The sequence below is a fragment of the Rhodococcus sp. ACPA1 genome, from assembly GCF_002300195.1.
GTDB lineage: Bacteria > Actinomycetota > Actinomycetes > Mycobacteriales > Mycobacteriaceae > Rhodococcus_F > Rhodococcus_F opacus.
Genome location: NZ_NSDX01000002.1, coordinates 572161 through 687503 on the forward strand (window position 1 = coordinate 572161; position 115343 = coordinate 687503).

102 protein-coding genes and 8 pseudogenes (2 of these 110 only partly in view) are annotated in these 115343 nt (G+C 66.3%); 64 read left to right on the forward strand and 46 right to left on the reverse strand.

What is annotated here, in order from left to right:
* Window positions 1-281, forward strand: partial view of an aldehyde dehydrogenase gene (locus tag CJ177_RS09135; protein ID WP_095867605.1) — the final stretch only. 1267 nt of this gene lie to the left of the window's left edge; 281 of the gene's 1548 nt are visible here — the last part of the coding sequence; its start codon lies off the left edge, out of view; the stop codon is at window positions 279-281.
* A 1487-nt stretch (window positions 282-1768) separates the two neighbouring features.
* On the opposite strand, the gene CJ177_RS09140 is transcribed toward CJ177_RS09135, so the two are convergent.
* Window positions 1769-2878 (reverse strand): alcohol dehydrogenase catalytic domain-containing protein, encoded by a 1110-nt coding sequence (locus CJ177_RS09140; protein WP_179443181.1) that lies wholly within the window; start codon window positions 2876-2878, stop codon window positions 1769-1771.
* 1053 nt (window positions 2879-3931) lie between these two features.
* Here CJ177_RS09140 and CJ177_RS09145 point away from each other — a divergent pair.
* From CJ177_RS09145 to CJ177_RS47330, 4 genes are all read left to right on the forward strand, one after another.
* Complete coding sequence (locus tag CJ177_RS09145) at window positions 3932-4495, forward strand: cupin domain-containing protein (RefSeq protein ID WP_095867606.1); 564 nt, start codon at window positions 3932-3934, stop codon at window positions 4493-4495.
* Window positions 4492-5469 (forward strand): LLM class flavin-dependent oxidoreductase, encoded by a 978-nt coding sequence (locus tag CJ177_RS09150; RefSeq protein WP_095867607.1) that lies wholly within the window; start codon window positions 4492-4494, stop codon window positions 5467-5469. Before CJ177_RS09145 ends, CJ177_RS09150 begins: the two co-directional genes overlap by 4 nt.
* Window positions 5470-5684: 215 nt before the next feature.
* Window positions 5685-6164: a WhiB family transcriptional regulator gene (locus tag CJ177_RS49340; protein WP_095867695.1), complete on the forward strand. Its 480-nt coding sequence runs from the start codon at window positions 5685-5687 to the stop codon at window positions 6162-6164.
* Between the two features lie 572 nt (window positions 6165-6736).
* Entirely contained in the window at window positions 6737-6910 is a 174-nt protein-coding gene (locus CJ177_RS47330; protein ID WP_179443182.1) for a hypothetical protein, read from the forward strand.
* 377 nt (window positions 6911-7287) lie between these two features.
* Here the strand turns inward: CJ177_RS47330 and CJ177_RS09170 are convergent, their stop codons facing one another.
* The 5 genes from CJ177_RS09170 to CJ177_RS09190 all read right to left on the reverse strand — a co-directional run bounded on the left by CJ177_RS09170 (window position 7288) and on the right by CJ177_RS09190 (window position 13653).
* On the reverse strand, window positions 7288-7515 hold the full coding sequence (locus tag CJ177_RS09170) for a hypothetical protein (RefSeq protein WP_061042550.1): 228 nt from the start codon (window positions 7513-7515) through the stop codon (window positions 7288-7290).
* 316 nt (window positions 7516-7831) lie between these two features.
* Window positions 7832-8998, reverse strand: coding sequence for an acyl-CoA dehydrogenase family protein (locus CJ177_RS09175; RefSeq protein WP_095867610.1), 1167 nt, complete (start codon window positions 8996-8998; stop codon window positions 7832-7834).
* 283 nt (window positions 8999-9281) lie between these two features.
* Window positions 9282-10877, reverse strand: coding sequence for a succinic semialdehyde dehydrogenase (locus tag CJ177_RS09180; RefSeq protein ID WP_179443183.1), 1596 nt, complete (start codon window positions 10875-10877; stop codon window positions 9282-9284).
* Between the two features lie 35 nt (window positions 10878-10912).
* Window positions 10913-12190, reverse strand: coding sequence for a cytochrome P450 (locus CJ177_RS09185; protein ID WP_095867697.1), 1278 nt, complete (start codon window positions 12188-12190; stop codon window positions 10913-10915).
* A 14-nt stretch (window positions 12191-12204) separates the two neighbouring features.
* Entirely contained in the window at window positions 12205-13653 is a 1449-nt protein-coding gene (locus CJ177_RS09190; RefSeq protein ID WP_095867611.1) for an aldehyde dehydrogenase, read from the reverse strand.
* Window positions 13654-13777: 124 nt separating this feature from the next.
* Here CJ177_RS09190 and CJ177_RS09195 point away from each other — a divergent pair, with 124 nt between their 5' ends.
* From CJ177_RS09195 to CJ177_RS09205, 3 genes are all read left to right on the forward strand, one after another.
* On the forward strand, window positions 13778-14338 hold the full coding sequence (locus CJ177_RS09195) for a TetR/AcrR family transcriptional regulator (protein WP_095867612.1): 561 nt from the start codon (window positions 13778-13780) through the stop codon (window positions 14336-14338).
* 366 nt (window positions 14339-14704) lie between these two features.
* Entirely contained in the window at window positions 14705-15913 is a 1209-nt protein-coding gene (locus tag CJ177_RS09200; RefSeq protein WP_095867698.1) for a CaiB/BaiF CoA-transferase family protein, read from the forward strand.
* A 7-nt stretch (window positions 15914-15920) separates the two neighbouring features.
* Complete coding sequence (locus tag CJ177_RS09205; protein ID WP_095867613.1) at window positions 15921-17012, forward strand: NAD(P)-dependent alcohol dehydrogenase; 1092 nt, start codon at window positions 15921-15923, stop codon at window positions 17010-17012.
* Between the two features lie 281 nt (window positions 17013-17293).
* On the opposite strand, the pseudogene CJ177_RS09210 reads toward CJ177_RS09205, so the two are convergent.
* The 3 genes and pseudogenes from CJ177_RS09210 to CJ177_RS09220 form a co-directional block, all read right to left on the reverse strand.
* Window positions 17294-17958: pseudogene (locus CJ177_RS09210) on the reverse strand (nitroreductase).
* A gap of 292 nt (window positions 17959-18250) precedes the next feature.
* Window positions 18251-18685, reverse strand: coding sequence for a Zn-ribbon domain-containing OB-fold protein (locus tag CJ177_RS09215; RefSeq protein ID WP_095867614.1), 435 nt, complete (start codon window positions 18683-18685; stop codon window positions 18251-18253).
* A gap of 15 nt (window positions 18686-18700) precedes the next feature.
* Complete coding sequence (locus tag CJ177_RS09220; protein WP_095867615.1) at window positions 18701-19864, reverse strand: thiolase family protein; 1164 nt, start codon at window positions 19862-19864, stop codon at window positions 18701-18703.
* A gap of 71 nt (window positions 19865-19935) precedes the next feature.
* Here CJ177_RS09220 and CJ177_RS09225 point away from each other — a divergent pair, with 71 nt between their 5' ends.
* Both CJ177_RS09225 and CJ177_RS09230 read left to right on the forward strand, forming a co-directional pair.
* Window positions 19936-20127 (forward strand): ferredoxin, encoded by a 192-nt coding sequence (locus CJ177_RS09225; protein ID WP_061042541.1) that lies wholly within the window; start codon window positions 19936-19938, stop codon window positions 20125-20127.
* The gene (locus CJ177_RS09230; RefSeq protein WP_061042540.1) at window positions 20124-21347 is read left to right on the forward strand and encodes an NAD(P)/FAD-dependent oxidoreductase; all 1224 of its coding nucleotides are present in this window, start codon (window positions 20124-20126) and stop codon (window positions 21345-21347) included. The genes CJ177_RS09225 and CJ177_RS09230 overlap by 4 nt, the downstream gene beginning before the upstream one ends.
* A gap of 275 nt (window positions 21348-21622) precedes the next feature.
* On the opposite strand, the gene CJ177_RS09235 is transcribed toward CJ177_RS09230, so the two are convergent.
* Window positions 21623-22660, reverse strand: a complete 1038-nt coding sequence (locus CJ177_RS09235; RefSeq protein WP_061042539.1) for an LLM class F420-dependent oxidoreductase — start codon at window positions 22658-22660, stop codon at window positions 21623-21625.
* A gap of 44 nt (window positions 22661-22704) precedes the next feature.
* Window positions 22705-23490, reverse strand: a complete 786-nt coding sequence (locus CJ177_RS09240) for an enoyl-CoA hydratase/isomerase family protein (RefSeq protein ID WP_061042538.1) — start codon at window positions 23488-23490, stop codon at window positions 22705-22707.
* Window positions 23491-23744: 254 nt separating this feature from the next.
* Here CJ177_RS09240 and CJ177_RS09245 point away from each other — a divergent pair, with 254 nt between their 5' ends.
* The 3 genes from CJ177_RS09245 to CJ177_RS09255 all read left to right on the forward strand — a co-directional run bounded on the left by CJ177_RS09245 (window position 23745) and on the right by CJ177_RS09255 (window position 26244).
* Window positions 23745-24503 carry an SDR family NAD(P)-dependent oxidoreductase gene (locus CJ177_RS09245; protein ID WP_061042612.1) on the forward strand — a complete coding sequence of 253 codons (759 nt, stop codon included), beginning with the start codon at window positions 23745-23747 and terminating at the stop codon, window positions 24501-24503.
* Window positions 24504-24713: 210 nt separating this feature from the next.
* The gene (locus tag CJ177_RS09250; protein WP_061700091.1) at window positions 24714-25460 is read left to right on the forward strand and encodes a metallophosphoesterase; all 747 of its coding nucleotides are present in this window, start codon (window positions 24714-24716) and stop codon (window positions 25458-25460) included.
* 226 nt (window positions 25461-25686) lie between these two features.
* Complete coding sequence (locus CJ177_RS09255) at window positions 25687-26244, forward strand: TetR/AcrR family transcriptional regulator (RefSeq protein WP_061042535.1); 558 nt, start codon at window positions 25687-25689, stop codon at window positions 26242-26244.
* Window positions 26245-26557: 313 nt separating this feature from the next.
* Here the strand turns inward: CJ177_RS09255 and CJ177_RS09260 are convergent, their stop codons facing one another.
* The gene (locus tag CJ177_RS09260) at window positions 26558-27187 is read right to left on the reverse strand and encodes a TetR/AcrR family transcriptional regulator (RefSeq protein ID WP_061042534.1); all 630 of its coding nucleotides are present in this window, start codon (window positions 27185-27187) and stop codon (window positions 26558-26560) included.
* Window positions 27188-27731: 544 nt separating this feature from the next.
* On the opposite strand from CJ177_RS09260, the gene CJ177_RS09265 reads away from it, so the two are divergent.
* The 12 genes from CJ177_RS09265 (at window position 27732) to CJ177_RS09320 (ending at window position 47567) form a co-directional block, all read left to right on the forward strand.
* Complete coding sequence (locus tag CJ177_RS09265) at window positions 27732-28346, forward strand: hypothetical protein (protein WP_061042533.1); 615 nt, start codon at window positions 27732-27734, stop codon at window positions 28344-28346.
* The gene (locus CJ177_RS09270; protein WP_082764546.1) at window positions 28343-29827 is read left to right on the forward strand and encodes a pyruvate, phosphate dikinase; all 1485 of its coding nucleotides are present in this window, start codon (window positions 28343-28345) and stop codon (window positions 29825-29827) included. Before CJ177_RS09265 ends, CJ177_RS09270 begins: the two co-directional genes overlap by 4 nt.
* A 36-nt stretch (window positions 29828-29863) precedes the next feature.
* Entirely contained in the window at window positions 29864-30856 is a 993-nt protein-coding gene (locus tag CJ177_RS09275) for a hypothetical protein (RefSeq protein ID WP_061042532.1), read from the forward strand.
* Window positions 30853-32487, forward strand: coding sequence for a PEP-utilizing enzyme (locus CJ177_RS09280; RefSeq protein ID WP_061042531.1), 1635 nt, complete (start codon window positions 30853-30855; stop codon window positions 32485-32487). Before CJ177_RS09275 ends, CJ177_RS09280 begins: the two co-directional genes overlap by 4 nt.
* A 123-nt stretch (window positions 32488-32610) precedes the next feature.
* Window positions 32611-33819, forward strand: coding sequence for a cytochrome P450 (locus CJ177_RS09285; protein ID WP_061700087.1), 1209 nt, complete (start codon window positions 32611-32613; stop codon window positions 33817-33819).
* The gene (locus CJ177_RS09290) at window positions 33816-35501 is read left to right on the forward strand and encodes a 4Fe-4S binding protein (protein WP_095867616.1); all 1686 of its coding nucleotides are present in this window, start codon (window positions 33816-33818) and stop codon (window positions 35499-35501) included. Before CJ177_RS09285 ends, CJ177_RS09290 begins: the two co-directional genes overlap by 4 nt.
* A 37-nt stretch (window positions 35502-35538) precedes the next feature.
* The gene (locus tag CJ177_RS09295) at window positions 35539-37392 is read left to right on the forward strand and encodes an AMP-binding protein (RefSeq protein WP_061042528.1); all 1854 of its coding nucleotides are present in this window, start codon (window positions 35539-35541) and stop codon (window positions 37390-37392) included.
* Window positions 37389-39497 (forward strand): molybdopterin-dependent oxidoreductase, encoded by a 2109-nt coding sequence (locus CJ177_RS09300; RefSeq protein ID WP_061042527.1) that lies wholly within the window; start codon window positions 37389-37391, stop codon window positions 39495-39497. Before CJ177_RS09295 ends, CJ177_RS09300 begins: the two co-directional genes overlap by 4 nt.
* Window positions 39498-39570: 73 nt before the next feature.
* Window positions 39571-41292, forward strand: coding sequence for an FAD-dependent oxidoreductase (locus CJ177_RS09305; protein ID WP_095867617.1), 1722 nt, complete (start codon window positions 39571-39573; stop codon window positions 41290-41292).
* 230 nt (window positions 41293-41522) lie between these two features.
* Entirely contained in the window at window positions 41523-42581 is a 1059-nt protein-coding gene (gene moaA, locus CJ177_RS09310) for a GTP 3',8-cyclase MoaA (RefSeq protein WP_061042525.1), read from the forward strand.
* Between the two features lie 381 nt (window positions 42582-42962).
* Window positions 42963-44042, forward strand: coding sequence for a porin PorA family protein (locus CJ177_RS09315; RefSeq protein WP_061042524.1), 1080 nt, complete (start codon window positions 42963-42965; stop codon window positions 44040-44042).
* A gap of 234 nt (window positions 44043-44276) precedes the next feature.
* Window positions 44277-47567: a protein kinase gene (locus CJ177_RS09320; RefSeq protein ID WP_095867618.1), complete on the forward strand. Its 3291-nt coding sequence runs from the start codon at window positions 44277-44279 to the stop codon at window positions 47565-47567.
* 138 nt (window positions 47568-47705) lie between these two features.
* On the opposite strand, the pseudogene CJ177_RS09325 reads toward CJ177_RS09320, so the two are convergent.
* Window positions 47706-48422, reverse strand: a pseudogene (locus CJ177_RS09325) (tyrosine-protein phosphatase).
* A 407-nt stretch (window positions 48423-48829) separates the two neighbouring features.
* Between CJ177_RS09325 and CJ177_RS48180 the strand changes: the two are divergent.
* Entirely contained in the window at window positions 48830-49168 is a 339-nt protein-coding gene (locus tag CJ177_RS48180; RefSeq protein ID WP_231914268.1) for a hypothetical protein, read from the forward strand.
* A gap of 957 nt (window positions 49169-50125) precedes the next feature.
* On the forward strand, window positions 50126-50521 hold the full coding sequence (locus CJ177_RS09340) for a hypothetical protein (RefSeq protein ID WP_095867619.1): 396 nt from the start codon (window positions 50126-50128) through the stop codon (window positions 50519-50521).
* A 169-nt stretch (window positions 50522-50690) separates the two neighbouring features.
* Here CJ177_RS09340 and CJ177_RS09345 read toward each other — a convergent pair whose 3' ends face one another.
* Complete coding sequence (locus tag CJ177_RS09345) at window positions 50691-52196, reverse strand: sensor domain-containing diguanylate cyclase (RefSeq protein ID WP_082764543.1); 1506 nt, start codon at window positions 52194-52196, stop codon at window positions 50691-50693.
* A 71-nt stretch (window positions 52197-52267) separates the two neighbouring features.
* On the reverse strand, window positions 52268-52444 hold the full coding sequence (locus CJ177_RS47335; RefSeq protein ID WP_166680863.1) for a hypothetical protein: 177 nt from the start codon (window positions 52442-52444) through the stop codon (window positions 52268-52270).
* A 1181-nt stretch (window positions 52445-53625) separates the two neighbouring features.
* Here CJ177_RS47335 and CJ177_RS09360 point away from each other — a divergent pair.
* The 8 genes and pseudogenes from CJ177_RS09360 to CJ177_RS09395 all read left to right on the forward strand — a co-directional run bounded on the left by CJ177_RS09360 (window position 53626) and on the right by CJ177_RS09395 (window position 59383).
* Window positions 53626-54231 (forward strand): hypothetical protein, encoded by a 606-nt coding sequence (locus tag CJ177_RS09360; RefSeq protein ID WP_005241536.1) that lies wholly within the window; start codon window positions 53626-53628, stop codon window positions 54229-54231.
* A 6-nt stretch (window positions 54232-54237) separates the two neighbouring features.
* Complete coding sequence (locus CJ177_RS09365; RefSeq protein WP_095867621.1) at window positions 54238-55659, forward strand: SRPBCC family protein; 1422 nt, start codon at window positions 54238-54240, stop codon at window positions 55657-55659.
* Complete coding sequence (gene gvpJ / locus CJ177_RS09370; RefSeq protein ID WP_005241538.1) at window positions 55656-56030, forward strand: gas vesicle protein GvpJ; 375 nt, start codon at window positions 55656-55658, stop codon at window positions 56028-56030. The genes CJ177_RS09365 and gvpJ (CJ177_RS09370) overlap by 4 nt, the downstream gene beginning before the upstream one ends.
* A gap of 314 nt (window positions 56031-56344) precedes the next feature.
* Window positions 56345-56710 carry a gas vesicle protein GvpJ gene (gene gvpJ, locus CJ177_RS09375; protein WP_005241539.1) on the forward strand — a complete coding sequence of 122 codons (366 nt, stop codon included), beginning with the start codon at window positions 56345-56347 and terminating at the stop codon, window positions 56708-56710.
* Complete coding sequence (locus CJ177_RS09380; protein ID WP_095867622.1) at window positions 56710-57525, forward strand: GvpL/GvpF family gas vesicle protein; 816 nt, start codon at window positions 56710-56712, stop codon at window positions 57523-57525. The genes gvpJ (CJ177_RS09375) and CJ177_RS09380 overlap by 1 nt, the downstream gene beginning before the upstream one ends.
* A gap of 58 nt (window positions 57526-57583) precedes the next feature.
* Window positions 57584-57742, forward strand: coding sequence for a gas vesicle protein GvpG (locus CJ177_RS48185; protein ID WP_373560041.1), 159 nt, complete (start codon window positions 57584-57586; stop codon window positions 57740-57742).
* A gap of 416 nt (window positions 57743-58158) precedes the next feature.
* A pseudogene (locus CJ177_RS09390) lies at window positions 58159-58541 on the forward strand (DUF4190 domain-containing protein).
* Window positions 58542-58972: 431 nt separating this feature from the next.
* Window positions 58973-59383: a PAS domain-containing protein gene (locus CJ177_RS09395; RefSeq protein ID WP_005241543.1), complete on the forward strand. Its 411-nt coding sequence runs from the start codon at window positions 58973-58975 to the stop codon at window positions 59381-59383.
* A 309-nt stretch (window positions 59384-59692) separates the two neighbouring features.
* Here the strand turns inward: CJ177_RS09395 and CJ177_RS48190 are convergent.
* Window positions 59693-59868, reverse strand: a pseudogene (locus tag CJ177_RS48190) (ferritin-like domain-containing protein); the annotation flags it as partial.
* A gap of 36 nt (window positions 59869-59904) precedes the next feature.
* Window positions 59905-60256 (reverse strand): annotated as a pseudogene (locus CJ177_RS48195) (hypothetical protein).
* 188 nt (window positions 60257-60444) lie between these two features.
* On the opposite strand from CJ177_RS48195, the gene CJ177_RS09410 reads away from it, so the two are divergent.
* The 6 genes and pseudogenes from CJ177_RS09410 (at window position 60445) to CJ177_RS09435 (ending at window position 65624) form a co-directional block, all read left to right on the forward strand.
* A complete protein-coding gene (locus CJ177_RS09410; protein WP_005241552.1) occupies window positions 60445-60732 on the forward strand; it encodes a hypothetical protein in 288 nt (95 codons plus the stop codon).
* A gap of 893 nt (window positions 60733-61625) precedes the next feature.
* A pseudogene (locus tag CJ177_RS09415) lies at window positions 61626-62326 on the forward strand (GvpL/GvpF family gas vesicle protein).
* Between the two features lie 112 nt (window positions 62327-62438).
* A complete protein-coding gene (gene gvpJ / locus CJ177_RS09420) occupies window positions 62439-62804 on the forward strand; it encodes a gas vesicle protein GvpJ (protein WP_095867623.1) in 366 nt (121 codons plus the stop codon).
* A complete protein-coding gene (locus CJ177_RS09425) occupies window positions 62801-63586 on the forward strand; it encodes a GvpL/GvpF family gas vesicle protein (RefSeq protein WP_095867624.1) in 786 nt (261 codons plus the stop codon). Before gvpJ (CJ177_RS09420) ends, CJ177_RS09425 begins: the two co-directional genes overlap by 4 nt.
* 179 nt (window positions 63587-63765) lie before the next feature.
* Window positions 63766-64701, forward strand: coding sequence for a YncE family protein (locus tag CJ177_RS09430; RefSeq protein WP_257014450.1), 936 nt, complete (start codon window positions 63766-63768; stop codon window positions 64699-64701).
* Between the two features lie 302 nt (window positions 64702-65003).
* Window positions 65004-65624 carry a class I SAM-dependent methyltransferase gene (locus CJ177_RS09435; RefSeq protein WP_179443185.1) on the forward strand — a complete coding sequence of 207 codons (621 nt, stop codon included), beginning with the start codon at window positions 65004-65006 and terminating at the stop codon, window positions 65622-65624.
* Window positions 65625-65964: 340 nt separating this feature from the next.
* Here CJ177_RS09435 and CJ177_RS47345 read toward each other — a convergent pair whose 3' ends face one another.
* Complete coding sequence (locus tag CJ177_RS47345) at window positions 65965-66594, reverse strand: alpha/beta hydrolase (RefSeq protein ID WP_179443186.1); 630 nt, start codon at window positions 66592-66594, stop codon at window positions 65965-65967.
* 282 nt (window positions 66595-66876) lie between these two features.
* Between CJ177_RS47345 and CJ177_RS09445 the strand changes: the two genes are divergently transcribed.
* Both CJ177_RS09445 and CJ177_RS09450 read left to right on the forward strand, forming a co-directional pair.
* Entirely contained in the window at window positions 66877-67941 is a 1065-nt protein-coding gene (locus CJ177_RS09445) for a daunorubicin resistance protein DrrA family ABC transporter ATP-binding protein (protein ID WP_025432505.1), read from the forward strand.
* Window positions 67938-68693 (forward strand): ABC transporter permease, encoded by a 756-nt coding sequence (locus tag CJ177_RS09450; RefSeq protein ID WP_005241594.1) that lies wholly within the window; start codon window positions 67938-67940, stop codon window positions 68691-68693. Before CJ177_RS09445 ends, CJ177_RS09450 begins: the two co-directional genes overlap by 4 nt.
* A 245-nt stretch (window positions 68694-68938) precedes the next feature.
* Here the strand turns inward: CJ177_RS09450 and CJ177_RS09455 are convergent, their stop codons facing one another.
* Together CJ177_RS09455 and CJ177_RS09460 are read right to left on the reverse strand one after the other, a co-directional pair.
* Window positions 68939-71002 carry a transglycosylase domain-containing protein gene (locus tag CJ177_RS09455; RefSeq protein WP_005241597.1) on the reverse strand — a complete coding sequence of 688 codons (2064 nt, stop codon included), beginning with the start codon at window positions 71000-71002 and terminating at the stop codon, window positions 68939-68941.
* A 173-nt stretch (window positions 71003-71175) separates the two neighbouring features.
* On the reverse strand, window positions 71176-71463 hold the full coding sequence (locus tag CJ177_RS09460; protein ID WP_025432506.1) for a hypothetical protein: 288 nt from the start codon (window positions 71461-71463) through the stop codon (window positions 71176-71178).
* Window positions 71464-71754: 291 nt separating this feature from the next.
* On the opposite strand from CJ177_RS09460, the gene CJ177_RS09465 reads away from it, so the two are divergent.
* The 4 genes from CJ177_RS09465 (at window position 71755) to dnaJ (ending at window position 76095) form a co-directional block, all read left to right on the forward strand.
* Window positions 71755-72084, forward strand: coding sequence for a VOC family protein (locus CJ177_RS09465; protein ID WP_005241599.1), 330 nt, complete (start codon window positions 71755-71757; stop codon window positions 72082-72084).
* 249 nt (window positions 72085-72333) lie between these two features.
* Window positions 72334-74181 carry a molecular chaperone DnaK gene (dnaK, locus tag CJ177_RS09470; protein WP_005241600.1) on the forward strand — a complete coding sequence of 616 codons (1848 nt, stop codon included), beginning with the start codon at window positions 72334-72336 and terminating at the stop codon, window positions 74179-74181.
* Window positions 74178-74840, forward strand: a complete 663-nt coding sequence (gene grpE / locus CJ177_RS09475) for a nucleotide exchange factor GrpE (RefSeq protein ID WP_095867625.1) — start codon at window positions 74178-74180, stop codon at window positions 74838-74840. The genes dnaK and grpE overlap by 4 nt, the downstream gene beginning before the upstream one ends.
* 85 nt (window positions 74841-74925) lie before the next feature.
* Window positions 74926-76095 (forward strand): molecular chaperone DnaJ, encoded by a 1170-nt coding sequence (gene dnaJ, locus CJ177_RS09480; protein ID WP_095867626.1) that lies wholly within the window; start codon window positions 74926-74928, stop codon window positions 76093-76095.
* 101 nt (window positions 76096-76196) lie between these two features.
* On the opposite strand, the gene CJ177_RS09485 is transcribed toward dnaJ, so the two are convergent.
* Complete coding sequence (locus CJ177_RS09485) at window positions 76197-76727, reverse strand: DinB family protein (RefSeq protein WP_095867627.1); 531 nt, start codon at window positions 76725-76727, stop codon at window positions 76197-76199.
* Between the two features lie 25 nt (window positions 76728-76752).
* Window positions 76753-77619, reverse strand: coding sequence for a GNAT family N-acetyltransferase (locus CJ177_RS09490; protein ID WP_095867628.1), 867 nt, complete (start codon window positions 77617-77619; stop codon window positions 76753-76755).
* 101 nt (window positions 77620-77720) lie between these two features.
* Between CJ177_RS09490 and CJ177_RS09495 the strand changes: the two genes are divergently transcribed.
* From CJ177_RS09495 to CJ177_RS09515, 4 genes are all read left to right on the forward strand, one after another.
* Window positions 77721-78971, forward strand: coding sequence for an NAD(P)-binding domain-containing protein (locus CJ177_RS09495; protein ID WP_095867700.1), 1251 nt, complete (start codon window positions 77721-77723; stop codon window positions 78969-78971).
* 260 nt (window positions 78972-79231) lie between these two features.
* Window positions 79232-80164, forward strand: coding sequence for an ATP-binding cassette domain-containing protein (locus CJ177_RS09500; protein WP_061696821.1), 933 nt, complete (start codon window positions 79232-79234; stop codon window positions 80162-80164).
* A complete protein-coding gene (locus CJ177_RS09505) occupies window positions 80161-80967 on the forward strand; it encodes an ABC transporter permease (protein ID WP_095867629.1) in 807 nt (268 codons plus the stop codon). Before CJ177_RS09500 ends, CJ177_RS09505 begins: the two co-directional genes overlap by 4 nt.
* A 475-nt stretch (window positions 80968-81442) precedes the next feature.
* The gene (locus CJ177_RS09515) at window positions 81443-82072 is read left to right on the forward strand and encodes a sigma-70 family RNA polymerase sigma factor (protein WP_061696822.1); all 630 of its coding nucleotides are present in this window, start codon (window positions 81443-81445) and stop codon (window positions 82070-82072) included.
* Between the two features lie 582 nt (window positions 82073-82654).
* Here the strand turns inward: CJ177_RS09515 and CJ177_RS09525 are convergent.
* Together CJ177_RS09525 and CJ177_RS09530 are read right to left on the reverse strand one after the other, a co-directional pair.
* A complete protein-coding gene (locus CJ177_RS09525) occupies window positions 82655-82987 on the reverse strand; it encodes a WhiB family transcriptional regulator (protein ID WP_373560042.1) in 333 nt (110 codons plus the stop codon).
* A complete protein-coding gene (locus CJ177_RS09530; protein WP_061045072.1) occupies window positions 82984-83274 on the reverse strand; it encodes an ANTAR domain-containing protein in 291 nt (96 codons plus the stop codon). The genes CJ177_RS09525 and CJ177_RS09530 overlap by 4 nt, the downstream gene beginning before the upstream one ends.
* Before the next feature lie 295 nt (window positions 83275-83569).
* Here CJ177_RS09530 and CJ177_RS48200 point away from each other — a divergent pair.
* A pseudogene (locus CJ177_RS48200) lies at window positions 83570-83788 on the forward strand (STAS domain-containing protein); the annotation flags it as partial.
* A gap of 37 nt (window positions 83789-83825) precedes the next feature.
* Window positions 83826-84041, forward strand: coding sequence for a hypothetical protein (locus CJ177_RS47350; RefSeq protein ID WP_179443165.1), 216 nt, complete (start codon window positions 83826-83828; stop codon window positions 84039-84041).
* Window positions 84042-84342: 301 nt separating this feature from the next.
* Here the strand turns inward: CJ177_RS47350 and CJ177_RS09545 are convergent, their stop codons facing one another.
* The 18 genes from CJ177_RS09545 to CJ177_RS09640 all read right to left on the reverse strand — a co-directional run bounded on the left by CJ177_RS09545 (window position 84343) and on the right by CJ177_RS09640 (window position 101613).
* Window positions 84343-85278, reverse strand: coding sequence for a DUF5677 domain-containing protein (locus CJ177_RS09545; RefSeq protein WP_061045071.1), 936 nt, complete (start codon window positions 85276-85278; stop codon window positions 84343-84345).
* A 147-nt stretch (window positions 85279-85425) separates the two neighbouring features.
* A complete protein-coding gene (locus tag CJ177_RS09550) occupies window positions 85426-85629 on the reverse strand; it encodes a cold-shock protein (RefSeq protein ID WP_005241629.1) in 204 nt (67 codons plus the stop codon).
* A gap of 1414 nt (window positions 85630-87043) precedes the next feature.
* Window positions 87044-87463: an excalibur calcium-binding domain-containing protein gene (locus CJ177_RS09560; RefSeq protein ID WP_061696824.1), complete on the reverse strand. Its 420-nt coding sequence runs from the start codon at window positions 87461-87463 to the stop codon at window positions 87044-87046.
* Window positions 87460-88932 carry a multicopper oxidase family protein gene (locus CJ177_RS09565; protein WP_095867630.1) on the reverse strand — a complete coding sequence of 491 codons (1473 nt, stop codon included), beginning with the start codon at window positions 88930-88932 and terminating at the stop codon, window positions 87460-87462. The genes CJ177_RS09560 and CJ177_RS09565 overlap by 4 nt, the downstream gene beginning before the upstream one ends.
* Window positions 88932-89213, reverse strand: a complete 282-nt coding sequence (locus tag CJ177_RS09570) for a hypothetical protein (protein ID WP_061045061.1) — start codon at window positions 89211-89213, stop codon at window positions 88932-88934. Before CJ177_RS09570 ends, CJ177_RS09565 begins: the two co-directional genes overlap by 1 nt.
* 307 nt (window positions 89214-89520) lie before the next feature.
* Window positions 89521-90873, reverse strand: a complete 1353-nt coding sequence (locus tag CJ177_RS09575) for a rhodanese-like domain-containing protein (protein ID WP_095867631.1) — start codon at window positions 90871-90873, stop codon at window positions 89521-89523.
* A 75-nt stretch (window positions 90874-90948) separates the two neighbouring features.
* Complete coding sequence (locus CJ177_RS09580) at window positions 90949-91722, reverse strand: sulfite exporter TauE/SafE family protein (protein ID WP_095867632.1); 774 nt, start codon at window positions 91720-91722, stop codon at window positions 90949-90951.
* 38 nt (window positions 91723-91760) lie between these two features.
* Window positions 91761-92174 (reverse strand): DUF302 domain-containing protein, encoded by a 414-nt coding sequence (locus CJ177_RS09585; protein ID WP_061045058.1) that lies wholly within the window; start codon window positions 92172-92174, stop codon window positions 91761-91763.
* Window positions 92175-92455: 281 nt separating this feature from the next.
* On the reverse strand, window positions 92456-92725 hold the full coding sequence (locus CJ177_RS09590) for a metal-sensitive transcriptional regulator (RefSeq protein ID WP_005571934.1): 270 nt from the start codon (window positions 92723-92725) through the stop codon (window positions 92456-92458).
* Between the two features lie 108 nt (window positions 92726-92833).
* Window positions 92834-94996: an MMPL family transporter gene (locus CJ177_RS09595; RefSeq protein ID WP_095867633.1), complete on the reverse strand. Its 2163-nt coding sequence runs from the start codon at window positions 94994-94996 to the stop codon at window positions 92834-92836.
* A 57-nt stretch (window positions 94997-95053) separates the two neighbouring features.
* A complete protein-coding gene (locus CJ177_RS09600) occupies window positions 95054-95383 on the reverse strand; it encodes a rhodanese-like domain-containing protein (protein WP_061045070.1) in 330 nt (109 codons plus the stop codon).
* 798 nt (window positions 95384-96181) lie between these two features.
* Window positions 96182-96559, reverse strand: a complete 378-nt coding sequence (locus CJ177_RS09610) for a carboxymuconolactone decarboxylase family protein (protein ID WP_061696829.1) — start codon at window positions 96557-96559, stop codon at window positions 96182-96184.
* Window positions 96560-96983: 424 nt separating this feature from the next.
* A complete protein-coding gene (gene trxA, locus CJ177_RS09615; protein WP_095867634.1) occupies window positions 96984-97361 on the reverse strand; it encodes a thioredoxin in 378 nt (125 codons plus the stop codon).
* Between the two features lie 37 nt (window positions 97362-97398).
* Window positions 97399-98778, reverse strand: a complete 1380-nt coding sequence (locus tag CJ177_RS09620; RefSeq protein WP_061045053.1) for a rhodanese-like domain-containing protein — start codon at window positions 98776-98778, stop codon at window positions 97399-97401.
* A 539-nt stretch (window positions 98779-99317) separates the two neighbouring features.
* Window positions 99318-99653, reverse strand: a complete 336-nt coding sequence (locus CJ177_RS09625; protein ID WP_005257448.1) for a helix-turn-helix transcriptional regulator — start codon at window positions 99651-99653, stop codon at window positions 99318-99320.
* Between the two features lie 59 nt (window positions 99654-99712).
* Window positions 99713-100069, reverse strand: a complete 357-nt coding sequence (locus CJ177_RS09630; protein WP_095867635.1) for a DUF202 domain-containing protein — start codon at window positions 100067-100069, stop codon at window positions 99713-99715.
* Between the two features lie 12 nt (window positions 100070-100081).
* Window positions 100082-100504: a YidH family protein gene (locus tag CJ177_RS09635; RefSeq protein WP_061045051.1), complete on the reverse strand. Its 423-nt coding sequence runs from the start codon at window positions 100502-100504 to the stop codon at window positions 100082-100084.
* Window positions 100468-101613: an MBL fold metallo-hydrolase gene (locus tag CJ177_RS09640; RefSeq protein ID WP_095867636.1), complete on the reverse strand. Its 1146-nt coding sequence runs from the start codon at window positions 101611-101613 to the stop codon at window positions 100468-100470. The genes CJ177_RS09635 and CJ177_RS09640 overlap by 37 nt, the downstream gene beginning before the upstream one ends.
* Before the next feature lie 176 nt (window positions 101614-101789).
* Here CJ177_RS09640 and CJ177_RS09645 point away from each other — a divergent pair, with 176 nt between their 5' ends.
* The 10 genes and pseudogenes from CJ177_RS09645 to CJ177_RS48210 all read left to right on the forward strand — a co-directional run.
* On the forward strand, window positions 101790-102305 hold the full coding sequence (locus CJ177_RS09645; RefSeq protein WP_061045049.1) for a DsrE/DsrF/DrsH-like family protein: 516 nt from the start codon (window positions 101790-101792) through the stop codon (window positions 102303-102305).
* A gap of 24 nt (window positions 102306-102329) precedes the next feature.
* The gene (locus CJ177_RS09650; RefSeq protein ID WP_061045048.1) at window positions 102330-102563 is read left to right on the forward strand and encodes a sulfurtransferase TusA family protein; all 234 of its coding nucleotides are present in this window, start codon (window positions 102330-102332) and stop codon (window positions 102561-102563) included.
* A 5-nt stretch (window positions 102564-102568) separates the two neighbouring features.
* Window positions 102569-104089: a 4Fe-4S dicluster domain-containing protein gene (locus CJ177_RS09655; protein WP_095867701.1), complete on the forward strand. Its 1521-nt coding sequence runs from the start codon at window positions 102569-102571 to the stop codon at window positions 104087-104089.
* Window positions 104090-104117: 28 nt separating this feature from the next.
* Window positions 104118-106985 carry a molybdopterin-dependent oxidoreductase gene (locus CJ177_RS09660; RefSeq protein WP_095867637.1) on the forward strand — a complete coding sequence of 956 codons (2868 nt, stop codon included), beginning with the start codon at window positions 104118-104120 and terminating at the stop codon, window positions 106983-106985.
* Complete coding sequence (locus CJ177_RS09665) at window positions 106982-108136, forward strand: Mrp/NBP35 family ATP-binding protein (RefSeq protein ID WP_061045046.1); 1155 nt, start codon at window positions 106982-106984, stop codon at window positions 108134-108136. The genes CJ177_RS09660 and CJ177_RS09665 overlap by 4 nt, the downstream gene beginning before the upstream one ends.
* 256 nt (window positions 108137-108392) lie before the next feature.
* The gene (locus tag CJ177_RS48205; RefSeq protein WP_231913762.1) at window positions 108393-108908 is read left to right on the forward strand and encodes a hypothetical protein; all 516 of its coding nucleotides are present in this window, start codon (window positions 108393-108395) and stop codon (window positions 108906-108908) included.
* Window positions 108909-108936: 28 nt separating this feature from the next.
* Window positions 108937-109302 carry a hypothetical protein gene (locus CJ177_RS09675; RefSeq protein WP_063886762.1) on the forward strand — a complete coding sequence of 122 codons (366 nt, stop codon included), beginning with the start codon at window positions 108937-108939 and terminating at the stop codon, window positions 109300-109302.
* A gap of 140 nt (window positions 109303-109442) precedes the next feature.
* Complete coding sequence (locus tag CJ177_RS09680; RefSeq protein WP_373560043.1) at window positions 109443-109613, forward strand: CrcB family protein; 171 nt, start codon at window positions 109443-109445, stop codon at window positions 109611-109613.
* A 60-nt stretch (window positions 109614-109673) separates the two neighbouring features.
* Window positions 109674-110210 (forward strand): universal stress protein, encoded by a 537-nt coding sequence (locus CJ177_RS09685; protein ID WP_061045044.1) that lies wholly within the window; start codon window positions 109674-109676, stop codon window positions 110208-110210.
* 129 nt (window positions 110211-110339) lie between these two features.
* Window positions 110340-110831: pseudogene (locus tag CJ177_RS48210) on the forward strand (MFS transporter); the annotation flags it as partial.
* A gap of 21 nt (window positions 110832-110852) precedes the next feature.
* Here CJ177_RS48210 and CJ177_RS09690 read toward each other — a convergent pair.
* The 3 genes from CJ177_RS09690 to CJ177_RS09700 all read right to left on the reverse strand — a co-directional run bounded on the left by CJ177_RS09690 (window position 110853) and on the right by CJ177_RS09700 (window position 114370).
* Entirely contained in the window at window positions 110853-111221 is a 369-nt protein-coding gene (locus CJ177_RS09690; protein ID WP_257014451.1) for an FHA domain-containing protein, read from the reverse strand.
* Between the two features lie 474 nt (window positions 111222-111695).
* On the reverse strand, window positions 111696-113012 hold the full coding sequence (locus CJ177_RS09695) for an MFS transporter (protein WP_061696833.1): 1317 nt from the start codon (window positions 113010-113012) through the stop codon (window positions 111696-111698).
* A complete protein-coding gene (locus CJ177_RS09700; protein ID WP_061045042.1) occupies window positions 113009-114370 on the reverse strand; it encodes a rhodanese-like domain-containing protein in 1362 nt (453 codons plus the stop codon). The genes CJ177_RS09695 and CJ177_RS09700 overlap by 4 nt, the downstream gene beginning before the upstream one ends.
* Window positions 114371-114456: 86 nt before the next feature.
* On the opposite strand from CJ177_RS09700, the gene CJ177_RS09705 reads away from it, so the two are divergent.
* Entirely contained in the window at window positions 114457-115119 is a 663-nt protein-coding gene (locus CJ177_RS09705; protein WP_095867639.1) for a metalloregulator ArsR/SmtB family transcription factor, read from the forward strand.
* A gap of 121 nt (window positions 115120-115240) precedes the next feature.
* Here CJ177_RS09705 and CJ177_RS09710 read toward each other — a convergent pair whose 3' ends face one another.
* Window positions 115241-115343: the 3' end of a RidA family protein gene (locus tag CJ177_RS09710; RefSeq protein ID WP_061697586.1), read on the reverse strand. It continues 296 nt past the right edge of the window; only the last 103 of its 399 coding nucleotides appear in the window; the start codon falls outside the window, past its right edge — the gene reads right to left on this strand; its stop codon occupies window positions 115241-115243.

Sequence of the window (115343 nt, forward strand, 5' to 3'; positions counted from 1 at the left end):
ACGTGGAGTTCGGCTTGAGCGCAAACATCTGGACTCGCGACTTGGGGCGGATGCATCGCATGAGCCAGCTCGTGCAGGCCGGAACGATCTGGGGCAACACGATGAGGATGTACGGGCCCGGCTTGTGGTTCGGCGGAATCAAGTCGAGCGGCGTCGGAAGTGCCTACGCCGAAGGCGCGATCGACGGATCTACCCGGCTGCGCCGCACAACCATCAGGTTCGATGAAGCGGTGCCTACTCCGTCCTGGAACGACCTCGACGACGACCAGCAGACGCGGTAATCGCCCCACAGGGATAGCAGCTCGCGTGAGGTAAGGGCTATTGAGGGAGCGCGGCGCTCTCTGCGCTCGCGCCCTCAATGGCTCCCCGCCGGCCAGCAGGACGCCGGCCTCGACCGGCGGACCCCGCTTCCCTGCTCCTGCTCTGTCACTGCGGCGTCCACCTCAAGCGCGGGCGCCGGGCGGTGTAAAGGAGGTCACTTCAAATACGTTCCGCTCTTATGTATTCGAATGCTCGCTCACCTGCAGCTGATTGGTCGGCGGTCCCATTGCCAGAAACAGCGCTCCATCCCAGGGGGGCCAGTGCGCGCCGTCGAGTGCCGCCCCGGCGGGCTTGACCCGGAACAGCCGACAACCCGCGCAGGCACCGATGAGCCCATCACCTCGTTCGGCTCCGACCACGAGCACGTCTGGGCGAGCGTCAGCGACACAGACGGTGTGGAGTGGACGGTCAAGGCAAGTACCACTGCGGTGAGGGTCGGAGCAATACGCGGGGACTTCCGTGCTGATCCCCACCGCAACCCGCCGCGGACCCCTAGAAGGATGTGGCCCCCCTCCTCTACCTGCCCGGCGCAGGTTCCTCTCGGAACGCCGGTGAGGCTCTTCCGCGCGCCGGCCCTGTTTGCAGGTAACGGCAAGGACGGGGACTCAACACAGGTGCAGGCGACGTCGCCAGCCTACTGACCTCCCGTCAAGTACCGATCTTGCTGCATCGTCAGGCGACTCAACCAACCCCAGAGGGGCGACCGGCCGTGGTCGACGGGTTGGCCGCACCGGTACCAACAAGCGAAAGCGAGTGGGGCGACACCTCCTCGCCACTCCCGTGTACGAGATGTGCAAGCGACCAGGCCGCTTCGCATAGGTGGTTCCGTAGTCAGGCGCGCGCGTTGCCCGCTGGCCGTCTCCGTCGCGGAGGGCGGCGGCTCTTTCGGCGACTTCCGCCAGGTCGTCCAAGCGGTCATTCTTCGCTACTGTGCCGGTGATGTGTACGGGTTCGAGACATGTTTGACCCATCGTCACCGGAATCCCGTGCCTCAGGAGTCCTGTTTCATGACAGGAAGCTGCAGAGCGCTATTGACCACACGCTCTGCAGCTTCGTGGCGAACTGGCACAACTCGTCGGCGGTTCCAGTCAACCTTCGTCCTGCCCGTCGGGCTAGTTCAGGGAGGCGACCACCCGACTCTTCAGCGCCGTAGCAACAGCAGCTGTGGCGCCCCTTGTTCAACTGCGGACGAACAGCGTGCGCGACGAATCCGTCGGTTCAAATTGGTATGGATCAACCAGCGTCGCATCCAGCTCCGACTCGCACGCCTCGACCCACCACGCTGGAGTAGTGCTCTCCACGCGGTTTCTCTGGCTGTGACACCTCACCAAAGGGAGCTACGCGTTGGCCCGATGTCTACAACCTCACGACTCCACAGCTGCCAGATCGATCGGACCCGTTATACCCACCGCCGCACCTGAATTTGTGCTGACGGGCATCGTGACGTTCACGGAACGATCACGTAGTTGCTGAATCCGCCGTTCCGGCTTCCGATCACGGAGAGGGCCTCGTTTACTTCCTCGAGCTTGAAAATCTCGTGCTCGAAAATGCTCAGGTCCACCAAACCTGCTTTAGCCATGCCGGACATAGCTTGTCCGTCGGCGACAGAGAACCAGTTTGAGCCAATAATGTTGCGGTCATTGGACATCATCGAGTTGAGGTTAACCGGTACGTCTCCGACGACCGCACCAACATTGACGAGTTGCCCACCGCGGCGAAGGCCTGCAATCGAATCCACGAGGACCTGGTGGGGTGCGCCAGGACCGAGAGCGTCGACAACGATCGATGCGCCATCGCCATTGGTTTGTGACCGAACCCACTCGGCGATGCTGCCGCCCTCTTTGATCGAGAAAACCTCGATGCGGTCGGGCGCAAGTTCGCGGAGTCTATCGAGGAGGGCTTGATCGCGGGCGACACCAAGTACTTTCGCCCCCATAGCAAGCGCGAACAGCACGACCCCGATCCCGAGCGTACCGGTGGCACCGTTTACGACCACCGTGCTGTTTGGCCCTGCTCCTGCCGTACGCAGGGCTTTATAACCGGTGCCGAGATAGCCCCAGCGGGCGGCCGTTTCGTGCGAAACGTTGTCTGGAATCGTCACAATGCTGTACTGGGGCGCGGTCATGAACTCACACATACCGCCGTAGGGGTAGTCTTCGAGTAGCTCACCGGATCGTCGGCCTACACCGAAATAGCCGCTACATGCGAAAGCCTCGCATTGCTCGGGCTTTCCGATGCGGCAGACATAACATCCGCCACAGTAGCGTGCCGGATTCACGTACACGCGCTGACCGATGTCAAGTCCGTGCACCTGGGATCCTTTGTCGACGATGACACCCGACGGGTCGAGGCCGTAGATTGCAGGCAGAGGTGGCAGAGTCAGGTGGGGGTACCAGGTGCTGAGGTTGCGAAGGACATTGCCCAGATTGGGCACAATGCCGCATGCCTTTACTTCGACCAGGACATCGGTAGGTCCAGGGCGGGGCACTTCGATGCGGTCAATTCGCAACGGATCGCCGCTGTTGTGCATTCGTGCAGCACGCATGGTCTTAGACATTGAAGGACCTTTCGAAACTGTTCATCGGTGAGAGGCGTAGTGGTGGCCTTTTAGGCGCTGAGTAGCGAGTCGCCGGACGTGAGACTCTGTCAAAGAGTGGAGCGTTCGGTTCGCCGACCGGAGGAGATCCGGGACCATTGCAAGATTCCTGGGGATTGAGTCAAAAGTCTCCTGTGGTCGGCGTGATTCGGTCACCGCGTGTCGCACCTTGTTAGCGGGGGTACAAGTGCTCGTCTCGTTGAGACGGGCCTGCGCGCCCATGAGAGTGGGCATGTACTTCAGTAGAGGCAGTAAGTCACGGCGTCCCGGCGGGACGGTCAGTAGCTCTCTGCACGTCAGGCATCGTGGTGCTTCCTTCTACGTGGCTGGGGCAAGCGAAAGTCGCAAGACCCAGCACTCGCCCAAGGTAGTCGCGTACCCACACGACTGTGACACTGGCAACACGATAATCTTGTACAGATTATCGTTTGTCAATCCCATGATCGATAGTTTGACTCGGCCCGAGACGCCCGAGCGTCGGCGTCACGGGTATGCCACCCAAGGCTCGCTTGCAACTATCGTTAACCAAGAAGAGTATCGAGTATTGTCTTGACAATCGCGTCTATTCGAGGCACTGTGAGAGACGCCACTAGTCGTAGTGCAGTTCACTACAACGCCCTGTACAGCAGTTCTAGTGTGGACCTCGCCGGCAGCGCGAGATCCCTTCGAACGTGGAGCCTGAGGAATGTCCCCTTGCACAGACCAACCCACCATTGATCTGGCTCCCCCCGGGCTCGACGACCCAAGAATCGGGACGGCCCGCAACCGCTTCATATCTACGGAACGGAGCGTCAGCTACAGGGCAACCCACTCCGGCGATATGGTGCCGAACCCCACCCGCAGCGAACTCCATCTGGGACCGCCCGGTGAGTCATTCACCGCTCCAGTTGTCGGTGAAAATCCTCGTGGCAATCACTGCGCACCCCAGCCAGTCGAGCCGTAGTCACATATCAGAAGTTCGTTTTGCAGTTTGATGAGATCCGTTATCGCAACTTCCCGTCTAGGAGGCGTCTTATGAACTACCGCAGAGTGGTGGTTTCAAATGTCAACGGCATCAGCACGGTCGTCGAGGACGGGCAGCCGACCCGCCTGAATCTTTCCCGGCACACACCTGGATTCGCCTCCGGATTCGTGTGGTCCACGGAGCCCAAACCGGTTCTGAGCAGCTCTACAACCGATCCCACCCTGGCCAAGTCCAGTTTCCTGCCGGTGGTGGGAGGGACGAGTCTGCTGTTGCTGACCCTTCCGCCCGACTCGGTCTACGCTGATCCCTCTTACGATCCCGTAGCAGCTGGCGCCGAGGCAGCGGAGAGCTCACCCGGTCTGGCCGAACTGTTCGAACCCGACAATCCTGGAATGCATACCACTCCGACTGTGGACTACGACGTGGTCATCGAAGGGGAAGTGTGGCTTGAGCTTTCTGAGGGCGAGGTTCATCTGACCACCGGCGACATTGTCGTTCAACACGGCACCCGCCACGCATGGCGCAACAAGGGCGACAAACCAGCCACAGTCCTAGCAGTCTTGATCGGCGCTCAGGACAGAGCGCCGGCAGAGGATGAGGATCATCGCTCATGAACATGGAACTCTCGTGCACATTCGCAACGACGCTGTCGACTCCGGAGAATATCCGCATCGCCGAAGAGTTGGGATACGTCAGCGCGTGGCCCTTCTACTCACCCGCGATATACGCCGATCCATGGATGATGCTCGCTCTGGCAGCGGAGCGGACCTCTCGAATAGGCCTGGGTATCTCGGTGATCGTGCCGCGCTTACGCCATGTCGCCGACGTTGCAAGCTCACTTGCGACCCTGCACCAGCTCGCACCTGACCGCGTTACCCTGGTAGTCGGATCCGGCTTCAGCAGCACCGGACTGCTGCGTAGCAAGAACATTCCCTGGTCGGTTGTCGAGACGTTCGTCGGTCAGCTCAGAACCCTCCTTGCCGGCGGGGAGATCGAAATCGATGGTCGGAAGGGCTCGATGCTGCATGTCGCGGAATCTGGTATCTCGCTTCCCATCGATGTTCCGATTTGGGTAGCCGCGCACGGTCCGAAAGGGCTCGGTGTCGCCTCCCGGGTCGCAAACGGCATCATCACCAACCTGACCCATGGCGACCAGAAGATCACGTTCGAGGGCCCTTGCGCCGTAAGCTATTACGGCACGGTTCTGGCGCCGAACGAAACATGCGATGATCCTGCTGTGATCGAGAGAGTAGCGCCTGCCGCCGCTCTCGCTCTGCACATGGGCCCGTACGGTCCGCTCGCCGGCTCCGAGGAAGAGCGGGGGTTCACCGCAGCGATCGAATCGTTCCCCGAGGACGAGCGTGTGATCGAAACTCATCGTGGTCATATGCTCACATTGACCGAACTCGATCGGAAGTATGTTAACGGCAACGCAGTCCGTGATGGGACACTCACCGGTTGCCCAGCACAGATCCGCGACCGACTAGCGGAGATCGAGCAGTCTGGGGCCACCAGATTCTGTTACACGCCGGTTGGTCCGGACATTCCTCGGGAACTCGAGGCATTCGCGAAAGTCTTTCATGCGTGAATTGTCGATCGCTTCTCAATCCTGATTCAGGACACTGCCGCCAGCTGCTGTAGAAGTGAAAATTTGTCCGGAACCGGCTCGCAGTCGCCGCGGCGACTTGGTAGTCGCCCAACCTGCAAGTGCTTGCCGCTCTGTTCCTCTTCTCACTCTTCGATTCCGAAGCCTTGCTCTCGCGGCATTGGCAAGTCATCGGCATAGTCCCGCCTGAGCTTTGGATGCGTAGCTCCGATGCGTGCGATCAATTCCCGTCAGGCTGCAACGGTGAGAACGCAGCATCCGATCTACTCGCCGACGCCCCGTGTCACGGTGGCTTCACCAACCTCATCAGCATCCCGGCACTGTCGGTGCCCTCGTCGCGGAGCCCGACCGCCCACCAGCAAAGGAGTGCCACTGTGCGGGCCTTTCGAACCGTAAGTCAAAGCCATCTACCCACACGCGAGAGCCTGAACGGGCGACTCGCTGCCCTGTGCCGCGTCGTCGAACCGTCGTTATTCTTTCACCCTTCCAACGAGCGCGGACCAAGGCGAGCCACGCGCATTGCTCGAGCGAAGCAAATCTGTTCCGGATGCCCGGTACCACGGCCTTGCCGGGAGTACGCGCTGTCTGCGCGGGAGCCGTTCGGAATCTGGGGCGGCACCTCCGAAGAGGATCGTGACCGCATCCTCGGTCGCAAGACAGCCAACCGCAGCGCCTGAATCCCCGGTCACCGCATCGCATTCTTCCAAAGCCGGAACACAAACTCAGGATTGTCATGTTCAAGTATGTCCACCAGGTTGGTTGAGGATGCAGCAAGAACGGTTGCCCGATGTATGCGTGCAACGCATAGCGGCGTACACCGCAGACCCCCATTGAGTCGGTCCGCCGCTACGTAGCCGCTGTCCGCACTGCCGGCTTGCTCGTCGCCACCGCGGTCGACGCCGAGATCGCTACCCGTCTCGACCCCACCGAAACGCGAACGAATCGACGCGGCCAGAAGCCACGTCAAGGAACTGCTCGCTCAGCAGATCGCCGAGAAGCGCGCCGTCGAGCGGAGACCACGACATGACGAGACAGTTGCGGTGGCTCGGCCCCGCGGGAACGCGTCGAGCGCCTCGCACTGATCCAGGCGACGACGGCGGACTTCATTGCCCGCACCGATTCGATCCGTGTCGCCACGGTCGAGGTCGACAACCTCGAGTTGCGCCGCGGGGCCGCAGAAGGCCGGATCGCCGCGGAAGTGCTTGGTCGCTACGGCGACTACGGCACCGTGGTGCCCGAGGTGCACCCGATGTCGACCAGCCGTGTGCAGGCCCTCACCGCAGTGGCCGCCAGCGCGTTCCCGTCCGCATGGATCCGGGACTCATCCGCGAGCATCCGCCTGCTGGTGAAAGAGTCCATAGCTCGTGCCTACTACCAGCACAAATCCATGGTCCGCATTAGCGACAACACCGACTACGACTAGCGACGACCCGGATACGAGCAGATCTGGGCGACCAGGAAGGCGATGCCCCCCGCCCCCGGGAAAGCACCGGTCGAGCGGATGCGGGAGCTGGACTGGGCTCGACGGCACCAACGTCCGCGACCCCGGGACTCGTCGTTGGGCGTGGAACGGTCTCGCGGTGATGTCCGAACTGCGGGTACCCACCGCCGCCGCCGGCCCTGGCGAGTCTCGAGGCCGACGTGTGTCTCCCTAGCGGATGAGCGGGCGCGGCCAAACCCGCCACGCGCCTCGACTGTATGGACGCCACCGTACGAACACGCGGAGGCGCGGTTGGCGCAGGCGGTCTACGCCTCCGGGTGTGGTCGGTCTTGCCCGGGACCGCACGCTCGGTCCAGGAGTCATCCTCGTTCTGCGGTGCGGCCCACTACGGCAACCATTTCGCGTAGCCCGTTTCGCTCGGCCAGCGACAGACCGGTGGGGCGTCCTGAGACGAGGATTTTCTCGATCCGTTGAGCAAAGGTCAGCATGCTGATTCCAAACTCGACGAGAATGTCATCAGCGGGCGGGCCGCCGAAGGGGAGCCAGCGGACAGCGAAGTCAACGATTGCCGAGGATTCGGCGTCCATTTCGGGTGAGCCAGCGCTCCAGGTTTGTAGCGCACGGCGATTGGTGCGCCGTGCGCTGCTGTGTGAAACCCGCTGCAATATCCTCATCCTTCTGTGAAACCGCAGACTTCTACGGTGCAAACTACGAGCTCTTACGGTTTCTTCAGCGGCGAAGTTCCGGAGCATGGCTGTCTATCAGGGTGTGTCGCACGTGCATCCCCCGGCTCAGCACTGCTGGTCCGGGTCGGCTGTGTAAGGGTGGTGATCCCTCGCCGGGGTGCGTCCTCGGAACACTCACCTGCAGTAGATGTTAGGTGGCGTGGAGCATCGTTGGGCTTCAGCTACGCCTATCCGCTGAACTGAAGAGATCGCGCTGGATGATCTCCTTCATGATTTCGTTGGTGCCGCCGTAAATACGCTGCACGCGCGCATCGATGAAGGCCTTTGCAATCGGATACTCCATCATGTAGCCGTAGCCGCCGTGCAGCTGGAGTCCCGCATCGATGACGTCCCACTGCAGTTCGGTAGCAGCGAGCTTGGCCTTGGCAGCGTCGGTGGGTGAGAGTTCTCCATGTGAGTGCTGGATTACGGCACGGTCGAGGAAGGCGCGGACCATATCGATCCGTGTCGCGAGGTCGGCCAGGACGAAGCCGGTGTTCTGGAATTCGGAGATCGACTTCCCGAACGCTTTGCGTTCGGTCACGTAGGACACGGTCCACTGCAGCGCCGCTTCGGCGGACATCTGCGCAGCGAGCGCGATACCGAGCCGCTCGAGCGAGAGACTGTCCATCAAATAGTGCAGCCCGGCACCGATCTCACCGAGCACATTCTCCTGGGGAACTCGAACGTCGTCGAAAACCAGCTCAGCGGTGTCCTGGGCGGACAGACCGACCTTGTGCAATTGCCGGCCTCGGTGGAATCCGGGCATGCCATCCTCCACCACCACCAGGCTGAGCGCACCACTTCCATCGCTGCTGGGGGTGCGCACGACGACGATCACCAGGTCCGCGAGGATCCCACTCGTGATGAAGGTCTTGCTGCCGTTTACCACCCAGGCGTCGCCGTCTTGGACGGCAGTGGTCTTGATGCCGCGAAGATCGCTCCCGGTTCCGGGTTCGGTCATCGCGATTGCTCCGATCGTCTCCCCGGTCGTAAACCCCGGCAACCATCGTCGCTTCTGATCAGCGCTGCCCTGTCGCAGGATGTAGTTCGCGACGATGTCGTCGTTGGTGGAGAATCCGGACTGCAATGCTGCGGCACCGACGCGGGCCAACTCCGAGATGACGACGACCCGGAAGCGGTAGTCGGTGACCCCGCTGCCGCCGTACTCCTCAGGGATCGACAACCCCAACAATCCTAACTTCCCAGCGGCCAACCATGTTTCGCGGTCAATCGATCGCTGTTCGTCCCATCGTTCGAGATTCGGGACAACGTCGTTCTCCACGAAACGGCGGACTGTCTGGCGATACGCCTCGTGATCGACCTCGAAAAGATCGCTCCTCACACTGACTCCTCGATCGGTATTGCGCTGCAGATGAATGGGAAAGAGTTTCGGTGCTCCCGGGAGGAGCCGAAAGATGGGTTAAAGAGTTCTTGCCGTTTGGGTCGCTTTCACCGCACCGATGCGGTCGCCGCGATGGTCGACAGCATCGGCGCTGCGGTGCCCCGGGTTCGGGCGCGAAACGTGTCCACCGGTGGGAGCACAGCTGACCTCTGTGACCCGCAGGCCGTGGTCGTTCAGCCTGCAGAAGCAACGGATCCGCGCAGACGCGGGACTGACGACGTTTCTACTTGATTCGAAACATCTTCATCAGCCGGTACGTCCAGGCGAGGATCGTTGCGTTCTGCTCGGTGCTCACTCCTGCCGGGGGATCGAATCCCACGACGTGTTGGCTCGCGATGGTCTGCAGCTCGGTGTACTCGAGGATGCCGTGTTCGCCATGCCGACGGCCCTGACCGGAGGACTTCATTCCGCCCATCGGTGCGTCGTTGGACGCGTAGGCAGAGCCGTAGCCCTCGTTGATGTTGACGGTTCCGCAACGGATCTGTTCGGCGACACGGCGGCCACGGGCCGTGCTGGAGGTCCAGACGCTGGCGTTGAGGCCGAACTCGGTGTCGTTTGCGAGGCGGACAGCCTCGTCGTCACTGTCGACCCGGTACAACGAGACCACCGGTCCGAAGGTCTCGTTGGCGTACACCTCCATCTCGGGGGTGACGTCCTCGAGGATGGTCGGTTCGTAGAAATACGGGCCGAGGTCGGGACGTGGCCGTCCTCCTGCGAGCACTGTGGCCCCATGATCGCGGGCATCGGCGACGTGACGTTCGACGTTGTCGAACTGTCGTTGCGATGTCAAAGTGCCGATGTCGTAGTCGAACGCTGCGCCCTTCCCGAGTTTGAGTGCCTGGGTCTGCGCGACGAGCTTGCGGACGAATTCGTCGTAGATGGCGCCGGCGATGTACAGGCGTTCGGTCGACAGGCAGAGCTGCCCGGCGGTGGAGAAACACGCCCGAGCTGCTCCCTTGGCGGCCTTGTCGAGATCGGCGTCGTCGAGCACCAGCATGGGGTTCTTGCCGCCGAGCTCGAGTGTGCAACCGATGAGTCGGCGCGCGGCCGCCTCCGCGATCTTGCGGCCCGCGCTGGTCGAGCCGGTGAAGCAGATGTGGTCGGCGTGGTCGATGATCGGCTGTCCGACCGTTGCCGGCTCGCCGACGACGACCTGCCACAGTGCGGGGTCGAGGCCGGCTTCGACGAGGAGCTCCCGCGCGCGTAGTGCGGTCAGCGCGGTCTGCGTGTCCGGCTTGTGGACCACGGCATTGCCGGCGAGGAGCGCGGGGATGATGTCGCAGACACCCAGCGACAGGGGATAGTTCCACGGGGAGATGATGCCCACCACGCCCTTGGGCTGCCGCAATTCACGGGTTTGTGTCGCGAGTGGGATCGCTCCGGCTCGTTTGCGGGGGGCGAGGAACTTCGATGCGTGCCTGCCGTAATAGAGCGCCAGTCCCGCGACATCGAGGGTCTCTTCGAATGCGCTGTTGCGGGACTTGCCGGTCTCGGCCTGGACGATGTCGATGAGGCCTTCGTTCGCGAGGACGAGGTCGTGCAGCCGCAGGAAAGGTTTGGCCCGCTCACGTGGTGATGTGGCAGCCCATGTGCGTTGGCTGGTGCGGGCGGCGGTGAACGCCGCCGCCACGTCGTCGACGGTCGAGGTACGGAAGGTCGCCAATTGTTGCCCGGTGGCCGGTGCAGCTGTCGACACTTCCGGTCCGCTACCAGGCAGAGTGCCGATCAGCCGGGAGATGATCGCAGGTGCGATCGCGATACTCGGGGTGCTCGAAGCAGGCGATGTGATGCTGTGGATTTTGTCGGTGCGTACTGTCATGTTCTCTACCAATCATCATGGAGTGCGTAGGAATCTCACGACTGTTCGGGTGTGAAGTGAATGGGCATCGACTTCACACCATGGATGAAGTTGCCCTCGAGCATGACGGGGTCACCCGCCCGGAAATCGGGAATTCGTGTGAGCAGTTCGCGGAACAGCGCCCGCAGCTGACTCTTGGCGACCTGATTGCCGAGGCAGAAGTGGTTTCCGCCGCCGCCGAAACCGACGTGCGGGTTCGGCGATCGTGACAGGTCGAAGGTGTCGGGGTCGGTGAAGACCGCGGTGTCCCAGTTCCCGGAGGGATAGAACATGACCACCTTCTCGCCGGCCTTGATGGGCTGACCGGCCAGTTCGGTGTCTTCGATGGCGGTGCGCCGGAAGGTCATCACCGGGGATGCCCAGCGCACGAACTCTTCGATCGCGTTGTTGATCCGGCCGTCGTAGTCCTCCAGGAGCCAGGCTCGCTGGTCAGGAAAATCGGTCAATGCCTTCACCGCGTGTGTGGCGGTCTGCCGCGTCGTATCGGTGCCGGCGACGCACAAGAGTGTGAAGAAGGACGATATTTCGATGTCGTTGAGTCGTTCACCGTCCACCTCGGCATTGACCAGGGCGCTGATCAGATCATCCCGGGGCTCGGCTCGGCGCTGCGCTGCGAGTGTGCGGGCAAGTTTGGTGAGATACCAGCCGACCTCGGCCAGCGCGGGCCCTCTCTCACGGCCGCCCCGTACTTCGGGGTCGTTCCATCCGGTGATGACTTCGGCGGCGTGGGCCACCTTCTCCTGCTCGTCGCGGTCGATGCCGATCATGTCGCAGACGGTTCGCATCGGTAGCTTGGCGGCGACTTCGCTGACGAACTCGGCGTCGCCCCTCGCGGCGATGGCATCGACGAGTTCGGAGGCGTTGCGTTTGATCTGGTCTTCGATTCGTTTGACCTGCCGCGGAGTGAAGGCGGCACTGATCAGCTTGCGAATCTTGGTGTGGTCGGGCGGGTCCATCGCGAGGATCGACTGCGACCCGCGCAGCACATCCGGCGGGAGATTCTCGAACTGCACCCCCAGGCCCGAGATAAAGACCTCGCTGCGGCGACTGACGTCGACGATGTCGGCGTGCCGCACCACCGCCCAGTATCCCGGGTCGCCCGGTTCCGGCAGCCACGAGTCCTCCACGGGCGGTTGCCAACTGACGGGACTGTGGTCGCGGAGTTGGGTGAACGAGGCTTCCCGTTCGATGGCGGACTTCGCCCAGAACGCCTTGGAGGACAAGTCGATCTCGTGGTAGGGGCGGATTGCGGCGTCGGTACGTGCAGCGGTCATCAGGTTCTCCAAGATCAAGCGGGCAGGTAGACGGACTTGAGTTGCTGGTACGGGTGCAGGCCCTCGGGACCGAGCTCCCGCCCGAGACCGCTCGACTTGACGCCACCGAACGGGGCCCCATGGTCGAGGGTGAACCCGTTGACGCCGACGGCACCGGCCTGGACGCGTCGGGCCACAGCCAGCCCTCGGTCGGGGTCGGCGGTCCACACGGTGCCGCCGAGACCGTAGACGGAATCGTTGGCGATCCGGACGGCTTCGTCTTCGTCGCGGTAGCGGATGATGCTCAGCACCGGGCCGAAGATCTCTTCCTGCGCAATGGTCGCCTTGTTGTCGACGTCGGCGAAGATCGTCGGTTCGACGAACCAGCCGCGGTCGAGATCCGCCGGCCGTCGGCCGCCGGTGGTGATGCGTGCTCCCTCGCTCTTTCCTTGGGCGATGTGTGCCTCGATGTTGTGGCGTTGGTGCGCGCTGGCGACCGGGCCGATCTGGGTCTTGGGGTCGAGGGCGTCACCGACACGCAGTGCCGAGGCCATCGCGGTGAACGCGTCGACGACCTCGTCGTAGCGGTTGTCCGGGGCGAGGATGCGGGTGCTGATGAAGCAGGTTTGGCCGTTGTTGAGCAGGGTCGAGGAGAACATCGATCTCATGCTCCGATGGAGGTCGACGTCGTCGAGGATGATTCCCGCGGACTTGCCGCCGAGTTCGAGGGTGACCGGTTTGAGCAGCCGCCCACACTGTTCGGCGATGGTGCGCCCGGCGTCGGTGGAGCCGGTGAAGGCCACCTTGTCGACTCCGGGGTGGTGGATCAGATGCGTTCCCACCGTCCGGCCGCCGCCGGTGACGATGTTGATCACGCCGGCTGGGAGATCCGCTTCTGCGACCGCGTCGGCGAGCAGAAACGCATCGAGGACGGTCTCGGACGAGGGTTTGATGACGACCGTGCATCCCGCGGCGAGGGCGGGGGCGAGTTTGAAGAAGGTCAACGACTGCGGGAAGTTCCACGGGACGATGGCGGCGACGACGCCGAGCGGTTCCTTGCGGACCGCGGTCGTGCCGTAGACCAGCGAGGGCCGGTGCTCTTCGACGGCAGTGTCGCGGATCAGTCCGGCGTAATACCGCAGCAGCGTCGCGGGCACGACTGCCTCGGTCTGCTTGCTGATGCTCGTGGGCATGCCGTTCTGGCTGCTGACCCGAATGGCAATGGCCCCGCTGTATTTGTCGATGGCGGTCGCCAAGCGCAGTAGTGCGTCCGCGCGTTGGTCGGGGGACCAGCTGGACCAGCCGGTCGGGTCGTCGAATGCGCGGCGGGCCGCGGCGACAGCAGCGTCGGCGTCGGCCTCGTTGCCCTTCGGGACGGATCCGATCACCTCTTCGGTGCTGGCCGAGACGACCTGGAGGGTGTCCGGAGATGCCGGACGTACCCATTCGCCCCCGATGAAGAGCCTGTCATAGAAACACCACATGTCCGTACCATAGCGCATGTTATGGAGATGGGGAAGGGCTGCCGAGCCTCTCGGCGAGGAGCGAGGGCCTCGATACGATAGACTGTGTTATTGACGGGTAGGCGACCAACGATCGGGGCGGACCATGTCACGGATAGTCACCCGAGAGCAGTACTTCGAGTCGGCTCTCGAGGCGCTCGCGGAGCTCGGCTTCACGGGTCTGAACATCGGGATGATGTGCAAGAAACTCGGCGTGACCAGCGGCTCGTTCTATCACCACTTCGGTAGCTGGCAGGGCTTCGTCGACGCATTGCTGACCTACTGGGAGAACCGTCAGGTGGTGATCCTGCGTGACGTCGAATTCGGCGTCGGCCCACCAGAAGAGGACATCGAATCCCTGCGCCGCCTCACGCTCGGACTGAATCACGAAGCGGAAGCTGCGATCAGGGCGTGGGCCGCCAACGACGAATCGGTACGCGAGGTGCGAAACCGGGTGGACGGCGCCCGGCGCAAGACGGTCTACAAGGCAGTGCTCCGGGTGGTCGGAGATCGTGCGACCGCCAAGGTGGTGACTTCACTCGGCATGTCCATGCTGGTGGGCTATCAGCAGGTGGCCGCCGACGGCGGGTACGCGCCCCTCGACAAGCTTCTCGACGAGTTCGTGCGGCTCATCTATTCGCACGCTGAATTGCCCCAAAGGGCCTGACGGGCTCCCACTCCTCGGCTGTGGTGCCCACGTGGTGCCGCGGACGGCCGGTGCGCCGCCTGCTGTCGATTCGGGTGTGAAAGCCGTGCGCGGATTCGAGCACCGCTCCGCGGCAAACAAGCGGTGCGACGTTCGCCGCGAGCCCTCCTGGCGCGTATTCAGGCGAGCGGGTCCTGCCCGCTGATCAATCCTCTTCTACGTCAGAGAATTTGGACCATCTTTTGGTTCCTGGACGGACCGCCGCGGTCCGGGCGGGTGACCCGATCGGCAGACAAAAGGCCTCTGGACTTCGACCATGAATGCAGTTATGGTGACAACAACATAGAGCATGTTATGTAGGTCGTTATGCCCAGAAAGGTGAACATGATGCCGAGCAGTGACGGCCCGCGGCCACTCGACGGCTACCGGGTGCTGGACTTCACGCAGAACGTTGCCGGACCGCTGGCCGGACAGGTGATGGCTGACCTCGGTGCCGAGGTGATCAAAATCGAAGCGCCGGGAGGTGAATCCGCTCGCCGCATCGTCTCCGTCGTTCCCGGGCGCAAGCCCTTGGCGACCTACTTTCTGCCGAACAACCGCGGGAAGAAGTCGGTGATGGTCGATCTACGGTCCGACGAAGGCCGTGAGCACGTTCTCCGCCTCGCCGACAGCGCCGACGTGGTGCTCGAGGCGTTTCGCCCCGGGGTGATGGAAAAGATGGGGTTGGGGCCGGAGACGTTGCAGGGGCGTAACCCGTCGCTGGTCTACGCCCGACTGTCGGCCTACGGCGGCAACGGTGTCAACAGCAGCCGGCCCGGTCTCGACCTGATGGTGCAGGCCGAGGCCGGAATGACCACCGGGCTACGGACGGCGGAGGGTGGACCGCAGATCATTCCGTTCCAGCTCGTCGACGGCGCCACCGGGCACGTCTTCGCTCAGGCCGTTCTCGCCGCACTGCTGAATCGGGAACGTCACGGTGTCGCCGATGTCGTCAAGGTCGCGATGTACGACGTCGCGGTGAGTCTGCAGGCCAACCAGCTCACCCTGCATTTGAACAAGGACCCCAACGCCTCGTCGAAGTCCGCGAAGCCCGCCCCCACCCTTGGCCCGGATGGCAAGCCGCGCAAGCAAGTTGCGTTCGCGACTCAACCCTCCGATGCGTTCAAGGCCGCGGACGGCCACCTTGTGCTCAGCGCCTACGTCCCCAAGCACTGGGCTCTGCTGTGTGAGGTGATCGGCCGGCCCGACCTGACCGAGGACGAACGCTTCGCCGACCAAAAACTGCGCGCCGTCAACTACTACGAACTCAAGGACGAGTTGGAGTCGGCGCTGGCCGAACGAACGGCTGCGCAGTGGGTGGACGCACTGCACGAGAAGGGACTGATGGCCACGCTCGCCTACAACTGGAAGCAGGTGGTGCACACCCCCCTGTTCGCCGAGAACGAACTCGCCGTCACCGTCGGGGAAGGGGAGAACGCGCAGGTGGTCGTCCGGACGCCCGCGCGATTCGACAGCTTCACCCCCGCGGCTGTCGGCCTGCCGCCGTCCCCGGGGGAGCACAACGACGAGTTCCTCGCCTCGGCCGTGGCGAACTGAGCCCGCTGTGAAAACTACTGCGGCAGTGCTCCGTTCGGCCGACAGTCCGTACTCGATCGAAGAGTTGACCCTCGATCCGCCCGGACCCGACGATATCGCGGTGCGGATCGCGGGTGTCGGGCTCTGTCATACCGATCTGCTGCCCCGAGCCGAACCGGGCATGCCGTTGCCGCTGGTACCGGGCCATGAGGGATCCGGGGTCGTCGAAGCGGTGGGATCCCACGTCCAGGGTCTCGCGGTTGGTGACCACGTGGTGTTGTCCTTCGATTCGTGCCGAACCTGCGCCAACTGCCGGCAGGCCCGTCCGGCATATTGCGACACTTTCTTTCCCCGCAACATGTCCGGTCGCACCGCCGCCGGTGCCACCAACGCGCGCGACGCAGACGGAGCACCGGTGTCCGCCCGCTGGTTCGGGCAGTCGTCCTTCGCCACCCGGGCTGTGGTCGACGCCCGCAACGCCGTCCAGGTCGACCCGGCGCTGCCGCTGGAACTGCTGGGCCCGCTCGGGTGCGGCTTTCAGACCGGGGCCGGCGCCGTGCTGAACTCCCTCGGCATCGAGGTCGGTGCCAGCATCGTCGTCTTCGGCGCCGGTGCCGTGGGCCTGGCCTCGGTGATGGCGGCGCGCGTGGCCGGAGCGGCGACCATCGTCGCGGTCGATCTCAACCGAGATCGGCTGGAGTTGGCCCGCGACCTGGGGGCCACACATGCCATCGATGGCGGCGCCGATGACGTCACCCGCCAGCTTCGCCGCACGGTTCGGGGCGGCGCCGACTACGCACTGGACACGACCGGGGCGGCACGGGCGATCGCGACCGCCATCGACACACTCCGGACGTCCGGGGTATGCGGGCTGATCGGCGCGCCCGCCGGTGATCTGCGAATCAGTGCCACAGCGCTGTGCACCGGACGGACCGTGAAAGGCATCGTCGAAGGCGACGCGATCCCACATCTGTTCGTTCCCCGCCTGATCTCGCTCTGGCAGGACGGCAAGTTCCCGTTCGACCGGTTGATCGAGAAGTTCGCTCTCGACGACATCGACGCCGCCGAGCGGGCCGCGCTCGACGGCAAGGTGGTCAAGCCGATTCTGGTGCCGCACTAGCTGCCACACCGACGTCGGCAGGTCCCGGGCAGACCTGCCGACCGGTCGTGGATGACGGGACAGGGACGGGTCCCGTCATCCACGCCCACTACAAGGATCGTGATCGGCCTCCATCGGTCCACCAACCGGATTCTCGCACCGGCCAGGAGGGGTGGGTGCACGCAACCGGCGAGCATCCAGCACCCAACGAGTTATCGATCGTGCAGACACGGACATGTGTCGATGAAAGTGCAGCGGGACAGAAGTATCGGCATCCAGTCGAACCGGCTCCGCAGGACAATTCAGCCGAGGAACTGGACTGTCGCCGAAATCGGGGCGCGGTCGATTATCGTGCCTCCGCTCACAGCGGTGTCCTCGTATCCGATAGCCATCCCACAGACCACATCAGATCGGCTGGCGGCTCGACGATTTCGTCGACTGTCGTATGGTAAACCGACCACGCCTCCTGGGGGCAGCTCGCTAGTCCCTCCTCCCGTAGGAGCAGCATGATCGTCTGCAGGCACATACCAATGTCGGACCACTGCGCCGAACCCATGTTGCGGTCGACATAGCAGAAGAGCCCGACCGGGGCACCGAAGAACTGCCAGTTTCGGGCGAACCACGCGCGCCGGGCCTTCTTGTCCTCTCGCGGAATGCCAAGAGCGGAGTAGAGCTGCTGGCCCGCCGAGACGCGGCGCTCGCGGTACGGTGATTTCAGGTCGGCGGGGTAGATCGGATACTGCGGTGCGTCGCCGAGGTCGCCGGCGGTGAGTCGGGCGGACATCTTCTCGACGATTGCAGCGTGGGATTGGCCGGTGACGACGTACGTGTGCCAGGGCTGAATGTTGCCGCCCGATGGGGTACGCGCGGCAGACTCGAGGACGCGTTCGAGGACCGCTCGGTCGACACGTTGGTCAGTGAAGTCGCGCACGGAGCGTCGTGATCGCACCGCGTCGTGCACATTCATGCGAGCTCCTCAATCCGGAAAATTTCATGGGGTCTGGCATCGAATACTTGCCATCGCTTTTCTGAATCCCTGCGAGCGGTCATTCTCAGAAGAAGTCTCGCTCATGTGACCTCTGCGGGAAATACGTTGGGGCGGCTGAGTGATCAAGCGACGAAGCCAGGCCGGTCGCGTGGTCGGGTTCGGGTCGCGCCCCGCACCACCGTTGCCCCGGAAATCAGCGGGGCTACGAGGGTCGCCGCCGCTCGGATGCCGGAGCAGGAGTGGTCCGGCAAGGGGGTAATGCGCATCTGGGCTACTCGTCGGCCAGGGCTTCCACCCGGAAGACCGGGTATGAGTCACCGACCTCGGGATGAACGAACGCGACGTGCAGGGGGAGCCCGGCGCGTAACTCGCCCAGGTTGTATCCGACGATACGTGCGTTGATCCACGGCCCCTCTTTCAACTCCACCAGCCCGATGGGGAAGGGGACTTGCTCGGCGAAGGCTGGATGCGGCGGATGGTGCACCACGGCCCACGACACCAGAGTCGCCGCTCCCGTCGCAGTGTCCCAGCTCAGATCGGAGCTGCCACAGGCAGTACAGGTCCGAGCCTCGGGGCTGAACGCGTGGTGACAGTGGGTGCAGCGTCGAATCGCAAGTTGATCGGCGGCCGCGGCATCGAAGAACTCGCCGCTGCGGGCGTCACGCAGGACGGCCGGACCGGATACTTCAGCGAGATCGTTTGTCATGACTGGACCTTTCGATCAGTGGGGACTGAGAATCAGCGTCGAGTGGTGATCGAGGATGCCGCCGTTGCCGCTGACCAAGATCACGTCGTGGTTGTCGACCTGACGGCCGCCGCCCTGACCACGGGCCTGAATGACCGCCTCGGTGAGCGGAGTCATTCCCCACAAGTAGTACGACGAAAGCTGTCCGCCGCCGGTGTTGACGGGCAGCTCACCGCCGGGCCCGGTGCGCCCGTTCGCGACGAACTTGCCACCCTCACCCTTGGCGCAGAAGCCGTAGTCTTCGAGTGTCACGAGAACGGTGAACGTGTAGCAGTCGTACAGCTCGAGTAGATCGACGTCGTCGACCGTCACCCCCGCCATGCGTAGTGCAGTGGGTCCGGAGATCGCCGCACCGGTGCGCAGCCCGAAATCCGAACCGCGTTCGGCGACCTGCCCTGGATGGCCCTGTCCCCACCCGAGCACGTGTACCGGTGGTTGCGCCAGGTCTTTCGCTCGCTCCGCGGTGGTGACGATCACCGCCGCACCGCCATTGGAGACAAGGCAGCAGTCCAGCAGTCGCAGCGGTTCTGCGATCCAGCGTGAACTCTGATGGTCCTCGAGGGTGATCGGGGTGCGCATCTGGGCGAGCGGGTTGTGCACCGCCCACGCACGCTGCGCGACCGCGATTTCGCCGAGCTGTTCGGTGGTGGTGCCGTAGGTCTCCATGTGGCGGCGGGTGGCGAACGCGTACTTGGCGTTGGCGTTCGTGATGCCACTGGCGACGAGATAGCTGGGCAGGCCGACGATCGGCTTGGCGCTGCGGCCGGTGTAGGCGGCGCCGGCGGACACTTTCGGCTTCAACGGCGCATCGGCGAACACACACGCCACGGCCTCGGCCATGCCGCTGGTGACCGCCGCTGCCGCGTAGGACACCATCGAGCCGGCCGAGGCACCGTACGCATTCATCTCCGTCAGGAGCCGGAGGTCGCGGAGGCCGAGGACGTTCTGCAGGGTGATCGACACATCGCGTTTGAGTCCGCTGTTGATCAACAGTCCGTCGATGTCGGACAGGTGCAGACCGGCATCAGTGGCGGCCCGGCGAACCGCATCGGCCGCGAAATCTGTTGCGCTGCGACCGAAAACCTTTCCCACCTCGGTAATGCCGAGCCCGGCGATCGCGGCCCCGCGAGAATCCGCCATCGGACGCCTCCTGTGATCTCGAATCCCAAATTGGGTTCCAACATACCATATCCTCTGTTATGGTGATTTGCATGAAGATCGAGTTGGATCGAACGAAATGCACGGGATTGGGGATCTGCGAGTCCATCGCCCCCGATGTCTTCGAGGTCAACGACGACGGTGACCTGGTCCTGCTGACCGAGGAGATCACCGACGACCAGTTGGCGGAGGTCGAGCAGGCCGTCGAGGGCTGCCCCACGGCCGCGCTGCGGCTGATCCGATGACCACGCGTCTGGTCGTCGTCGGGGCGTCGCTTGCAGGCCTGCGGGCGGCCGAAGCGGCACGGAAGACTGGATTCACCGGATCGATCACCCTGATCGGCGCCGAGGATCACCTTCCCTACGATCGGCCGCCTCTGTCGAAGGCATTCCTCGACGCCGACACCGACCGGCAGTCCGAGCTCGCCTACCGCGACCTCGCCGGGCTGCAGGAGCTGGATGTCGAACTGGTCCTCGGCGCGCCCGCAACGGGTCTCGACACCGAACAGCGCACCGTCGCCGTCGACGGCACCTGCGTCGACTACGACGCCCTCGTGCTCGCGACCGGTGCCCGCGCCCGCACGCTCCCCGGCACCGAGGCACTGGCGGGCGTGCATACCCTCCGCACGCTCGACGACGCCAGGGCGGTCCGGTCCGCACTTGACGCTGGTGCGCGCACCGTGGTGATCGGCGCCGGTTTCATCGGATCGGAAGTTGCATCTGGGGCCCGCAAGCGCGGACTCGACGTGACCGTGGTCGAGGCGCTGCCGACGCCGCTGGTCCGAGCAATCGGTGACCAGATGGGTGTGGCGTGTTCGGCACTGCACACGGCGAACGGCACCGACCTGCGATGTGGCGTTGCCGTCGAGGCCATCGAGGGGGAGACCGCCGTCGAACGGGTGCGGCTCTCCGACGGCACGGTCCTGCCCGCCGACCTGGTCGTGGTCGGTGTCGGAGCGGCCCCGGCGACCGACTGGCTCGACGGTTCCGGATTGCCGCTCGACAACGGCATCGTCTGCGACAGCACCTTGTGGACCGGTGTACCCGGCGTCTACGCGGCGGGCGACGTATGCCGTTGGCGCAACCCGCTGTTCGACCGCACCATGCGCCTCGAACACTGGACAAGCGCCGCCGAACAAGGGGCACTGGCCGCCCGAAACGCTCTCGATCCGGACGCGGCCACCCCGTACTCGACCGTCCCGTATTTCTGGTCGGACTGGTACGACACGCGGATCCAGTTCGTCGGTGTCCCGGATGCCGACGAGATCGAGGTCATCGGCGACGTCGGCAGCGGCCGATTCGTTGCTCTCTATCGCGGTGGTGACCGCCTGGTCGGTGCACTCGCCCTCAATCGCCAGGCCGACATCATGAAGTACCGCGGCCTGATCATGAAGGCAACGACGTGGACCGCCGGCCTCGACTTCGCGCGCGCGAGAGAAGCCAAGCGGGCGCTGCCCGTTCCGTGAACAGCACTGCGGCCGTGGCCTACCTCCGGCGACACCGCCTAACAGAAGTGCCGACACCCACCCCGTCGTGAAGGTTGGTAGACGGCGCGGAGAGCGCCGGACGGCCCAGGTCGCACGGGCTGTGCAGCCCTGGTTGAGTCCCGGAGAACTGATCGGGGACGTCCCGTGCTCGTTGCACGCGAGCAGGTTTTTCGTGTGACCATAGATCGGTGGGCCGTGCCGGTCCCGCACCCAGTGGTGGGGGACCGGGACGGCCCGGACGCGGTCTACTCCGGTTACGCGCGAATCGCTTCCACGATGCGTGCACGGGTATCCGGGCGTGGCCATCCCGCCAGCACGATCGTCGTCAGGCAGGTCGACTTCCATCGTGTGACGATGTCCTCGCAGATCTTGTCGGCCGGCCCGACGAGTGCGACATCCTCCACCATTGCTGTCGGTACCGCCTGCGCGGCGAGGTCCGAACGACCCTCCAGATACAACCGCTGGATCTCGGCACATGCCTCGCCCCAGCCCATGCGGGTGAAGACGTCGTTGTGAAAGTTGGCGCCCTTGGCACCCATGCCCCCGGCATACAGGGCGACCACCGGCTTCAGTTTCGCCGCCGCCTTCTCGACGTCGTCGTTCTCCACCAACCAGCACGTGTTGGCGATCTCGAAGTCGTCCGCCGTCCGGCGGGCGCCGGCGCGGGCGAACCCCTCCGCAAGGGCAGCCCGGTAGAACTCGTCGCTCTTGGGGGAGAACCACAGCGGCGTCCAGCCGTCGGCGATCTCCGCCGCCAGCGCCACGTTCTTCGGCCCCTCGGCCCCGAGATAGATCGGAATGTCCGCACGAAGCGGGTGCACGATCGACTTCAGCGGCTTCCCGAGCCCACTGCCGCCGTCGAAGGGCAGCTGATAGTGCCGCCCGGCGAACGTGACGGGCTTCTCCCGGGCCCACACCGCGCGCATGATCTCGACGTACTCGCGAGTCCGCTCGAGCGGCCGCGGATACGGCTGCCCGTACCAGCCCTCGACGACCTGCGGCCCCGAGGCCCCGATGCCGACGATCATCCGACCACCACTGAGGTGGTCGATAGTTTGCGCCGCCATCGCCAACGCCGTCGGCGTCCGCGCCGACATCTGGCAAATCGACGTGCCGAGCTGCAACCGTGTCGTTTGGGAACCCCACCAGGCCAACGGGGTCAGCGCGTCCGACCCGTACGTTTCGGCGGTCCACAGACTGTCCACCCCGAGCGCTTCGGCCTCGGCGACGCGTTCGGCGATGCCCTGCGGCGGTGACCCACTCCAATAGCCCGCAGAAATTCCAACCTTCATGACGATGTTCCTCTCCTGCCGATTCGTCGAACGTGCTGTGGCCGTCAGTGATTGCGATACTCGGGCGCCCGCTTCTCGAGAAACGCGGACACCGCCTCACGGTGATCGGTGGTCAGGACGCTCAGGATCTGTGTCCGATTCTCGAGATCGATTGCCGCTCGGATCCCCGGCGTCTCGAGGTTGTCCCACATGACCTGTTTGGTCATCCAGACCCCGAACGGGCTGTTAGCACCGATCTTGGAGGCCAGGTCCAGCGCGGCGGACAGCAAGTCCTCGGCGGGCAGTACCTGCGAGACGAGTCCGATCCTGTGCGCTTCGTCGGCGGCGATCGTTCGACCGGACAGCAGAATCTCCGCCGATCGAGAGAACCCGATGGCGCGGGGCAGGATCCAGCTCAATCCGACGTCGCAGTTACTGAGGCCGCGCTTGATGAAGGACGGGTGCAATGTTGCCGATTCGCTCATCAACCGGATGTCGCAGAGCAGTGACAGTGCCATCCCGCCCCCCGCTGCGGGACCGTTGATCGCGCAGATCACTGGCTGCCGGGCGCGGCGCAGAGCATCCGCCAGGTTGGCGATGTGCTCGGTTGCGCGCATCGCCTCCTGCGGACGTCCCTCAGGTCCGGTGGAGGTCGGCACCGTGCCGTAACCGCGCAGGTCCAGCCCCGCACAGAACGTGGTGCCGGCGCCGGTGAGAACGATGGTCCGCACGTCGGCGTCGTCGCGGACTCGGCGTAGGACCGCGTGGAGTGCCTCGATCAGGGAGGCATTCATGGCATTGAGTGCGTCCGGACGGTCGAGCCGGACGAGCAGTACTCCGGGGCGGGCCATCTCCGTGTAGACGAGGTCGTTGCTTGCAGCAGTATCACTGGGCTCTGCGGTGACGAGAGGGTTGGAAGACACAGGACATCCTTGTCTGGGGCCGGAGAAGCAGAGTGGGCCGGCGGTCTCCGGATGTCGTGCCAGCCGGCCATCCCCAGGAACGTAACATACAATGTGTTATTGTCAGCGGATTCTGAGCCCTTTTCTTCGAGTGGGGTGATCCCACGCGGAGCGGCGAACCAAACGCGAAAGTTGGTGTGGCAGTGAATCCATTGGATGCGTTCCGGCTGGACGGCAAGGTTGTCGTGGTGACGGGAGCAAGTTCGGGGCTGGGGGTCGGTTTCGCACGCGCCCTGTCGGCAGTCGGCGCCACCGTCGTGCTTGCTGCTCGTCGGACAGACAAACTGAGCGATGTCGAAAACCAGTTGCGCGAGGCAGGAGGGGTGACGCTGTCCCACCGGACCGACGTCAGTTCCCCGGATGATTGCAAGGCTTTGGTGAGCCGCACGGTCGACGAGTTCGGCAGGATCGACGTCCTGGTCAACAACGCCGGCATCGCGGACGTGGTCCCCGCCTCCAAGGAGACCGAAGAGGGCTTCCGCAAGGTCATCGATGTCAATCTCAATGGATCGTTCTGGATGGCGCAGGCAGCCGTCGGCGTCATGCCCGAGGGGTCGTCGATTGTGAACGTGGCGAGTGTTCTCGGTTTGGTCGCCCCCCGCCTGCCGCAGGCGGCTTACGCTGCGAGCAAGGCGGGTGTCCTCGGGTTGACACGCGACTTGGCGCAGCAATGGTCGTTGCGTCGCGGCGTTCGCGTCAATGCACTCCTGCCGGGGTTCTTCCGTAGTGAGATGACCGAGAATGCAGCCGGTTTGGAAAAGATGTTGGCCGACCACAGCATGCTCGGGCGGTCTGGCACCCAAGCCGAGATCGACTCGGCTCTGCTCTTCCTCGCCAGCCCGGCCTCGAGCTACGTCACCGGTTCGGCCCTCGTTGTCGATGGGGGACTCACTGCCTTGTGACCCCTCGGAGTCCGCCGAGTAGTCCGCCGCGCGGGGGCCGATATCGGCGATACGCATCGCTACACCCGCGCTGCGGGCCGAGCGAGCGATGCGTTGCCGACGTCAGGATCGCCCTCCATGCGAGGTTGCTTCGGTGGCCGGCCGCGCAGGGCTTCGACCCACTCATCGCGGAACCTCATTCGATCGGTATATAACAGCGAAGGTGTCGCCATGTCCTCATCCAACGTCCCCGACCACCGCATACTGCACATCAGTGACACGCGCCTGCTGACCGGCGGCTCTGGCGAGAATATCGACTGCAGTGATGCCGTGGCACGACTGCTCGACGAGGTCGAAGAGATCGACGATCGTCCAGAAGCGTTGGCGCTTACGGGAACCCTGCCGGTCGGGTATCACCACCTTGCGCCATTTCGATCTGCGGTCGAGCGTGCGTCCGAGCGTGCGGATATTCAGGTGATCTGGGGGATGGGCGATCACGGCGATGGCGCTACATCCGACGAGTTCGATGACGAGGTCCATGATGTCAACGGGCTACGCCTCATCGCCGTCAACAGCAACGTCTCGGGTCGACTGCATGGTGAGATCGACGAATCGCAGCTGTCCTGGCTGAGTGCCGTTCTGGCTGTGCCGGCACCGCACGGGAGCATTCTCGTCCTGCACCACCCTCCCGTGCCGACCCCTGATCCGCTGATGGAAATGAGCGCATTGGCGAACCAAGACGCGCTCGAATCGGCCGTGGCGGACGGCGATCTCCGGACTATCCTGGCCGGCCATCTGCACTACTCGACCCTGTGTACTTTCGCGGGCGCGTCGGTTTCGGTCGCGGCCGCATCGTGCTACACCCAGGACGTGGGCATCGATTGGGGCAGCACCGGTCAGGCGCACCTTGTGCACACCACCGGAGATCGGATCGTGAACACTGCGGTCCGGCTGGGAAAGCGCCCCCGACCGAGATAGCAGGACTTGCTCCGGCCGCCTCGACCATCGCCGATCGAGGGTTCGCGGGTCGATGCTGCCGGTGCACCCCGGGCGTATCGGGAACCACCGGGCACGCCAAAGTACCACAACACACATTATGGTATGTTGGGATCGTGACTGGATGGTTCGCTGTCTCGTCACGATAAGACGTGCAACGACACCGGGCAAGTCGGTTCGGGGATGAGCGAGGGGGGCAAGGCGGCTGATGCCCACCATTGTGAGCAAGGAACAGTACTTCGAGACGGCATTGGACGTCCTCGCCGAGGTCGGGTTCAAAGGGCTCAACATCCGTCGGATGTGCACGACCCTGGGTGTCACCACCGGATCGTTCTATCACTACTTCGGGAGCTGGCAAGGTTTCGTCGACGCACTGCTCGAGTACTGGGAGCACCGCCAGGAGCGCATTCTGCGGGATCTATCATTCGGCAGTGGCGGTCCAGAAGACGACCTCGCTGCGTTGCGCACGTTGACCTTGGGGCTCCCGCACGCGGCGGAGGCCGCGATCAGGGCGTGGGGAATGAACGATGCCACCGTGCGTGAAACGCAACGCCGCGTGGACTCGGCGCGCCGCAAGACGGTCAGATCGGTCATCGCCCAAGTTGTCGACAGCGACGAGGCGGCCGATGTGATCGTCTCGCTGGGAATGGCGCTGCTGGTCGGCTTCCAAAACCTCACCGCCGAGGGGCAGCACACCGAACTCGTACCTCTGTACGACGAGTATCTTCGCTTGATTTCCATGCATGCCGTATCGAAGAGTCGGTAAAGCGGTTTCCAAGTTTTTGTGCCACAGCACTATTCACTGACAACTGCCGCTATCGGTGGACTCACTCTTCATCTCCTGTCACCCGCTGGCCAGGGGGTCTGTGGTCTCGTTGTTCGGTGATTAGTTTCCCGCTGATTGTCGGCCCGGAGTTCGCTGAGCGATGCACGGCAATGACCCGCGTCGCCACCCCGCTGCTCGACCGGGATTCCGTGTAGTCGACACGTAACGGCCTGAGGGCTCCCACTTCGCGAGTGCAGCAGGGCTTCGACCCTCGCCGTGCCGGTGCGCACGCACCCGGAGTGGTCTCCGACGATCAGATGAACGATTCCGATTGGCCGGTGGTCCACGCCGCAAGCTGGATTTCGAGACCTTCGACGTAAGCTTTCAGTGCCAGGCGGAAGCGATCCTGTGCCGAAACGGCACGGGCGGCCTCGACCGCCGATCGCAGTTCCGTCAACGATTCCGGAACGTCGGTGAACAAGTTGTTGTTGCCGTACTGGAGCGCACCGACCGTCAACGCTTCGAGGTGCTCGCGGATGACGATGACGTACTCCAGAGGAAAACCGGCCTTCAGCAGAATGCTCACCGTTTGGTTCTCGTACTCGAGGCCGAACGTTCTCGGCGTCTGTGCGACCAGCAGTGGCACGACCTGCGGGTGAGCGTTGAGGGTGTCGAGAAACCGCGGAGCGTATTCGAGGATGTAGGTCTTCCAGTCGATCTCTGTATCCGATTCGACGACGAAACTGTCGAGGACCAAGCGCAGGACGTCGGCGAGGATGTCGGCCTTGTACCTGTAGTGATAGTAGACAGACGAATTGTGAACACCGAGTTCGGCGGCGAGACGCGTGAGGCTCAGCTGTTTCAGCCCGTCTCGGTCAATCAACATCAGTGCCGTCTCGATCACCCGTGTACGGGAGATCAGCGGTTTCTTCGGCCGTGCCACGGTTTCACCTCATTTCAGTAGGGCTCCACGCCCTGTGCACATCGTTCCAGTAAGTGCGCGCGCAGAGCGAATCGGCTTCGGCCGGCGGGGGCCGCGCAAAGCCGTCGACCGCGGCTATTCGTGCAGGTCAAGGCGATGGTTTTCGGGCGTGACCTCTGAGGTCTTCCTTTATCAGCAGCCTGCTGATAAATTGGTCACAGTAGCCACTGACGCGGCCCCTGACTCGTGCCCCATTGGCCCAACGTGATGCGTGCGAAACGTGACACGCGAGTGACCTGTTTGTGCGCTAAATCCGCACGCTTCCAATCGAATTCGCGAAAGAATCGGTACCTTATTGCTCCATACCATTGACTCTGTTATGTTCACGGATGAGATCTACGACACATTGAATTCAGGAGAATGGCATGGCGGTAGCGAAGCCAGACGAATCCCCTCTCGGCACCCGCAGACCGGCGTTGCACCGCAGCACTGACGAACTTGCCCATCCTCGGGTTCACGGTCCAGCCACTGGCTCGACCGGACACGCATCACAGGTGGTTGATCAATGAACGACAAGCTTCAAATTCTGCAGCTCGTTCGCCTGCGCGGACGCACGACTGCCGCGGACGTGGCGGCCAGCACCGGCCTGTCGACCGACTTTGTGGACAGCGTGGTGCGCGAGCTCTGCGATGCGGGATTGGTCCAGGACCTGCGCGGACGACTCAAGCTCACCGGTGACGGACGAGTGGAACTGACCGCACTGATCGCCGCTGAGCGCGAGGGCGTCGATCAGGCGCGGATGTCCGCCGCCTATCACGACTTCAGTTCCGTCAACGCGACGTTCAAGCAGTTGGTGACCGACTGGCAGCTTGTGGACGAGGACAAACCCAACGACCACACCGACGCGGCGTACGACGCCGCGGTGATCAGCCGACTCGAAGGCGTCCATACCGATTTCCGGCCACTGCTCGAACGACTCACCGAGCTTGCCCCGCGCCTGAAGATGTATCCCGCACGCTTCGATGCGGCGCTGACGAAGATCCGCGACGGTGACCACTCCTGGCTGGCACGACCACTGATCGACAGCTACCACACCGCATGGTTCGAACTGCACGAAGATCTGATCGGACTGGCCGGGCTCACCCGCGCCGAGGAAGCCGCCGCTGGGAGGGCACAATGAGCGCCCACGTTCTGATGTTGGACGGCACCACCGGACTGGACCGGGACTTGCTCGGCGGCAAGGCATGGAGCATCGAGCGCATGCGGTCGCTGGGAATCCCGGTGCCGCCCGCGTTCGTCCTCGGCACCGACGTGTGCCGGCAGTACTACCGCGCCGAGCGCCAGCTGACCTCCGACGTGTGGGATGAGTTGCCGGCAGCGATGGCCGCCATCGCCTCGGTCACTGGTCGACACTTCGGCGACGAAACGCATCCGTTGCTGGTATCGGTGCGGTCCGGGGCAGCGATCAGCATGCCCGGGATGATGGACACGATCCTCAACCTCGGGATCAACGACCAGGTCGAGAAGGCGCTCGCCGAGGAGACCGGAGACAGCCGGTACGCCGCCGACACCCGCCGCCGCTTCGTCGAGCAGTTCGAGAAGGTGGTGGGTACGTACCCACCCGACGACCCGTGGGAGCAGCTGCGGATGGCGATCGTCGCCGTCCTCGAATCCTGGCATTCCCGTCGTGCCATCGCGTATCGACGTGACCGCGGCATTTCCGACGACGGCGGCACCGCCGTCACCGTCCAGGCAATGGTCTTCGGCAACCTCGACGACCGCTCCGGAACCGGGGTGCTGTTCACCCGCGACCCGTTGAGTGGAGCATCCACCCCCTACGGCGAGTGGCTCCTGCACGGACAGGGCGAGGACGTCGTCTCGGGACGGTCGAACGCCCGAGCCCTCGACGAACTCGCCGACGAAATGCCCACGGCCTACGCCGAACTCATGGCCGCAGCCCGACAGCTCGAACAGGCCGGACGGGATGTCCAGGACATCGAATTCACCATCGAGAGCGGCAAATTGTGGCTCCTGCAAACCCGGTCCGCCAAACGATCGGCCGAGGCCACCGTGCGTCACGCGGTGCAACTCCAACGTGAAGGACTGATCACCGTCGACGAAGCCCTCGACCGGGTGAACGCCGACCTGGTCGAGTCGGTGATGACACCACACATCGACCCCACGGAGCTCCGCACGGCCGAGGAAGTCGCCCGCGGCAAGCAGGCATGCCAGGGTGTCGCGGTCGGAGTCGTGATCACCGACGTCGACGAGGCCGAGGAACGAGCGAGCAACGGCGAGCAGGTCATCCTCGTCCGACCCACCACCGATCCGGACGACGTCGCGGCCATGTCCCTGGTCAGCGGAGTCGTCACCGAACTCGGCGGCGCCACCTCACACGCCGCCGTAGTGTGCCGCGAACTGAATGTGCCGTGCGTCGTCGGCTGCGGCGACGGAGCAGTCGAGCTGGCCGGTCAGACCGTCACCGTCGACGCCACCCACGGGATCGTCTACCGCGGTGCCCTCCCACTCGTCGAACCCGCCGTCCAGGACGACTCCGACCTCGAACAACTGCTGGGCTGGGCGCAAGCGACCACCGGCACGACCGAGCACACCCTCCCCGAGTTGCTCCGACTCCGAGCACGAGCGGTAGCTACCGGATAAGCGCGCCACCTTTTGAAAGGAATGGCATTGGCCGACATGACTATCACCGACGAAACCGGACTCGATCCGGCGGACGATTTCGTGCACGAACCCCCCGCCGGAGTGGACCGCTGGGCGGAAAACATCCAGTGGAACGTCCGAGACAAAGACGGTCTCGGCGTGATGTGGCACATGGGCACGATGCTCGACGACCCACGCCTGTGGCACATCGTCATCGCCGTCACCCAACCCGACGGCACCGTGCACTCCACGAAAATCGTGGCGCCGGGCGCCGGGCAATTCGGTTCGCCGAACGCGCACCTGGCGACCATCACCCCGTACCGCGAGTGGCGGTTCACCTTCTTCGGCGGCATGGTTGACGTCTCCCAGGATCAGGGTGCAACCGGCCTCACCCCCGACGACCACCACCATTCGGTTCAGATCGACCTCGACCTGGAAGCCGCCTACCCGGTGTGGATCCCGGAGGGATCCACCCAGTTCGGGGACTGGGGACGGTTCCACCACGAGCAGGCCGTCATCGTGCGCGGTACGGTCACCATCGCCGGCAAGACGCATGTCCTCGATGGAATCGGGCACCGGGACCACTCGATCGGCCCCCGGGACATGAGCCATCTGCGCCGCGCCTTCTGGGGCAACGGCATCTTCGAATCCGGGTGGGGATTCGCCACCATGCTGGGCGAGTACGAATCCGGTGCCTTCCAGCGCGCAGCTCTGTTCGACTCGGCCGGAACTCACGACGCCACGATGGTTCGGTGGACCGACCTGACGGCGTTCAACTGCGAACCCACCGCGATCACGGTCGAACTCGACGTCCAAGGCAGGCAGGTCGTCATCGACGGCCGGATCCGTCACGGCATGAACTTCACCGTCGCCGACGGCGCCGAATTCTGCATGGGCACCGACCTCGCCCGACCCGATCGTTACTTCCTGACCAACTTCTTCGTCGACTGGACCTGCAACGGCGAACACGGCATTGGCTATCTCGACCGCGGTGCTCTCATCTCACTTCTCACCCAGGGGCAATCATGACCACGACCGAACAGTCCGCGACCGCGGAATCGACCCACACCGACCCCGTCCGAGGGAACAGCACCCCGAACCGGTACTGGACAACCGCCAACATCGGTGAGGCCGCGCCGGCCGTCATGACACCGCTGTGCTGGAGTCTGTGGGGACCCGGTAACGAACTGGCAGTGCGAGGGACATGGCACCGATTCGGAATGCTCGGCCCCGACGAGGTCTACGTCGACCCCGACCAGAACAACCGCCTGACCGGCATCTTCTACGGCCGCCAGGCAATGAACATCGAACCGATCCGCCGCTACGTCGACCGGTTCCCCGGAATCACCGCCGACGAGTTCGAACTCGGCCTCGCCGGCGCCCTGCACCCGGACGCAGACCCCTTCACCCCCCTCACCGACGCCCAACAGGCACTCGTCGCCGAGGTCGTCGAACGAGTCCGTGACACGCACAGTCAGCGCCTGTCCGACATGGTGCGCGATCAGAACGAGTGGTGGCGCCGGGAAGTGCTCCACCGCGAGGACGCTGGAGACCCTCGCGCCCGGCTCACCGAAGCGTTCGATCGGTTCGTCTGGTCCATCGGTATCCACAACGAGACACGGTTGCTGATCGTCGCGGCGATGAGCAGCATCTACCGGCTCGCCGCCGCCACCGACATGCTCGACATCGTCCCCGCACTGACTGCCGCGTTCGGCGACGTCGCCGAACTTTCCATGGGCGCCGACCTGTGGGCGTTGGCCAACGGCGAATTGGACATGGCGACCTTCGTCGAGCGGCACGGCTACCACGGGGAGAACGAGGGCAACCCCGCCGGACGCTCCTGGCGCGAAAACCCCGACCTGCTGTCCTCGACGATCGCGGCACTGCGCTCACGTAACGCCACCGAGCACCCGGAACGCCGCGCGGAGGGAGCTGTGAAGAAGCAGCGGACCGCCGTCGCCGAGTTCGAAGCGAAACTCACCGAAGAGCAGCGAATCGAACTTGCCGCCGCGCTCGACGACACCGCAACCGCAGTCCGAGAAACGGAGCTCGGGAAAGCATCATTCCTGACCGCGATCGACGGATTCCGCGCCGCGGCCCGCGATCTGGGAGACCAGATGGTGCGCGACGGCCGCTTCGCTGACCGCGACGACGTCTTCTTCCTGGACATGGACGAAATCGCCCAGGATACAGGCGAATCTGTCACAGAACTGGTGGCCTTCCGCAGTGCGGCCGCCGCAGAATACCGCGGCTACCGGCTGCCGACGACCTTCGTCGGCATGCCCGAACCGCTCACCGTCAACTCCGCCCGCGCCCAGGTCGGTGACGTCCTCTCGGGCGTCGGCGCCAGCGCCGCGACCCACGTAGGCGCCGTGCGGATCATCCGCCGCGCGGAGGACGAGGACGCCCTCGAACCCGGCGACGTGCTGGTGTGCGAGTCCACCGACCCCAGCTGGACCCCGCTGTTCATGCTCGCGGCCGCGGTGGTCATCGACATCGGCAGCGTCGGCAGCCACGGAGCCATCATCGCCCGCGAACTCGGACTCCCCGCAGTCATCAACACCGGGGACGGATCGGGTCGACTCCGCGACGGAGACCGGGTCCTCGTCGACGGCGCCAAGGGCACCGTCACCGTCCTCGCGATCAACGAAGCCGGATAGCCACCTCGCCGACAACCGACCCGCCACCGGGTGCGCCGCACCCGGCAGCGAGACGGAACCACACGCGTTCACGACCAGCCCGTCCACGGACGCACCGATATCACTAGCCAGGAGGAATACGGAATGAGCGACATCACCGTAGATCACGTCGAGAGCACCGACACCATCGGCGCGCGACTCAATCCGTTCGCAAGCAAACTCAGCCAGGCACCACACGACATCTGGACGCGGCTGCGCAACGAATGCCCCGTCGCCCACAGCGACGAACTCGGAGGGTTCCATCTCCTGAGCCGCTACGAGGACGTCTGGGCCGCAACCCTCGACACCGAGACCTACTCGTCGGCGGAAGGGACAACCGTTCCGCGGCACCCGGTTCGGATGCCCCCCGAGGACACCGACGAGCCCGAGCACCGCATGTACCGCAAGATCATGGATCCGTTGTTCACGCCGAAGACGGTCAAATCCATGGAGTCGTGGGTGCGCGAGATGACGGTGGAATTGCTCGACAGCATCGAAGATCTCACGAAGTTCGACTTCGTCGGGGACTTCTCGAGCCAGCTGCCACGTCACGTCATCCTCCGCATCATCGGTGTACCCGACGAAGATCTGCCGGAACTGATCGACGCAATGATCGCGCTCAACGGTGCCTACGACGATGCGGAGCGAGGAGCCGCCGCCGGCGCCACCCTCTACGGGTACTTCGCGCAGAAGCTCGCCGAACGACGCGAACAACCCCGCCGCGACGACCTCATCTCCGCGCTGCTCGACGGCGACTTCGGTGGAGAACCGCTGTCCGATCTGGACATGCAGCACATGCTGATCTTGACCATCCTCGGTGGCACCGACACCTCCAGCGGCGCCATGGGCGGAATGATGCTGTGGCTGGCCGACCACCCCGAGGACTACGCCCGGTTGCGGGAAGATCCGGACCTGATGCGCACGGCCATCGACGAGTTCCTCCGCTACGTCAGCCCCGTCGCATACATGGCGCGGACCACAACCAAGGACGTCGAGGTGCAGGGCTGCCCGATCCCGCACAACGAAAAGGTCCTGCTCGGGTTCGGCCCCGCCAACCGCGACTCGGAGAAGTTCGAACGCGCCGACGAGGTCCTGCTCGACCGGCACCCGAACCCCCACGTCGCGTTCGGTGGCGGACCGCACCGCTGCCTCGGCGCGAACCTCGTGAAACTCGAGATGAAGGTCGTCCTCGAGGAGGTCATCAACCGGTTCAAGTCCTTCGAGGTCGAGGACTACACAAAGCTGCGCTACCAGCGCGGTCAGGCCCGAAACCTGGAATGCCTTCCGCTGGTCACCCAGAGGAACAATCCATGACGTATGTCGTCACCCAACCCTGCTGCAATGACGCGTCGTGCGTGGCGGTATGCCCGGTCAACTGCATCCACCCCACGCCCGACGAGCGCGACTACTCACGCACCGAGATGCTCTACATCGATCCGAACACCTGTATCGACTGTGGTGCGTGTGCCGATGCCTGCCCGATCGATGCGATCGTCCCCGACTACGACCTCGAGGAGGGAACCGAGCGGTACCTCGAAATCAACGCCGACTACTTCGAGGATCCCAAACATCGGGACTACCCGAGCGCTCCTGTGGTGCAGCAGCGCCCGGTAGTCGGTGTCACCGACGCGACGCCGCTGCGAGTAGCGATCATCGGGACCGGACCCGCGGCGTGCTACGCCGGTGAGGAAGTTCTCGGGTCCGGGGCCCCCGGCGTCGAGGTGCATTTCTTCGAGCGCCTGCCCACACCCTGGGGACTGGTGCGGTTCGGTGTCGCACCAGATCACCAGCAGACCAAGTCCGTCACCGACGCCTTCGCCCGGATCGGGGCTCGCCGCGGCACCTATTTCCACCTCAACGTGGAGATCGGCAAGCACCTCACCCACGAGGAACTCCTGACGCATTTCCACGCGGTGATCTACGCAGTCGGAGCCCATCACGACCGCCGGCTCGGCATCTCGGGAGAGGATCTGCCGGGTAGCCATCCGGCATCGGACTTCGTCAGCTGGTACAACGGGCACCCCGATGGTGCGCAACGGTCGTTCGATCTGTCCTGCGAACGCGCGGTGGTGGTCGGGAACGGCAACGTCGCGCTGGATGTGGCCAGAATCCTGACCTCCGGGCTGGGGCATCTTGCCCGTACCGATATCGCCGATCATGCCCTCGAGGCGTTGGCGGCCAGCAAGATCTCCGAGGTCGTCGTGCTCGGGCGCAGGGGCCCGGCACAGGCCGCCTACACCACCCCCGAGTTGCTCGGCCTCGCCGCGGCGGAGGGCATCGATCTGGTCGTCGACCCTGCCGACGTGGAGTCGATCGGCGTGACCGCCACGACCACGCCGTCGGCTGCGGCCGCATTCAAAAGCCGGCTGCTCGACGAGATCGCGGCGACACCACCGTCGGGCGCACCGAAACGCATTGTTCTGCGCTTCCTGTCGTCGCCGGCAGAGATCGTCGGTGAGGACCACGTGCGCGGGCTCCGGGTCCAGCGCAACGAACTGGTCGAATCGCCCGAGGGCGAGGTCACCGTCCGCCCGACGGACCGGTTCGAGGAGATCGAATGCGGTCTGATCATCCGGTCGATCGGGTACCGGGGCACCCCGCTCGCCGGTCTGCCGTTCGACGACGCGACCGGCACGGTTCCCAACGACGGCGGCCGCGTCGTCGACCCGGCCACAGGGGCGACGATCCCGGGCGTCTACACCGCAGGCTGGATCAAACGCGGCCCCTCCGGATCGATCGGAAACAACAGCCGCTGCGCCAAGGACACGGTCCGAGCGCTCGTCGAAGACTATGCCCAGGGACAGCTTCCAGCACCGACCCTCGACACCGACGCCCTTGCCGCACTGCTCGCTCAGCGGCAGCCGAACGTCCTGACCTACACCGACTGGAAGACCATCGACCAGTTCGAACGTGCAGCGGCGCGAAAGCACCAGAGGCCGAGAATCAAGCTGGTCGACGTCGACGCGATGCTCGACGTCGCCCGACCCAAGGCCTGAATTCACATACCGCGAAAAACATTGTAGGAGTAACAAAATGGCAAGTGTCGGCCGTCAGGGTCTTCTGTCGAGCACCCTCTGCGAAGAGTTCCAGCGCACGGCGAAGGTGGATCCGGAGGCGGTCGCACTGCGTACGGTCGCCGGAACCCAACAGATCACCTGGCGCGAGTACGCGAACCGCGTACGCCGCATCGCGACCGGTCTGGCGTCTCTCGGCGTCGGCCACGGCGACACGGTCGCCCTGATGATGGGGAACCGGCCGGAGTTCAACCTCATCGACACCGCGATCCTCCACCTCGGGGCCGGCCCCTTTTCGATCTACAACACCAATTCGGCCGAACAGATCGCGCACCTGCTCTCGAACGCCGAAAGCAAGGTGGTGTTCTGCGAGGCCCGCTTCGTCGACACGATCCGCGCCGCCGGGGGACCGGTCGAGACAATCGTGGTCATCGACGCGCCGGTGGGCGGGACACTCCCGCTGAAACTGGTCGAGGAAAGGTCGGTCCCGGACTTTGACTTCGACGCCTCCTGGAGGGCAGTGCGACCGACCGATGTCGCCACGCTGATCTACACCTCGGGCACCACGGGCAACCCCAAAGGGGTCGAACTCACCCACGCCAACATCCTGAGCCAGGTCGAGGCCCTCAGTCACGTGTTCGACGTCAAGGCCGGCGACCGCTTCGTGTCCTTCCTGCCCGCCGCGCACATCGCGGACCGGCTCGCCTCACACTATCTACAGATTGCGCACGGGACGCAGCTCACCACCCTCGACGACCCCAAGAATCTCGCCGCCGCACTCGCCGACGCCCGCCCCACCTACTGGTTCGCCGTCCCGCGAGTGTGGGAGAAGCTGAAGGCCGCACTGGAACTGGGCTTCGCCGAGGCGGATGGAGTCAAGGCGACGCTTCTCGCCCGGGCCCGCACGCTCAGTGCCAAGAACGTCGAGGCCGGCCGCGGCGGCCCCACACTCAGCGCCCTGGAACAGCTGCAACTGCGTGTCCTCGACCACATTGTGCTCTCGAAGGTGCGTGCGAAGCTGGGCCTCGAGGAACTGCGATGGGCGATCTCGGGAGGGGCGTCGATCGCGCCGGACACCCTGAACTTCTTCCTCGCCCTGGGAATCAAGGTCTGCGAGATCTGGGGGATGTCCGAAACCGCCGGAGCCGGCCTGGTCAATCCGCCGGACGGAATCCGGTCCGGAACGATAGGAAAGCCGCTGCCCGGCGTCGAGGTCCGTGTCGCCGACGACGGTGAGATGCTCATCCGCGGTGGCATCGTCATGCGGGGATACCGCTCCGACCCCGAGCGCACCGCCGAGGCACTCGACGCCGACGGCTGGCTGTACACCGGCGACGTGGTCAACATCGACGCGGACGGATACGTGACGATCGTCGATCGCAAGAAGGAACTGATCATCAACGCCGCGGGCAAGAACATGTCGCCGGCGAACATCGAGGGCACCCTGAAAACGATGTGCCCGCTCATCGGTGAGGCGGTGACCATCGGTGACGGGCGCCCGTTCAATACAGCCCTGATCGTCCTGGACGCCGACGCGGCGGCAGCCTACGCGGCCAAGAAGGGACTATCTGACGCGTCCGCGGCCGCGCTCGCCGTCGACCCGGACCTCGTGCAGACCATTCTGGCCGGGGTGGCCGCGGCGAACGCACGGCTGTCGCGGGTCGAGCAGATCAAGCGCCTGCGGATCCTGCCCGTGTTCTGGGAGCCCGGGGGAGTAGAGATCACGCCCACGATGAAGCTCCGGCGCCGTCCGATCTCCGAGCGGTACACCCAGGAAATCGAGTCCCTGTATGCAGACCCGATCCCGGCCGAGGTGCACGCCCTCGGAACGCCAGCAGACCCGGCCCACCGCCGCCTGCGCCAACTGTCATGACCCGCACCACGGTTCCGAGCTACTGCCGCATCTGCGAGGCCAGCTGCGGCATCCTCGCCGATGTCGAGGACGGGCGCGTGACGGCCATTCACGGCGACCCCGAACATCCCTCGTCGCGGGGGCTGATGTGCCCCAAGGGCTCGCTGATGGTCAAGGTCACCAACGACCCCGAACGCGTCACCACCCCGCTGCGGGGCGACCGGAAGGGCGGATTCGTCCCCGTGTCCTGGGACGAGGCCCTCGACGACATCGCCGATCGAGTCAAGACACTCATCGCCGACCACGGGCCCAATTCGATCGCCTACTACTCCGGCAACCCCGCCGGTTTCAGCATGGCGGGGCACATGTGGTCGAAGAAATTCATCGACAGCATCGGTTCCAAAGGGTCCTACAGTGCCGCACCGCAGGACACCTCCTCGCGGTGGGCGGCGTCGCACTTCCTCTACGGCAACACCCACGAAGTTCCGCTGCCGGACCTGGACTACACCGACTTCTTCCTCTGCTTCGGAGCCAACCCGCTAGTCAGCCACGGTTCCCTCATGTCGAGCGGACGCACCCGCAGCCAGCTGGCGAACATCACTGCCCGCGGCGGTCGCGTCGTGGTGGTCGACCCGGCCCGCACGCAGACCGCGGAAACCTACGAGCACGTCTCCGTCGTCCCGAGCAGCGACCCGCTCCTGATGGCCGCGATGTTGCACGTCATCTTCGCCGAGAACCTGGTCTCACCCCGTGCCGATGCATCCGCCATCGGCATCGACACCCTCGCCGCAGCAGTCCAATCCGTCACCCCCGAGTCGGTTCAGGACCGAACCGGGGTCGACGCCGAGACTGTGTGGACGCTCGCCCGCGACTTCGCCACGGCAGAATCCGCCTGCGCGTATGGCCGGCTGGGACTGTGCCGCGGCGAATTCCCGACCTTGGCCAACTATTTGCTCGATGCACTCAATGTCGTCACCGGCAACCTGGACCGCCGGGGAGGGGTGGTCTTCGGCAGCGGTCTCGTCGATTTCCCCGCGATCAACGCCAAGGTCGGCCGAACCTCCTATTCGTCGACATTCACGCGCGTCGGCAGCCTGCCCGAGGTCGGCGGCCGCAAGCCCTGGGTACTCGCCGAAGAAATCCTCACCCCCGGGGAAGGTCAGGTCAGGGGTGTCTTTCTGGCCTCGGGTAACCCGGTCTCCTCGACTCCCGGCGCAGCCCGCCTCGAAGAAGCCTTCGACCAACTCGACCTGTTGGTCTCCGTCGACATGTACGTCACCGAGTCCAACGAGCGAGGGGACTACATCCTGCCGTCACCGACCTTCCTGGAGCGAGCCGACGTCCTGTTGAACTTCGGCGGCGGTATGACCCGCCCCTGGGTGCAGTGGACCGAACCGGTGGTCCCGCGAATTGGAGACACCTGGGAAGAAACGGAAATCTTCGGTGAACTGATGCGCCGAATGGATGTTCCGCCCGGCCCCAGCCCCTGGGAACTGATCGACACCATGATCCGCACCGGTGACCGCGGGGCCGCCGAAGGATGGACCCTCGACCGCATCAAGGAGCACCCACACGGCGTCGAACTCGGCGGTGACGTACCGGTCGGGGTGATCGCGCAACGCATCTCGACCTACACGAAGGGGGCCCGCGACACGGTCGACCTCGGCGCCGGACCCGTCCTCGCGCAACTCGACCAGTTCCTGTCCAAGGAGCCGCCCGACCCCGACTCCCTGCTGCTGATCAGTCGCCGACACCTGCGCAGCATCAACTCGTGGATGCACAACGCGCGCAAAGCCCGGCCCGGCGGGGGACCGACGCTGTACCTACACCCGAAGGACGCCCGCGCACGGGGCATCGAGACCGGCGAGACCGTCACTCTCACGACGTCGGTGGGATCCGGCGACGTCATCGTCACCGTCACCGACGAGGTACGCCCCGGAACGGTGAGCTATCCGCACGGGTGGGGCCATTCCGGTGGGTGGTCCACCGCGATCGAACACGGCGGCATCAACATCAACAAGCTCATCCCCAACGACATCGAGACGAAGGACCCCTTGTCCGGCATGTCGCTCCTCGATGGAGTCCGCGTCACGGTGACCGCGAAAAACTCGGCCCCACAAAGGTAATGACGGTTCTGATACCCAGAGCTGAGAGGAGCGCAACGTTCATGACAGGACTCGGAGCCAGGGGGCCGGCGCGATGGCACACGTAATTACCCAATCGTGCTGCAACGATGCTGCGTGCGTCGTAGTGTGCCCGGCGAACTGTATTCACCCAACGCCGGACGAACCGGACTACGCCCGGACAGAGATGCTCTACATCGACCCGCGCAGCTGTGTCGACTGCGGCGCCTGTATCCAGGCATGTCCCGTGGACGCCATCGTCCCGCACGACGAACTCACACCGCATACCACCCAATACGCCGAACTCAACGCGCTCTACTTCGCCCACAACTCCACCCTCACCGGCAAGCCACAGACCGAGATCGGGATCTCCCAACTGGTCTCCCAGCGACAGCACCCGAATGCGCAGCCGACGCCGTCGACAACTCTCCGGGTGGCGATCGTCGGATCCGGGCCATCCGCGTGCTACGCGGCCGAGGAACTCCTGACCCGCCACAGCAATGTCGAAGTCCACATGTTCGAACGACTGCCCACCCCCTGGGGGCTGGTGCGCGCCGGGGTCGCCCCCGACCATCCCGACACCAAGGACGTCATCCGCTCCTTCGAAAACACAGTCACCCGAACCGGATTCCACTTCCATCTCAACGTCGAGGTCGGCAAGGACATCACCCACGAGGAACTGCTGAACCACCACGATGCCGTCATCTACGCGGTGGGGGCTCATCGTGACCGGAGACTGAACATCCCCGGGGAAGACCTCCCGGGCAGCCACTCCGCAACCGACTTCGTCGCCTGGTACAACGGCCATCCCCGCGCCATCGACTACACCTTCGACCTCTCCGCCGAACGCGCCGTCGTCGTCGGAAACGGAAACGTAGCGCTCGACGTCGCCCGGATACTGCTCACCGACGTCGACACACTGTCCCGAACCGATGCAGCAGATCACGCACTGGCCGCGCTCGCCGAAAGCCGCATCGATGAAGTCGTCGTGCTCGGACGTCGCGGCCCCGCGCAAGCGGCCTACACCACACCCGAGCTGCTCGCGCTCGGCCACCTGCGTGGGATCGATGTGTCCGTCGACCCCGCCGAAGCAGAACTCGATGCCCACACCACCGCCTGGCTCCGTGACCACCCGGACCCCACCGCGCAGTTCAAGGCATCGATCACCGCGGAGTACGCGACCCGCGTACCGCGACACCGACGGCGAATAGCACTGCGCTATCTCGGCTCTCCCGTCGAAGTTCTGGGTACGGACCGAGTTCGCGGGCTGAGTATCGCTCGCAACGAGCTCGTCACCTCTCCCGGAGGCCGCCTCGAGGCAGCCCCCACCGGGAAGGTCGAGGAACTCGACTGCGGCCTGGTCTTGCGATCGGTGGGCTACCGAGGAGTACCGGTACAGGGAGTGCCGTTCGACGAGGCCCGCGCCCTGATCCCCAACCAAGCAGGCCGGGTGGTCGACCCGGCAGGAGGCTCGCCAATAGCCGGCGTCTACACGACCGGGTGGATCAAGCGGGGCCCGTCAGGAGTAATCGGCACCAACAAGAAGTGCGCGAAAGAAACAGTCTCCGGACTCCTCGCCGATCACGACGCCGGCCGGCTGACGGCGCCGGCACATGACACCGAATCGTTGGAATCGCTCCTGTCCCGGCGGCAGCCACACGCCCTGGACTACTCCGACTGGCGGACGATCGACCTGCACGAGCAGGCATCGGCTGCCGGAACCCCCCGTCCTCGCGTGAAGCTGGTCGACATCGACGAGATGCTCGCGATCGCCGACCGCAGCCGCGCCCACGACTAGATGTCCACACCACCGAAAGGGTGATCCTCCAGCACAGGAGAACGGCAGGCAGCGGCAACCGGGGCGTCTCAGCGTGTGGCCGGGGGGTATCGCAGCACGCGCGGGGACGGACACCAATGTTCCGTAGAAGCAATCGAGGGGATGATGCACGTGCCGGGAGCACTCGGTGGAACCGTGAGAACGCGGCCCGCAGTCGGGTCGGAACGAAGCCGACGAGCGGTGCAGAGGTCGTGACCTCGGTGCATGTGGGAATCCCGACGATCCGCCCGAACTGGGCCCCACGCGTATCCGATCGGCCGGACACCCCAGATCTGCTGGACCGATACGCGCGTGTGGCACGGGACCTGCGCGTATCTCTCACCGAGAAATGTTCGCTGCGATGCACCTGCATGCCGGAGGAAGGATTGCCACCGATTCCCCGTGAGGCGCTGCTGACAGCGGACGAGATTTGCCGCCTGGTAGGAATTGCAGTCCAGCGACTCGGAATCCGCGAAGTGCGCTTCACCGGCGGCGAACCACTGATGCGCCGCGATCTCGAACAGATCGTCGCCGGATGCGCTCGAACAGCCCCCGGCATTCCCCTCGCCCTCACCACCAACGGCGTCGGACTCGCGCACCGGGCGCAGGCCCTCGCCGCCGCGGGCCTGACCCGAGTCAATGTCTCCCTCGATTCGATAGATCGCCGACAGTTCGCAACACTGACCCGGCGTGACCGGCTCGACTCGGTGCTCGCCGGCATCGCCGCGGCCAGGGAGGCAGGGTTCTCACCGGTCAAGGTCAACGCCGTGCTCATGCGACAGACCCTCGACGCTGCCGGCGAACTGTTGCAATGGTGCGTCGGACAGGGGGTCGAACTACGGTTCATTGACCAGATGCCTCTGGATGCGGACCGCACATGGGCGCAGGAGAGCATGGTGTCTGCCCAGCGGCTGCTCGATGTACTCGGCCGCCGATTCGACCTCGCGGCGGTAGGTCGAGACGACCCTGCGGCACCGGCAGAACAGTGGCAGGTCGACGGAGGACCCGCAACTGTGGGAATCATCGCCTCGGTGACGCGATCATTCTGTTCCGAATGCGACCGCACTCGCCTGACCACCGAAGGAACTGTGCGTCCGTGCTTGTTCAGCGACCGGGAAACGGACTTGAAGGGTGCCTTGCGCGCGGGGGCCACCGACGAGGAGCTCGCGCAACTGTGGCGTGGCGCGATGTGGAACAAATCGGCCGGGCACGAGATAGGTACGGCGGAATTCACTCAACCCGCAAGAAGTATGGGTGCGATTGGTGGATGAGAACCGACAAATGACGTACTGCTGATACTGACCGACGGTCGAACTCGGAACAAAAAAGAGAATAGGTGCAGAACGCGCGTCGAAGGCCGGGAGTCCGGTATGCCTTCTGTCTCGACCATGCCCGAAATGGACAGCAAAAGAATTCGGGCAATTCAATTCATAAATCCGACCTCCGCGCATATGTGTCTTGCATCACGCTAGTTCGTGGAATAGGCTACACGCGAACGTATTTCGGCGGTGACAACCAGATTAGATCTCTATGGTGCCGATCTGTCGGGCTCTGATTGGAGCCCCGGAAAGTTGACCACCAACCGTCGCCGAGTGATCAGACGACTGTTCGCTCACAAATACGAAATCCACTCGCTATCCGAGGAGAAACGTATGGCCATGCGCCGTTCGTCCATCGTGCTGCTCATCGTCGGCCTGCTGCTGATCGCCGCAGCAGCAGCGATCAAATATGTTGCAGTACCGCAATTATCAAAATTGCCCGAAGACACCAATGAGGCCGCGACGTTCGCGGGCACCCTCCGCCAACTCGACCCCACGACCTTCGCACTCGACGCGGGGACCCCGATCACCATCGATCGCTCCGTCAAGGTCGACCAGGTTGCGGGAGACACCGCAGTGGTCACAAGCACGGCGGTGACCCATCTCCCGAGTGGCGACAGCACCGACGCCCACACCTATGCCATCAGCCGCACGGACTACACCCAAGCCAGCGCACCGGACGGCGTGCAGGTCGAGGACCAACGCGGCGGCGTCACACTGTCGTTCCCGATGAACCCGACCACCGACGACGCGCTCGTCTACGACTCGGTGACACGTACCGCTCAGCCCGTTACCTACACCGAAACGAGCACCCTCGAGGGACGGGAAGTGTTCGGGTTCACCGGTACGACGACCGCGCCCATCGCCGACCCAGCAGTGCTCGGACCCGTCAAAGCCGGAATCGCAGCCCTCGCCCAGAACGGTGACGGCTCCACCCTGCCGAAAGCGATGCTGCAGAGCCTGATCCCCGCTCTGCCGGCCGACCGCACCGACGATGCCCGGCGGGCACTCGAGACCGTCCCCGACCAGGTGCCCCTCGCCTTCACTTCACAGAACACGACGACGCTGGCCGTCGACACCCGGTTCGGTGCACCCATCAACACTGCTCAGACCCAGACCACCGTGCTCAACGTGCAGTCCGGAAATGTGACAGTTCCGCTCCTCGACCTCTCCGAGGTCCAGATCCAAACCTCGGATGCCTCGATCCAGTCCGCAGTCCAGAAGTTCGTACAGGGTGAACGACAACTGAACCTCCTGACCGTCTGGGTTCCGCTCGCATCTGCACTACTGGGGGCGCTCCTCACCATCATCGCGATCATCCGGCGCACCCCCAGGGAACGCGGCGACGGCCCCGGTACATCCAATCCGAATGAGAGCCTCACCCAACCCCAGGTCACCCGCGCGCGAGGCTAGGTGTCCGTTCGTTTGGCACTTTCGCCGGATTAATCGGCGGCTTCTCGATCGCGATCCGTTCGAGAAGCCGCCGTCCCGCGGTGATCGGTCCACGATCAGCTCCGTGACCAGCCGTCGAACACCGGCGCGGTTCGCGGAATCGACGATTACAGACGCGGGCGTGACGATATCCTTGGATTAGTCAGCGAGGTGCGCTGTGATGTCTTGCCCGAAAGCGATCAAACGACATAGGTCATGACCGACGTCGATCCCTTCGCGACCCAACGCGACGTAGCAGGTTCGGTCGCCGCGGAATTGGCGGCGGCCGGGTTCGCCGATGCGCGTGAGATCGGGCGGGGTGGATTCGGGGTGGTCTACCGCTGTAGGCAGGCCTCCCTCGATCGCACGGTGGCAGTCAAGGTGTTGACCGCCGACCTCGACGAGGACAACCGTGCCCGGTTCCTTCGCGAGCAGCGGGCCGCCGGCCGACTGACCGGCCACCCCAACGTCGTCAACATCCTGCAGGCCGGAATCACCGCACACGACCGGCCCTACATCGTCATGCCCTTCCACGCCCGAGACTCCCTCGAGACACGGATCCGCCACCACGGTCCGCTGACACTGGAAGATGCGCTGCGAATAGGTGTCAAGATCGCCGGGGCTCTCGCGACCGCACACGGTCTCGGCATTCTGCACCGCGACGTCAAACCGGCGAACATCCTGTTCACCGACTACGGAGAGCCCGCACTGACAGACTTCGGTATCGCACACATCGCGGGAGGGTTCCAGACGACCACCGGAGTCGTGACGGGCTCACCAGCCTTCACCGCCCCCGAGGTCATCGCCGGAGAACCCCCAACTCCGGCCGCCGACGTCTACGGGCTGGGCGCCACCTTGTTCGCCGCCATCACCGGGCACGCCGCCTTCGAACGCCGCAGCGGCGAACAACTGGTCGCACAATTCGTCCGGATCACCAGCGAGCCCGTACCGAACCCCCGCGAGCACGGCATCGCCGACGACGTCAGCGCCCTGATCGAAGGCGCCATGTCCACCGACCCCGGTCGCCGCCCGACCATCGCAGAGCTCAGCAGGCACCTACGGTCGGTGCAGCGCACGCACGGGTTTCCGGTCGCCGACCAGGCTGAGCGCGCCGACCCTGAATCAGCCATGAACGGTCCCTCGCAGGCAGACCCACCGGAGTCGGCCGGCGGAGATCGGGCACAGAGTGACGCCCCACGGGTGTCGCACTCAGGGCGAACAGGGGCGCTGCCGCTCGAGCTGACCAGTTTCGTCGACCGCCGCTCCGAGTCGGCCGAAGTAAAGAACCTGCTGGCTTCCTCTCGCATGGTGACGTTGACCGGGATGGGCGGGGTGGGCAAGACTCGTCTGGCCTTGCGGGTCGCCAGCCAAGTGAGATCCGGCTTCGCCGACGGCGTGTTCTTGGCCGAGTTGGGGGAGCTGCGCGATGCGCTGCTTCTGGTCAACGTGGTTGCCGACGCGGTGGGGGTGCGAGATCGCTCGCCCAGACCACTGTTGGAGGTGCTCGAGGATTTTCTTGCACACCGGGAAGTGCTGCTCGTGCTGGACAACTGCGAACAGGTACTCGACGCGGTGGCCGAACTTGCCGAATCACTACTCCGCACCAGCCCGAGGCTTCGGATGCTCATGACCAGCCGTGAGCCGATTGGTATCAGCGGGGAGGTGGCCTTACCGATTCCTCCTCTGGCGGTGCCCGATCCCGACCAACTAGCGCAGAGGAGGCCCCGGAACGACGCGGTGACGTTGTTTGCCGAGCGGGGAGCGGCGGTGGACCCCGGATTCGCCGTCACCGAGGACAACAACGTCGTCGTCGCCCGGATATGCCACCGTCTCGACGGGCTACCGTTGGCGATCGAACTCGCAGCCGCGCGGCTACGGGCGATCCCGCCGGAGGAAATCCTGCAACGACTGACCGACCGCTACGCACTCCTGACCCGCGGAAACAGGGACGCCCCGTCCCGGCAGCAGACCTTACGGATGTGTATCGACTGGAGCTACGACCTGTGCACACCCCGGGAGCAACACATGTGGTCCGCCCTGTCGATTTTCGCCGGAAGTTTCGAACTCAATGCCGCCGAAGAGGTTTGGGGAGGCGACCAACCGGCGGACGACCTCCTTGACACGGTCACCTCACTTATCGACAAATCGATTCTGATCCGCGAGCACGCAGGTCCAATCGCGCGGTTCCGCATGCTCGACACCGTCCGCGACTACGGACGGGACAAGGCGCGTGACTCGAGCACCTATCCCGAACTACGCCGCCGATACCGGGACTGGTACGAGCAACTCGCCCGCGACGCCGAGGCCGACTGGATCGGGCCACGACAGCTCACGTGGATCACCAGATTGGCTGCGGAACAATCGAACTTGCGTCAGGCATTGGAATTCTGTATCACCGACGACCACGAATCCGGAATTCGAATGGTCGGGGCTCTCTTTCAGTTCTGGCTCGCCCGCGGACTGTTCAGCGAAGGGCGACGCTGGATTGCTCGACTCCTGGCATGCAACCCCGAGCCCGGCGACCTCGACCGTGCCAAGGCACTCTACGCAGCAACCGTGATGGCCGGACTGCAGGGCGACCTTCGCGCCGCTGCCACCCTGATACAGGAGGGACGGGCACTCGCAAACCAGTCCAGGGAGCCGATGCTGCAGGCGCACATCGACCTCGCCGACGGCTACCGGGCCTTGTTCAGCGGTGAACTGGACAACGCGCGCGGGTTGTTCGACCACGCCGCCGACGTCTACGCCGAACACAACAACGAACTCTTCGAGGTCGTCACCATCGGCGTCCTGGGCCTGACGCACGAACTGCTCGATGACACTGAGCGCGCCATCGAATGCTACGAGCGCGGACTCGCCATCGCCGAGGTTCGCGGTGAGACCGTCTACCGCTCGTACACGCTCTGGGCCCTTGCGGTCGCGGTATGGCGACACGGCGACGGCACCCGCGCGAACCAACTTCTGCGGCAGGCACTCGATGTCGGACGCAACATCAACGACCGCCTCAACGCCAGCATGTGCCTGCAAGCACTGGCCTGGATCGCGGCCGAGGAACAGAACCCCGAACGCGCAGTGGTGTTATCTGCCGCGGCGCAGCAGCTAAGCCAGTCGGTCGGAAGTCCGATCGTGTTCATTCCGGCCCTTCGCGACTACCAGGACAAGTGTGAACGCGAGACTCGTAACGTATTGAGTGAGCAGAAGTTCACCGCAGCTTACCGAAAAGGAAGCGCACTCGGAGTTGCCGCTGCCGTGGCCTATGCACTCGGCGAACAGGCGCCGGAACCATCCCCGCAGGATGCGCCATCCTCCGCAGCTCCGACCAAGCGAGAGCTCGAGGTTGCCGAACTGGTCGCCGAGGGGCTGACGAACCGGGAGATCGCCACCCGTCTGACGATCTCACCACGTACAGCGCAAGGACACGTTGAACACCTTCTCGCCAAGCTCGGGTTCACCTCACGCGCCCAAATCGCGGCCTGGGTCATGGCAACACGACATGAAGGTCACTGACACCGTGCGAGAGAGAACGCGACCGCGCATTGGCGGGTTGTGTTGCGCGGCCCAGACCCAAACGGAGACCACGGCATCCCGATCGCGGCTGAGGCGGGGATTGTCCGGTGCCCCCTCGAAGGAGCCCACGGGGCATTCTCACGCGTTTGCGGTGAACCGGTCCGCCCAAATCCGGATCGCCTCGTCGGTGGCACCGTGCGCTCGCAGCCACGCGTGCACGCCACCCGGCTGGGCGTCCCACCGAGCCAGAACACCCTCGATGGCGTCCGGTACGGCGCCTCGGAGATCGCGATCGTTGGGATGGGTCTGACCGAGTTCGGGAGCGAAGCGAGTGATGCGGGCCAGGACGGCCGGCATGTGCTCGTTGGTCGTCAGGTAGTCGGCGACGATAACGTCGGGGGCAACGCCGGCCGCGCGCAGCAACAGGGCCACCGCGACACCGGTGCGGTCCTTGCCCGCCGCACAGTGCAGCAGCACCGGACCAGGCGAGGTCGCTGCGACCTGCAGGACCTCTACGAGTCGCTCCCCAGCGTTGCTCAGAATTCCCTGATAGATGTCGGTGAGCCGGGCACCCTGGTTCGGTGCGATGACCTCGGCGTCGGACAGCAGGGAGATCTGGTGGACAGCTGTGTCGTCCGACTGCAGCGGGTGTGCGCGGGCGGCGAACTCTCGGGGACTGCGGAGGTCGATGACGGTGCGGGCCGGTCAGTGGTCGACCGTGGTGGGGCGGGTGTCACCAGGCGCGGGCAAAGCGCTGCGGTAGAGCACTCCGGGCCGGGTCACACGCCCGTCGGCGGCGGGGAGTCCGCCGAGGTCGCGGAGGTTGGGGAGAATCTCGATGTCGGTGACGGTCATATGAGTTTCTTTCTGAGGTAAGAGGCGGCGCGGTCGAGCGCAACCACGACCACCAGGACGACCAGGACGATGGTGAGGAATTGCCGTATTCGAAGAGCCGGAGTTGCTGGGTGAGTTCCATGCCCGATGCCGCCGGCGCCGACGATGCCGAGCAGCGACGCAGCGCGCACGTTCCCGTCGAATGACGGAATCGCTTACGATCTCTGTCCTGACCAGCACTGGCGGAGTAGTTTCGAGTCACCGCGGACGGGTCGATGATCCGCGAGGGAGAAAAGTGTTCACGGTGAAGCACGGCGCCGGCGTCGGCGAAGCCTCCGAGGTCACTGCATACGTGTTCGCGGTGGCGCGGGCACTAAAATGCCGACAGGATCCGCCGATGGGACGAGATCAGTTTCGAGGCGGTGGTCGTGGTGTCGAGGCAGTTCCGGTACTACAGCGGACGCGACATCCTGATCGCCTGGAACCATCATTTCGGCTGGTCGTTGGGAATCGAGGGTCAGCGCTGCAATCGTGTCCTGGTCATTTCCGGGCTCGGGATCGGCCGTCGCCCGCAATCCGAGATCATCGCCGACCGAACTGACGAGCTCGTCGCCGACCTGCTGCACCTCGAATGCCGAGCCCCGAACAGTTTTCCGGTTCTGTCGTCTGTCGGCTCGGTACCCGCCCCGCCGCGCACGGGCCGTTGCGGCGGTGAGGGACCGCCGGTTCCCGGCTGGGGGAGCGGCGCCTCGACGAGGTCGGGCTGAGGACCGGATGCACCGACTGCCCCCCTGGAGTCGGGCGCTGACGATTTGTCGGTGGCAGGGCCCGGACAGGAGAGGTCGCCGGGGGCATGACGACGAGGCCGCGATCCGATCGTGGGGGCAGTCCGTGCCCGAGGACATGGGTCCCCGGGACGCAGAGGTCCCTGCCCGCACGGTGTCGGTCCAGGCGGCTCCGTCACCGAGCCACAGAGTTTTTGGCGGTCTCACAGGTTGTTATCGAGCATGTCGTCGAGCCAAAACAGGGCGTCGAGCAGCATCCGGATCCGCTCGGGGGCTGCGGTGCCTTAAGGCGGGGTGGTCCTGGATGAATGCTCACCAGTGGCCGAGATTGCCCTGCCACAAGGCAGAGATGACGTACAGGACGATGACCAGCGGGTAGTACAGATTGATCACCGCACTCACCTCCATGAAAGGGGGACGGGTGGACTGATGGCCCCGGCAACATTTGGGTACCCACCGTGCTGGGCGAGCCGGGGAAGCAACCCGCGGGCCAGGAGCACCGTCGCCGCAGACACGGCGGGGGCGTTGCTTTCGGTGGACTGGGCGGCATGTTTCGTCGAAGCCCTACGGGCCCGGCGGACGGTGACGCGGGTTTTTGACCGGCATCGCCCGGCCCCGCCCAGCTCACTGTCCGGTTCGCCATTGTTAATGGCTCCTGCCCCGGGTAACGGCAAATTCAGCTGCCCGGGCGGCCGCGAACATCCGATGCGCGGTCGTCCGCCTCGCGTTCCCCCCAACGTGAATCGAAGGAGGAAGCAACGCGGTCAGCCTTCTCGTGGGCGATCGTCCCGGACGATCACACCCCACGGTCACACCCTCCGGCCGGTCACCGTCCGGCCAGTGAACGGGCCGGTGCTCGGTTGCGCGCCAGCGTACCGGGGTAAGCGCCGCGAAAGACCACGTTGATCCGAAGGTCGGGGCGCCGGAGGATGTCCGCCGATGACCGATATCGTCACTGTCGACGAGAACGGGCGCTACCGGCTGCATCTCGAGCGCCGTCTGCACCACACCTGTGACGAGGTGTGGCGGGTGCTCCGCCTGCTGCATCCCGCGTGCGGAGGCACGGGCATGGCGTGCCGGGTCCGGCCGCCCAGCCTGCTCGAGTTCACCTGCGGGGAGAGCGTGCTGCGGTGGGAGATCACCGGCGACGGGCACTCGCGGACGGTTTTGCAGTTCAGCCACGATTGCCCCCGCCGCCAGGACGGAATCGAAGAGATGGGCTGGTGGCTCACCGAGCTCGACGTCCTCGGCGAACTCCTCGACGGGGTGGAGGTGACCGATTTCCGGCGCCGCGCCGAGGACATGATCGACCGCTGCCGACGCGCGTTCGAATGAGGACATCAAAGGGCAGTAACTGAACGGCAGGCGCGATGTGGCGCGGCTCGCGGCCCACAACCAGGGAAGACTAGGCATATGCCCAGCCACCCAGCTCTACGCGACCCTGAGTGTAGTGCGGTAAGCCCGACCACGCTTGTCCCCGGAGTTCTCGCGTTGTGTGCGCGGTTCAGAGGCCCGTTCCGTGGGTATCGGGATGGTGCAGTGCATATTGGCCGGGTCCGGTGGCCTTGGCCCGGTACATCGCCCGGTCGGCGTGATGAATCAGCTCGTGCGGGGAGACGGCGGCACCGGTGACGGCGATACCGATACTCGCAGTGATCGGCCCGTCCCCCGGGTGCGGGTCCACGGTGGCGATCCGGTCGGCGATCGCAATCACGTCCGCGGGACCGGTGACGGCCGGGCACAGGATCAGGAATTCGTCGCCGCCCAGGCGCGCCACGGTGTCGGTCGGCCGGACCACGGACCGCAGGCGATCGGCGAGTCGGATCAGGGCGGCGTCGCCACCGGCGTGCCCCAATCGGGCGTTGAGGTGTCGGAAGTTGTCGAGGTCGATCACCAGCACCGCCACCCGGCCGCCGGTGCGTGCCGCTCGGTCGAGGGCGGCATTGAGACGCTCCAGGGCCAGGGTGCGGTTCGGTAACCCGGTGAGCGGGTCGTGCAGGCTGCGATGCCGCAATCGCTCCTCCGCCTCGATTCGCTCGAGCGCGGTCGACAGCACCGCGGCCACCGCGGACACAAACGCCACCTCATGCTCCAGGGTGGGGCGCGGTCGGGCGAAATGGGCGGTCAGCACCCCCCAGATCGGGTCGTGCCCGATCGGCACACCGATGCCGCCACCCAGCCCGTGCGCGGCCATGTCCGCGGTGGCGAACCGGCGCTCACGGGCGCGGTCCGGGCAGCACACCACCACCGCCTCGGTGGCCACGTACCCGGTCAGCGAGCCGTGGCCGGCGGCGACGGTGGTCGGGCGCGGCCCGGGCCCGTGGTAGCCGAGTACCGTCAGCGCCGCCCCGGCGGTGTCCGGCACCCGGGCCACCGCCGCGCACCGCACCCCCATCAGTGCGGTGAGCTCCGCGGTCGCGGCGGTCAGGAGAATGTCGAGGTCGGCGGTGACCGCGAGCCGGCTCAGTTCGGCGAGTACGTGTTGTTCCCGGCACCGGCGGTCGGCTTCCGCTAGGGCGGCGAGCAGCGATTGCTCCTGCTCACCCGCGGTGGACGGCTCACGGCTGATTACCCCGATCAGCAGCGGGCGCCCGTCCTCGTCGCGCTCGGTGACGAAGACCGACAGGACCACCGGGATCGGCGCACCGGTGCGCAAATGCCGCAACTCCGTCGGCCCGCACCACCGACCCCGTCCGGTCAGGGCGGCCGAGACCTCCGGTGCCTGCGCCACCGCGCTGGCGGTGCAGACATCGGCAGCCCTGCGCGCGGACACCTCGCCGCCCTTCGGGAACCCCACCAGGGCGGCTCCGGCTGGGTTCAGATAGCGGAGACGGCCCGAGCCGAACTCCCACAGCGCCACCGGGGCGGGCGCGCATTCCAACGCGGCGACCAGCTGCGCCGACATCGCCGCGCCCGGGAACGATCCCGTCTCGGATCGGGTCACCTCTTCGGGGAACCCGGATTGTGCGGCGCCCTCCGGCGCCCGGTACGGTTCGAACAATTCAGTCACGACTGGTCGGTTTCATTCTTGCACAACACCTTTCAATGAATAGCTATGTCGCACCGGCCGCCGCATTCGTTTCACGAGAAGGCTCCCGAGTCGCGGAATCGGCGGCGGTGACACGTCCAGGCGGAGATCTCCACGGTCCCGATGCCCCACGCCGCGGCCCCAGCCGATCCACGGGCGTACCGGGGCGTGGTTTCGGGCAAGCCGCACTGGCCAACAATGCTGATGACGACGCCGTATCCGGTGTTCATCCGCGTCACCTCCGTGGGGTGCCCGTTGCGCATCCTGCGCGCCGGGAATTTCCGAAACCCATCACTCCCGTGCGCGGTGATGAAAATGCAGACACGGGACACTCGGATATCCGGTGTCGGCAAAAACATTCGCACATACTGCGAAGCGCCCCCATCCTCGAGCCGCGCTTATCTCGCGGCGACCCACATTCTCGAACCGCGCTTCACGAAAGTTATTCCGGGTTAGGCTCCCCAATTTTCGGGGTGACGATATCGACTCGACTGCGCGGTCGCCTGCCGACCGGGCACCCCGTAGGCCGAGCTCACATCCCGGCCGAGGACGGCGGTAGGGGTAGGCGGCGACCTGGCCGGTGATCGTGCTGATCAGGGCGGTGGACCGGCCACCCCCAGGTGAGCCGGGCCACCGCTGGCCGGATTCGCCGGTCGATCAGCTCAGGCCGATGCCGAACCCATCAGAATTCACTCCTCTCCTGGTGATGAATCCACGGGATCGTCGATCCCCGCATACGGTGCATATCGCGCTCGGGGGCGTGGAATGTTTCGCAAGAAACCGAAGTTCTCACATAATGAAATTAACAACCGCCCATAATGTTCTGGACAAATTAACAACCGCCCATAATGTTCTCGGCAAATTAACAACCGCCCATCATGTTCTGGGCAATCGACGGCGGAACGGGTGGCAATCAAATTACTCGGCGCATTTGTTTCTCGTGTGTATTTGCGTGATCCACGAGGTTGCGGAGGTGGGGGCCGCGCACGGCCGAGGCGGGGTGGGCGAGCACTCGACCTCGGTCCGGGCGCGGCGGGGCGCCCCGCCGGCCGAAGGGGTTCGGCGGCCGGAGCAGGGCTGGCTGCCCGGTCCGCCTTCGCGGCGCGGGCAGCGTACTCAGCGGGTACCCGCAGACAACTGCGATACGCGGGTATCCCCGAAGGCCGCAGACCCCGCGGTCATTCGGTGCGGTCCTGTTCGATCGTGACGGTGACGAACGAACTGCTCGCCGAACATGACGACGAGTTCGCCTCCGCCCTCACGGAACTCGAGGGCTTCGCTCGGATTGAGCGTCGCCGACGCGGGGTAGTCGGCGGGAACGAAGGCACCACCCACCGGCCACGGCCCCACCCTTTTCGCCGACGCCGGCGCCGAGGTGCACCACATCTACTCGACAACAAGGGGTTGGGCGATGACAGGCAAAGGTCAGATGGCGTTGGCCGTGGGTGCCGGGTACATGCTGGGCCGCACGCACAAGATGAAGTTGGCGCTGATGCTCGCGGGCGCCGGAGCATCCAGTCGGTTTCCTTCTGGCTCACTGGGTGTGCTCGGTCAGGCTGGCAAGCTGCTCGCGGATTCGCCCGAGGTCGCCAAGCTCGGCGGGGCGGTCCGGAAGGAGTTGATGAACGCGGCGAAGACGGCCGCGGTGACCGCGGCCAGCCATCGCATCGACTCACTCAACTCCCGGTTGCAATCGGGCGGTGACGAGGCCGCGGGCGGGAAGGGGGCGAAGCGTAGGCGTCATGAGGAGCCCGAGGACGACTACGACGACGAGTACACGGAGGACGAGACCGCCGAGGAGGACGAAGCCGAGGAGGAGTCACCCCGCGCCCGCAAGCGCCGGGCCCCGCGCCGCCGCACCTCGAGCAGCGGTGGTTCCCGGCCCAACCGGTCACGGTCCCGGTCGTCGACGAACAACGACGACGAGGAAGACGATCTGGCCCGAGCCAGGGCCCGCAGGACGCGCGCGAAGGCGACGACCGATTCTGTACCCGTACGACGACGCACCCGGGAGTGATCAGCGATGACCTCGAATCTCGACAGTGCAGCGAAGAAGCTGCGCCAGAACGTGTCCGGTGCGTCCGGTGAGGCCGCATCGGTGTCACCGCTGAAGAAGGCGGCGCAGGGCCTGCTTGGCACCGTGACCGACAAGGCGATGTCCACCGTGTCCGACAAGGTGCAGGGTGCATCCGGGAGGCTCACCGATTACGCCGAGGGTGGCGGCGGAAGCCTGCTGTCCGCGGTCACCGGCAAAGAGCAGCAGGGTGACGGCAACGGGGACGAGAAGGCCGATGGCAAGTCACTGTTCTCCGGGTTGACGGACAAGGTGAAGGAGACGGCGTCGGATGTGAAGGACGCGGTCACTGGTGGTGGCGGTGGCGGGGGCGGTAAGGGCAAGAAGCTCAAGTTGACCAATATCGTCGAAACGATCGATGTCGGAGTGCCGGTCCAGCTGGTCTACAACCAATGGACCCAATTCGCCGACTTTCCCTCCTTCATGAAGAAGGTCGAGCGGGTGGAACAGGAATCGGACGAAAAGGTCGAGTGGAAGGCTCAGATCTTCTTGTCGCACCGGACCTGGGAAGCGTCGATCATCGAGCAGGTTCCCGACGAGCGGATCGTGTGGCGCTCGAAGGGTGCCAAGGGTTTCATCGACGGGGCGGTGACGTTCCACGAGGTGACTCCCGACCTCACCCGCATCGTTCTGATCCTCGAGTATCACCCGAAAGGACTATTCGAGAAGACAGGAAACCTGTGGCGTGCACAGGGGCGGCGAGCGCGCTTGGAGTTGAAGCATTTCGGACGCCATGTCATGACGCAGTCCGTTCTCCATCCCGACGAAGTCGAGGGCTGGCGCGGAGAGATTCGGGACGGCAAGGTTGTCGAACCTGAGGAGGCCGAGGACAACAACGAGGAACCGGCTGACGACGAGACAGCCGACGACGAGACGGACGAGTACGAGGAGGAGCCGGAGGAAGACACCGCCCAGGCGGAGGAGGGGGAGCCGGAGGACGAGACCGGCGAGTACGAGGAGGGGGAGCCGGAGGACGAGACCGGCGAGTACGAGGAGGGGGAGCCGGAGGACGAGACCGGCGAGTACGAGGAGGGGGAGCCGGAGGACGAGACCGGCGAGTACGAGGAGGAACCCGAGGAAGACACCGCCGAGGCGGAGGAGGAGGAGCTGGAGGACGAGGAGGAGCCGGAGGACGAGACCGGCGAGTACGAGGAGGAAGAACCCGAGGAGGAGCCCGAGCCGCGCCGGCGTCGTCCCCGGAAGGTCGCGGCAAAGAAGGCCCCCGAGAAGGCCGCCGCGAAGAAGACCCCGGCAAAGAAGACCACAGCGAAGAAGACCCCGGCAAAGAAGACCACAGCGAAGAAGACCCCGGCAAAAAGGACCCCTGCAAAGAAGGCAACGCCGCGGCGTAGGACAGGAGCACGCGCATGACCACGGCCGGTGGACCCAGCTCGAGCAGTCTCGCCGACGTCATCGACACCATCCTCGACAAGGGCCTGGTGATCGACGCGTACGTGCGGGTCTCGCTGGTCGGTATCGAACTACTGACGATCGACGCCCGCGTTGTCGTCGCCAGCGTCGACACCTACCTGCGGTTCGCGGAAGCGGTGAACCGGCTCGAGATCGGCAGCGAGCCCAAGGGGCTGACGGACCTGGCTGGGGGCGGCGAGGGCGACGCTGAATCGAAAACCCAGGGCGCGCTCGGGGCCGCCGGCGAGAAGCTCGGCGACCTCCTCGGCGGCGGACAGGAAGAACCTCAGCGCGAACGGGTTTCACGCAAGTCCACTCGCGGGGACAAGTGATGTCGACGTCGGAACAGGCCAACGGGCACCCGAGGAGCCGACCGGTCGGACCGTTTCGAGCAGGGGTGTATTCGTCGAATTGCTCAGTCCCTGGCGGTCTTTGATCGATTGAACTTCCGGAGTTCCGGGTAGTCCGGTAGTCCGGTAGTCCGCACTTACCTCTCCACTTCGGGTGTGCCACAGGGGCGAGGTGGAGGAGGCGACGGCGAGAGCGCAGAGCGGGCCGAGGAACGACCGGTACCGCCACACGTCGCCGAGCCGCCCGCACACCGGCGGTGCCGGAGGGGCGATAGCGGGGAGTAAGGAGCACGAGCATGACTACAGCGGGTGGGCCGAGTTCGAGCAGCCTGGCCGACGTCATCGACACCATCTTGGACAAGGGCTTGGTCATCGACGCGTACGTGCGGGTCTCGCTGGTCGGCATCGAACTGCTGACCATCGATGCCCGCATCGTCGTCGCCAGTGTCGACACCTACCTGCGGTTCGCGGAGGCGGCGAACCGGCTCGCGATCGGCAGCGAGCCGAAGGGACTGTCCGATCTGGTGTCGGGCGGGACGGAAAAGATTGCGAAGTCGAAGACGAAGAGCGCCATCGAAGAGAAGCTCGGCGGCCTGCTGGGCGGGCAAGAGGAACCGGAACGGGAACGGGTGTCGCGCAAGTCGACTCGAGGTGACAGGTGATGGCTACATCGGAGCAGGCGAAGAACCAGAAGAGCGGGAACACAGAGAAGTCGGACAAGAAGCAGACGGCGGGGGTGTACGTCTACGGCATCGTCCCGGCCGGCGTCGAACCTGGGGACGACGCGACCGGGGTCGCGGACGGGAAGGTGGACATCGTCACGGACGGTGACATCGCCGCACTGGTGAGCGCAATGTCCGTGGACCGTCCGATCGGCAAACCCGAAGACCTCCGAGCCCATGCGAATGTGCTGGACGGGACGGCCGGGGTGGCGCCGGTGCTGCCGCTGCGGTTCGGTGCGGTGCTCACCGACGCCGACGCCGTGAAGGAGGAACTGCTCTCGGCACATGCGGACGAGTTCGCGGCGGCCCTCGAACAATTGGAGGGAAAGGCTCAGTACGTGGTCAAGGGCAGATATGTGGAGCAGGCGATCCTGCGGGAGATCCTCGACGAGAACGAGCAGGCGGCGCAGTTGCGTGATGAGATCCGGGACAAGTCGGAGGACGCCGGCCGCGATGCGCGGATGGCGCTCGGGGAACTGGTGAACGACGCGATCGCCGGCAAGCGCGAGGAAGACACCCGCAAGACGGTCGAGGCCCTCGACGACCTCATCGACTCCGTCAACCGCCGCGAACCCACGCACGAGGAAGAGGCCGTGCAGGTGGCGGTGCTCGCCGACGTGGACAGGCAGAACGAACTCGAACAGGCAATCGGGGAACTGGCCCAGGAGTGGGACGGCCGGGTCGAGATTAAGCTGCTCGGGCCCATGGCCGCCTACGACTTCGTGGTCACACAGAATCCGACGGGGCAGGGCTGAACCATGGGACTGCTGTCATTCATCATCACGTTGTGAAGAGTGTGATTTCGCTGCCGAGTTGATCCAACGGCAGGTCGAGGAGGAAATGCACAATCCGGCGGCCATCCGCCGCGCACTCGAGGAACTCGAAGTGGCCCGTGCGCGGGGTGAAATCACGGCCGAAGAGGAGGAGCAGGCGCAACAGGCGCTCATCGACCGGATGACGGGATCGCCCTAGGGGAATGACCGGCAGGGCCGAGCTGGATCCTCAGCGCGGCGCGGTGCGCCGAGGCGGTTCGGTGCGGTAGCGATGGGACGGATGCGGTGCGTGGTCATCCCGATTCCGCGGTCTCGGACACGTATCGGGGAGACCGCCCCGTGTCGGAGTTGGACCGGCGAACGGATAATTCCCCCCGCCGCTACATGAGCCTGACGAGGACCGGAACGGCGGCCAGGTCCGTGCGGGCGTCGGCTCGGTGGCTTCTTCCCACGCCCAGTAGAAACCGCCGCCCATGGTGACGGCCGCCCGGTGGCCGGCTCGTCGGATTGGAACACCCGTGACCTGGGCATACGTTGTGGGTGGCATACCGAGCAGCGAGGGGTGGGTGTGCCGCCCGCACCGAATGCGGCGGTTCGACGACACGGAGGTAAGCGATAAGCAGACCACTGACCGGCCCGGGACGCGATGATGACCCGCGGCGGATGGAGCCCGGGGTCGACGACCGCCCGATCGCTGTGGAGGAGCGGGTGGTGACCAAGCCCGCCCGCACCCGCGCGGCCGCGGCGTTCGCGCTCGCGGTCGGGGTGGCCGCGTTCGTGTGTGCTGATCGTGATCCTGTCCCCGGTCGGGTTGGTCCTGGGCATCATCGGGTTGATCCTCGGTGTGCGGGCGGCCCGCCGGGTGGGATCACGGGGAAGGGTGTGGCGATCGCCGGCCTCGTGCTGAGCGCGCTGGCGATCGTCATCTCGATCGCCTTCGCGCCGGCGTGGTCACCGTCCTGAACGACGACAGTGCCGTCGACCGGATCGAGCAGTAGGTGGACCAGATGCGCGACAAACTCCCCGACCACGTCGAGGTCCCGCAGCCCTGACGGCGCCCACAGCACCGGGCGTCTCGAGGAACGTCTCGACCAGTCCAACGATGAGCAGGGATTCATCGGGAGCGTGGGCCGTGAAATATGTTGAATTCGAAAACAATTGGTCCCAGGGGGGCCGCTGAATGGGGCTTTCGGCCCGTCGCGCGGCGGGACGAAGCTGCATCGACTTCGCCGGCCGGCCGACAAGTCGGTGTACTGGCATGGCGGCCTGCCGGGGTCGTCGAAGGCGAGCCCGAGTCGCTCCTCCCACACTCGGCCGCGACGGACTAGGCGGCGTCAAGGTGTCGACGTGGCCCGATCGAGGGGTCGCCGCCGCTGCCGGTGTTCCAGCGTCGGGAGTAACGGCGAGGCCGCACCCTCGATACATCATTATGGAGAGACGACGTGCGGATCCGGATACCGCACTGGGCTACCTCGAAGGACTTCCCGCGCTGGTGCTGCTGGAACGGCTTCCGGTGCCGGTGCTCGCCCTCGACCGCGACGGTCACGTCGTGCATGTCAATCGCGCGTTCGAGGCCATGTTGGGGTATCCGCACGATGCGCTCTCGGGGCGATCGATGCGCGATCTGCTCCCGACGGCGTCCCCTCCGCGGCCGGTCGCAGAGGATCTGCAACAGTCGGCGGGGACGATCGTGACGCTCACGCACCGAGACGGTTCTGCCGTGCGGGCGGCGATCAGCAAGTCCGTGCTGACACGGGCGGACGACCCGGTGCTGCTCGTCTGCTTCCAGGACGTGACCGAGCAACTGTGGGACGGCGGAAACGCACCGACCTTCGGGTAAAGGCCGCGATCGCGTCGGTTACTGGCCTGCGCCCGATGCGGCGGGGCGCCGCCGCGCACGGAGATGAGCGAGCATCTTCCGCTCGAAGTCGACTACAACTGCGGCGTCGGCGCCTCGGCACTCGTGGTCGCGGTGGTCGGCGTACTCATCGTTGTCGGATGAGAGTTCGACCAACTCGCAAGAGGACCTCCCTGGCGGCGTGATCGACGAGGGCTTTGCGCGGTTCGAACGGGGCCGTGGCTCATGCGCCCCAATCGGCGCAAACTAAGGCCCACGGCTGTCCGGATGGTGCTGTTCGGTTCGCGTCGCCTACTCGAGGCCGATCACCTCGTGCGCGATGGCGGCCAGCCGGGTCTGGGCTGCAGAGACGACGCCGTGCCGGTTCTTGTGTGCCTTCTCTACGCGACGATCACCCGCACGTCGCCCGGTTCGGTGAGTTCCTGGACCGCGGTGACCGCCCGGGCGACGTTGAGCTCGTCGTAGTCGTCCGACCCAGAACTGTCGACGGAACGAACGGTGGCTCAGGAGGGATCGCTTCCGTGCGGCCGGTGGTGTCGTCGCGCGTAGAAGCGGTCCCGCTGCTCGTCGAGCAGGGATCGGGCCCGGTGTCGGATCCGGTGATGCTCGCGGGCGAACAGCAGATGGACGGCGAAGGTGTGTCGGGTCAGGGCGCCGGCGCGGCGGGCCGCGTTCTCGTCGCCCAGCAGGTAGGCGGCGGCGCGGTCGCAGCCGATGAGGAACCGCTCGTAGGCGAGCCGAGTGGGTGCCTGCTCATCGAGGTGGGATTGCGAATACCTCGACCAGCTGGAGGGGCACGCGCAGCAGCCGGTAGGGGAACCGGAGAAGGGCCATCGTGAGACCGCCGAGGGTCACGCCGCGGATCGTAACTTGATCGATATGTCCTTGTGGGCAGCCTGGGGATTCTTGATGCGGAAAACACGGGTCCAGCTCGGAGCGCGCCGCGAGCCCGGGGTTGGATTCAAGTCGCGCTGTCGTGGGTAACCCGACAACCGATCCGAGGCAACACCCCTGTACGGCTGCCCCCAACCAGGACCAATCCGATGACCTCACACCAGCACATCACCACCGATCACGACGAGATCCGCGAGTGGATTCAGGCGCATCACGGCGTACCGGCACGAACGGCGGCGACCACCGCCACCGCAGGCACCCTGCATATCGACTTTGCCGCGATCCGCCCCGGCGCGCTCGCGCACATCTCCTGGCAGGAGTGGTTCACCGCGTTCGATGCGCAGGGCCTCGCCCTGTGCTACCCGGATCCGCATGTGCGCGGCGGAGCGAGCGCGTGGTTCGAACTCGTGCCCCGCGGCGGCGGGATTCACCCGTGAGGTGAGCGGCGTGGCCGATGTCCCGGGTGTGCTCGAGGAAGTGTCGCGTTGATCGAGCCGGCCGTCGAGCGCTGCGCCGGGGCCGCGAACACTGCCTGCATTCGCGGGCGTCATACACGTGACGGCGGGCGTACTGCCGCATCGACTGGGGTACCCGATTCGGGTGGGGTGAGGCGATGTCGAGAGGCCCCGCGTGAAGGTGATCGGTGATGATCAATCTGTATTACCCGCTGGCTGTTGCGCTGTACATCATCGTGGCGCTCTGGCAAGGCAATCTCGGCCACTGGTGACATCCGCCGAGTGCGTCCGGTGGTCCGGGTGGCGCGCGCCTGGTGAAGGAGATCGATGAGATTCGAGGACCCCTGGTGCTCCTCGATGGCGGAAGCGCGGCGGCGGGCCGAACCAATTGGTGGATGGTTAATTTCGGCGGACGGGTGGGGATATGTCAGCGCGACGATCGTGAGGTGATCGCCTGTGGAGTGTGATCCCGAGCGCCAGTGCCGTCAGGGGCCCAATTGACCATCCGGGCACCCCGAGGAAGCGGCGACACCCACTCCTCGTGATTTCAGTTTCCGCCGCCGTTCCGGCCGCCATTGCCGTTGCCCCCGTTTCCGTTTCCCTGGTTCCCGTCCCCCACGCTTCCGCCCGGTGAGTTGTCGGTCGGCGCGACAATTTCCAGTGCCCGGGCGATCGGTTCGGAGCTGAACATCGTGGCCGCGGCGTCGCTGCAGGGGCGAGGCTGCTGCTCGGGGCAGGAGCGGACGGCGACGGGACCGAGGTCGACCCCACGGTGCTGCTGCCCTCATCCTGCGACGCGACGCGACGGCCAGTGCCAGTAGCGCGATTGCCACCAGTACCGCCGCAACCGCGGCGACGATCACCCCGGTACCGGGGTGACCGACGAGGCTGCTCGGGCGGCCGTCGAGGAACACCCCGGCCAGGCCGGCTCGTCAGAGATTTCGGTGGACAGACCCCTCGGCACACCCGAGGACCTCCAAGCCCACGCGCACCTGCTGGACGGCACGTCGGGTGTCGCACCGGTCCTCCCGCTTCGATTCGGAGCGGTCATGACCGATGACACCGCCGTCGAGGAGGAGCTGCTCGCGGCGCACGCCGACGAGTTCGCCGCGGCTTTGCAGGAATTGGAGGGTCGGCGCAGTACGTCGTGAAGGGGCACGTCGAGAAGGCGATCCTGCGTGAGGTGATCGACGAGAACGCCCAGGCAAGCGATCTGCGGGACACCGTCCGCGATCAGCCCGAGGATGCCACCCGCGATGCCCGGATGGCGCTCGGCGAGATCGTGAGCAACGCCATCGTGGCCCAGCGGGACGAAGACACCGCGAAGGTCGTCGAGGCGCTCACGTCGTTGGCCGGTTTGGTCAATGTGCGGGAACCCACGCACGAGGAGGATGATGCGGCGCGGGTGGCCGTTCTTGTCGAGGTCGCCCGGCAGGAAGAGCTCGAGAATGTGGTGGGAGCCCTGGCCGAGGAGCCGACCGGTCGGACCGTTTCGCAAATGGCAGACCCGCCGAATGACCCAGTCCCCAGCGGTCTTTGGTGGATTGAACTCCGGCCGTTCCGGGTAGTCGGGTAGTTCGCGCGGGCCTCCGTTTCGGGTATGCCCGCGGGCGAGCTGGCCGCGGCGCCGAGCCGACCGCACACGAAGGTTCGGGACGGGCGGCAGCCGGGGAGCGAGGAGCGAAGCAATGACCACAGCGGGAGGTCCGAGTTCGAGCAGCCTGGCCGACGTCATCGACACCATCTTGGACAAGGGCCTGGTCATCGACGCCTACGTGCGGGTTTCGCTCGTCGGTATCGAACTGCTCACCATCGACGCCCGCATCGTGGTCGCCAGCGTCGACACCTACCTGCGCTTCGCCGAGGCGGCGAACCGGCTCGCGATCGGCAGTGAACCGAAGGGCCTGTCCGATCTCGTGTCCGACGTCAAGGGCGGCGGCAGCACGAAGTCCAAGACCAAGGGCGTCCTCGAGGGCGTGGGGGAGACGCTTGGTGAGCTGCTCAGCGGATCGGGAAGCGAACGCGAACCCGCACCCCGCCGGAGGCGGAAATGACCTCCGCCGACGACACCGACATCGAAGAGGCGGCTCCGGCGGCCGTGATCTACGTGTACGGCATCGTGCCCGCGGACGTGCAACCCGAAGAGGACGCCACCGGTGTCCACGATGCCCCGATCGAGATTGTCACCCACGGCGACATCGCGGCGTTGGTCAGCGAGATCGACCCGGACCAACGGCTGGGCACCCCCGCGGATCTGCAGGCCCACGCCCACATCCTCGACGGCACCGCGCACGTCGCCCCGGTGCTGCCGCTGCGGTTCGGTGCCGTCGTGTCCGATCGCGATGCGGTAGTCAACGAGTTGCTCGCCGAACACGAGGACGAGTTCGCTTCCGCCCTGAATGAGCTCGAGGGCTTCGCCCAGTACATGGTGAAGGGCCGCTACGTCGACGAGGCCATCGTTCGGGAGATCGTCGACGAGAGCCCGGAGGCTTCCTCCCTGCTCGAGACGATCCGCGACCAGCCCGAGGAGCTCACCCGGGATGCCCGGATTGCTCTGGGGGAGATCATCGGCCACGCCCTCGAGGCCAAACGGGACGCGGATACCCGCACCACCCTCGGCGCGCTGTCACCGCTGACCGACACCGTCACCGTCCGCGAACCCACCCACGACGAGGACGCCGTCCAGCTCGCGGTCCTCTTTGAGGTCGACCGGCAAGACGAACTCGAACGGACGGTCGGCGACCTGGCCGAGCGTTGGGAGGACCGGGTCACCATGCGCATCCTGGGCCCCATGGCCCCCTACGACTTCGTGGTGACACCGAAGCCGGAGGGCTGACGACAGGGCCTGCTGTCGTGCAGGGTTCACAGAGGCTGTGCCCACCCTGCACGTACCGATCGGTATCGCTGGAAGACCTTCGGGTGAGGCACGATCCAGTCCGACGCGCCACCAGGGTTGTCGGAGGCAGCGGTGAGGACGGCACGGTATCGGTCATCGACACCGCCACGAACAGAGTCGTGACCTCGCAGCCCCTCGGATACGTCACCGATCTGGCCGTCAGCGAGGACGGCCGTCACCTGTACGGCACGAGCGGCGCGTCCGTTACCGTGATCGACACCGAATCCATGACCGGGACGGCGGAGGTCACCGTCGGACCTGTGTGGGACCTCACCCGCTCGAGCAGCGAGTTCACCGATGTCACCAGCAGTGTCGCTGTCAACGCGGACGGCACCCGGGCCTATGCCACGTACCACGTCAGCACGGTGGAGCGCGCCAGCGGCGGCGGCACCGGATCGTTCATCACCGACAACACCGGACGGCTCTGGCGTGTGACGGGCGGATACGAGGTCGTCGCGGTGATCGACGTCGACCCGTCCAGTACCACCTACGGGACCCAGCTCGCGACGGTCCGGCTGCCCGAGGGAGCACAAGACGTGGCGATCAGCGCGGACGGCGATCTGCTGTATGTCTCCGGCGCGGACGGCCGGACCGTCTCGGTGGTCGATGCCGCGACATACGCCGTCCTCGGGACCTTCGTGACCGACCCGGACGGCTCGACCTCCCGGTCGTACGGACCCTACCGATTCCTGCTCGTCGATCCCGATCCGGACACCGGCGGAACGCTGTACGTCACCGACTACGCCGACGCGCCGGGTATGCCGTCACCGGCGCACCGGGCGGCGCACCCGCCGCTGTGCTCACCTGACCGAACCGACACGCTGGATGACGCGAACGGCCCCCGATCCCTTGCGGAGCGGGGGTCGACTCGTCGGACGCGACCAGCGGTTGTCGAAACCGAATCCGTAGTCGTCCAGCGTAACCGCAGCACCAGTGCCCTCGCCGAAGCCTTCCGGGCAGTACTGGTCGTCCTAGGACGGCACGGCGTACGCCACGGCGCGCGCCTCCTCGGTCGGCGGATCGATCATCGAATGCAATACCGGACGTTCTGGTGACATGAGGTCCGTTTCGGTGCTTCGAAAAGTACTGTCTACCAGAGTATTTAATGCGTACAGCTGTCCTGGCCGCGCGTCCGCGCTGCGAGGTCGACGGCACGCACGGGATCCCGCCGACCTCGCCCAACTCGACGAAAACCGCCCCGAACCGGCCATTGAGGTCCGTCCAGGGGACCGTTTAACGTGGAGGGTACGGGGCCGTACCCCGTCGGGTGAGATTTGGCAGTCCGGGATACGACTCGCCGGAGGATGTAGTCAGTGGATGGATGGTATGGGGCACGCCATCGACGATCATTGACGGCATGGCGAACACGAGTGCCCGACCAGGCGACACCGTCCGAGAGTCATACTCGGCCAGATCTCGGGAGTACGTGGACCTCTTTGGCTCCGTGACTTCGACACACCCATCAGATCGAGCCCTGGTGAGCAGCTGGGCCGCCACCCTGACCGGTCCCGTGCTCGACGCCGGGTGTGGTCCGGGGCAGTGGACAGACTTCTTGGCCGAGTGCGGACTGGCTGCGAGCGGGATCGATCTGGTTCCTGAGTTCGTCGAACGAGCTCGTATGCAGTATCCAGACCTCTCGTTCGAAGCCGGCGGCTTCGAAGCATTGGACGCCGAGACGGAATCACTGGGTGGTGTTCTTTCCTGGTACTCGCTCATTCACCACAGTCCGCAGGACATCCAGACTCCGCTCGCCGAGTTCGCGCGCGTGATTCGGCCGGGCGGAGGGTTGTTGGTGGGCTTCTTCGAAGGAGCAACCGTGGGGACTTTCGACCACGCCGTAACCACTGCCTATCGATGGCCAGTGGCTGAACTCAGCCAGAAGCTGGTCACGGCCGGCTTCGAGGTGATCGAGACGCACACACGAACGGGGACCGGTCACAGGCCTCACGGCGCAGTCACCGCACGCCGTTTCTCGTGATCGCGCCCGGGGTCCGCTCGGCGAGCACACCCGAACGCAGCCGCCAGTCGCGCGCAACGGCCGCCGTCCGAGTTCGGCGGCTATTCAGGTGAGGCGGCCGCCTCGGTGTGGGCGTTGAATACGAGTTCCCGAAGGCGTCCGTCGGGGTCTCGAAGTACCCGATGTAGGACCCGTCGCAATCATCGGTCGGACGAGGCACCGATCCACCTGCCGCAGCCGCGCAGTTATCGACCCGAGTTCTCTAGGTACGGCCTGCGATGTCCAACCGAGGCATGGTTCTCCTGGGAGGCTCGATCTGACGAACTCCCAGTTCGGGGGCCGTTGCCTGGCCGGAAGGTCCTCAGTTGGCCAGCCGCTCGAGGATCGCTTGCAGTGCCGCGTCACCGCTCTCGCCGGCGAAGATGTTCTGAGCGTGGGCGGAGCCCGGCAGAAGGATCACCTCGTTGTCGACGCCTGGTGAGCCGTCGGCGAGCTGCTGCGACACGTGGGCGACGGGCTCGTCCTCGCTGGCGATGAACAGCTTGGGCTCCCCGCCGAGGCCGTCGACAACCCGGTTGGGGGAGAGCAGCACCAGCTGATCAGGGAGGTCGGGCTGCTGGGAGGCAAGTTGCAGGATCGCATCGGCGCCCGCACTTCCGCCCACCAGCGCGACGTCGGCGTGCCCGTCGTCCTGGAGCTTCGCGACGGCGGCCGCGATCGACTCCGGCGCGATGTCCTCGACGGCGACGACAGTGGCACCCTGGTCGGCGATTGCTGTGGCCTGATCCTCCCAGCTGGCGGCGTCGAAGACGGCACCGTGGGCCAGCACCACTCCGTACTTACCGTTGCCCCACTGCAACGCGTCGCCGCCGCCGATCTCGATCTTGGTGCCGGCGGTGTCACCGCCCGTCGATGGTGGGTCGTCCTTGCCGGAGCAGCCCACCACGACGAGGGCGAGCACCACCGACAGCAGGACGAGGAAGGCCTTCATGCCTCAAACATAATTGCCGAGTAGCCCGCCCGGTGCCTCGATGACGGAACGTCTGTCGGAGCGTTTCTCTTGCCTGCTGCCCTCGGACCCTCACACACCGGCCGCTCCGCCGGGGACGCGGCGGGCAAGCGTGCCGGCTTCCTGGGCGGGTGTCCCCGCGGACCGCACCACTTAGTTCTGTGCGCGGAAGGAGTCTGTATCACGCAGAGAACGAAAACGGGTTGTGCCCCGACCCGTCATCTTTGAATACTGGCCTGACCGACCTCGAGGAGAGTGCTTGTCGTGATTCGTGCACGTGGGCTCGTCCAAACCTTCCATACCCGCCATGGGCGGGAGAAATCGGAAGTCCGCGCCGTCGACGGGGTGGATCTCGATGTCGCCGAGGGGGAGGTCGTCGGGTTCCTCGGACCCAACGGGGCGGGGAAGACCACGACGTTGCGGATGCTGACCACCCTGCTGCGGCCGACCGCAGGCGAGGCCACGGTCGCCGGATACGACGTGGTCCGCGAATCCACGCAGGTGCGGCGGAGCATCGGCTACGTCTCCCAGAGCGGTGGGGTCTTCAGCGGCGCCCGGGCGGGGGAGGAGGTGATGGATCACGGCATGCTCTACGGCCGCTCCCGGCGGGAGGTCGAAACCCGCGGCAGAGAGTTGTTTTCGCAATTGCAGCTGGACGGGCTGTGGGAACGGATGCCGAAGACGATGTCGGGTGGGCAGAAACGCCGACTCGACATTGTCATGGGCCTGATTCACGAGCCGAGCCTGATGTTCCTCGACGAGCCGACGACGGGCCTGGATCCTCAGGCGCGGGCGAACCTGTGGGAGCACATTTCCGAGCTGCGGACCCGCCGTGGTGCGACGGTCTTCCTCACCACCCATTACCTGGACGAGGCCGACACCCTCAGCGACCGGATCATCATCATCGACCGTGGTCGGATCGTTGCCTCGGACACCGCGGAGAACCTCAAGGCGCAGGTCGCCGGCGATCTCGTCGACCTCGAAATTGCCGACCTCGACATGGTGCCGCTGGTGAGAGACAAGCTGGGCACGATCGCCGAGGCGCCGCGGCACGGTCTGGCCGGTGTGGAGGTGGACGGCCATCATGTCCGTGGTCGGGTCCAGCGTGCCGGGCGCGCGATCCCGGGACTGCTGCGCGACCTCGACCGCACCGACGTGACCCTGGCTTCGATCGAGGTGCATCGGCCGACCCTCGACGACGTGTTCTTGACGTTGACCGGTCGGTCCCTGCGCGACGCCGACACCGCCGCCTCCGATGCCGCTACCGGGGACCCTGAATCCGAGTCCACCCCCACCCCCGCACTGACCACTCCAGGAGCAGGCCGATGACGTTCGTCCGTGAGAGTTTCATCGTCTTCCGGCGCCAGCTGCGGATGAATCTGCGCAACCCCGCCTGGGTGATCATCGGTCTGCTGCAGCCGGTGATGTACCTATTGCTGTTCGGGCCGTTGCTGACTCCGCTGGTGGGTCAGTTCGGAGTGGACAACGCGTACACGTTCTTCGTGCCGGGCATGCTGGTGCAGTTGGGGATCTTCGGTGCGTTCTTCGCCGGATTCAGCCTGATCGGGGAGTGGCGGGAGGGCGTTATCGAGGCGGAGCGGGTGACTCCGGCCAGTCGCACCGCGCTACTGGTCGGGCGACTGGGTCGGGACCTGCTCCAGTTGTTCGTGCAAGCGATCATCTTGGTGTTGCTCGGCTTCGTGATGGGTATGGAGGCGTCGTTGCGGGGCATCGTGTTCGGGGTGCTGCTCACGTTGCTGCTCGGCGGGGCCTGTGCGGCGGCGTCGAATGCATTCGCCTTGACCACCAAGAGCGAAGACGTGATGGCTCCGGTGATCAACATGGTGATGATGCCGGTGTTGCTATTGTCCGGAATTCTGTTGCCGATGACGATCGGTCCTGCCTGGTTGCAGACGGCCAGCGATTTCATGCCGATCCGCCATGTCGTCGACGCCGTGCGGGATTCGTTCTTCGGTGACTTCGCGAACTCCGCGATTGTGTGGGGAACCGCGTGGGCGGTGGTGTTGTTCGTCGCCGCGGTGTGGTGGGGAACCCGTACCTTCCGCAAGGAAAACGCCTGACCGAGCGCACACGCACTGCTGGAAGTCGATGTGCGCGTGGGTTTGCCGACCGAGTCGAGATCCGCGTCTCCACCCGGGGAGAGACCCCACCGGCGCGAAACACGACCGACGTGGCCGGTGAGGCAATTGCGTTACCGCACGGGCACCCGCCCGCGTTACACAAGGAGGCAGGTGAGATCCTGCTCGCCGTCAGTGTTCTCCCATCTGCACAAGAGCGCTGGAGGGACCGCCCGCCGGCCCTCCGGTCAACGGGCGTAGCGCGGGTCGATCGGAGGCAGGGTGGTGGGGCCGAAGTTGTTCGCAATCGGCATCATCGCCGTGAACCAGGTGCGGGCCGGCTCGGTGCCTCCGAACAGGTTGCCGTCCCCGCACGAGCGCAGCGGGCTGGTGCAAATCTGTCCTGGAGTCGGTGAGTCCCCGAATACGTAGACGCTGCCGGCCAGGTTGTTGGTGTACCCGATGAAGGCCGACGACATGTGCGATTCGGTGGTCCCGGTCTTGCCGGACATCGGCAGCTTCCACCCCGCGGCGGCGGCCGCCGCCGACGCCGTGCCACCGGGCAGGTCGTCCTTGCTGAGCCCGTTGGACAGGGTGTCGGCCAGGCCGGGATCGATGACCTGCTCGCAGGCTTGCTGGGTGAGGGGGACCGGCCTGCCCTCGCGGTCGACGATGGAGTCGATCGGGGTCGGTGGGCACCACTTGCCGTGTGAGGCCAGGGTCGCGGCGACATTCGACAGTTCGAGCGGATTGATCCACACCGGGCCGAGGGTGAACGACCCCAGATTCTGGTCCTTCTGCATGTCGGCCAGGCTCTGGTCCCCGAACCCGGAGGTGCCCGGTTCGGTGTAGGACCGCATGCCGAGGCGCACTGCCATGTCCACCGTCGCATCCACCCCGGTGGCCTGGAGAAGCTTCACGAACGCGGTGTTCGGGGACTGGGCGAGGGCATCAGTGACCGACAGTGCCCGCGGATACGGGGCGGCGTTCTGTACGCAGTAGGTCGCCGCCGGGCACCCGGGGGCACCGCCGTCACCCATCCCGCGGGCGTCGAACCGTCCGGGCACGTCGAGGATCGCGTTGAGCCGCAACCCCTTCTCCATGGCTGCTGCGGTGGTGAAGACCTTGAATACCGATCCGGCGCCGTGCCCGGACAGTGAATAGGGCAACTCCTGCACCGTCTCCGCGGCGGCTGCGTCCAGGCCGTAGTTGCGGCTGCCCGCCATGGCCAGGACCCGGTGTTGGTCCTGCCCGGGCTGCACGACGTTCATCACGCTCGCGATGTCCGGGAGTTTCGGGTCGGCGTAGGTCGACACCGCCGCCTTCACCGATCCCTGCACGGCCGGATCGAGGGTGGTGCGGATCAGGTATCCGCCCTTTTCGAGTTGCTCCCGGGACAGCCCGGCGGTCTGGAGGTACTGCAACGCGTAGTCGCAGAAGAACCCGCGGTCGCCGGCGGCGATGCATCCGCGGGGCAGGTTGTTCGGTTTCGGGAGCACCCCGAGCGGCGTTTCCTTCAGGGCGCGGATCTCGGCGGCCCGATCCGGAACATTTACGACCAGGGTGTCGAGAACGACATTGCGGCGCTCGAACACCCCCTCGGGGTTGGTGTAGGGGTTGAGCGCGGAGCTGGACTGCACCATGCCCGCGAGCATCGCCGACTGCGCCAGGTTCAGGTCCTTGGCGTCGATGCCGAAGTACGTGCGGGCGGCGTCCTGCACCCCGAAGGAACCGTTGCCGAACGGCACCAGGTTCAGATACCGAGTGAGAATTTCCTCTTTGGAGAGTTCCTGATCGAGGGTCATCGCCATCCGGATCTCCCGGATCTTGCGGACCGGCGTGGTCTCGATCGCGGCACGGCGTTCGGCGTCGGTCTTGGCGACTACGTGCAACAAATAGTTCTTCACGTACTGCTGATTGATGGTCGAGGCACCCTGTTCGATCTGACCGCTGGTGGTGTTGGTGAAGAACGCCCGCATCGTGCCCTGCCAGTCCACCCCCTGATGTTCGCCGAACCGTCTGTCCTCGATGGAGAGAATCGCCAGTTTCATCTCGTTGGAGATCTGGTCGCTGGGAACCTCGAATCGGCGCTGGTCGTACAGCCAGGCGATCGGGTTCCCGGTGATGTCGGTCATGGTCGTCACAGCCGGCACCACTCCGTCGGCCAGTTCGGCTGAGGAATTACCGACGCTGTCGGCGGCACGGTTGGATGCGTACCCCAGCCCGGCGGCGACAGGGAACATCACCCCTGCCAGCATTACCCCCGCGGCCACGGTGGCGCCGGCGAGTTTGAGAACGGTCCTGGAATGCAATTACGGCACCTCATTCCGACGGGGCGCACCGGAACGAATCTACCGGTGCTGGAACGATAATCGGGCCACGCGGCACGGTCGGGGGAGAGGTGTGGCGCGCGTGCCCGTGGCGGTCACGAGAGGGTGGCTGTGGCGTCAGATCCGATGATGGGACGGTAGCCGGTGCCGGTCGGTCACACCCGCAGCACACACGTGCTGTTCCGCACGGGCATGGGGGACACGGCCGAGGTCGATGACGGTGCCCGGGCGCGGCCCGGCAGGGACAGCGGTGTACCGACGGCACCGCGCCCCGGCGTGCGGCGCCGCGCGAGCGCGTCGGCACCGGGCGCCGGGAGCGTCTCGTGCACATCGAGCGCCGCGGCAATGTGGCCGATCCGCAGGACCATCAGCTCGGCGGCGATCACCGCGAGCACGGTGAGCAGCGCCGTGCGCCGCCGCGAGGATTGCCGACCGCCACACACAGGGCTCAAGGTAACACCGATAGCGAGTTCCCTGACGGGTTCCGGGGTCAGAGCATCAAAGGCGGTGAACGGGTGGACGATCCGCCACCTCAAAGGGGTGGCGGATCAGCGACCACGCCGAACGGCCGGCCGAAACGTCACTGGAGCCTGCGTGCGTCGATACGCTGTGGCGGACCACGCCGTGGCAGAACGGTCAGGAATCGAGAAGCGCCAGCCCTCGCGCGCACATAGCGTGGTTGCCATCGCCGACGAGGCGGTCGCCGATGACCGCCGTAGCCCGAGGAGACGAACATGAGCCCCACGATCCGCAGCCTGGTGATCCCCGTGTCCGACCTGGACGCCGCCAAGGCGGTCTACACCGCGCTGCTCGGCGCACCTCACACCGACGAGTCCTACTACGTCGGGTATAACGTGGACGGCTTCGAGGTCGCCCTGAATCCAGGTGACGAGACCGCCGGACCGGTTGCCTTCGCCGACGTCGAGGATCTCGACGCGACACGCGAAACTCTGCTTGCCGCCGGCGCAACCGAGCGCAACGCGCCACGTCAAGTCGCACCCGAGACGCGGATATGCGTGCTCGCCGATGCCGACGGCAACCCGATCGGGCTGCGCGGCCGATAGACGCCGGCGTTGCCGGGCGCGAGCGGCGGCGCGGTCTCCGGTGGCTAGTTCGTCGAGGAGATCGAGGTGGTGGTGCTGTGACGCCGAGCAAACACGCAGAATGTTGAGCGTTCTACGCTCAATTCTTCGCCTTGACCTCGATTTCTACCGGGGGGAAAATTGAGTCGATAACACTCGAGTTCGGTGGGTGTGATGCCGAGCGAATCGGCCGAAGCGCCACACCCGCCCGGTGTGGTGCTGGAGGCGGTCATGGCTCGCGCGGTGGGTATCGATTTGGGGACCACGAACTCGGTGGTGTGTGTACTGGAGGGCGGCGACCCGGTGGTGGTCGCCAACTCGGAGGGTGCGCGCACGACGCCATCGGTGGTGGCGTTCGCGAAGAACGGTGAGGTGCTGGTCGGCCAGCCCGCCAAGAACCAAGCGGTGACGAACGTCGACCGGACAGTGCGCTCGGTGAAGCGGGAGATCGGCACCGACTGGCATGTGGCGATCGACGACAAGAAATACAGCGCGCAGGAGATCAGTGCCCGGGTGCTGATGAAACTGAAGAGGGACGCGGAATCGTATCTGGGCGAGGACATCACCGACGCCGTGATCACCGTCCCCGCGTACTTCGAGGACGCCCAGCGTCAGGCCACGAAGGAAGCCGGCCAGATCGCGGGCCTCAACGTCCTGCGCATCGTCAACGAGCCCACCGCGGCCGCGCTGGCCTACGGCCTCGACAAGGGCGAGAAGGAACAGACCATCCTGGTCTTCGACCTCGGTGGCGGCACCTTCGACGTGTCGCTGCTCGAAATCGGCGAGGGCGTCGTCGAGGTTCGGGCCACGTCCGGCGACAACCACCTCGGTGGTGACGACTGGGACGACCGGATCGTGAAGTGGCTGGCCGACAAGTTCAGGGCTCAGAACGGCATCGATCTGACCAAGGACAAGATGGCCCTGCAGCGTCTCCGTGAGGCCGCGGAGAAGGCAAAGATCGAACTGTCCTCGTCGCAGAGCACGTCGATCAACCTGCCCTACATCACCGTCGACGCGGACAAGAACCCGCTGTTCCTCGACGAGCAGTTGTCCCGCAGCGAGTTCGAGAAGATCACGTCCGATCTCCTCGACCGCACCCGGGCCCCGTTCCAATCGGTGATCAAGGACGCGAAGATCTCCGTCAAGGACATCGACCAGGTCGTGCTGGTCGGTGGTTCCACCCGCATGCCCGCCGTGACAAATCTGGTGCGCGAGCTGACCGGCGGAAAGGAACCGAACAAGGGTGTCAACCCGGACGAGGTCGTGGCCGTCGGCGCCGCCCTGCAGGCCGGCGTCCTCAAGGGCGAGGTCAAGGACGTGCTGCTCCTCGACGTCACCCCGCTGTCCCTCGGCATCGAGACCAAGGGTGGCGTGATGACCAAGCTCATCGAGCGCAACACCACCATCCCGACCAAGCGTTCCGAGACCTTCACCACCGCTGACGACAACCAGCCCTCGGTGCAGATCCAGGTGTTCCAGGGTGAGCGCGAAATCGCCTCGCACAACAAGCTGCTCGGCTCGTTCGAACTGGCGGGGATTCCGCCCGCCCCGCGGGGGGTGCCGCAGATCGAGGTCACCTTCGACATCGACGCCAACGGCATCGTGCACGTAACCGCGAAGGACAAGGGCACCGGTAAGGAGAACACGATCAAGATCCAGGAGGGGTCCGGTCTGTCCAAGGAGGAGATCGACCGGATGATCAAGGACGCCGAGGCTCACGCTGCGGAGGACGCCCAACGCAGGGAGGAAGCGGAGGTCCGCAACCAGGCCGAGTCGCTGGTGTATCAGACCGAGAAATTCATCAGGGACAACGAGGACAAGGTTCCCGCCGACGTCAAGGAGAAGGTCGAGTCGTCGATCACGAATGCCCAGGAGAAGTTGAAAGGCAGCGACGTCGCGGCCATCAAAGAAGCCATCGAAAAACTGACCACCGACTCGCAGGCCCTGGGTCAGGCGATCTACGACGCGCAGGCGAAGGACTCGGCCGCCCCCGGCGGGGGGAACGGGTCCTCTGAAGGCACCGGTGAAGTCTTCGACGCTGAGGTGGTGGACGAACCTGGACGGGAGGACACCCGATGAGTAGCAGTGAGCGCCGCAACGGCGACAAGCCGCCGCGGGAACCGATCTCGATCACCGACAAACGCCGCGTCGATCCGGAGACCGGCCGGGTACGCGGGCACACCCCGAGCGAGCCTGTCACCCCGACCCCACAACGGGAACCCGACCCGACCACGCCGGACGCCGAGATGCACCCCGGTGACCGGACCGCGGGCGAACACCCAGATCGAGTGGCGGAGTTGACCGCCGATCTGCAGCGGGTGCAAGCCGAGTACACCAACTACCGACGCCGGATCGAACGCGACCGGTACGCGGCCGTGGAGGCCGCGACGGCGTCGGTGGCGGCGAAATTTCTCGGGATCCTCGACGACCTCGACCGAGCCCGCGAGCACGGCGACCTCGAAAACGAACCACTGCGGGCGATCGCGGCCAAGCTCGGTGCGATCCTGAGCGGCCTCGGAGTGGCCGCATTCGGCGAAGAGGGCGAGCGCTTCGATCCCACCCTGCACGAAGCGGTCCAGCACGCAGGCACCGGGGGTGATCCCGTCGTAGACCGGGTGTTGCGACGCGGCTACACATTCGGTGACCACAAGGTGCTGCGGACCGCGACGGTCACCGTCGTCGAGGAGCTGGCTCCGCCGGGGAACGTCACGGGCACGGCACCGGCCGGCGATTGCTGAGATACCGACCAACAGCCTGACGGCGCCGGTCTCGGAGCGCACGGCGCTCTCGGACAGCTGCCCGCAGAGGGAAGGAGGATGCCAAGTGTCGCAGCAGGAATGGCTCGACCATGACTTCTACGCCGCCCTGGGTGTCCCTTCGACGGCGTCGGCCGAGGAGATCAAGAAGGCGTATCGCAAGCTGGCGCGGGAGTTGCATCCGGACGCCAACCCGCACAACACCGAGGTGGAGGAACGGTTCAAGGCGGTCAGCGAGGCGTACGCGGTGCTCTCGGACCCCGCCACACGCAAGAAATACGACCGCATGCGCAAGCTGCTCCGACCCGGGGCGTTCACCGGGACGGGATTTCCTCCTCGCGCCGGGTCGGGCGGCTTCGACTTCGGGGACCTGTTCGGGAGCGGTTCACCCTTCATCGTGGGCGATCCTCTGGGCGGGGTCGGTGATGTGCTCGGGGACCTGTTCCGGCGCGCCGGAACCCGAACTGCGTCGGCCCGGCCGAGGCGGGGCAGTGACGTCGAGACCGAGACCCGGCTGTCGTTCCGGGAGGCGGTCGCCGGGATGGTGTTGCCGCTGAGGGTGAGTGGGCCGATGGTGTGCACCGGCTGTCACGGCTCCGGCACTCGACCGGGAACCGGGCAACGGACGTGCCCCCACTGCCACGGCATCGGGACGCGTAACCGGACGCAGGGCGACTTCGGGTTCAGCGAACCCTGCGACGGTTGCCGGGGCACGGGATCGGTCGTCGACACGCCCTGCCCGGACTGCCAGGGCGCCGGGATCGGGGACCGCACCCGCGCCATCTCTGTCCATGTTCCGCCCGGGGTGAGCGACGGGCAACGCATCCGGCTACCGGCGCAGGGTGAACCTGGTCTCGGCGGGGCGCCGTCGGGGGACCTGTACGTCACCGTGCGCGTGGACTCGGACCCTGTGTTCGCCCGCAGCGGCGATGACCTCACCGTCACCGTTCCCGTGTCGTTTGCCGAACTAGCTTTGGGGACAATGCTGTCCGTGCCCACCCTCGATGGCCAGGTCAGTATGAAGGTCCCGCCGGGCGCCCAGTCCGGGAGAACGTTCCGGCTGCGCGGACGCGGGGTGCCCGGCCGCGGCGACGCGGCCGGCGATCTGCTGGTCACCGTGGAGGTCGTGGTTCCGTCCGATCTCGGCCACGAAGCCGCTGAGGCGCTGCGGGCGTACGCCCGGGCAGAGGAAACAGGAGGATTCGACCCCCGCGCCGGCTGGGCCGAGGGTCAGTGATGTCGGGAACGACCCGAACATGCCTCGGTCCTCAGCGGGTGCTGCGAAAGGAGTTCGGGATCGACATCTCCGACCAGCATCCCCGTAACCTCGATACACATTCAGTCGAGGGTGAGCTGGTGGCGGTGGAAGTCGAAGTGCAGGCCAGGGTAGCGGTAGAGCTGTTCGGCGGTCATGTAGTCGTCGAAGAACGGATCCCAGCGGACTGGAAAGTGCATGCCACGGTGCAGGTTCCCGTCCGTTTCCCGGGCCAAGGAACGTTGCAGCGACGCAATGAGGCGGTCGAAGTGGCGGCCCATCCGGCGTCGGTTGTAGACGCGCGCCGCCAGGGCGGAGCCTCGATAGTTGACCTCGTCGAAGACTGGGGTGGCGGTGTCGAGCGCGCGGGCGAACCGTCGGCTCGCCCCCTCGGGCAACCGGGAGAACATCCGGATCAGCAGGAGTAGCCGGCGAACGACCATGTAGCCGAAGATCATGTGGAACAGCAGCTGCTCGTTGGTCCACCGGGTACCGGATGAACGCCGCGAGAGCTCGACGGAACTCGCGGCGTCGAGCAACTCGTGCAGCACGCTGCGGGCGCGCTCGAGGTCCGCGGCGATCGCGGCACGATCGACAGGTGGCTGCTCGGACATGATGCGCCCCAGCTGATTCGGAGGGTTATCCGGCGACGGGGGAGCGGCGTTCGAGGAAGACGGTGTCGCGCCAGATGCCGTCGAGTTGGGCGATGCGTTCGCGCACCCCGATGGTGCGGAATCCGGCGGAGTGGTGCAGGGCGATGCTGGCCCGGTTCTCCGGGAAGATCGAGGTCTGCAAGGTCCACACTCCGGCCTCGTCGGCGGCGATGACCTGGGTGCGCAGCAGGGCCTTGCCGACGCCGCGACCGCGCATACCGTCGGCGACGTAGATCGAGTTCTCGGCGACGCCCTGGTAGCAGTCCCGCCCGGAGGTCGGGGTCAGCGCCGCCCAGCCGACCACGACGTCGTCGATCTCGGCGACCCACCGATGCCCGGGCAGCCACAGTCCATCGAGAGTCGTCTGGAGGGGGACCTCGGTGGTGAAGGTGGCGGTGCGGGTCGCGATGCCCTCGCCGTAGATCCGGCGCACCGCCTCCCAATCCTCGTCACGCATGGGGCGCACGGTCACGTCGCCGGGCAGGTCGTCCGGGCAGCACGGTCGCGGGGTCAGCACCCCCATCACCGCATCGGCGGCGTGCGGGAGTCCGGTGCAGCAGGCCGGGTCGACCACGACGACGCTGCTGGTGCGGTCCTTGTGGACGGTGACGAACCCGACATCGGCGAGCTTGCGGACGTGGTGCGAGACGGTGGGCTGCCCGATGCCCAGGGCCTCGGCCAGCGCGCCCACGGTGATCCCGGCGGGCCGGGAGGCGACCTGATGCAGCAGCCGGACCCGGGTGGGGTCGGCGAGGCAGGCGAACCAGCCGGCGTAGGTGACCGCGTCCTCCGGCGCCAACGCATCCACCTGATCGGCGGCGGGGCGGACGGCCGGCATGTCCAGGGAAGTCATGTCCTTAATTATATCGACATTCATCGATGGTTGCATTCATCGACGTGCATCGATACTCTCCGTTCAAAGGATCGATGAACGTCGATGAAAGGATGATCGAGATGAACACCTTGCCCGTAGTCGTCGTAGGCGGCGGACCCATCGGCCTCGCCGCCGCGGCCCAATTGCGTGAGCGCGGCCTGACCCCGCAGGTCTTCGAACGCGGTCCGGTAGCCGGTGCGGCGATCTCCGAGTGGAACCACGTGCGGCTGTTCTCCAGTTGGGCTGAGCTGATCGACCCCGCCGCCCGCCGCCTCCTCGATGCCACCGGCTGGGTGGCCCCGGACGACGACGCGTACCCGACCGGCCAGGACTGGACCTCGAACTACTTGCGACCCCTCGCCGCCGCCCTCGGCGACATCGTGCAGCTGGGCACCGAGGTGATCGGCGTCGCCCGCCGCGGCCGCGACCGGGTCGTCGACGCCGGCCGCGACACCGAACCCCTTTCCGTGCACATCCGCCGCGCCGACGGCACCGAGGACCGCATCACCGCGCAGGCTGTCATCGACGCCTCCGGCACATGGACCACCCCCAATCCGCTCGGTGGTGAAGGCCTGCCCGCCCTCGGCGAGCGCGCCGCCACCGAGGTGATCGAGTACCGGGTCCCGAACATCGACGACCCCGACGTGCGCACCCGGTACGCGGGCAAGCACATCGTGATCGCCGGCAGCGGGCACTCCGCACTGACCGCCATCGTGGCGCTGGCCAATCTGGAGAGCCCGGGCACCCGGATCAGCTGGGTGCTGCGCCGCGGCGACGTCGGCTCCACCTTCGGCGGCGGCGAGGACGACCAGCTGCCCGCCCGCGGCGCCCTCGGCCTACGCGCAAAGCGGGCGGTCGACGCCGGACTGCTGACGGTGGTTCCCGGATTCCACACCGCCACCATCGAACCCGACGGCGACAGCGGCCGGGTGGCGTTGATCTCAGACACCGGCGCCCGCATCGAGGACGTCGATCGGGTGGTGGTGCTCACCGGGTTCCGGCCCGACCTGTCCTGGCTCTCGGAAATCCGCCTCGGCCTGGATCCGGTGCTGCAGGCCCCGGTCGAGCTGGCGCCGCTGATCGACCCGAACGTGCACTCCTGCGGCACCGTCTACCCGCACGGGGTCGCCGAACTGTCCCATCCGGAGCCGAATGTGTTCCTGGTCGGGATGAAAAGCTACGGCCGCGCCCCGACGTTCCTGGCGATGACCGGGTACGAGCAGGTCCGCAGCATCGCCGCCGCCCTGGCCGGCGACCACGACGCCGCCGCCCGCGTCGAACTCACGTTGCCCGAGACCGGCGTCTGCGGTGGCGCCGGGGTGCCTGCCTGACCGCGCCTCGTGCCGCAGCTGATCGAACAGTGCTCCTTCCCGTCTCTGGCCGCTCACCCGGCATCCCGCATTGCCGGCGCAGCAAGATCGGCACCGGTCCCTGACCTAGTTCTGCGTCAGGTGCGTCCAACTCGAGGTTGGTTCGTCTGAGGAAGCGGACTCCCACTCACCACCGGGTGGGAGCACACCCTCCGAGAGGAACTTCCGATGACCACCCACCCGATAACCCGCCCCGCCCCTTACCGGTTCAGGGGTGTGCGATGAGCGCCCCGGCCGTCGTGGTCGAAGATTTGCACGTCGCCTACGGCAAAACCTGGGCACTCGACGGCGTCGACCTGACCGCCGCCGCAGGGACCACGCTCGGGGTGCTCGGCCACAACGGCGCCGGCAAGACCACCCTGATCCGCACCCTCACCACCCTGGTGCGTCCCACCGTCGGCCGCGTGCAGATCGAGGGCCTCGACATCGTCGCCGACGCCGACCAGGTGCGCCGCCGGATCGGGGTGACCGGCCAATACGCCGGCCTCGACGAATTCCTCACCGCCCGAGAGAACCTGGAGCTGATCGGCCGCCTGACCGGGCTGCGCCGCACCCCCGCCCGCGCACGAGCGGACGCTCTGATCGACCGGCTCGGGTTGGACGAGTACGCAACTCGGCGAGTCGGGGAACTCTCCGGGGGCTCGCGCCGCCGGATCGATCTGGCCGCGAGCCTGGTCGGGTCCCCGTCGGTGCTGTTCCTGGACGAGCCGACCACCGGCCTCGATCCGATCGCCCGCGCCGGGCTGTGGGACGTCGTCGACGAGCTCACCGAGGCGGGCACCACGGTCGTGCTCACCACCCAGTACCTCGAGGAAGCGGACCGGCTCGCCGACCACATCGTGGTCCTGCGCCGGGGCCGGGTCGCCGCCCGCGGCACCCCCGCAGAGCTGAAACGGATCGTCGGCGGCAAGGTCGTCAGCGCGACCGTCCCCGCCCATCAGCTCACCGCGCTGCCGTTCATCCCGGACACCGATCCGCGGGTCGACGACAACCGGGTTCGGGTGTCGGTCACCGTCGACGACGCCCCCGCCGCGATCACGCTGGTCGCAGACCTGCACGACCGCGGCATCGAGGTCACCGACCTGGACGTGACCTCACCGAGCCTCGACGACGTCTTCACCCACCTCACCCACACCACCGGAGCCCACAAATGACCACCACCACTGCGATCGGGCGCCCCTCGGCCTTGGACCAGCTCGCCGCCCTGACCGTCCGGAACCTGCGCACCAGCTCCCGTGTTCCGCAGTTGCTGATGTTCTCGCTGACCATGCCGATGGCGATGCTGGTGCTGTTCAGTCAGGTGTTCCGCAGCGTCGCCGCCGGACCGGGTTTCCCGGCCGGGGTCAGCTACATCGTCTTCCTCACTCCCGCGATGCTCGCCGTCTCCACCGTGATGGCCGGCACCAACGCCGGAGTGTCCGCCGCGATCGATCACACCAACGGCCTGCATGACCGGTTCGCGGCCCTGCCGATGCGGGCGGCGTTGCCGGGGGTGGCTCGCACCATCAACGAGGCCGTCTTCACCCTCGCCCGGGCTGCTTTGCTCGGGATCGCCGCCGTGGCCTTGGGTTTCGAGTTCCACGGCACCGCAGGTGATGCCGTCGCCGCGGTCATCGTGCTGGTGGTGCTGGCCGGGGCGATGAGCGCCCTGTTCGGGCTGATCGGGGACCGGCTCCGACGGCCGGACGTGGTCCAGTTCGCCGGGATGATGGTGATGATGCCGCTGATGTTCATCTCGAGTGCGTTCGCGCCGATCGAGACCATGCCCGGCTGGATGCAGGCCATGGCCACGGTGAATCCGGTCGCGCACGCCACCGATGCCCTGCGCGGCCACGTCCTCGGCACCGCCACCGCCGGCGACACCGCCGCAGCCCTGGTTGCGGCGATCGGGTTGTGGGCGTTGGTGACCGCCGTGCCCGCCTTCACCCGCGTGGTTCGGTCGGCACGCACCCGCTGAACAACGAACCCGCCCCGCCTCTCCCCACAAGGGAGAGACGGGGCGGGTTCTGGTGTGCGCTCCTCGTGCGGATCCGGGCATTCTTCCGGCCCCTACCCGTAGAGACGGTAGGGGCCCGGCTGGTGTGCTGTGGTCAGCGGATGCGCCCGGAGCGGGCGTCGACGGCGCTCATGCGGCGGCGTCGAGCAGATGCAGTTCCTCCGCCACGATCAGATCGACCTCTTCGCTGGTCAAACCCGACAACAGATGTGTGGTCAGCATCGCTCTCACCTCCTCACCGCGCTTCAACTGGTACGTCGAACCGGAGAATCCGAAATCGACATCGACACCCATACAGACGAGGAACTTCGGATTCGGACGCAGGTGCGTCCGATGACGGTCACTGTCGTCCGTACCTCTGGAAGGACCCTGACCCAGGGGGTCGCCACCGCGCCTCGGGGCGGGGATCCTGTAAGACGGAGAGGAACCACAGATCATGAACGAGGACACGGCCACCACCGCGACGACACCGCAGTCGGCACCAGCTGATCTCGACCAGCTCTGGCGCCGCTTCTCGAGCGACTTGCGGGCCTTCATCGCCCGCCGGGTCTCGCGACCCGAGGACGCCGACGACATTCTGTCGATCGTGTTCCTGCGGATGGCCAAAAGCCTGGACAACCTGCGCGAGCAGGACCGCCTCCTGGGGTGGATGTATGCCATCACCCGCAACGCGATCACCGACTACTACCGGTCCGCGCCCCATCGGCGCGAGCTGGCGGTCGATACCGTCCCCGACAACCCACTCGACGGCGAACCGGACGACGACGAGACGGCGCAGAAGGAACTCGCCTCCTGCCTGGTGCCGATGCTCTCGAGGCTGCCCGCCGAGCAGGCCGCGGCGGTGAAGATGGTCGACCTCGACGCCCGAACCCACGCCGCGGCCGCCGGGGAGGCGGGAATCTCGGTGTCCGGGATGAAATCCCGCGTTCAACGCGGCCGCGCCGCCCTCCAGGCCCAATTGCACGCCTGCTGTCAGATCAGCCAGGACCGGACCGGTCACGTGCACGACTACCAGCCCCGCAGCGGATCCTGCGCCTGCGGAGCCACACCCTCGGACGACCGGTAGACCGGCACACCGGCTCTCGTGACAGCGATCGCACGCCACCGCGTACAGACGGCGGTGCGGTGCGAGTACACCTTCGCTCGCACCGCACCGCCGTTGTTGCCGAATGAACGGCTACCGGCAGCCGCATCCGCCGCCCGCCGTCGCCGCCGCACCGCAGCACGTCGACTTCTCACTGTGATCGCAGCAGGTTGCTTGTCGTTCGGTGCTGCAACACGTGGGCGCCGCAGCCTGTGGCGTTGCGTCCGTCCGATCCGTCGCCGGGTTTTCGAACTCGTTGGGGTTGGTCATGGTGACTCCTTGATCCGTGGGGATGGGTACCAGATCAGACGGAGAAGATCGAGAATGGACGCACTGACCGTCGGCAGTAGCCGAGGCAAGTGGTTCGTGCCCGGGCCGTGCACGCGGGGGGTGCTGCGGTTCCGCTGGACGACTACGGATTCGACGTGTGACGTACAGCGCTCGCCCGAGACGTACAGCAGATCGCCGTCCTCGACGCCGCACCGGTCTGCGACCGGTCGGCGGCTGAAGAGTCGATGCCGACCGTCGTAATCGCGGTACGGTCGGTCACGGGGTGGGGTGCTGTTAACCGAGTGGTCGGCGCTCACCGCGGTGGAGTCGCTTGGTGTGCCTTCGTCGGTCCGTTTCCGTCATGCCACCCCACACACCATAAGGTTCACCCACCGCGAGCGCGTGATCGCGGCACTGTTCGAGCACGGGGCAGGGCAGGCAAATCTGCCGGGCCTGTGCTTCGCGCCGGTTGCGGGCGTGGCCGCGTTCAGCGTCGGGTGAGAAGAACACTGCCAGATCGTTTCCACGGCACGCGGCACGTGCCTGCCAGTCACCGGAATCGCGTGTGACGTTGTCCCTGCGCGTGGGGGAATCGATGAGGGGCGGCGGATGCGGCATCGTGTTCATTCGAACTCTGCCGGCGTCGTGGGCACCGCACGTTGCGGGGGGACCGCAATGTGAGGTTCCTGCTGCTCTCTCCGGCCGTCAACGGCCGATGGCCGGGACAGGACGTGCTCGGCCGCGTTGGCTACGCTGGCGTGGTTGCGGCGGGCGATGTCGAGGAGAGCATCGAAGGCGGCATCCTGGCCGCAACCATAATGCTCGGCCAGGAGTGTTGCCGCGGCGGACAGTTGCTGTGCCCGCGCGTTGTCCGAAGGGTCCCGTCCGTCTGTCGCAGCGGTGTCAGTTGGCACGGAGAGTCCTTTCGCGGCGTACGCGGTCCAGGCGGCCTGGGCGGCCACGCATCACCGCCGGCGCGGCGGGTTCTCTCTTCAGAGTCGTCGGCGAGACGACCGGAGAACACCGACATTCACCTAGTCATACCTAGGCGCGTGGTACGACGAGATTCAGCATCCGGCCACGATGTGCCACGCGTCGCAGTTCACCGACGCCGTTCGAAATGACGAATCGTTCGGCGATTGCCACCTGGGAACCCTGGTGGTGACTCGACGACACGAGGTACGGGTCGAGAGTTCTCGTTGTCGTCGATTGCCGCCGGGGTCCACGACGACTACGGAAGGGGGTGTGGCTGTAGTGAGTCCGGCCGGCAGGCTGAACATTGTTGCACCACCCCGCCTGCGAGAGCTGTTGCGCGACTCAGTCGACGGCGGAACGACCCGCGTGGTGGCCGATCTCAGCGCCACCGACTTCATCGACTCCTCGGGGCTCGGGGCACTCATCTCCGATCTCGAGGCCGCCCGGAAAGCCTGGACGAGGTTTCCACGAACTCCTCGCGGACCTGTGGGTGCACGACCCGCTGGACGTGCGCCGGCGCATCGAGTTCGAGTCCGCTGTCGCCGAAATCGCGCCGAGCATCGTCGAACACACTTCCGGTGACAGCGTGACCATGACGCTCGAAGTCCGGGCGCTGCCGGACCGGGTTGACGCAGAACCGACAACGGTCAGCCGGTGCACCGGGGCCGGGATCCACCGCGCTGACACATGCCGGATCATCGGCTAGGTGGATCCGTCGGTGTAGAGCACAGCCTCCGGCTCGCTCGCCGGTGTCGGCGGTGGAGCCGGGAAGGCAGGCGAGGCCGGCGAGCAGATCGACGACCGGCGACGGCTCTGGTGCCCGGGGCGATTCGTCCTCGGTGCCGCGACGGGACTTCCCAGGTAGGCCGGCCGCCCACACGAACCCGTTTCCGGAAGACGAGACCCCGGCCAGTCATGTGGTGCCACGATTCCCGGCGCGTCGGAAGCGTTGGGCCCCGAATCGGGCGACTGTGGTGAGCCCGTCGAGTCCAGGCTCGTCGGTGCTGTTATCGGTCCAGCACAGTGGTGTGGCCGACATGAGACGGGATGAAATTGTCAGGTGGGGCGGTCGTTGGGGGGATAGGCCACTCACGAGCATGGACGAGGGGAACCGCGCTCGTCTCCATCAGACGAGCGACGGCGGTCACTATTTCGTCGTCTTCGAGTGAGCCGTCGCTACTGATTCCGGCCCTGTCCAACATCGGTACGGCTACCCGCCAGGTTTCGACGTACAGCCGCCACAATCGGTCGAGGGCGAAGGAGGCGAGGTGCTCACGAAACGCAGGCTTGTCCGTGACCAGCATTCCGGTCGCTTCTACCCAGCCACGGCGCATGATCTCGCCGACCGAGAAGTGCAGCGCCCGGCTCGACGCCGCGTACAGGTAGTCATACAGCTCGCGTTGACCGACACGGTCCGCGACCCACACCCCCGTCGGTACGATGCCGCCCGACCACCCGTACTGCTTCTTCAACACCCTCAGCACAGCTCTGGACTCCTCGCTCTTGGCAACTGCCCACTCGAGGAAGTATTTGGGATACCAGAGCCGCGCCATCTCCTTGTCCCCGACATAGTTTCGCTGCGCGAGCAGTGCCCGTAGGGAGTCGAAGTTGCCCATCGACACGAACAACTCTTGGGACTCCTCCAGGTCGAGAGACGCGAAGAACCCGAGATGCATCACGTCCTCGAGGGCCGCGCAAACAAATGCCACGGCCAGATGACCCAAGTCGTGTCGGCTGAGCAGTACGGCGGCTCGAATGCTTTCCTGCTGGCGACGAAGGGAATTGTTGACGGCCAACAGCCGGTAGTCCTTTTCGACGTCGGCCCACTGCAGGTCGCCGACAGTCAGCACATGTTCGGTACAGTCCGCGAAACGTTCCACCGCCTCGATCCGCACGTCCAGGGGCGTCCAGCGATGAATCGGTCCGTCAGTGTCTTCCGGCATCGGGCTCATCACGTCAGACGCTCCGTGGCACGCACACGGCTCGGTGGTCCGCTCGGGGCGATCCTCGCTATCTCATGAGTTTCCAGGCCGGCGACGAGGGGGCCTTCCCGCTCGAGGACGTCAGCTCGCCGCACGGCGCCGATCGGCTCAGGCAGGGCGCACATTCTGCGCCTGAAGCCCCTTCTGCCCCCTGCTGACCTCGAACTCCACCCTCTGATTCTCCTCGAGCGACTTGTACCCGCTGCCCTGAATTTCGGAGAAGTGGACGAAGAGGTCCGCGCTGCCGTCGTCGGGGCTGATGAATCCGAAACCCTTCTCGCCGTTGAACCACTTCACCGTGCCCTGCGCCATCGTCGTTCACTCCCTGCCGCCGGTGAACCGGCACCTCCCACCGAGGGCCGATCTCAAACACGTCCTCGGTCCGAACGATCGCAGAAGAGTGCCACCTGTGTGTAGAGGCAAAGGTCCCAGGAACATGCGCACCCGCTCGCGAGCGCGGGGCGTGCGCGGGGTCGTCTGCGGCTCGGGCGCGATACGGACTGGTACCGCACAGTCGGTTCGATACCCGTAGCGTGCGCGGCACCGTCAAAGACCACGAAACGTTCCGCGGCCAGGACCACACCGTCGTCAATCTCGACACCCTCGAACCCGCCGCCTGACACGCGGCACCAAGCGCCGATCGCGCGCCGGGCCTCGACGAGACATCCCGACAACACCTCTTCGAAGGCCGCCTATCTCGGCGCCCATCTGCGACCGGTAAGGACCAGACATACCTCCGCTGATTCGCCCGACCTACCGCCTGACCGACCCAACCCTGACCACCCGCCCCTGGGTTCCGCCCTGGTCATGTCGGCCCCACCACCACTTTGTTTCGCCGTCATGACGGCATCGAGATGCGCCCGCCGAACACCGATCTGCTGCTCTGGGACACCCCGTTCCTGATCGCCGGTCACCGCCACGGCGTCTTCGACCTGCGCCACCGACCTGGCTGGTAGTGGCTGGACTGGACGCTCGCCGACCCCGTCACCCACGACCACCACAGAGCCACGGCGCCCGCACACGGTGTCACCCCGGTGGCGACGAGCGGCCACGGCAGAGATCGGCAATGTTCACCCTCGGGGCCGCTGACACGGCAATGATCCTGGTCGCGCCGTCCGCAGCGACGGTGGGGACCACGACGACAGTGTCCGTGCAGGGCACCGTCGCGACCACCGGTCCAGTCGCGTTGACCGCGAACGTTGCGCCCGCAAACGCCACCGGCACAGTGGAGTTCAACGAGGAGAACACCGTGACCCCCCACGGCGGCCGTGGCGAACGGGACCGCCGGCGTCAACCACACCTTCGGCACGACTGGCGCGCACGTTGTCACCGCAAGATTCACCGGAGCCGCCGGAACTGGCCTCGACCGGCTGATCCGCGTTTCCCATACCCTCGCACCGGCGTCACTCCGAAAGGCGCGCCGATTGTCCGACTCGGCCCCGGCGCGGTGGCCATCGTCTGCTACGACGAAGCCGACGAATACCCGTACATCGCGTCCATCGACTCGCGCGGCGAAGTCGGCGAGCGACGCGTCGACGCACTGACACTATTCGAACGCCTGCGCGCAACCCCGTGGGCGCTGCTACTGACGCCCGATGAAGGCGACGTCTCCGACAGGAACGGCGCGCGCCGCCCCGCAGGGGGTGACCAACACTCATGGTCGAGGACGCGTCTGTGTAGCCGCGACGGGGCATGCAGGCGGTTCAGAGAGGGGCGAATCGGTCGTCTACCGGAAGCAAGCCGGAATCGCCGCGATCCACGACGGCGTGGACCCGATGTTCCGGCTCCACTTGTCGCCGTCCTTGTCTCGGTCGAGCTTCGTCGAGTATCCGGGTTCGCCTTGGTAATTCGGTGCGGCGTCGGCTGCTTTTGCGTCGGCGCAGGATGTGTAGCTGACAGATGATTGCGGAGCGGTGTGGATCGGCGCCGGGGGGTGCCGGGACGACGGGCTGGCGGGGGGAGCGACGCCAACGGTTGTCGTGGCGGGCGCCGCGCCCACGGTCGACGCGGACGGTGAGATCAAGTACCACGAGTCGTACACCACGATTCCACAACGACCGAGCCCGGCCAACCGCAGCCGTGCGCGGGTCCCGGCGGCTCTCCGCCAACGAAAATTCTTCGATCGCACGTTCTCGGTGGGGGTCATCGCGCCTCGATGACGCCCATCATGCCAAGGTCTTCGTGGTCGAGGATGTGGCAGTGATAGACGGTGCGGCCGGGGTAGTCGTCGAACGCCACGCGGACCGTCACTCGGTTGCGGGCCGGGATGTTGACCACGTCCTGCCAGGCGATCTCGGTGACCTCCCGTCCGCCGGTGCGCAGGAGCTGCATCGGCCACACATGCAGGTGCAGCGAGTGCTCCATAGGCGAGTCGTTGACGAGGGTCCATTCCTCGACAGTGCCCACCCGTACCGTGTGGTCGGTGCGGTCGGGATCGTACTCGCGGCCGTCGATCGTGAACCGCATCCCGCCGGCGCCCATGGCCATTACCATTCCCACCCCGAAGGTGAACGTCCTGGTGGCGGCGACGGTTTCGCGTCTCAGGTCACGCGGCGACGGCTGCGGGGGAACCGGAGCCGGCGGCGAGGCGGCAGCACCCGCGACCTCGACAGTGGCAAGGACCGTCCCCGTCGCATCCCCGCCCGGTGACGAGGGATCGCCCCTGCCCCCGCGCCCCATCATGCCCATTTCGCCCCGGTCGACCGGCAGGGCCAGCAACTGCCCCGATCCCGCCATGGACACCAACAGGTCGGCGCGGTTTCCACCGGCCAGCACGAACTCCTGGACCGGTCGCGGCTCGGTGAAGCGGCCCGAGTCCAGGCCGAGCAGTCGCAGCTGTTGCCCGTCCAACCGAAGGCGTAGGTACCGGCTGACGCAGGCGTTGACGATGCGCCACCGTTCGAGCGTGCCCGGGGCGGCGGTCATCGTCGGACGGAGCTGGCCGTTGACCAACACAAGATTGCCCTCCCGGCCGACCATCCGGTCCATTATCGAGGTGGGCGCGATCCGCCCGGCACCGTCGAGGGTCAGATCGGAGATCACCAGCACCCGCTCCCGGGTGACGGGCACCGGATCGATGTCGTCGACGATGATGGCGCCGTACAGGCCACCGAAGATCTGGTCGGCGACCAGGTGGTGGTGGTGCGGGTGATACCAGTACACCCCGGACGGATGAGTATCGGGCAGCCGGTATTCGTAGTCGAAGTCCTGGCCCGGCTCGATCCGCAGGAACGGGTTGTCGCCGTTGCCCGCAGGGGAGACGTGCAGCCCGTGCGGGTGCAGGTTGGTCGGCTCGGACAAGCGGTTGCGCAGCGTCACCCGGATCCGGTCGCCGGGCCGCACGCGCAAGGTGGGGCCGGGCAGTCCGCCGTTGAACCCGAGGACCCGCGCCCGGCCCCCGGCGACCGGAAGGTCCCCCTCGGCCGCCGTCAGCGCGAGCGCGAGTTCTCCGCCGCTGCTCGAGAGCACGCTCGGTTCGGACAGTTCCGCACCGACCGCCGCGTCGAATCGGGTGCCTCGGCTGCCCTGCCAAGCCAATCCGAGCCCGCCCGCGAGCACGCCGGCCAGGCCCAGGCCGCCGACTTGCAGTGCGCGGCGGCGGCTGACCGGTTCCATCAGTCGCCGCCGTCGAGCATGCGCCGCCGGTCACCGAACTCCTCGGCGTCGATCTCCCCCCGGGCGAAACGCTCCTCGAGGATCTCGCGGGCCCGGGCCTGCCCGGCCGGCGGCGCGGGGTACCGGCCGGTGCGGCCCGTGATGTGGCTGTCCGGTCGAGATGTCGCGCGATACGTCAGCAGTCCTCCCGCCACCATGAGCAGCAGAAGCCCGACCACCAGCAGCGCACCGAACACCCACACCCAGCCGGCTATGCCCCCACCGCAGTCGCCGTAACGCATCTGCCGCCTCACCTCCGTCCGGGGGAGACCCGATGCTGTCGCCCCGTCACTTCCCATGATACGCCGGGGGGTATAAGTGTGTGCCTTCTCGGACCACCGTCACCAGCGCGGCAGCGTCGCCGCACCCGGCAGGTCCCCGCGCGCACACGGGACGGTGGTCACCGGTGTATGCGTGGCCGTCGTGCACGAGGTCGCGGTCGCGGTCGCCAGAGTTGCTTCCAGCGTTGGCCGAACCGATTCCACGGGTGGGTATGGCAGTGGACGCCGGTCTTCCAGAGTCGGTCAGCCCCCCGTGGCATTCGAATGCCTATGTCGTGCTGGTGATGTCGGAGTCCTTTGCGTTGTCGTAGTCGTCGTTGATCAGCACGGTGCTGCGGTCGGGTCGGTCGATCATCGACGCGGCGACGGAGGCGCGGTAGCCGGAGGCGCAGTGCACCCAGATTTCCCCGTCGGGGAGGGTCCCCTGGCGGTCGGAGAGTTCGTGGAGCGGGATATTGATCGCTCCCTCGATGTGGCTGCTGTCGTATTCGTTGCGTTGGCGGACGTCGAGGACGGTGATGTCCTTCTCGTGCAGTGCCTCTGTGAGAGCGGGGAAGTTGGCGACCCGGTAGGAGCGCAGTTCAGTGCCGGCGACGAGGGTGTGGATTTCGCCGATCGCGGCGCCGGTGAGGTCGTCGATGCCGATGCGGACCAGTTCGCGGCGGGCGTCGGTGACCTGGTCTTCGTTTTCGCCGATCAGGGTCAGGGGTGCACCCCACTGGTAGAGCCAGCCGAGGTAGGTGACGAACGAGTCCGACAACTCGAAGCCGAGGGTGCCGCCGAGGTGGCCGGCGGCGAAGGCGGTGCGCTCCCGCAGGTCCACGACCCATTCGCCGGCCTCGATGCGGTGGCGGAGCTCGTCCGGGTCGAGGGGTGCGGGCAGCGACAGGTCGACCGGGGCCGGTCCTCGGGTGTTGATCACGCCCATGTGGGCGTAGTAGGCGGGATACTCGGACAGACCGGCGATCAGTTCGTCGACGTAGCTTTGCTCGTCCTGGGTCAGGGCGGGGTTGGTGGTGCGTTGTTCGCCGACGGTGGAGGAGTCCCCGCTCGCGGGGGTGGCGGCGCAGAAGCTGCCGAATCCGTGGGTGGGGTAGATCTTGGTGTCGGCGGGGAGTTCGTCCGCCAAGCGGCGCACCGAGTGGTACTGGGCGTGGGTCAGTTCCCGGGTGTGGGCCTTGCCGAGGAGGTCGGTGCGGCCGGTGGTGCCGAAGAGCATCGATCCACCGGTGAAGACTGCGTGGGGGGTGCCGGCGGTGTCACGGAGGACGTAGCTGACGTGGTGGTGGGTGTGACCGGGGGTGTGCATGACCTGCAGCTGGATCGGGCCGGCGTCGATGACGTCGCCGTCACCGACGGCGCGCCGCTGGTAGCCGACGTCGTCGCCGGTGGGGACGGCGTATTCGGCGCCGACGGTGCGGGCCAGCTCGAGGCCACCGGTGACGTAGTCGTTGTGGATGTGGGTCTCGAGGACGTGGGTGATCCGCACGCCGCGGTCGTGGGCCAGGGCCAAGACCCGGTCGATGTCGCGTTGCGGGTCGACGACGACGCCGACGGCGCCGTCGCTGATCAGGTAACTGCGGTCGCCCAGACCGGAGGTCTCGATGATCGATACGTCCATGACTCGTACCTTCCTCACATTCTCTCAATGGTTCATACCCGGGTGCATCGGTGCTGCGGTGGGGTCGCCGCCACGTCAGCGGAGAAGGATCGTGTCGATCAGCACGTAGGCGGCGACGGCGAAGACGAGGTAGGCGAACCACCGCTGCAGCCAGTCGGTGTCGACCTTGGTGCCGAAATGACCGGCGATCAGGGACCCGGCGATCGCGGTGCCGGCGAACGCGACGGTGATCGCCCAGTCGATGCTCGCGCCGCTCAGGTGCGAGACCAGACCGGCCGCCGAGTTCGCGACGATGATGACCAGCGAGGTGCCGACCGCGACCGACATGTCCAGACCGAGCATCAGCACCAGGGCTGGGATGATCAAGAATCCGCCGCCGACACCGAACAGGCCGGTCAGGAAGCCCACCGCGATCCCGGCGGGGATCGATCGGGGGGCGCAGCGGCGCCAGTCGATCCCCAAGTCCCCGACCTCGCAGGCCGTGCCGGTGTCGCCTCGGTCCATCAGCATCCGGATCCCGGCGACGACCATCACGGCAGCGAAACCGATCAGGACCACCGATTGCGGCAGCAGGCGCCCGATCGCGCTGCCGGCGAAGGTGGCGGGAATGCCGCAGGCGGCGAATACCCCGGCCATGCGCCAATTCACTTGGTGCTCGAGAATTTTCGGGACGGCTCCGGCGATGGAGGCGAGACCGATCACGAGCAGGGAGATCGGAATGGCCTGTTCGAGGTCGAGGCCGAGGCCGAAGACCAGCGCGGGGACGGCCAGGATCGACCCGCCGCCGCCGAGGAGTCCGAGCAGGACGCCGATGATCGCCCCGAGCGCGAGTGCGACCGCTATGTCCACGATCCTCCTTCCGCCGCCAACCCGGGGGCCCGGTCTCGTTACCGGTCGCCGGTGCCCTGGGAGAGGGACTCGATGGCGGCCTGCAACGCCGTGGTGGCGTCGTCGGCGACGGCTCCGAGCCCGGGTTGGTCGGCGACCTGGACCATCACCTGTGGGTTCATCGCGTCGATCAGCACCGTGCCCGGATCGGCGGGATCGGCGCGAACGACGACGTTGCACGGCAGGAGCAGCCCGATCTGCCGGTCCACGGTGACCGCACGGTGCGCGAGCGGCGGATTGCAGGCACCGAGGATCAGGTAGTCCTCCATGTCCTCACCGAGTTTCGCCTTCAGGGTGGCCTTCATGTCGATCTCGGTGAGGACCCCGAAACCCTGCTCGGCCAGGGCTTTGCGGGTGCGGTCCACCGCGTCGGCGAACGAAGTGTGCAGGGTGGTCGACAGTGCGAGTGTCATGAGCGTGTCTGCCTTTCTCTCGGCGACTTGGGATCAGGTCGGGCATACTGCGGTGCGCCGGGACACACACCGAGGCGGTGGAGCAGCGGGTTCGCGGGCTGCGAACCCGGTGACCAGCAGCCACCGCGACGGAAAGACCATTGCCAGTGCGATTCCCGCGAGCACCACCGTTCCGGCGAGGAGCGGCACGATCCTTTCGATGGTTCAGCCGCACCGACGGGTCGCGTCGGTCATGGTCACCTTTCGTCGACGGCGAACGGAGGTGGTGGCCGGACCGAGCCTCAGGCGAGGGCGAGGAACAGCTTCTCGAGTTCGGCCTCGGTCATCGGCTCCCTGCCGTCCTCGGGCTCGCCGGTGAGGCATTCCCGTAGCCCGGTGGCCACGATCTTGAACCCGGCGCGATCCAGGGCGCGGGAGACCGCGGCGAGCTGGGTGACGACGTCCTTGCAGTCGCGTCCCTGCTCGATCATCGAGATCACCCCGGCGAGCTGCCCGTGGGCCCGGCGGAGCCGGTTGAGTACCAATGCAATGCTGTCTTCGTCGCCGACCATCATGGTTCCTTTCCTGAGACCTGATCACAGTATACCCCCGGGGGTACCAAGGGTGGGGTGGGTGCATTGTGTAATGCCCCACCCCACCCGCGGCCACGGTCCCGACGCTCAGTGCGAGAAGCTGATCTTCGGCAAGACCTTGCGCAGCCAGGCCGGTGACCACCAGGCAGCGTGCCCGGTCAGGCGCAGCAGCACCGGCAGCAGGATCAGCCGGATCAGCACCGCGTCGAGGAGCACGGCGACCCCGAGGATGATGCCCATCTCCTTCGGGGGCAACGGGTCGGCGAGGGCGAAGGTGAAGAACACGGCGACCATCACCGCGGCGGCGGCGAAGATCACCCGACCGGAATGCGCCAGACCGTCGACGTGCGCGACCTTTGGATCCGCGGAACGTTCGTAGTGTTCCTTCGCGGTGGCCAGCAGGAACACGGTGTAGTCCATGGCAATCGCGAAGATCATCGCGAAGAAGAACACCGGCCCCCACCCGTCCAGGAACCCCTGGGGCGTGAAGCCGAGCAGGCTCGCACCGTGACCGTCCTGGAAGACCAGCTTCGCGACCCCGAACGCGGCCGCAGTGGAGAGCAGGCTGACCACCGTGCCGAGGATCGCGCTCAACGGGGCCTGCAACGCCACCAGCAGCAGCACGAACCCCAGGATCAAGATGATGGCCACGATCAGCGGGAAATAATCGTTCAGCGCCTGCTGCAGGTCCAGATTCTCCGCGGGTGCCCCGCCGACCAACGCGCCTGGGGGCAGATCCGCGCGCAGGGCGTCGAGGATGGTGCCCATTCGTGCGTCGGAGGGATCGACGGTGGGCATGGCCTGCAGCATCACGTAGCCACTACCGTCCGGTGCGGGCTGCGGCGGCGTCACCATGGCGATTCCGTCGGTTGCGGCGGCTGTCGTCCCGGTTTCCGTACCCTCCGCGGTGGGGGCGATGATCTGCAACATCCCCGGTGCCCCCTCGCCCATCTGGCCCTGAACGAGTTCGTAGCCCTGCCGAACCGGGGCATCGGTGGGCACCACTTCGATCGAGGGCATTGCGACCTTCAGCCCGAGCACGGGGACCGACAGCGCGATGAGCACGAGCAGCGAACCGATTGCGAACGGCCACGGGTGGCGATGTAGCAGCTCGCCCCAGGCGGCGAACCGCGGCGAGCGGTGCTGCTGCCTCTTCGCCCAGGGCAGCGAGCCGGCGTTGACCTTGCCGCCGAGCGTGCCCAGCACGGCGGGCAGCAACGTCAGGGTGGCCAGCAGGACGAAGAACACCGCCAGCATGATCCCGACGGCCATCGTGCGCACCGCCGGTGCCGGCACCAACAGCACAGCGGACAGGCTCACGAGCACGGTCAGCCCGGACAGGGCTACCGCCTTGCCCGCGGTGTCCATCGTCTCGGCGACCGCCGAGACGGGGTCACCACCGTTCTTCACCGCGTCCCGGAAACGGGAGACGACGAACAGGGCGTAGTCGATGCCGAGGGCGAGGGCGAACATCATCGCGAAGTTCATCGCCCACACCGAGATCGGGGTGATCTCGTTGAGCAACACCAGCCCGCCTGCCGAGGCGACGAGCCCGGCCAGGGTCAGCAGCAGTGGCAGCCCGGCGGCGGTGAGGGATCCGAACGCGAGCACCATGATCGCCAATGTCACCGGCCAGGAGAACAATTCGGCCTGAATCATCGCGTCGTGGTTGGCCTTGTTGAAGTCGCTCCACAGCGCGGACGCCCCGGTCGGGTACACCTCGATCCCGTTGCCGGACAGTGCCGTCAGCTCCGCCTTGTGTACGTCGACGGCCTTGACCATGTCGTCGGTGCTCGCGTTCGCGCCCGCAATGAGAATGCCGGTGTGCCCGTCCGGGCTGATCGACATTCCCGGCTGCGGCGCGATCACCGCCCCGAACCGGGCATCGCCTGCGAAGACGGCGCCGACCTCGCGGAGGGTCTGTTGAACCCGCGGGCTGTCGACGGTCTGGGAGTCCGAGTGAACGACCACCTGCACCGCCGCCGAGGAGTTACCGCCGAAGTGCTGCTCGGCGAGTTGACGCACCTGCACCGATTCCGAGCCGTTGGCCTGCCACCCGGCACCGGCCAGCGAGCCGAACACCGACGGCGCCGCCGCACCGAGCGCGACCAGCACGATCAACCACACCCCGAACACCATTTTGGTATGGGTGGCCATCGCCACGCCCATTCGGCCCAGCACCCCACTCTCGGCGGTGGTCGTGGTCGTGGTCGTGGGCTGGTCGCCGTCGACGGTGGTACTGCGGGTCATCTGCGGTCTCCTTGACGATCTGAGAGGAACAATCTGGTCGATACAGGGGCGGGGCGATCAGCGGTGGGCACATGAGCCGCCATCACCGGTGTCGAGGAGCCGGCCCGCCGCGGCCCACCCGGAGGTGCCCCCGGCCACCGACACCGCGGGCCGTCCGACAGTCATGAGGATTCGTGCCCCCTGCACGCTCCGGTTCCCGGACGCACAGATCACGTACTCCACCGCGCCGGCCGGGATCTCCGTTACCCGGTCGCCAAGCTGTCCCAACGGCAGCAACTGCGCGCCGGGCACGTGCGCATTCCGGTATTCCCACGGCTCTCGAACGTCGACGACGGGCGCTCCCGCCGCCCACGCGTCGGAGAATTCACCGATCTCGATTTCACGCATGACACCCTTCATACCCTAGGGGGTATTGAACTTGGTCGACTATGTTACCCATGGGGGTATTTATGCAATCCTTCGGGTGGCGGGCGCCGGCGACGTTGGTGCGCATCGCTGGCGCATACCGGCTTCCCTGATCGCCGGCGCGAGTGCGGGCTCCTCGGTTACCCGATCCGCGGGCTGGGAGTTACAGGTGTCGAGGGTGGCATTGCGTGCCGTCCTCTCGCCGAGCTTCGCCGGCGCGCCGTCCTGCATGTCGATCTCGGTGCGGCCGAATCCCTGCTCCGCCGACGAAGCCTGGTTCTCGTCGACGGCACCCTCGAGTGCACGGTGGCCGGCAGTCGAGGTGGCGATGGGCTGTCGGCAGGGCGGGTGGGTCGTGCGGTCAGCGGCCGAAGAGTGTGCTGAAGAATCCGGATTTCGCCGGGGGAGCGGCATTGTTCTCGCAGGTGCATTTCTGGGATTCGGGTACGGCCTTCATGACACCGTCGACGTGTGCACCGCAGCCTCCCCACGTTGTCTTTCCGCAGCCGGGGCACGTAACTGGATAACACATGGTGGGTCCCTCCCCGGAATGCCGGTGATCGTAACGAAACAAACTATACCCCTAGGGGTATCCATTCGCGGGAGATGTGCGGATGACCACACCTGTCCTGTGCCGGTTTCTTCCCGCCTCGGCATGACGGTCATTGAGCAGCAACGGATCCGGGTCGCGGCGGTTCCGGTCGGATCCGCGGTGGCGCACAGTGCCTCAGGATGCCCAGCCGCCTGGTGGGCGCTCGGCAGGAATCGCTGTGATTTCAGCTATCGTTCGGGCGGAAAGTTCTCGTGGCCAGGTTCCTGATCGGCGTGGAACTCGTTGAACGCGGCGAATGCTCGGGGTCCGTACACGGTGGCGGGCCCACCGTTCATCAGAATCGCGACGCCGATTGCCTCCGCTGCTTCCTGTGGTGTGCTGCCGTGCTCGGCGGCGCCGCGCGCGTGTGCGGCGATGCAGCCATCGCATTGCTTGCTCACGGCGATCGCGAGGGCGATCAGTTCTTTGGTCTTGGCGTCCAAAGCCCCGGGTGCCAGGGCGGCTTCGTGCAGTTGCCCGTAACCGGCGTAGACCTGCGGGATCGTGTGGCGCAGTGCCCGGGCGGGTCCCCGAAGTTCCTGTTGGACGGCCTTGCCGTAGTCCATGCTCTACCTCCGATTATTGGTGTTTGCGTTCGGTATCGATCTCATCGGCTCGAGGTCCGGCACGGGACGGGAGCGAAAGCACCACCGGGACGGTGCAATCGGCGTGGACGAAACTGCCGTCGTCATCGAAGTGCCTCTTCTCCGGCGGGGCACCAGGTTCCTGCTCTTGTCAGGGTGGCAGGGGACCACGGACCACGGACCGCGCCAGGGCCGTTTGTCCCCGGCAGCGACCGGGGACATCGCCCGGCAGGAGGCTCCTCCCAGCGACGGCCACCGATCGGGGAACCAGATCGCCGCGTCGGCTCGCGCGCCGTCATCGGGTCTGCTCGCCGGAGAGTTCGGCGGTGACGTGTGGGACGGGTATGGGCGGCACTTCAGATCACTGATCGGGTCGGTGCTGTTGAGGGGCCCGGGAATGAAACCGCTATGCCTGCCCCGCTGCGGCAGGTTGTTGTGCGAGCGCGGCGTGTACTGCGGCCATGTCGAGTTCCTTGATCTGGGAGATCAACTCCTCGAGGGCCGCGGGCGGCAAAGCTCCGGGTCGTGAGTACACGAGTACCCCGTCGCGGAATGCCATGATCGTCGGGATCGAGCGGATTCCCGCGGCCGCGGCGATGTGCTGCTCGGCCTCGGTGTCGACCTTGGCGTGCACGATATCGGGGTGTTTGCGGGACGACTGTTCGAAGGTGGGCGCGAAGGCCCGGCACGGGCCGCACCACGACGCCCAGAAGTCGACGAGCACGACGGCGTTGTCGGTGATCGTGGATGCGAAGTCCGTGTGAGTGAGGTTTTTGGTGGTCATGAGGGATCCTTTCCTTGGGGCGTTTATCGAGGGAGCGTCAGGCCGACACCTGCTGTGCGGCCCATGCGTTGTAGCCGCCGACGAGATCGCTGACCCGCTCGATACCGCGGGCGCGGAGCAGCGATGCGGCGACGCTCGAACGCCATCCACCGGCACAGTGCACCACGATCGGCTTGCCGGTCGGCAGCTCCTGGGCGCGGGACCGCAACTGCGCCAACGGAACCGGGATCGCACCGGGGATGACGCCGAAGTCGCGTTCGCCGGGGTTGCGGATGTCGACCAGGGTGATCGCATCGTCGGCGCGCAGCCGGTCGAGTTCGGTGACGGTGGTGCGCGGTGCCGTCTGGACGAGGTCGGCGAGTGCGGTGGGGAGGATGCCGTCGGTGTCGGTGCCCAGGTAGCCGATCACGTTGTCCGAGCCGATCCGGGCCAGGCGCATCGCCGCGTCCTGTTCCTCGCCCGGGTAGGTGATCAGCACGATCGCCTCGCCGACCTCGGCGACCATGCCGCCGGTTTCGGCGAACCGGCCGTCGAAGCCGACGTTGACCGAACCGCGCAGGTGTCCGGCGGCGAAGTCGTCGACGGTGCGGGCATCGAGCACCCGGGTGCCGGCGGCGAGTTCGGCGCGCACCCGGTCCGCGGACAGTTCCGGGATCCGACGGTGCTGGTCGAGCGCCGGGTGGGTGGACTTGTTCAGGGCCGCGTCCACCGAGAAGTACGCCGGTACCGCGGGCTGGCCGTCGGTGATCAACGCGACGAATGCGTCCTCGCTCATCGGCTGCGCCGACGCGTTGGTGCGCCGTTGTTCGCCGATGGTCGAGGTCAGCTCCGCGGACAGGTTCTTGCCACAGGAGGAGCCGGCGCCGTGCGCGGGCATCACCGTCACGCCGTCGGGCAGGGTCAGTAGCGTGTCGTGCACCGTGTGGTACATCGCCCGGGCCAGATCCGTGGTGGAGCCGTCGCCGAGGTTGACCAGGTCGGGCCGACCGACATCGCCGATGAACAGCGAATCCCCGGTCAGGACCGCGGTCGGGGTGGCGTCCGCGGTTTCCCGGACCAGGACGCTGATCGATTCCCAGGTGTGGCCGGGGGTGGCGAGGATCTCGAGGTCGACTCGCCCGAGGGAAATGTGCTCGCCGTGCGCGAGGCGACGGATCGGGTAGTCGGTTTCGGCGGCTTCGCCGAAGCCGATCCAGGCGCCGGTGGCCTCGACCAATTCGAGGTGCCCGGAGACGAAGTCGGCGTGGAAGTGGGTGTTGATCACCCCGTCGATGGTGAGCCCGTGCGTGCGGGCGTCGTCGAGGTACTCGGTGATGTCGCGGCGCGGGTCGACCACGACGGCTCGCCCGGTGGATTCGTCTCCGATCAGGTACGAGGCGTGGGACAGGCACTCGATGTAGTACTGCTCGAGAATCATCGTGGTCTCCTCCGAAGTTGGCAGGATCTTTCTCCTTGTCAACAAGACTGCCACATACCCCATGGGGTATGCAAGTACCCCTGGGGGTATATGTCAGGCTCTTGGTGAAATACCCCCGCCGGTATCAGTCGGCCAGTGGCCACGACAAGGAAGTCGATGCCTGCGTCCGGCATGGGCGTCCGGCGCGCCGGTGGTGGTCGTGCGCGAAGGCTACGGGTCCGTGCGGGCCCATGTATCGGGTGTGCGGTTGATGCCGCTGGGGGAGGTGACTTCCTGGTCTCACCGAGGTGCCGGCGGGGGAGATGGTGTGCGTGTATCCGGGGGCGCAGCCTGGTCGCGCACCGATCTCACCGGCGCGGCGCGGCGTACGGTTTCGGTGGGACCGGGGCGGGGTGGCGGGGTGGCCAGCCGATAACTCTGCGGGCGCAGATCGAATTCGGCGAACACTGCGTCCTGCTGGTTTGCTGTGCGGCACGTTCGGTGCAGGCACTGTCGGTGCGCGGGTGCGGCTGGGCCGCTTGTCCCGACGTCTCGCGGGGTCAGCCGCGGATGGCGCCGTCCAATGCTGCGTGGTCGGCCAGATCCTCGGCCAGGAACTCTCGGAGCAGGTCCACTGCTTGCACAATCTTTTGGCTGCGTAGCGAGTAGAAGACGTTGTTCTTGACGCGGCGCGTCGTCACGATGCCGCGCTCACGCAGGATGGTCAGATGCTGGCTGGCGTTGGACTGGCTGATGCCGGTTGCCTCGCAGAGTTCTCCGACGCTCAGCTCACGGTCGCGAAGTTCGTTGATGATGAGAAGGCGCTTGGGGTCGGCAATGGCTTTGCAGACCCTGGCGTGGAGTTCTTGTAGTTGTGCCGCGATGTCTTGGTCCATCACCCCTCCAAACCGGGCCTCGGAAGCTGATTATAGGTGCGGCCCGCGTGCCTGCTCGGTCAGGCGTCGGTGAGGAGCAGCAGCGCAAGGGCGGACACCGCGAGGACGACGGCACCGGCTGCGATGAGGCGTACGAGGCCGGGGGCCGGCGGCGGCTCACCGGCTCCCACCTTGTACACGATCCGCACATACCGATGTTCCGACAGCACGAGTAGCAGCAGCGCGGCCGACAGGCCGGCGAGTCCTGGAACAGCCACTGGGAGATTGCCTGCGGCGAGGTGTAGCAGCAACGCCGACACGCCGCCGACGCCGAGGGCGGTCCGCTGCCATGCCATGGCGGTCCGCTCGGCCTGCAGGCCGACGTCGACGGCCGGTTCCTTCCTGCGACGATGCGGCAGCAGCCAACCGGTCAGCATCGGCTGCGACCCTCAGGTCTCGACCAGGTCGACTACGGTCAGCACCAGCGCCGCCAGGGCTCCCAGTGCGAGCATCGCGGCCACCAGCCTCGGCATCGGCGAGTAGGGCAGCTGTTCGCCGAGCCGCATGGCGCGTTCGTTGCGTTCCCAGTGGGTGTAGGACACGGCGCTGAGCGCGCCGCCGAGGCTGATCAGCACGAAGCCCAGTCCGTGGCGGATCGCCGTGGGGCCGGGCACGAACTGGACGACGGCGACCCCGGCTGCCATCAGGGCCAGTGCGGTGCGGACCCAGGCCAGGAAGGTGCGTTCGTTGGCGAGGGTGAACCGGTAGTCGGGATGCTCGCCGACCTCGTGCAGTGGGGTTTTCCCGGGGCGTGCCGGCCGGCGGGGAGAGCTGGTCACGATGTCCCAGTCAGTGAGGTCGACGCCGCGCACTGATTGCGTCCGACGTCGAGGACCTCGATCTCGTCGTCCCCGGGGGTGATCTGTCCGGCGTTCACGCGGCGGATCGTGTCGTAGGCCTGCGGCGCTGCGGGCAGGGAACTGACGATCTGCTCGACGAACCGTTCGATGGCCCGCTCGTTGAGCAAGGTGGCGGTGAAGACCTCTTCGAGGGTGGTGGTGACGAGCCCGTCGGCGTTGATCTCTTCGCTGGTGGACCAGTGCGCCGGGGCAATGATCGTGCGTGGATCGAGAGGTCGAAGCCGCTCGTGCACGCTGCGGAAGAGATCGCGGGCGAGTTCCTCGGCCTGACCGGTCAGGTCGGGCCGTCCGAGCCCGCGAACGAAGACGGTGTCCCCCACGAGCAGAACCGTCTCGCTGACCAACAGCGCGGTGGTGCCGGGGGTATGTCCCGGCAGGTGCATCGTCATGGCGCGGACCACGGCGGAGCCGAGGTCGAGCTGGTCGCCGTCTTTCAGGGGCCGGTTGGGAAACGGAACGATCCCTCCGGCGTCCTCCGGCGGCAGGTGGTACTCCGCACCGAGCCGGGCCGCCACGGCGGGGCCACCGCTGATGTGGTCGGCATGGACGTGGGTGTCCACGACGTGTGTGACGGCCATGTCGTGGACCTGCGCGAGCTCCAGGTAGGGCTCGGGTGACCTGGTGGGGTCGACGATGACGGCGTTGCCGCCGGGAACTCCGACGAGGTAGGACAGGCACGCCTTCGCGGGTCGCTGGAACTGCCACACCCGCACGTCCCCGGGCAATTCGGTGATCTCGACGGGGACGAGAAGCCGGTTCCAGGCGTCGGTTCCGCCCGCCAGGGAGCGGGTGCGGACTCCGAGGGCCTCGAACTCTTCGGCGACCAGTTCGGAGCCGTTTCCCTGCCCGCAGACGATCACCGCACCCTCGCGGGTGGCGGCGGCCTGCTCCTCGAGTTCCTCCATCACCCGGTACACCGGGACGTGGCGGGTGGGGACGGGCCGCGGGCCTTCCACCTTGCCGGCCCGGAAGGCGTCGGTGCTGCGGACGTCGAGGATCTCGGTGACGGTGCCGGCCTGGATCTCGCGAAACAGTTCCGTCGAGGTGATGTTGTCAGCCACGTGTCCTCCCAAGGTGCACGGATGTCGGGTGGTCTTTCACGTGTTCGATACGACGCGAAGAAGCATCTTGCAGTATGCGCATATACGAATGTAGTGTTTTGGATCACAGTTAGCAATGTCTGCGCGAAGGCCCTCACGAGGTCTCCTGGGCAGCCAGCCGAGAAAGGGGCCGGCGCATGTCCGACAGCCCGCAGCACGATGACGATGACGATGTCATCCCGGAGAGCATGACGATCGTGGCCTGGAGTGGTGACCTGGACAAGGTGTGGCCGACGCTGATCCTGGGGTCGACCGGCGCCGCGTACGGCATGTCCACCACGATTTTCTTCACGTTCTGGGGTCTCTTCCCGCTGGTGCGCGACGACGTCAGGATCACCGGCACCAACGCGATGACCAAGGCACTGGCAGGGATGAACCGGCCGGGGATGAGCCACATGAAGCTGTCCAAACTTCACATGGCCGGCGCCGGTCCATGGATGTTGAAGAAGCTGGCGCGGGGCCAGAATGTGGCCCTTCCGACGGACCTGGTGCAGATGTGCACGGAGCTGGGCGTGAACCTGTGGCCGTGCGAGATGAGCATGGAGTTGCTCGGCCTCCGCCGCGACCAGCTCATCGACGGTGTCGGCGAGCCCGTCGGTGCTGCCACCGCGCTGTCCGCGATGACCAAGTCCCAGATCAACCTCTTCATCTGACCCGCCGCATTCAGGGAGCCCGCCGTGAATTATCAGATCGACGTCACCATCGACGCCAAGGGCCAGAAGTGCCCGATGCCGGTGCTCCTCGCCTCGCGTGCGGCCAGGAAACTCGAGTCCGGGCAGATCTTGCTCGTCGAGGCCACCGACGGCGGGTCGAGGACCGACATCCCGTCGTGGGCGAGGGACACCGGGAACGAACTGCTCGAGCGCACCAGCGAAGACGGCGTCTACCGCTACATCATCCGGAAGAAGTGAGGTCGGTGCGCTACGGCTTCGCCATCGACCAACGCACCTGCATCGGCTGTCACGCATGCACGGTGGCCTGCAAGACCGAGCACGATGTGCCGGTCGGGCAGTTCCGCACCTGGGTGAAATACGTCGACACCGGCGAGTTCCCGGACACAACCCGCTCCTTCGGGGTGATGCGCTGCAACCACTGCACCGACGCCCCGTGCGTAAAGATCTGCCCCACTCAGGCGCTGTTCAAGCGCGACGACGGCATCGTCGACTTCGACAACGAGCGCTGCATCGGCTGCAAGAGCTGCATGCAGGCCTGCCCCTACGACGCCCTCTACATCGACGAGGACACCCACACCGCAGCCAAGTGCAACCTGTGCGCGCATCGGATCGACAACGACATGGAGCCCGCCTGCGTGGTGGTCTGCCCCACCCACTCGATCTGGGTCGGCGACCTCGACGACCCGACGAGCGGCATCGCCGGCTTGATCAGCACCCACGAGACCGCGGTGCGCTCCCCGGAGCAGAACACCGGGCCCAACGTCTTCTACCTCGGCGCCGACCACGCCGTCCTCGACCCGCTGGCCGCACCGGTCGCCGACACCTACCTGTGGGCGAAGCCGGACGCGCAGCGCCTCGAGACTGCCGCCGATCTGCCCGGCGACCCCACCACCCGGGCGCGCACCACGCTGAACACCGCGCACCCCCGGCCGTGGGGATGGCGGGTGACGACCTACCTGTGGACCAAGGCCGTGGCCGCCGGCGCGCTGGCCATCGCCGGGCTGGCCCACCTCCTCGGCGTCGACCTGGGCTGGGTCGGCGCTTACGGCGCACCCGCCGTCGCCCTGCTCGGCGCCGCCGCCACCGGGGCCCTGCTGATCTGGGACCTCAAGCGGCCCGAGCGGTTCCTCTACATCTTCCTCGAGTCCAACTGGACCTCATGGCTCGTCTGGGGCGCCTACGCCCTGGCCGCCTTCGCCGGCGGCGCGGTCCTGTGGATCCTCGCCGCCCTCCTCGAGATCGGGTGGGCCCAGACCGTGCTGGCCTGGCTCGCCATCCCGTTCGGCGCGCTCGTCGCCGGCTACACCGGCTTCCTCTTCGGGCAGGCCGAGGGCCGCGACCTGTGGCAGTCGCCGCTGCTGTTCTGGCACCTGCTCGTGCAGGCTGGAATGGTCGGCGCCGGGGCCCTCCTCGTCATGGCCCCGTTCGCGGACCTCGCCAGTGGCGCAACCGCTTTCCTCACGCGCGCGTTCGTGCTCTCGACGGGCCTGCACCTGATGATGCTGGGCATCGAGTACTCGGGCAGCCACGCCAGCCGCCAGGCGTCCGTGGCCGCGCACATCATCACGCACGGCCGCTACGCGCGACTGTTCTGGCTGGGAGCCATCGCCCCCGCGGTGCTGGCGGCCGCGCTGGCCGCGCCCGCGTGGACCGGGTCCGGCAGTGCCGTGCTCCTCGTCCTCGCGGGCCTGCTGGCCCAGGTCGCTCTCCTCGACTACGAGACGGCCTACGTCCGGGCGGGCCAGGACCCGCCCCTCTCGTGAACGAACGACCACGCCGAAGGGACCAGCCATGACTGCCGAGACGAACCGCACAACGGCATCGCCGGCGATGCCGGGCGAACGCACGCACGAACGGCTGCGGAACTTCCCGCCGGTCGAGAACTGGGACCACCACGTCGAATACGACGCCAAGGCGCACCCGCGCAAGGTGCCACACGAGTACATGCTGGTGCCCACCACCTGCTTCAACTGCGAGTCGGCCTGCGGACTGCTCGCCTACGTGGACAAGTCCGACATGTCCATCAAGAGGGTGGAGGGCAACCCCGCCCACCCGGGCTCGCGAGGGCGCAACTGCGCCAAGGGGCCCGCGACGATCAACCAGGTCAACGACCCCGAGCGGATCCTGCACCCGCTCAAGCGCGTCGGCACCCGCGGCAGCGGCCGGTGGGATCGGGTCAGCTGGGACGACGCGCTCGACGACATCGCGGCCCGGATCCGGGCCGCCATCGTCGAGGACCGCCGGGACGAGGTCATGTACCACGTCGGGCGGCCCGGCGAGGACGGCTTCGCCGAACGGTTCCTCCTGGCGTGGGGCGTAGACGGGCACAACAGCCACACCAACATCTGTTCCGCCGGCGCGCGGCTCGGCTACTCGCTCTGGGGCGGCTACGACCGGCCCTCGCCGGACTATGCGAACGCGAAGGTGATCCTGCTGATTTCGAGTCATCTCGAGGCCGGGCACTACTTCAACCCGCACGCGCAACGGATCATGGAGGGCAAGATCGAGGGCGGAGCCACGGTCGTCGTGCTCGATCCGCGGCTGTCGAACACGGCCTCCCACGCCGACCTCTGGATTGCCCCGTGGCCAGGAAGCGAGGCCGCGATCCTGCTGGCCGTCGCGGCGTACCTGCTCCGAACCGGCCAGATCGACCGGGCATTCATCCGCCGCTGGGTGAACTGGTCGACGTACATGACACGCCGCCACCCCGAGCGTCCTGCCGACGACTTCGACCAGTTCATCCGCGCGTTGACCGAGGACTACGCCGGATACACCTTCGCCTACGCGGCGCAGGAGGCGCAGGTGCCCGAGGAGCAGATTGCCGAGCTCGCCCGGATCGTCGCCACCGCCGGCAGAGCACTGTCGGCACACGTCTGGCGCGCCGCGGCGTCCGGCAACCTCGGCGGGTGGCAGGTGTCGCGGGCTCTGTTCTTCCTCAACGTGCTCACCGGCAGCGTCGGCACCAAGGGCGGCACCAGCCCCAACGGCTGGGACAAGATCATCGCCCACGGCCCCAACGTCCCCGAGGGACACCAGTCGTGGAACGAGATGATCTGGCCTGCCGAATTCCCACTGTCGACCAACGAGATGTCGATCCTGCTGCCTCACCTGCTCGAGGACGGCCGCGGGAAGCTGTCGATGTACTTCTCCCGCGTCTACAACCCGGTGTGGACCAACCCCGACGGCTTCAGCTGGCTGAAGGCCCTGACCGACGAGTCGCTCGTCGGCTGCCACGTCGCGCTCACCCCGACGTGGTCGGAGACGGCGACATTCGCGGATTACGTGCTGCCGATGGGGCACAGCACCGAACGGCACGACACCCAGTCCTACGAGCAGTACGCCGGCAAGTGGCTCGGATTCCGCCAGCCGGTCACCCGGGTGGCCCTGGAGAAGATGGGCCGGCTCGTGTCCGACTCCCGTGAGTCCAACCCGGGGGAGGTGTGGGAGGAGAACGAGTTCTGGTTCGAGCTGTCCTGGCGGATCGACCCCGACGGCAGCCTCGGCATCCGGAAGTACTTCGAGTCGCCGTACCGGCCGGGCGAGAAGGTCACCGTCGACGAGTACTACGGCTGGGTCTTCGAGAACAGCGTGCCCGGCCTGCCACAAGCCGCCGCCGGCCAGGGGCTGACCCCCCTGCAATACATGCGAAAGTACGGCGTCTTCGAGGTCACCAAGGATGCCTATCGACTCGACGAGCGGCCACTGTCGGACGCCGAAACCGACGGGGCGACCCCGGACGGCAACGGTGTGCTCCGCAAACCCGTCACCCTCGATTCGACCCCGCCGCTGGTCGGGGAGGCGGGTGCGGTGGGAGTCGTCCACGCGGACGGCAGCAGGACCGCCGGCTGGCTCACGCCGTCGCGCAAACTCGAGCTGTTCAGCGACACCATGGTCGACTTCGGGTGGGAGGAGTACGCCACACCCGGCTACATCGAGTCCCACGTCAGCTACCGCTCGATCGACCAGGCCCACAACGAGATTGTGCTGATGCCGACCTTCCGGCTCCCGACCCTGGTCCACACGCGATCAGGTAATGCCAAGTACCTCAACGAGATCAGCAACACCCATCCCCTGTGGATGAACAGCGTGGACGCCCGGCGCTTCGGGGTCGACACGGGCGATCTGGTCCGGGTCAACACCGAGATCGGCTACTTCGTGGCCCGCGTCTGGTCCACCGAGGCGATCCGCCCCGGCGTCATGGGGCTCTCCCACCACATGGGCCGGTGGCGCACGTCCGAGAACGCGGGATCCCGGTGGGTGATGGGCCTGGTCGACCTCGGCAACGACGGCAACGGGGTGTGGAGGCTGCGCTACAAGGAAGGGGTGAAGCCGTTCCACAGTGACGACCCGGACAGCGACCGAATCTACTGGGACGACCCCGGTGTGCACCAGAACCTCGCATTCGCGGTGCATCCCGACCCGGTCTCGGGCATGCACTGCTGGCACCAGAAGGTGCGCGTCGAGAGAGCCCACGCGGACGACCGGTACGGCGATGTGGTGGTGGACACGCAGCGGTCCCGTGAGGTGTACCGCGCCTGGATGGACAACACCCGTCCCGGACCGAGCCGGTCCGGGCTGCGCCGTCCAGAGTTCATGATGCGTCCGGTCAAACCCCGCCGACGCGCCTTCCGATCGCCCGGCGCGGAGGAGCGAGCATGAGCCTGTTGTCGCGGAGGCGTGCCGACGCGAAGGTCGATCCGGCCGACGTGCGCACTGCGCTGGCACGCGTCGAGGATCCCGAGCTGCACCTGCCCCTCGAGGAGGCCGGGATGCTCGGCGAGGTGGAAGTCGACCGCTCCGGCGTCGCGCGGGTGACTGTCCGGCTCACGACGCCCTCCTGCCCCCTGCAGGAGGCCCTCGCCGCCGACGTCACCGCGGCAGTCCGCGCCATCGCCGGCGTCTCCGGCGTCGAGGTCGCCTTCGCGGCGATGGGCGAGGGCGAGCGTATGCGGCTCGCCGCACGACTTCGCGGCGCCGGGCCACGGGGCGCCAACTCGTTCGGACTGGGTTCGGCAACCCAGGTGTATGCCGTGGCCTCCGGCAAGGGTGGCGTGGGTAAGTCCACGATCACGGCCAACCTTGCGGTGGCCCTGGTCCGGCAGGGGAAGCGGGTCGGCATTCTCGACGCCGACGTCTGGGGATACTCGATCCCGCACCTGTTCGGGGTGCGCCGAGCGCCGGTCGCGCTGAAGGGACTGATGCTGCCGGTCGAGGCCTTCGGGGTCGCGTTGATGTCGGTGGGGTTCTTCGTCCGGGACGACGAGCCGGTCGTCTGGCGTGGCCCGATGCTGCACAAGGCGATCGAGCAGTTCTTGGACGATGTGTACTGGGGTGAACTCGATGTTCTGCTCATCGACCTCCCACCCGGCACCGGCGACGTGACACTCTCGCTGCTCGAGCTCGTGCCCGACGCAGCACTCGTCGTCGTCACCACACCGCAGCCGGCGGCCCAGACCGTCGCCCAGCGGGTCGGCCGGATGGCCCGCGACTCACGGATGCCGGTCGCCGGCGTCGTGGAGAACATGTCCGCGATGATCTGCTCGTCGTGCCACGAGAGCACGGCGCTGTTCGGCGCCGGAGGCGGTCAGCGTCTCGCCGAGGCCATCGCCGCACCGCTCCTGGGGCAGGTGCCACTCGACATCGAACTGCGCGAGGCGGGCGATGCCGGGGTCCCGGCGATGATCGCGGCCCCGCAGGCCGCCTCCGTCACACAGATCCGGCAGATCGCGACATCCCTGCCGATCCTGCGGCGAAGTCTCGTCGGCCGATCCCTCCCGTTGACCGTCCCGCACGGCGGACACCCCGACTGACGACCCAGTGCACGATCTCGCCCCCGAAAACCGGTGGACGATCAGTTGTGCGCCACGGCGGAGAGGTCCCGTAGTCAGAAGACCGCCCAGACACGACGCCAGGTATCGGACCTCACACGCGTTGCATGCCAATCGCAATGGTTGGCGTCGACCGAGCACACGCGCTCCGGTCCGGCGACTGGCGCGCCCGTCGAGTCTGCACCTGATCTGACCGTGGGCGCGGCCACCGAAAACGCAGCGAGAGAGGTGGTTTGAGATGCTCCACCACCAGCTCGAGAACCCCGGGACCGGGCGATTTCTGTGCACCAGCCCTGGGCGGGTGGCGATCGCGGGGGACTGGCTCGCCAACACCGCATACGGTGCCGTGGCCATCGCACATGCGGCGAAACGCAACGCCGACGTCCTGATCCACCTCGGGGACTTCGGCTACGCGTTCACCGATGCCTATCTCGATGCGCTCGACCGTGCGCTCGACGAGCACGATCTGGTGCTCGGATTCGTCGAGGGCAACCATGAGAACTTCGACTGGCTGCTGGCCCAGCCGATCGCCTCGGACGGGCCTCCGTTACCTGCGGAATCGGATCGTTCACCTACCGCGGGGTCTGCGCTGGCGGTGGGGCAACACGCGGTGTCTGGCGGTGGGCGGGGCCTACTCGATCGACCGTTTCCTGCGGATCCCCGGCACGTCGTGGTGGCCACAGGAGACCATCACCGACGACGACGTGCGCCGTATCGCCGATGCCGGACCCGCCGAGGTGATGTTCTGCCATGACTGCCCGTAGGGGATCACCGTCCCGGGTATGGACCGTGACCGGCAGGGCTTCCCCGCCGACGAGCGTCACGCATCGGAGGCCAACCGCGTCCGGCTACGGACCATCGTCGATCATGTGCGTCCCCGACGTCTGTGGCACGGTCACTTCCACCACCGTCACCAGGCAATCCTCGTCACCGGGATCTACCGGACTGTGGTCGACGGGCTCGGGCGCGACAAGGGCCCGATCGACAACAACATGGTGGTGGTCAACGGTGCTGACCTGGGCTGGCACCGGGCAACAGGGCCGAGAACCGCTCAAGGCGGACACACCAGTAGGTCCGTGCGGTCGACGATCGACTTGGACGAGCCACCCACGTCGCCTCAACTGCGCACCCCCGAGCCGAAGAGCTGACAGTGCGGGCCGGAACTGGACAATCCCGCATCACACCAGGGACTCGGAGAGGCTTCTGGTCGTATCCATCCACCCGCCCCACCCCGTCGACGCGGCCGTACTGATTCCTCAACGTGACCGGGTCGCTGCTCCTCGTGTTCGTGGCCGGGTTGGTTCTCTTTCACGATGTCCCGCCGGAAGTTCAGCTGATCGTGGGTGTCGGGTTCTGTGGCGGGTACACGACCTTCAGCACCGCCAGTTTCGAGACCGTGCGGCTGATCCCAGCCAGCGGTACGCCGCCCGGCGTCGCGCGGTCGGCACCCTGCTGGTGACCGTCGTCGCTGGCGGTGCCGGTCTCGCCCTGGCTGCTGGGGTATGAGGAGAAGACGACCATGACCAATAACGACAACCACCCGACGCGGGAGACGCTGCGGGACTGGCGCACCCCGCTGCGTGTCGACGGACCCGCGACCTCCACTCCGGTGGTGTGCCATCTGGTGGTCGGCTTCGACCGGCACCCGGCCAGCCACGCCGCCCTGACCCACGCGATGGACCTCGCCGGCCGACTCGATGCTTTTCTGCACGTCGCGCACATCGTCGACATCGACGACATGCCCGTCGAACCCGACCGGGACGACTGGGAACAGCGCTTCGCCGACGCCGTCGAACAAGAACGCCGCGAGGCCTGCACCATGCTGGCCGCGCTGCCCGGCAACTGGGCCTACTACTCGCGGGAAGGGAATCCGGCGCAACTGTTGACCACGATCGCCGAAGCGAACGATGCCCTGATGATCATCATCGGCACCTCTCGCGGCGGCGCAATGTCCCTGCTCGAGCGGTTCCTCGGCGAATCAGTGTCCTCGAAACTCGTCCACCACGCCCGCCGCCCCGTCCTGTTGGTCCCCGCCCCCCACAAGGAGCAGGGGTGACGCCGCACGACCCCGCCGCGGCCGAACCTACCCAGGGGCCTCCGCACCGCGGGGAACGCCCCGATCTCGCACGTTCCGCACATCGACGCTTCCGAATCGACCCGGCCGTCGGTGGGCGTGTAGCGGTTCGTGGTTGCGTTCGGCACGGTCAGCCTGCTCGCGGTCTTCGTCTATGAAGGGGCCCGGTCGATCACCGGCCCCTACTCGCCTTGCCGGGTGCAACCGCGTTCGTCGTCGGGGTCGTCACCGGATTCGGAGGGGCGGCCGCGCTGATGACGCGGCCGGTCTCCGACCCGCTGGCGAACCGGGCCCGCGATTCTGGGCATGGATCGTCGCTGGCTACGTCCTCACCGTGATCACAGTCCTTCCTCGGGTTCGCCGGCACCCTTTGGGTCGCATGCGCGTTGGTGATCGCCTAACGCGTCGGCAAGGCGTTCCGCAGCCCCGCGAAAGACGCTGCTCTCGCATGCCACCGCCACCACCGACGGCGAATGAGGTTTCGCCGTCCACGAGGCCCTCGAGCAGATCGGCGGCTAGATCGGTCCGCTGCCCGTTGCAGCGGTCCTCATGATCAGCGGCGGGCACTACGGCCCGGCGCTCGGGGTGCTCGCGATTTCCGGGCGTCGCCGTTACGGTCGGCTGTCACATCGACGACGCGGCGGGTAGTCGAAAGAGCATGCGAAAGACTCCGATCTGAACCTCGTCGCCGTCCACCAGTCCGGCGCAATCGACGGGCTGCCGGTTCAGATAAGTTCCGTTGAGAGAGCCGGCATCACACAGGGTGAACGTTGCATCGTCCCGGCGGATTTCGGCATGCCGACGCGAGACGGTTCCGTGGCCGAGCACGATCTCCGACCTGGGATGGCTGCCGAGCACGGTGATGTCGCGGTCGACGGCAAGGGATGCACCCTTCGCCGGCCCAGGGCCCCTGGTCACGACCACCTGTGGGGCACCGCCACCCCGATCGTCCGGAAGACACGTACGCGGCAGGTCGTCGGTCAGCTTCATCATCGTCACCTCGATCAACATCTCCCAAAATACCCCCATGGGTATATATAGATCAACCGGGATAGGTGCTAGGACATTCCCGTGGCGCCCACCTCATCCTCGACGGACGAGACGGCGGTGAATCGGGTTCCCCCGGATGATGAACGAGGCACTTCCTGAACCCGCCGGACTTCCTACAACCCGGGGCGCCGGGTTGGCGTGACACAGCGAGGCGCCGTTAGTGTCCCGAGTCGTTGATTCGAACGCAGTAATGCGCAATCGATTCGAGGATCTGGTCCGCGATCTTGACCCACACGTAGGCGGCGTACGTCCTCGCCACACGGACGGGCGGTCATGCTCGCCTGGTGCGTTCGATCACTGCGGTGCAGACGAGCCGTGCGCTCGCGACCCTGCTGCTCATGCCGACTGCACTCGGGAGCTGGCCAGGCGCCGGTCCTTGTATGGGCTGCCGCCGCAGCGCATTCCCCCGGGATGCGATCAACCCCTCGGCGCACGCTCCGTGCTCGTGCGGATGGGTTTGGGGTGGGTTTCGTACATGCGGACCGCGACGGCGAGGGCGGAGGCGGCGCTGACGGCGGCGGCCACCCAGACCGCGGCGTGCAGTCCCATCAGGTCAGCGACGACGCCGCCGAGGATCGCGCCGACGGCGTAGCCGCTGTCGCGCCAGACCCGGTAGATCCCGACGGCGCGGCCGCGCCAGGCCGGGTGGGCGACGTCGCCGATCACGGCGAGCAGGGTGGGGTAGACCATGGCGGTCCCGGCCCCGAGCAGCACCGTGCCGGCCGCCCACCCGGTGAAGCCGTGGGAGGCGGCGATCAGCGCCAGGGCTGCGGCTTGCAGGGTCATGCCGGCGGTGATCAGGTGCTTGCGGCCGATCCGGTCGGACAGGGCGCCGGTGACCAATTGTCCGGCGCCCCAAACGCCGGGATAGAGGGCGAAGAGCACACCGATCTGCCCGGCGCCCAGGTCGGCTGTGGCGAACAGCAGGGGGAACAGGCCCCAGGAGAGCCCGAAGTTGAGGTTGTTGACCAGCCCGGCCTGACTCGCCGAGGACAGGGCGGGTTCGGTGAAACTGGTTGCCGCAGCGATTTGCCGGTTGGTCAGATCCGCGTGCAGGTGATCGTGCATTCCGTCCGCACGCGGGGTGTGCTGGGTGGCTTCCAGGCGCGCGTGGTCGCGGGTTTCGCGGATGAATACCCCGGACAGCAGCAGGGCCAGCGCGGTGTAGGCGAGTCCGAGCAGGAACGGGGCCGGTCGTAGCCCGTACTGGTCGGCGAGGTAGCCGGCCATCAGCGAGCTGACGGCCACGGCGCCGTAGCCGGCGGCCTCGTTCAGTCCCATCGCCAGGCCGCGGCGGGCGGGGCCGACCAGGTCGATCTTCATCACCACGGTGGTCGACCAGGTCAGGCCCTGGTTGATGCCCAGCAGCACGTTGGCGGCCACGACCCACCACCAGTTGGGGGCGGCGATGAGCATCAGCGGGACGGGGATGGCGAACAGCCAGCCCACCAGCAGCACCGGCTTGCGGCCGAACCGATCGGACCAGGCTCCGGCGAAGTAGTTGGCGGCGGCCTTGGTGATTCCGAACGCGGCTACGTAGGTGAAGATGAAGGTGTAGCCGGTCAGCCCGAATTCGCCTGAGGCGAGCAGCGGCAGCACGGTCTGCTGTTGGCCGACCATGCCACCGACGAGGGCGTTGACCGCGACGAGCAGGCTGAACTGGGCGAGGTTGGGGCCCAGGCCGAGTCGGATCGGCCGGGGCGAGGTGGTGCTCCTGTGGCGGTCTCTGCTCATGCGCCGGTCTCGAGGGTGCGCCCGGTCGCCTGGGCCCAGTCGTCGGGACCGCCCTCGAGCACCGTCAGCTGTCGGTGGCCGGCGCGTTCGAGCAGGCTGGCGGCGCCCATCGCGCGTTCGCCGTGCCCGCACATCACCACGGTGGGCTCGCGGGGCAGGTCGTCGACCCGGCCCGGGAGGGCGCCGAGTTCGATGTGGATGGCGCCGGGCAAGTGCCCGGCCAGGTATTCGGGGCGTTGACGGATGTCGAGGACCCGGACATTGCCGACCCCGTCGGGGCCGGTCAGCGCCGTGGCGGCCACCGCGAGTTCGGCGGCGGTCCAGGCGGCGAGGCCGCCGTCGAGTTCACCGATCAGATTGTCGTACCCGATTTTCATTGCTTGCCAGACGATCTCGTCCACGTCCTGGTCTTGGTCGCGGACGATGATCAGGGGCCGGTCGGCCGGGGCGAGCCAGCCCAGCCAGCTGGCGAAGACCGGCCGCAGCGGGATCGACACCGCACCGGGGATGTGTTCGGCCGCGAACCGGGCCAGCGCGCGCACATCGATCAGGGCGGCGCCCCCGGCCAACTGGGCGCGGACGGTGTCGACGGTCAGCGCCGGCAGCACCGGATCCTGGTCGAGGAGTGGAGGACCGAGTCGGTTGACCTCCCCGAGCCGGCGGAAGTACGGCGGATAGCTGCCCAGCGATCCCAGCAGTTGGTCGACGAACGCGTCCTCGTCGCGGGCGGCGAGCAACGGGTTGGTGGCGCGTTCGCGGGCGATGGTGCTGGTGCGTTCGGCGCCGGGCGGGGCCGAGCAGAACGAGCCCGCCCCATGCGTGGGCCACACCGCCACCTCGCCGGGTAGCGCGGCGAGACGGCGCAGGGAGGCGTACTGGGCGCGGGTGAGGGCCTCGGTGCGCTCCGGAGAGATCAGGTCGGTACGGGCGGCAGAGCCGACCAGCAGCGAGCCGCCGGTGAACACCCCGACCTCCTTCTCGCCGTCGAGGAGCAGGTAACAGAGGTGTTCGTGGGTGTGCCCGGGCGTCATCAGGGCCCGCAGCCGCAGCCCGCCCAGGTCCACCTCGTCGCTGTCGCGCAGCCCGGTATGGGGGAACTCCCGGTCCCCGGCGGCGGAGGCCAGCACGCGCGTCCCAATAGTGGCGCCGAGTTGGTGGGCGCCGGAAAGGAAGTCGGCGTGCAGGTGGGTGTCGGCGGCGAACGCGACGGTCAACCCGCGGCGGGCGGCCGCGGCATGCACCGCGCGCAGGTCCCGGCTGACGTCGACCACCAACGCGCGACCGTCGCCGAGATCCACGAGGTAGGCGGAGTTGCCGAGTCCGTCGTCGACGAGCGGTACCAGATCGATTCCGGCCATGGCGTCTCTCCTGTGTCGACCGTGTCGCGGTGCAATGCCCCGACCTGACATGTTCTACACTATTCCAAAGATGATTGGAGAATGCCATGGGTGATCGGATCGCGAAGACGGAACTGTTCGACCAGTTCGCCCGGGTCGGCAAGGCCCTGGGCAGCGGCAAGCGGCTCGAACTGCTGGATCTGCTGGCTCAGGGCGAACGCACCGTCGACGCCCTTGCCCGCGCCTGCGAGCTGGGAGTGACCACCGCGTCCGCGCATCTGCAGACCCTCAAGCAGGCCAATCTGGTGGCCACCCGCCGCGAGGGCACCAAGGTTTTCTACCGGCTCGCCGGCGAGGACGTGGCGCAGCTGTTCGCACTGGTCCGTACGGTCGCCAACGAATACCTGCCCGACGTCGAGGCCGCCCGCACCACGTATCTCGGCCCGGCCGACACCGAATACGTGAGCAAGGACCAGCTGCTCGAGCGGGCCCGATCGGGGAAGGTGACGGTGCTCGACGTGCGCCCCCGCGAGGAATACCAGGCCGGGCACATCCCCGGGGCGGTGTCGATTCCGTTGGACGAGTTGGCCGATCACCTGGCCGACCTGCCCGAAGATCAGGAGATCGTCGCTTACTGCCGCGGCGCCTACTGCGTGCTCGCCCACGACGCGGTCCGGCTGCTGACCGACCACGGCCGCCGCGCAGCGCGGCTGGCCGACGGCATGCTCGAGTGGCGGCTGGCGGCCCTACCGGTCGACTCCCTGACCTGACCGCAAACCCGGCTGTTGCGGTGGATTTGATGGAGCCGCTCGACACCCGGAGTCGAGACGGTGATGATCACGCTGCTGCGTGCGGCGTGAGCGCTGGGTGAGGAGCCGCCTCCCGGGTGAGTCAGTCGCCGATGACGGCGTCGGCCTCGATCTCGATGAGCAGGCCGGGGGCGATCAACGCGCTGACCTCGAGGATCGTGGTGGCGGGACGGATCTCGCCGAAG

What these genes read in the sequence shown, in the direction of transcription:
- CJ177_RS09140 (WP_179443181.1), bottom strand. Translation starts at nt 2,878, where the DNA reads ATGTCTAAGACCATGCGTGCTGCACGAATGCACAACAGCGGCGATCCG.
- CJ177_RS09145 (WP_095867606.1), top strand. Translation starts at nt 3,932, where the DNA reads ATGAACTACCGCAGAGTGGTGGTTTCAAATGTCAACGGCATCAGCACG.
- CJ177_RS09150 (WP_095867607.1), top strand. Translation starts at nt 4,492, where the DNA reads ATGAACATGGAACTCTCGTGCACATTCGCAACGACGCTGTCGACTCCG.
- CJ177_RS49340 (WP_095867695.1), top strand. Translation starts at nt 5,685, where the DNA reads ATGCGTAGCTCCGATGCGTGCGATCAATTCCCGTCAGGCTGCAACGGT.
- CJ177_RS47330 (WP_179443182.1), top strand. Translation starts at nt 6,737, where the DNA reads ATGTCGACCAGCCGTGTGCAGGCCCTCACCGCAGTGGCCGCCAGCGCG.
- CJ177_RS09170 (WP_061042550.1), bottom strand. Translation starts at nt 7,515, where the DNA reads ATGGACGCCGAATCCTCGGCAATCGTTGACTTCGCTGTCCGCTGGCTC.
- CJ177_RS09180 (WP_179443183.1), bottom strand. Translation starts at nt 10,877, where the DNA reads ATGACAGTACGCACCGACAAAATCCACAGCATCACATCGCCTGCTTCG.
- CJ177_RS09185 (WP_095867697.1), bottom strand. Translation starts at nt 12,190, where the DNA reads ATGACCGCTGCACGTACCGACGCCGCAATCCGCCCCTACCACGAGATC.
- CJ177_RS09190 (WP_095867611.1), bottom strand. Translation starts at nt 13,653, where the DNA reads ATGTGGTGTTTCTATGACAGGCTCTTCATCGGGGGCGAATGGGTACGT.
- CJ177_RS09195 (WP_095867612.1), top strand. Translation starts at nt 13,778, where the DNA reads ATGTCACGGATAGTCACCCGAGAGCAGTACTTCGAGTCGGCTCTCGAG.
- CJ177_RS09200 (WP_095867698.1), top strand. Translation starts at nt 14,705, where the DNA reads ATGCCGAGCAGTGACGGCCCGCGGCCACTCGACGGCTACCGGGTGCTG.
- CJ177_RS09215 (WP_095867614.1), bottom strand. Translation starts at nt 18,685, where the DNA reads ATGACAAACGATCTCGCTGAAGTATCCGGTCCGGCCGTCCTGCGTGAC.
- CJ177_RS09220 (WP_095867615.1), bottom strand. Translation starts at nt 19,864, where the DNA reads ATGGCGGATTCTCGCGGGGCCGCGATCGCCGGGCTCGGCATTACCGAG.
- CJ177_RS09225 (WP_061042541.1), top strand. Translation starts at nt 19,936, where the DNA reads ATGAAGATCGAGTTGGATCGAACGAAATGCACGGGATTGGGGATCTGC.
- CJ177_RS09230 (WP_061042540.1), top strand. Translation starts at nt 20,124, where the DNA reads ATGACCACGCGTCTGGTCGTCGTCGGGGCGTCGCTTGCAGGCCTGCGG.
- CJ177_RS09235 (WP_061042539.1), bottom strand. Translation starts at nt 22,660, where the DNA reads ATGAAGGTTGGAATTTCTGCGGGCTATTGGAGTGGGTCACCGCCGCAG.
- CJ177_RS09240 (WP_061042538.1), bottom strand. Translation starts at nt 23,490, where the DNA reads ATGGCCCGCCCCGGAGTACTGCTCGTCCGGCTCGACCGTCCGGACGCA.
- CJ177_RS09250 (WP_061700091.1), top strand. Translation starts at nt 24,714, where the DNA reads ATGTCCTCATCCAACGTCCCCGACCACCGCATACTGCACATCAGTGAC.
- CJ177_RS09255 (WP_061042535.1), top strand. Translation starts at nt 25,687, where the DNA reads ATGCCCACCATTGTGAGCAAGGAACAGTACTTCGAGACGGCATTGGAC.
- CJ177_RS09265 (WP_061042533.1), top strand. Translation starts at nt 27,732, where the DNA reads ATGAACGACAAGCTTCAAATTCTGCAGCTCGTTCGCCTGCGCGGACGC.
- CJ177_RS09270 (WP_082764546.1), top strand. Translation starts at nt 28,343, where the DNA reads ATGAGCGCCCACGTTCTGATGTTGGACGGCACCACCGGACTGGACCGG.
- CJ177_RS09275 (WP_061042532.1), top strand. Translation starts at nt 29,864, where the DNA reads ATGACTATCACCGACGAAACCGGACTCGATCCGGCGGACGATTTCGTG.
- CJ177_RS09280 (WP_061042531.1), top strand. Translation starts at nt 30,853, where the DNA reads ATGACCACGACCGAACAGTCCGCGACCGCGGAATCGACCCACACCGAC.
- CJ177_RS09285 (WP_061700087.1), top strand. Translation starts at nt 32,611, where the DNA reads ATGAGCGACATCACCGTAGATCACGTCGAGAGCACCGACACCATCGGC.
- CJ177_RS09290 (WP_095867616.1), top strand. Translation starts at nt 33,816, where the DNA reads ATGACGTATGTCGTCACCCAACCCTGCTGCAATGACGCGTCGTGCGTG.
- CJ177_RS09295 (WP_061042528.1), top strand. Translation starts at nt 35,539, where the DNA reads ATGGCAAGTGTCGGCCGTCAGGGTCTTCTGTCGAGCACCCTCTGCGAA.
- CJ177_RS09300 (WP_061042527.1), top strand. Translation starts at nt 37,389, where the DNA reads ATGACCCGCACCACGGTTCCGAGCTACTGCCGCATCTGCGAGGCCAGC.
- CJ177_RS09305 (WP_095867617.1), top strand. Translation starts at nt 39,571, where the DNA reads ATGGCACACGTAATTACCCAATCGTGCTGCAACGATGCTGCGTGCGTC.
- CJ177_RS09315 (WP_061042524.1), top strand. Translation starts at nt 42,963, where the DNA reads ATGGCCATGCGCCGTTCGTCCATCGTGCTGCTCATCGTCGGCCTGCTG.
- CJ177_RS09320 (WP_095867618.1), top strand. Translation starts at nt 44,277, where the DNA reads ATGACCGACGTCGATCCCTTCGCGACCCAACGCGACGTAGCAGGTTCG.
- CJ177_RS09340 (WP_095867619.1), top strand. Translation starts at nt 50,126, where the DNA reads ATGACCGATATCGTCACTGTCGACGAGAACGGGCGCTACCGGCTGCAT.
- CJ177_RS47335 (WP_166680863.1), bottom strand. Translation starts at nt 52,444, where the DNA reads ATGAACACCGGATACGGCGTCGTCATCAGCATTGTTGGCCAGTGCGGC.
- CJ177_RS09360 (WP_005241536.1), top strand. Translation starts at nt 53,626, where the DNA reads ATGACAGGCAAAGGTCAGATGGCGTTGGCCGTGGGTGCCGGGTACATG.
- CJ177_RS09365 (WP_095867621.1), top strand. Translation starts at nt 54,238, where the DNA reads ATGACCTCGAATCTCGACAGTGCAGCGAAGAAGCTGCGCCAGAACGTG.
- gvpJ (WP_005241538.1), top strand. Translation starts at nt 55,656, where the DNA reads ATGACCACGGCCGGTGGACCCAGCTCGAGCAGTCTCGCCGACGTCATC.
- gvpJ (WP_005241539.1), top strand. Translation starts at nt 56,345, where the DNA reads ATGACTACAGCGGGTGGGCCGAGTTCGAGCAGCCTGGCCGACGTCATC.
- CJ177_RS09380 (WP_095867622.1), top strand. Translation starts at nt 56,710, where the DNA reads ATGGCTACATCGGAGCAGGCGAAGAACCAGAAGAGCGGGAACACAGAG.
- CJ177_RS09395 (WP_005241543.1), top strand. Translation starts at nt 58,973, where the DNA reads ATGGAGAGACGACGTGCGGATCCGGATACCGCACTGGGCTACCTCGAA.
- CJ177_RS09410 (WP_005241552.1), top strand. Translation starts at nt 60,445, where the DNA reads ATGACCTCACACCAGCACATCACCACCGATCACGACGAGATCCGCGAG.
- gvpJ (WP_095867623.1), top strand. Translation starts at nt 62,439, where the DNA reads ATGACCACAGCGGGAGGTCCGAGTTCGAGCAGCCTGGCCGACGTCATC.
- CJ177_RS09425 (WP_095867624.1), top strand. Translation starts at nt 62,801, where the DNA reads ATGACCTCCGCCGACGACACCGACATCGAAGAGGCGGCTCCGGCGGCC.
- CJ177_RS09435 (WP_179443185.1), top strand. Translation starts at nt 65,004, where the DNA reads ATGGCGAACACGAGTGCCCGACCAGGCGACACCGTCCGAGAGTCATAC.
- CJ177_RS47345 (WP_179443186.1), bottom strand. Translation starts at nt 66,594, where the DNA reads ATGAAGGCCTTCCTCGTCCTGCTGTCGGTGGTGCTCGCCCTCGTCGTG.
- CJ177_RS09450 (WP_005241594.1), top strand. Translation starts at nt 67,938, where the DNA reads ATGACGTTCGTCCGTGAGAGTTTCATCGTCTTCCGGCGCCAGCTGCGG.
- CJ177_RS09465 (WP_005241599.1), top strand. Translation starts at nt 71,755, where the DNA reads ATGAGCCCCACGATCCGCAGCCTGGTGATCCCCGTGTCCGACCTGGAC.
- dnaK (WP_005241600.1), top strand. Translation starts at nt 72,334, where the DNA reads ATGGCTCGCGCGGTGGGTATCGATTTGGGGACCACGAACTCGGTGGTG.
- grpE (WP_095867625.1), top strand. Translation starts at nt 74,178, where the DNA reads ATGAGTAGCAGTGAGCGCCGCAACGGCGACAAGCCGCCGCGGGAACCG.
- CJ177_RS09485 (WP_095867627.1), bottom strand. Translation starts at nt 76,727, where the DNA reads ATGTCCGAGCAGCCACCTGTCGATCGTGCCGCGATCGCCGCGGACCTC.
- CJ177_RS09490 (WP_095867628.1), bottom strand. Translation starts at nt 77,619, where the DNA reads ATGACTTCCCTGGACATGCCGGCCGTCCGCCCCGCCGCCGATCAGGTG.
- CJ177_RS09495 (WP_095867700.1), top strand. Translation starts at nt 77,721, where the DNA reads ATGAACACCTTGCCCGTAGTCGTCGTAGGCGGCGGACCCATCGGCCTC.
- CJ177_RS09500 (WP_061696821.1), top strand. Translation starts at nt 79,232, where the DNA reads ATGAGCGCCCCGGCCGTCGTGGTCGAAGATTTGCACGTCGCCTACGGC.
- CJ177_RS09505 (WP_095867629.1), top strand. Translation starts at nt 80,161, where the DNA reads ATGACCACCACCACTGCGATCGGGCGCCCCTCGGCCTTGGACCAGCTC.
- CJ177_RS09515 (WP_061696822.1), top strand. Translation starts at nt 81,443, where the DNA reads ATGAACGAGGACACGGCCACCACCGCGACGACACCGCAGTCGGCACCA.
- CJ177_RS09525 (WP_373560042.1), bottom strand. Translation starts at nt 82,987, where the DNA reads ATGAACACGATGCCGCATCCGCCGCCCCTCATCGATTCCCCCACGCGC.
- CJ177_RS09545 (WP_061045071.1), bottom strand. Translation starts at nt 85,278, where the DNA reads ATGCCGGAAGACACTGACGGACCGATTCATCGCTGGACGCCCCTGGAC.
- CJ177_RS09550 (WP_005241629.1), bottom strand. Translation starts at nt 85,629, where the DNA reads ATGGCGCAGGGCACGGTGAAGTGGTTCAACGGCGAGAAGGGTTTCGGA.
- CJ177_RS09560 (WP_061696824.1), bottom strand. Translation starts at nt 87,463, where the DNA reads ATGACCCCCACCGAGAACGTGCGATCGAAGAATTTTCGTTGGCGGAGA.
- CJ177_RS09565 (WP_095867630.1), bottom strand. Translation starts at nt 88,932, where the DNA reads ATGGAACCGGTCAGCCGCCGCCGCGCACTGCAAGTCGGCGGCCTGGGC.
- CJ177_RS09570 (WP_061045061.1), bottom strand. Translation starts at nt 89,213, where the DNA reads ATGCGTTACGGCGACTGCGGTGGGGGCATAGCCGGCTGGGTGTGGGTG.
- CJ177_RS09575 (WP_095867631.1), bottom strand. Translation starts at nt 90,873, where the DNA reads ATGGACGTATCGATCATCGAGACCTCCGGTCTGGGCGACCGCAGTTAC.
- CJ177_RS09585 (WP_061045058.1), bottom strand. Translation starts at nt 92,174, where the DNA reads ATGACACTCGCACTGTCGACCACCCTGCACACTTCGTTCGCCGACGCG.
- CJ177_RS09590 (WP_005571934.1), bottom strand. Translation starts at nt 92,725, where the DNA reads ATGGTCGGCGACGAAGACAGCATTGCATTGGTACTCAACCGGCTCCGC.
- CJ177_RS09595 (WP_095867633.1), bottom strand. Translation starts at nt 94,996, where the DNA reads ATGACCCGCAGTACCACCGTCGACGGCGACCAGCCCACGACCACGACC.
- CJ177_RS09600 (WP_061045070.1), bottom strand. Translation starts at nt 95,383, where the DNA reads ATGCGTGAAATCGAGATCGGTGAATTCTCCGACGCGTGGGCGGCGGGA.
- CJ177_RS09610 (WP_061696829.1), bottom strand. Translation starts at nt 96,559, where the DNA reads ATGGACTACGGCAAGGCCGTCCAACAGGAACTTCGGGGACCCGCCCGG.
- trxA (WP_095867634.1), bottom strand. Translation starts at nt 97,361, where the DNA reads ATGACCACCAAAAACCTCACTCACACGGACTTCGCATCCACGATCACC.
- CJ177_RS09620 (WP_061045053.1), bottom strand. Translation starts at nt 98,778, where the DNA reads ATGATTCTCGAGCAGTACTACATCGAGTGCCTGTCCCACGCCTCGTAC.
- CJ177_RS09625 (WP_005257448.1), bottom strand. Translation starts at nt 99,653, where the DNA reads ATGGACCAAGACATCGCGGCACAACTACAAGAACTCCACGCCAGGGTC.
- CJ177_RS09630 (WP_095867635.1), bottom strand. Translation starts at nt 100,069, where the DNA reads ATGCTGACCGGTTGGCTGCTGCCGCATCGTCGCAGGAAGGAACCGGCC.
- CJ177_RS09645 (WP_061045049.1), top strand. Translation starts at nt 101,790, where the DNA reads ATGTCCGACAGCCCGCAGCACGATGACGATGACGATGTCATCCCGGAG.
- CJ177_RS09660 (WP_095867637.1), top strand. Translation starts at nt 104,118, where the DNA reads ATGACTGCCGAGACGAACCGCACAACGGCATCGCCGGCGATGCCGGGC.
- CJ177_RS09665 (WP_061045046.1), top strand. Translation starts at nt 106,982, where the DNA reads ATGAGCCTGTTGTCGCGGAGGCGTGCCGACGCGAAGGTCGATCCGGCC.
- CJ177_RS48205 (WP_231913762.1), top strand. Translation starts at nt 108,393, where the DNA reads ATGCTCCACCACCAGCTCGAGAACCCCGGGACCGGGCGATTTCTGTGC.
- CJ177_RS09675 (WP_063886762.1), top strand. Translation starts at nt 108,937, where the DNA reads ATGGACCGTGACCGGCAGGGCTTCCCCGCCGACGAGCGTCACGCATCG.
- CJ177_RS09685 (WP_061045044.1), top strand. Translation starts at nt 109,674, where the DNA reads ATGACCAATAACGACAACCACCCGACGCGGGAGACGCTGCGGGACTGG.
- CJ177_RS09690 (WP_257014451.1), bottom strand. Translation starts at nt 111,221, where the DNA reads ATGATGAAGCTGACCGACGACCTGCCGCGTACGTGTCTTCCGGACGAT.
- CJ177_RS09695 (WP_061696833.1), bottom strand. Translation starts at nt 113,012, where the DNA reads ATGAGCAGAGACCGCCACAGGAGCACCACCTCGCCCCGGCCGATCCGA.
- CJ177_RS09700 (WP_061045042.1), bottom strand. Translation starts at nt 114,370, where the DNA reads ATGGCCGGAATCGATCTGGTACCGCTCGTCGACGACGGACTCGGCAAC.
- CJ177_RS09705 (WP_095867639.1), top strand. Translation starts at nt 114,457, where the DNA reads ATGGGTGATCGGATCGCGAAGACGGAACTGTTCGACCAGTTCGCCCGG.